Raw genomic sequence first — 112,444 nt, forward strand, 5'->3', positions numbered from 1 at the left:
TTAGGAGGCTGTTGTCGGTCGTGCGAGCGTAGGCCCGGCGGTCAGACGCAGATAGATCCTGTCGAGCTGTCCCCTGTGGATAAGCCAAGCCGCGAGTCGAGCGAATTCGGGCACCATCTCTGGATGGAATCGGTCCGAGATGTCCTTGCCCGCCAGGGTGGCTGGGCCACCTATTCCGAGTTAGTGGCGTGGACATCGCGTCGGGCTGTGGTGGTGGCACTCGAGCGCGGTGAGGTGCAGCGGATCGCCCAAGGGGTCTACGCAGTGCCGGGTCTGCCGGCTGATACGGCGGCCGCGCTCGCCTACGACGGGGTGCTCTCGCACGTGAGTGCAGCGGCGGCGCTGAAGCTTCCGCTGCTGGTGATGCCCGAGAAGCCGCATGTCACTCTTCCGCCCAAGCGCCGCCCACGTTCGGGTCCCCCTGCGGTCTTGCACTGGGCTGGAACCACTGCCGACGAACGCCGGAACCGGGTCACCTCAGCCCTGCGGACGGTTGTGGACTGCGCTCGCATGCTTCCGTTCGCCGAAGCGCTCGCCGTCGCGGACGCAGCTCTCGCCAGCGGACGCCTGACCCAGGAGGAACTCCTTACCGCCACCGTTGCGATGCGCGGGTCGGGCTGCCCGAATGCTCGCCGGATGGCGGCAGCCGCAACCCATCACTCCGGCAGTTTCCTGGAGTCCATGCTGCGGGCTCTTCTCATCAGCGAGGGCATCGATGGCTTCGAGCCGCAGGTGTTGGTGTCCAATGGGTGGTTCCGGGCGCGGGTCGACCTGGGACATCGGCAGGCCCGGCTGGCGGTCGAGGCGGATGGTTACGAGTTCCACGGATCCCGGCGGGACTTCGCCGCCGACTGCCACCGGTATGACGAACTGGTGGCGGCCGGCTGGCTCGTCCTCCGGTTCACCTACGAGCAGGTGATCGGTGACCCGGCCTGGGTCGTCGCCACAGTTCGCGCCGCGCTGGCTCAGCGCCTCGCCGGTTGACGACGTGCAGATCGACAGGACGTATACGTCTGCGATTGACAGATTCCGCCATCGCTGAGCGTGCGCAATGGCCGGCTTACCCGACATGTCCTGTCGAGCTGCACATTCCCGTTACGCGAAGAGGTTTTCGGCGTCGACGATGGTGTAGGCGTAGCCCTGTTCGGCTAGGAAGCGTTGGCGGTGGGCGGCGAATTCGGCGTCGATGGTGTCTCGGGCGACGATGGAGTAGAACCTCGCGGTGCGGCCGTCGCCCTTGGGGCGGAGGACGCGGCCGAGGCGCTGGGCCTCTTCCTGGCGGGAGCCGAAGGTGCCGGAGACCTGGATGGCCACGGACGCCTCGGGCAGGTCGATGGAGAAGTTGGCGACCTTGCTGACCACCAGCCGCTTGATCTCGCCCTTGCGGAACGCGTCGAACAGGCGCTGCCGTTCCTTCACCGTGGTCTCGCCCTTGATCACCGGGCACTCCAGCCGCTCACTGAGCTCGTCCAGCTGGTCGATGTACTGACCGATCACGAGCAGCGGCTCGTCCGCGTGATGCTCGGCGATCTGTCGTACCAGCCTGGACTTCGCCGGGGTCGACGCGGCCAGCCGGTAGCGGTCCTCGGGCTCGGCGGTCGCGTACACGAACCGCTCGCTCTGCTCCAGGTCCACCCGCACCTCGATGCAGTCGGCCGGCGCGATCCAGCCCTGCGCCTCGATGTCCTTCCAGGGCGCGTCGTACCGCTTCGGGCCGATCAGCGAGAACACGTCACCCTCGCGGCCGTCCTCCCGGACCAGCGTTGCGGTCAGGCCGATCCGCCGCCGGGTCTGCAGGTCCGCGGTCATCCGGAAGATCGGCGCCGGCAGCAGGTGGACCTCGTCGTACACGATCAGGCCCCAGTCGCGGGCGTCGAACAGCTCCAGGTGCGAGTAGACGCCCTTCCGGCGCGTGGTCATCACCTGGTACGTCGCGATCGTGACGGGCCGGATCTCCTTGCGGGCACCGGAGTACTCGCCGATCTCGTCCTCGGTCAGGCTGGTGCGCTTCAGCAACTCGTCCTTCCACTGCCGCGCGGACACCGTGTTCGTGACCAGGATCAGCGTGGTCGCGGACGCCTGCGCCATCGCGGCCGCACCGACGATCGTCTTGCCGGCGCCACAGGGCAGTACGACGACACCCGAGCCGCCGTGCCAGAACGAGTCCACGGCCTGCTGCTGGTACGGGCGCATGTCCCAGCCGTCCCGGACCAGTTCGATCTTGTGCGTCTCGCCGTCGACGTACCCGGCCAGGTCCTCCGCGGGCCAGCCGATCTTCAGCAGTGTCTGCTTGAGGTGACCGCGCTCCGACGGGTGCACCACGACGGTGTCGTCGTCGATGCGTTCGCCCAGCATCGGCTTCACCTTGGCGCTGCGCAGCACCTCCTCCAGCACCGGCCGGTCCGTCGTCACCAGGACCAGGCCGTGCTGCGGGTGCTTCTCCAGCCGCAAGCGCCCGTACCGGTCGAGGGTCTCGGCGATGTCGACGAGCAGCGAGTGCGGCACGGGATAGCGGCTGTACCGCAGCAGGACGTCGATCACCTGCTCGGCGTCGTGCCCGGCCGCCCGTGCGTTCCACAACCCCAGCGGTGTCAGCCGGTAGGTGTGCACGTGTTCCGGCGCCCGTTCCAGCTCAGCGAACGGCGCAATCGCCTTCCGGCAGTCGTTCGCGTCCGGATGTGCGGTCTCGAGCAAGAGTGTCTTGTCCGACTGCACGATCAAAGGCCCGTCCGTCACCAACAGCTCCCATCGTCGCCCCGACCCTCCATTGTGCCTGAGGGGGTCAAAGGACAGGCCGGGCGGCGGAGATGCGGTGCAGGGCGTAGGTGCGGGGCTGGTCGGTGGCGTCCTCGTAGGCGGTGAGCCAGCCGTCGGCGACGCGGACCGGTTCGACGACACGTTCGGAGGCGTTGCCGTTGTGGTCGACGTACGAGATCCAGGTCTGGGTGTGGGCCTCGGCGGCGTTGGTCAGGATCGCGATGGTCTCGGCGGGCGCGGTGGGCTCGATCAGGCCGTCGCCGGTTGGCCGGTCGGCAGCGATGCGGTCGCCGGCCCGGACCTTCTCGATCACGGCCTTCACCTGGTCGTCGCTGAGGTCGACCGGGTTGTCCACGAAGTCCCGGCTGGTACGACGCCGTGGCGCCTCACCACGGCGCGTCGCCGTACCGGTGACATGGACCACGCCGTCGAACGTCTCCGCCAGCGGCGCGAGACCCGCCTCCCGCAGCCGGCTCAGCACCATGTCCGGCGGTGACGGAGACACGACCACGGTCGGCGCCAACCGGCGGAACCGAACACCGGGCAGGTTCGAGCTCAGCAGCTGCGTGAGCACGTCCTCGTCATCACAGCGCAGGTACGTCGACGCCGTACCCATCCGGAGTACGCCGTGCCGCCGCGCAACGTCATCGATCAGGTAAGTGAGCGGTTGTGGGACCGGAGTCCGCGAGTGCTCGGTCAGCCACGTGTGCAACTGATCAGCGGTCCGTCCAAGGTCGAAAGCACGCCGGACCGAGCCTTCACTGAAGCGGTAGACCGCCGCGCCACCGTGCGACTCGACATCGGCCATAGCGGACAGCTCGTCCTGCACAACACGCACCAGCGGACCAGGAGCCACTGCGGTCAGGTCAGCCTGCAGCAGCACCTCGGACACGGGCTCCGGCACCAGTGGGCTGATCGCCTCGGCCAAATCGTCGGCCGTCGGCTCCGGCTTGAGCAAAGGCCGTGCGTGCGCCGCGAACGCGCTGAGACCGGTCAGACCGAGCAGTGCGGCCTCCGTGATGCTCCACTCGACCAGATCGTCGCGGAACTGCCCACCACGCCGCGGGCGATGCCACGCCACCCACGTGACGACCGACTCCGTGGCCGGCGCCGTACCCGCACCGGCCTCGGCGAGCGCCTGCAACGTCAGCATCCGGACCTCTGGCGCCAGCAACCGCTCCAGATCCGGGGCGAGCGCGTTGATCAGCCGCTCGCGTGCAGCGGCGGTAGCACCACCACTGTCGCGTCTGCCGATCAGTCCGATCGCCCTGAGCCCACCGAACCAGGCCATGACCAGCTGGGCCCACCGATGTGCGAGGTCGAGCTCCAACCAGTCGTCATAGGCGCTGGTGGGCAGCCACAGCTCGCTGGTCCCGACCTCCACGGCCGCGACGAGCCCAGCGGCGTACGCGATCTCCAGGACCGCGGCGGCCGTATGCTCCTCCGCGCCGACCTTGCCGGCCAGACTGCGCAGCTCACGCACACCGATGCCACCCGTGCGCAGCACTGGCGGCGGCTCGGTACCGAGCTGCTCCATCGCACGATCGACGAGCCGCACCAGGTCCAGCGCTGCCCCGGCCGCGGCCCGGTCGGAGATCGCGGCCGACACCTGCTTCCCGTCCAGCGGTGGTGGTACCGGCCGGGTTGAGGCCAGCACTCGCCCACCGCGCAGATGCAGCCCGATCTGCCGCGGCAGGACGACCGTGTTCGCATCCTTGGGAACGACGAGACCACGCGCGAGCAACCGCTCCACCGGCGTCCGGGCGGAGGCGATCGTCACCGGCCGCTCGGCCTTCTCGACCGAACCGGTCGGCGGACCCCACGTCAGCTTGTCGAGCACCTGCCGCGCATCGGTGCCGGCCTCCTCGATCAGCTTGTCCAGATCACCGAAGTGTCTGGTCGTGACCGGCCCGAGCCCGGCGGGCGTCGGCCCCAGCAGCTCGTGCACCGCACGGATCGGTCGCAGATCGTCCTCGGAACCCCAGACGAGCGCCAGCTCCAGCAACGCCGTCACCCGAGGCCGGACCACGTCGACCGGTTGATCGACACCGGCGGCCAAAGCGGCCAGGTCCACCGGCTCCGGTAGTGCGGACAGCGACTCGAGCAGGTCCACGCCGAACTCGTCCAGCCGGTTGATCGCGCGCGCCGCCGACGCGTTGGTCGTCGCCCGCGCGGCCAGTTGGCCGGTGTCCGCGGGGATCGGCATCGCCAGGTCGGGGCGGCGCTGGAGCAGGCGACCGAGTGCGGCGTCGTCCCAGGTACGCAACGCCTCCGCGAGGGTACGTGGGCGGTTCCGCTCGGTTGTGCTCATCCCTCCAACGGTACGGCCCGATCCCCAATGACCACCAACCGTTCCCCCAGATCGTCCAGGATCCGCGCGAGAGTCTCCTGCTGCGCGCTCTCCGGCCCGATCACCACCTGGTCGACCCCGTCGAGGACGTCGTGCTCGCGGTACCAGTCCCGCATCATGTCGGCGGTCACGTTGTGCGCCCAGTCCCGATTGCCATGCCGGACGACGGTCTCCTCGAACGGAATGTCGAAGTAGTAGTGCAGCGTCACGCCCCGGTGATCCGCGGTCAGCTTGCGCAACATGTCGCCGTACCGGCCGGCGTCCATGATGCCCTCGACGATCACGTCGTACCCGTGGTCGAGCGCGTACCGGACGTTCGCGTCGATCAGGCCGATGTTCACCGCGCCCGGATGGTCCTTCTCCCACAGCAGGATCCGGCGGATCTGGTCCTGCTCGACCCACGCCGTACCGCGGCCGAGCCGCTCCCGCAGCAGGCGGGCGGTCGTGGACTTGCCCGAGCCGGAGTTGCCACGCAGTACGACGAGACGCGAGGTCGGACTGCCCGTCACTCCGCTGCCCCGGCGCTCCCGATCCGGCGGAAGCCGACGCGCTCGTAAACGGCCGCCACCGCTGCGGACTCGGCCGAGAGCAGGACGAGGTCGACCCCATGCGCGAACGCATGCTCGACCAGGGTGGACGTGACGGCGGCGGCCAGGCCTTTGCGTCGCATGGACGGCAGCGTACCGACGCCGACGATCTCGGTGGTGGAGCCGACGGGCTGGTGCTGCCCGCTGGCGACCATGCCTTCGTCGGTGAACGCACCCGCACCCACGGTCACGCCGCTGAGGACCCGGTCCAGGACTGCGGCAATCATGTCGTCCGCCACCGCGTCGGCCTTGGCGTCACGGTCGGCTGGTCCGGCCGCGCCGACCGCCGTCCCGGGGTCGCCGAACGCGAGTCCCGCGACCGCCCGGGCCTGCCGGATTACGCCTTCGTCGGCGGGCAGGATCTCGCAGCGCGCCTCCGCCTTCGCCGGGCGGAAATCCTTCCGCTCGAGCACGAGCAGCGGATGCTCGACCACGGACAGTCCGGCCGCGGCCGCCGCCGGTCCCAGCGACGGGCAGGTCTGGACGACCCACTCGAAGCTCACCGGGATCCCGAGCTCGGCGCAGCGGGCACGCAGTACTTCGATATCGGCCGGCTCGATGGTCGTCCCCGAGCCCGGCAGCGGACGGGCGTAGTACGGCCAGACCGTCGTACTGCGGAAGAGTGTGAACGGCCCGACCTGCTCGGCGAACGAGCCGGACAGCGGGACCGCGTGGAGGTAATCGTCGACTCTGCTGATCATCGCGACGCATGTAACCACCGCTGCGGGGCCCGCGCCAGGGATTATGTCGAAGTCCACGTGCCGGCTCCGACGTCTCGTTCGTCGACGACGATGTGGAGGACGGACATGGAGAAGGTCAGCTCGGCCGACGGTACGACGATCGCCTACGAGCGCCTCGGGAGCGGGCCGAAGGTCATTCTGGTCGGTGGTGCGCTCTGCGACCGACAGGCGCTCCGACCACTGGCAGATGCACTGGCCGGCGACTTCGACGTGGTGACGTACGACCGGCGCGGCCGCGGTGACTCCGGCGACAGTACGTCGTACGCCGTGGAGCGTGAGGTGGACGACATCGCGGCGCTGCTCACCGAGGTCGGCGGTACGGCGGCCATCTACGGGCACTCGTCCGGCGCCGGGCTGGCGGCGATCGCGGCGAGCTCGGGGCTGCCGTTCACCAGGGTCGTGCTGCACGAGCCGCCGTACGGGCCGGATGACGTCGACTCGGACGAGGACGGCGGTCAAGTGCTCGAATTGCTGCGCGACGACCGCCGGCAGGAGGCGGTCGAGCTGTTCCTGATGATGGCGGGCATGCCGCAGGCCGCGGCGGTCGAGACCGCGGCCGTTCCGGGCGTGGCTGACCTCGCGCCGACACTCGCCTACGACTTCGCCGTGATGGGTCATGGCGCTCCCGGCGGACGGACTCCCGTCGACCTGCTCCGCGCGATCACGCCGGAGACCCTGGTCGTCGCCGGGACCGCATCACCGCCGTTCATGGTCGACGCGGCGCACCGGATCGCGAGCATCCTGCCCACGGCCCGGCACGCCGAGCTCGTGGACCAGGATCACGTCGTACCGCCGGAGCTGCTCGCGCCGGCGCTGACCGAGTTCTTCAGTCGGTGATGATCTCGATCGAGACCTTGTTCGGGTAGAACGCGACGTGCTCGCGGATGTCCGCGACCGCGTCGTACGGCTGCTCGTAGGTCCACACCGCGTTCACCCCGTCCGCCCCGGCGGGGAGGACGCTGTAGTACGACGCGTCGCCCTTGTACGGGCAGTAGGTCTCGTGGTCGGTGCGCTCGAGCAGCGTGAGGTCGACGTCCTTGCGCGGGATGTACTGCACCGCGGGGTAGCTCGCCTCCTGCAGCGACAGCGCCTCGCGGGTGTCCGCGATCACCTGGTCACCGATCTTCACCACCACCCGGTCCGGATTCTTCCCGACGGTGATCGGGTGGTCCGGGCCAGGGATCTTCACAGTCTTGTCCGCCATACCTTCCGACAACCGGGCCTGCTCTGACGGCATTCCCTGAATCCGCCATCATCGTGGGATGGAGCTGCGGCAGATCCAGTACTTCGTCACGGTCGCGGAGGTGCTCAACTTCGGGCAGGCCGCGGAGCAGCTCGGGATGGGCCAGCCGGGGGTGAGTCAGCAGATCGCGCGGCTCGAGCGTGAGCTGGGTGTCCTGCTGTTCGACCGCTCGGCACGGGCGATCCGGCTGACCGAGGCCGGTCAGCGCTTTCTGCCGGCTGCTCGCGCGGTGCTCGTCTCGGTCGACCACGCCCGCGCGGCCGCGATCGGTCTGTCCGGTCGAGGGTTGCGCCTCGGTACCAGCACCGGACTCGGTGAACGGCTGGAGACGGTGGTCGCCGAGCTCGCCGCGAAGGGTGTCCAGGTCGAGTTGGTCAGTACGTCGACGCGCGCCCGGCTGGATCGGGTCCGGGGCGGCCAGCTCGATGCCGCGTTCGTGCGCGGGCTGGAGGAGTCGGCAGGTCTGGAGTTCATCCCGGTCTGGCAGGACGCGCTACTGATCGCATTGCCGGCCGCCTGGCCGCCGGTGCCCGATCCGGCGGATGCGGTCACCCTCTCGGTATTGCGGGACCTGCCGCTGCGGATCACCTCGCGCCGCAACAACCCTCCACTCGTGGACCTGGTCATGTCGGCCTGCGCGGCGGAAGGCTTCGAACCCGTACTCGGGCCCCGCTCGGACAGTCTGCAGGACACCCATGCCGCGATCGGCGCCGGGACGCCGAGCTGGACCGTGATCTACGAGTCGCACGCACAGCTGCTCCGCGAGGGCCGGGTGGTCTTCCGCCGACCGCGTCCGCGGCTCGCCCTGACCACGAGCCTCGCCGTCCCCGCCGGGACCACGATCAGCGGCGAGCTCGCCGTACTGCTGGATGCTTGCCGGAAGGCGTCCGATCACTTCGAGTGATACCTGCGGATCGGATCTGCGTCTCGTTCGCGAGCGCTCCGGCGACTGGAATGGAGACGACAACCCCACGGAGAAAGGAAGATCCGATGCCCGTCGTCACCGTTCTGCAAGGCCCGCGGACCCCGGAGCTCAAGCGCGAGCTGGTCCAGCGGATCACCGACGCGTTCGTCGACAGCCTCGGCGTACCGGCTCAGAGCGTGCAGGTCTGGATCCAGGAAACCCCGCCCGACAGCTGGGCCGTCGGCGGCACCCTCACCGCCGACAAATAGCCGGCAGGCGGCCTGCCTGGTGTCAGTCCGCGGTGAGGTCTTCGAGCTCGACCACTAGGCAGGGGCCGCCGTCGAAGGCGCCGCCGTCGATGCCCAGGGCCAGGCCCTCGGCGTACAGGTGCGGGCCGGTGAGGAACTCCGGGTCGATGCCGAGCTGGTCGGCGACGATGCTGTGGCCGTGCACGACCCGGTGACCGCCGAGGTGGTGCAGGACGATGCGGGCCACCTCCGGTCCGCTCGCGCCGCGGAACGCGTACCGTGACGTCATCCGGCGCCAGATCTCCCACCACACCTCGATGTCGTCGGAGTGCAGCTCGGCCCGCGCTGTGGCGTTGATCTGGTCGATCGTGTCGCCCCACTCGACGTACTCCGCGGTGTCGGAGTGCATCAGCAGGTACCCGGCGTCGAGCCCGAGCATCGGCCGGTCGAGCAGCCAGGTGACGTCGTCGTCGGTGAGCAGCTCCTGGTCCCGGTCCTGACCGCCGTTCAGGGCCCAGGACCGCTCGAAGCTGCGGGAGGTGATGCCGTCGTGCGGGACGAACGTGTCGCCGAACTTCCGCATCCCGAGCGCGAGGATCTCGTGGTTGCCGAGCAGTACGGTGATGGCCCCGTCCGGTGCCTGCTCGATCAGCTGCCGGACGAACCGCAGCACGCCGATCCCGTCCGGACCGCGGTCGAAGAAGTCGCCGAGGATCCACAGTCGCGCGTCCTCGCCGGACCAGGTGCCCTCGGCATCGATCAGTCCGGCCTCCAGCAGCGAGGCCTTCAGCTTCTCCGGGTAGCCGTGGATGTCGCTCACGGCGAACACCCGGGTCATGTCATCCCCGCACGGTCAGCACAATCAGTACGACGTTGAGCGCCGTGACGGCGGTGGCAACCAGGCATGCGGTGAGAGTAGTCGCCCGGCGGTTGACAAGGTCGCCCATGACGCGCCGGGACGCGGTCAATCGGACCAACGGCCACAGGACGCACGGGATGCCGAAGCTCAGCACCACCTGGGAAACCACCAGCGCCCGGCTCGGGTCGATACCGATCGCCAGGATGACCAGCGCCGGCAGCAGCGTGATCAGCCGGCGGGCTGCCAGCGGGACGTGCCGGTGCCAGAACCCTTCCAGGATGACGGAACCGGCGTACGTACCGACCGAGGAGGACGCGAACCCGCTGGCCAGCAGGGCGAGCGCGAACAGCAGCGCGGGGAGCTGGCCGAGCCGGTCACCGATCGCGGCGTGCGCGGCGTCGAGTGAATCGGCGCCGGTGCCGTTCAGCGCGGCAGCGGCGAGCACGACCATCGCCAGGTTGACCGCGCCGGCGAGAGCCATCGCGACGGCGACATCCATCCGGGTGGCGCGCAGGATCCGGGACTTGCCCTTGTCGGTGCGGATGGTCTTCCAGTGCCGGTCGGTGACCAGGGCACCGTGCAGCCAGATCGCGTGCGGCATCACGGTCGCGCCGAGCATGCCGGCCGCGAGCACGAGCGACTCGGTCCCGTCCAGCCGCGGCACCATACCGCCGATCACGCCGGCCGCGGACGGCTCCGACTTCACCGTCGACACCACGAACCCGACCAGGACGACCGCGAGCAGCCCGATGATCGCCGCCTCGAACGGCCGCTGCCCGCGCTTGGACTGATAGATCAGCAACCCGAACGACACCGCGCCGGTGATCGCACCGCCGAGCAGCAGCGGGATCCCGAACAGCAGGTTCAGCGCGATCGCACCACCGACCACCTCGGCCAGGTCGGTCGCGACCGCCACCAGCTCGGCCTGCGCCCACAGCCCGGTCGACGTGGACCGGCGGAAGTGGTCACGGCACAGCTGCGGCAGCGTCCTGCCGGTGGCGATACTCGCCTTGGCGGCCAGATACTGCACCAGCACGGCCATCAGGTTCGCCCCGACGACCACCCAGCAGAGCAGATACCCGTACGTCGCTCCCGCGGCGATGTTGGTCGCGAAGTTCCCCGGGTCCACATACGCGACGGCCGCGACGAACGCCGGTCCGAGCAGTAACAGCCCGGACCGATTCAGTTGCCGCCGCAAGGGCGCCGGTGCGTACATGGAAGCAGTCTCCACGACGCCGCCGACAACGCAACCTCCGTTCTGGTTTTGAGACAGGCGTTACAACTCACGCCCAGGAGAACTGGACCTCGAGGGACACCTCGACGGTGTGCTCGCCGGGGGTGATGTTGATGGCGGAGTCGAATGCCTTGGCGGACTGCTGGACGAACTCCCGGATCGGAGCGTGGCCGTAGGTCTCGGAGATCGACGTGACCGAGCCGAGCGAGTAGCCGGCCAGCGCCGCGAGTTCCCCGGCCTTGGCGCGGGCCTGCCGGAAGGCCAGCTCGCGCGCCCGGACGAGCAGCGGTTCCTTGTCCTCCACGTCGAACTGGAGACCCTGCAGACCAAGGCTGTTGCCGACGGCATCCACCGCCGCTGCGAGCAGCCGGCCGAACCCGGTCAGATCCTTCGTCGTCACCGTGATCGCATGCGACGCGCGATACGCCGCCGCTGTCCCCGGCTCCCGATATTCCTGGTAGACGTTCACCGTGGTCGTCGCGAGCTCGGAGCTCCCGACTCCTTGCTCCCGGAGTGCCGCGATCGCCGCGTCCGACCGCTCACCGACCTGCGCCACCGCCGTGGCGACGTCTGCCGCGACATGCTCGACGCTCAGCGAGACTCGCAGTACATCGGGCGCCGTAGTGACCTGTCCTGACCCGACAACTCTCACCCCTGTGTCCATGCCCGTCAGTTTGGCATCATCTGGTGTCGGTCTGGGTGTCATCCAGGCATCGCACACTGCTTCATCGACTCACGCCCCAAGGAGACTTTGATGCGCAGCCGACTAATCGTCACCACAGCTCTCGCCGGTGTTCTGCTCACCGGGCTGACCACCGCCGACGCGACCGGGAAGGACTCCGGTGTCGCTCGTGCGTTCCAGGCAACGGACCGCAGTACGGCGTGGTCCCTGGTGGAGCGGATCCCGTTGCGGTTCCCGACGTACCACCCGCAGGGTTTCGCTCTGGTGGGAGACCTGATCTTCCTGTCCAGCGTGGAGGTGCTGGAGGCGCCGGTGAAGTACCCGGTGCCGGTGGACGGGTACGACCGCACTCCGGGCAAGGGGATCGGGCATCTGTTCGTGCTGGACGGGCAGGGGAATCTGAAGCAGGACATCCGGCTCGGCGAGGGTACGGCGTACCACCCGGGCGGGATCGACTTCGACGGGCAGACCGTGTGGGTCCCGGCCGCGGAGTACCGGCCGAACTCGCGGGCGATCGTGTATACCGTCGACCCGAAGACCTACCGCGTGACTGAGCGCTTCCGCGTGAAGGACCACGTCGGGGGAGTGGTCCGCGACCGCACCACCGGCCAGGTCCACGGAGTCAGCTGGGGCTCCCGCACCCTCTACGACTGGACGCCCACCGGCCGCCAACTCCAGTCCACCCCCAACGAGTCCCACATCCTCGACTACCAGGACTGCGACTACGTCTCCCGCGGCAAACAACTCTGCGGCGGCGTCACCACTCTCCCCGGCCCCAACAACACGTCGTACGACCTGGGCGGCCTGGCCCTCCTGGACCTCAAGACCAACCGCATCCTCCACGAAATCCCCATCCCAGCTTTCTCCCCCACCACCAACCACAACGCCACCCGAAACCCGGTAGCCCTGGAAACCACCGGCACCAAACTCCGCCTCCTCACCGCCCCCGACGACGGCGAAAACCCCGGCGGCACCGAGATCCAGATCTACGAATCACCCCTCAGCTAGCGCGGGGGATGATGCGGGCGGGGATGTTGTGGGAGTGGCAGAGGGAGAGGAGGGCTGTGCCGTCTATGAGTTGGAGGGGTTTGCCGGTGGCGAACTGGTAGCTGGTGGGGCCGAAGCCGGAGGTGGTGATGAGGATGCCTTTGGTGGCGCCGGCGTCGACGACGGTGCCGAAGAGGTCGCGGACGGCGGACGGGGGGACGGTGCGGGTCCAGAGCTTCGCCTGGACGACGAACTTGCCGCCGGTGATCGGGCGGGGATCGTAGGCCACGCAGTCGATCCCGCCGTCGGTGCCGCGGCGGAACAGGCGGCTCTCCAGCCCCATCCTGGTCAGCAGGTTGTGGACCAGGTGCTCGAAGGACTCGGGGCTGAGCTCCAGCAGGTTCGGCCGGCTGTCGATCTCGCTGATCACGTCGACGGCCTCGATCGTCCGCGGATCCGCCAGGTCGAACTCCAGCACCGGCTCCACCGGTTGCAGCTCCTCCGGATGCCGCGACACCTCCGCCGCGAAGTAGTGCCGCACACACGCGACCGGGTCCAACTGATCCAGTACGAGCGCCTGGAACTGCTCTCGTGTCGCCCGCAGCGTGATCAGGCACGGCCGCACGGTCTGCCCGGTGGTCAGGTCCACGGATTCGACCATCCCGTTGAACACCACCGTGTCGACCACGCCGTACCGATCACTGCCGAAGACCAGATGCAATGCCCGCAACGCCAACTGGGCCACGAGTTGCTGATACAGCCGCCGTAGCTCCGCTGCCTCCCGCGGCACCGCCAGCACCGCGTCGGCAGAACGGTCGTAGCGGTACGACGCCTCCGCCGGTACGACGCTTACGTCCGGGAGATCCCACTCGAGCGCGAGCAACGTCGACTCGGGGACGTACCTGACCCGTCGGCGGCGCGGGAAGTCGAGCGGCTCCGCAACCCGGTCCAGCGCCTTCTGGAAGTACCGCATGACCGCCGCGCGATCGCGGTTCACCACCAAGCGTTCGTACGCGTCGATCCGGGCGTGCTGATCCGCGGTCGCCTCGTCGAGCCGGCGCTGTTGCTCGACCTGGTCCCGCAGCGCCTGGGTCACCCGCTCCCGGCGGTTCTCCTCGGCAGCCCGGTGCCGCTCGATCGCCTCCGCGAACCGGTCCTCCGCGCAGGCGAGACGCCGCGCGAAGCGCCGTTCGGCCCCCCACCAGCGGAGCCGTCCGGGCGGGTGGGGCACGAACGCATCCCAGATCGGTCCGGGATGCGCTTCGAGATCGGTTGGCGACACCGTCGGCGGCGCCCGCCGGGGCGTCCGTTTGAGGGTCTGCAGATCGGTGCCGTGGACATCGATCGCCAGGGCGTCGGCCAGCACGTTGCCCAGGACCCGGACGCACTCCTGCACCGCAGCGGTTCGTTGTGCCGCCTCGGCGGTTCGCCCGGGCGGACGGTCGCTGCGGCCGTGACCTTCAAAGGATCGGCCCATCGCCTCACACCTCTCCACACTAATGTAATGGTACAACCACGCTGCGCGACCGTCATGACGGAGAGTTGGAAAGGACATTGCTTGCCGTCCACCCCCTGTTTCCTGCCGCGCGTGCACCAAGGGCCTGTCGCCCCAGCACACCGAGCTACACCACCGAGCACCTGTTCGCGACTGCAGGGGACGAGGCGACAGGCCCTTGCAGGCGCATCTGCTCGAGGCGACGATGACAACCATGAGCCTGCCGTCTTACGCATCCGGGGTGTCCGAGGTTCCCTTGCTGGGCGAGACGATCGGCGCGAACCTGAGACGCACGATCCGCGAGTACGGCGATCGGGACGCGCTGGTCGAGGTCCAGACCGGAAGGCGCTGGACGTACGACGAGTTCGGCGCCGAGGTGGACCTGGTCGCGCGCGGCCTGCTGGCGCGGGGGATCGCGAAGGGTGACCGGGTCGGCATCTGGTCCCCGAACCGCGCCGAGTGGACGATCACGCAGTACGCGACCGCGATGATCGGCGCGATCCTGGTGAACATCAACCCGGCGTACCGGACCCACGAACTGGCCTACGCACTGAACCAGTCCGGCGTCCGGCTGCTGATCTCGGCGACCGACTTCAAGACCAGTGACTACCGGGCGATGGTCGACGAGGTCCGGCCGGACTGCCCGGCACTGGAGGAGACGGTCTACCTCGGCACGGGGGACTGGGACGAGCTCCGGGACGCCGCCGGCCGCGTCGCCGAGGACGATTTGCACGCCAGGGAAGGCGAATTGGCCTTCGACGACCCGATCAACATCCAGTACACCAGTGGCACCACGGGTTTCCCGAAGGGCGCGACGCTCAGCCATCACAACATCCTCAACAACGGCTTCTTCGTCACCGAGACGATCGCGTTCACCGCCGAGGACCGGCTCTGCATACCAGTGCCCTTCTACCACTGCTTCGGCATGGTGATGGCGAACCTCGGCTGCACCACCCACGGCGCCTGCATGGTGATCCCCGGCCCGGCGTTCGATCCGGCCGCGACGTTGCGGGCCGTGCAGGACGAGCGGTGCACGGCGTTGTACGGCGTACCGACGATGTTCATCGCCGAGCTCGGGCTGCCGGACTTCGCGTCGTACGACCTGACCTCTCTGCGGACCGGGGTGATGGCGGGATCTCCGTGCCCGGTCGAGGTGATGAAGCGCTGCGTCGCCGACATGCACATGGCCGAGGTGGCGATCTGCTACGGCATGACCGAGACCTCGCCGGTGTCGACGCAGACCCGTCGCGACGACGATCTGGACCGCCGTACGTCGACTGTCGGCCGGGTGATGCCGCACGTCGAGGTGAAGCTCGTCGACCCCGCGACCGGGCTCGTGGTCGGCAGGGGCGAGCCGGGCGAGCTGTGCACCCGCGGGTACTCCGTGATGCTCGGCTACTGGGAGGAGCCGGAGAAGACCGCGGAGGCGATCGACCAGGCCCGCTGGATGCACACCGGCGATCTCGCCACCATGCGCGACGACGGCTACGTGAACATCGTCGGCCGGATCAAGGACATGGTCATCCGCGGCGGCGAGAACGTGTACCCACGCGAGATCGAGGAGTTCCTCTACACCCACCCGTCGATCGCCGACGTCCAGGTGATCGGCGTCCCCGACGAGAAGTACGGCGAAGAACTCTGCGCCTGGATCAAGCTCAAGCCCGGCGCCGACCCCGTCGACGCGGCAGCCGTCAAGGCCTTCGCCACCGGCAGACTCGCCCACTTCAAGATCCCGAAGTACGTCGTACTGGTGGACGACTTCCCGATGACGGTCACCGGCAAGATCCGCAAGATCGAAATGCGCGAGAAGTCCGTCGAGCTGCTCGGCCTCACCTGAGGTACTGGGCGAACGCCTTCAAGGCTGGGGTTTCCTCGCCGCGGCGCCAGATGAGGCCGAGGGCGGACTCGGGGACGCCGGTGATCGGGATGTTGACGATGTCGGTACGGCGGTTCTGGTCGGCGCTGGCGCGGCAGAGCAGCATGCCGCCGCGGTCGGCGGCGATCAGCGACAAGCCTTCCTGCAATGTGCTGACCGACGGGCCGCGATGGATGAGTGCGCCCGCGGGAGTCTGCGTCGGTGCCTGAGCTTGGCGCCAGTAACCGGGTGCCGGCCCGGAGACCGCGATCAGCACGGCGTCGGCCAGATCCTCGATGTCCAGGGTGGTGCGGCCGGCGAGCGGATGCCGCGTGGAGACTGTCAGCGTCTGGGGCCGGCGGGAGAAGACCGGGCCGAGGATGAGGTCGTCTTCGGCGACGGGCAGCAAGACGACAGCCGCGTCGACGTCACCACGCCGGAGTGCGCTGAAGGGGTCGTTCAACGGGAGTTCGCAGACGCCGATCAGGCAGTTCGGGTTGTGGGACTGGAAGACCGAGACCGCGTTCAGGATCTCGTCGTTCGCCGTGCCCTGGAAGCCGATCTGGAGCTTGCCCTTCACGCAGGTCGCGTAGTCGCGTGCGTTCTCGACCACCCGTTCCAGCGCCGCGTACGCCGGTCGCAGCGACGTGCGGAACTCCTTGCCGAGCGGAGTCAGCGCGACCCGCCGACTCGTCCGCTCGAACAGCTGCCCGCCGATCCGTCGCTCCAGCGACTGCAGCAGCTGGCTGACCCGGCTCTGCGAGAGGTAGAGCCGTTCCGCCGTACGCCCGAAGTGCAGTTCCTCGGACAGGACGAGGAAGCACTCCAGTTCGCGGATCTCGACTGCCACGGCGGACCTCCGATCGATGAGCTCAGCTAATACAAGCATGACCAGATCGCCGTTGTTCCGCAGCCCGGGCTGCCGAAATCTTGAAGTATGACGACAATCTGTGCCGAACAGGTGGCGACCGGCACCCGCGGCTGGGCTGCCTCGGTGACGATGGCGGCGACCGTGTTCACCGTGGTGACGGCCGAGCTGATGCCGGTCGGCCTGCTCACTCCGCTGAGCGCCGGACTGCAGGTGACCGAAGGCACCGCGGGCCTCACCCTGACTGTGACCGGTGTGGTGTCCGCGCTCGCTGCACCCGTCCTCCCGTTGCTGCTCGGCAAGCTCGACCGCCGCGTCGTCCTGGTCGCGCTGATGACGCTGTTGGGTGCAGCCGGACTGCTCGCCGGCGTGGCGCCGACCTTCACGGTTCTGATGATCGCGCGCGTGCTGATGGGGATCTCGCTCGGCGGCGTCTGGCTGCTCACCGTCGGTCTCGCGCCTCGGATCGTCCCTCCGGACACCGCCGGCCCGGCGACGTCGCTCATCTTCAGTGGCATCGGAATCGCTTCTGTACTTGGCATTCCGGCCGGTGCGTACGTCGGCGAGCTGGTCGGCTGGCGCTCGGCCTTCGCCGCCGTCGGCCTGCTCTCCGTCGCGTTGGCCGCCGCCCTCGCGTTGTTCCTCCCGCCGCTGCCGGCCGAGAAGGCTGTCCGCCTGGCCGATGTCGCGGCGGTCCTGCGGATCAGGCAAGTCCACGTCGGGCTGCTCCTCGTCGGACTTGTTGTCACCGGCCACTTCTCGGCGTACACCTACATCCGCCCGCTGCTGGAGAAATCGGCCGGCATCACTCCCGCCCTGATCGGCACCTTGCTGCTCGCGTACGGCGTAGCCGGTGTCCTTGGCAACTTCCTCACCGGCGCACTCCGCCCCACCCGCGCCCTGACGTTCATCGCGGCCGGTATCGCGGTCGCGACCGTCGCGATGCCCTTCATTGGCACCACCCTCACCGGATCCCTTGTTCTACTGCTGATCTGGGGTCTCGCGTACGGCGGAACGAGCGTGAGCACCCAGGCCTGGGGACATGCCGCGGCACCCAGTGCGCCCGAAGCATCGTCCGCTGTGTTGGTGGGGGTTTACAACGGATCCATCGCACTGGGTGCCTTCACCGGCGGCCAGGTCACCGACCATGCCGGTACGACGACCGTCACCTGGCTACCGGCAGTCCTGGCAATCGCGGCTCTCGTGGTCCTCCTAGCGAACCGCCGCCAGCGCGGCTGAGTCCTCGTCGCCGAAGTCGTCCTCGAGCTTCTCCGGGGAGTAGTCGAGGTCGATGCCGGCGACCTCCGCGCCGACCGCGGACTCGATCGCGCCGAGGCGCCGGGTCGCGCGGTCACCGGCGTACGTCATCAGTGCGGTCGGGTTGATCTCTGGCGGGAGTTCCTGGGAGTTGTCGAGAGCCCACTGGATCTGGACGAGTGCGTGCGGAAGCAGCTCCTCCATGGTGTCGGTGACGACCTTCCAGTTGGTCTCGTCGGCGGCGACGTGCCGGCGGCAGGTGAACGTGCCCCACGCCATGTGCCGGCGTTCGTCGTCGCCGATCCGGCGGATCAGTTCCTGCATGCCGGGCAGGATGCCGCGCGCCGTACAGAGCAGGTTCCACGCGTGGTACCCGGTCAGGGCCAGCGTCCCTTCCACCACGTGGTTGTAGGTGACACTCGCGCGGACCTGGTTGGCCGGAGACGGGTCGTCGGCCAGCGACTTGAGTGCGACGGGCAGGGCCTCGTAGAAGATCGCGCGGTAGCCGGGGTTGTTCTCGACGTAGTGGTGCAGGTCCTCGGTGACGCCGACCGCGTCCAGCCAGAGCCGGAAGACCGCGGTGTGCTTGGCCTCCTCGAAACAGAACTGGGTCAGGTACATCTCGTCGCCGAACCGGCCCTCGGCCGCCATCGCCTGCAGGAACGGCTGCAGGTCCTCGGTCACCGCCTCCTCCCCGGCGATGAACTGCGAGCACAGCATCAACGCGTTGTCCTTGTCGTTGTCACTGAGCTCCTGCCAGTCCCTGGCATCCTGGCTGAAGTCGATGTCGCGCGGATTCCAGAACTTCCGGTTGCCCTTGTCGAACAACCGCAGGGGCAGCCCGTCCCAGTTGAACCCGCCGGACCGGAGCGAGTTGAATCCCTGCCTGTGAAGGGGATTGGTCGTGGTCATGGGGCCTCCCGGCCTGGACTGAGGAGCGGAGGGAGCGAAGCGACTGGAGCGACGAGGGAAGGCCGGGAGTTAAAGCCCCATGACCCGCCGCGCCGGAGGCGTGGCCAAAAGCACGGTCATGGGGCCTCCCGGCCTGGACTGAGGAGTGGAGGGAGCGGAGCGACTGGAGTGACGAGGGAAGGCCGGGAGTCAAGGCCCCGTGACCCTGCCGGCGCCGGAGGCCCGGCCAAAAGCACCGTCATGCTGCCTCCTGGATTCGGTGAGGAAGGGTGAGAGGACGCGACCTAGCTGATCGGCCACCGCCGCCGGGGGAGGGCCGGGCGTGACGATGTGGCTGATGACGACGCGCAAGGCGACGTCCACGCAGCTGGTCGCGTCCTCCGCGGGGACCTCCGGCCAGTGCTCCCTGACATGAGCATCCAGCCGGAGGTGGGCCAGTTCCAGCACCTGCTGCCCCCGTGTGGTCAGCACCTGACTGGCCTGGTCCGATCCCGGCCGGCTCAACGCCGCCCGCACCAGCGGGTTGTCGCCGGCCAGGGTGAGCGCCCGCTCGACCGCGGCCCGCAGGCCGTCGATCGGGTCGGACTGCTCGGCCAGCGCGGCGTTGACGTCCAGCAGGAACCGTTCGGTCTCGCGTGCCGCGACCGCCTCGAGCACGCCCCACTTGTCGCCGAACTCGTTGTAGACGGTCTGCCGTGACACACCGGTCCGGCGGCCCACGTCGGCCATCCGGAGTCCGTCGTACCCGCCCGCGACGATCGCGTCGTACGCGGCGTCCAGCAGCTCGTCCCGCAGGCGGCGCTTGGTCCGGTCGGCGAACGAGTCCATGCAGACGAGGGTTTACATTTTCCCTTCAGATGTCAAGTGCTCGGACAGAGTGGCTTCAGTTGTCAAGTGCGGAGAAGTGCGCCGCGTCGCCGTTTCGGGATGCGAGACCGGGTGGGCAGGCGGACGACGTAGGGTTGGGGACGTGTCAACCGCCGCGATCCAGCCCACCCCCGCCACCGCCGATGTGCCGGAACTGGTGGTCGGTTTCGACCTCGACATGACGCTGATCGACTCCCGGCCGGGGATCCAGGCCGTCTGGGATCTGCTCGCCGCGGAGACCGGCGTAGCGATCGACACCGATCTGGTGGTGAGCCGGCTCGGGCCGCCGCTGACCTGGGAGATGGCCAACTGGTTCCCGCCGGAGCAGGTCGACGCGATGGTCTCGCGGTACCGCGAGCACTACCCGGCGCACGCGATCACCGGCAGCCTGCCGCTGCAGGGGGTGGCCGAGTCGCTGGCCGCGATCCGGGCGCTGCGCGGACGGACGATGGTCGTGTCGGCGAAGTACACCCCGTCGGTGCGGCTGCACCTCGAACACCTCGGCCTGGACGTCGACGAGCCGGTCGGTGACCTGCACGGAGCCGAGAAGGGTACGGCGCTCCGCGAGCACCATGCCACGATCTACGTCGGCGATCACACCGCCGACATCGACGGCGCGCATGCGGCCGGTGCGGTGGCCGTGTCGGTCGCGACCGGCCCGTTCACCGCCGACGAGTTGCGTGCGTACGGCGCTGACGTCGTACTGAACGACTTGACCGAGTTCCCCGCGTGGCTCGATGCGTATGTGCTCGAGCAGCGGCTGGAAGCGTTGATGCGGCGGTTGTCGAGCTACGACAAGCTGGTCGTCGCCTTCAGTGGCGGCGCCGACTCGGCGTTCCTGCTCGCGGCCGCGGCCCGGGCGATCGGTCCGGCCAACGTGGTCGCGGCGACCGCGGTCTCGCCTTCGTTGCCGGTGGCGGAGCTGGAGCCGGCGGCACGGTTCGCGGACGGTCTCGGCGTGCGGCACGTCACCCCGCATACGCACGAGATGGACCGCGAGGGGTACCAGGCCAACGCGGGCGACCGGTGTTACTTCTGCAAGGCCGAACTGGTGGAGACACTGCAGCCGATCGCGGACGAGTTCGACATCACCGCGATAGCGACCGGGACCAACGCCGATGACGCGATCGCCGGGTTCCGGCCGGGGATCCGGGCCGCGTTCGAGCGGGGTGCGCTCACGCCGCTGAAGGACGCGCGACTGACCAAGGCGCAGATCCGCGCGGCGTCCCGCAGTTGGGGGCTCGAGACCTCGGACAAGCCGGCCGCCGCGTGCCTGTCCAGCCGGATCGCGTACGGCATCCGGATCACGCCGAACCTGCTGGCCCGGGTCGACCGGGCCGAGCAAGCGGTCCGCTCACGGCTCGCGGCGTACGGCGTCCAGAACGTCCGCGTCCGTGATGTCGGCGAGACGGCGAGCATCGAGATCGACAAGCACCTGCTGGATCAGGTGGACCAGCAAGCGCTTGTTGATGCGGTCATGGCCGAAGGTTTCCCGGCCGCCAAGCTCGACCCGCGCGGCTTCCGGTCCGGCTCGATGAACGAACGATTGAAGGAGCCGGACAAGTACCGATGAGGTATCGGGCGAATCGGATCCGGTTCAGGTAATTTCCCGGAGGCGCCGCGGCGCTGGTTCACGTACGCTGGGTTCCCGGTCGGGCCGCCTGCCCGATCTTGTTCCGACGATTGACGCGAAGAGGTTCCCGTGCCCGTTGGCAAGGTGAAGTGGTACGACTCCGACAAGGGGTTCGGCTTCCTCAGCAAGGAGGAAGGCGGGGACGTTTACGTCCGCGCCGAGGCGCTGCCCGCGGGAGTGACCAACCTCAAGCCGGGCCAGAAGGTCGAGTTCGGTGTCGTCGAGGGACGCAAAGGTGAGCAGGCCCTGCAGGTCCGGCTGATCGACCCGCCGCCGTCGGTGGCCAAGGCGATGCGTCCGAAGCCGGAGGAGATGCAGCTCGTCATCGAGGACCTGATCAAGCTCCTCGACAACCTCGGCGAGGGCTACCGCCGCGGCCGCCAGCCCGACGGCAAGGCCGCCCGCCAGGTCGCCACGGTCCTGCGCGGAGTAGCCGACAAGCTGGACATCTAGGTCCGGCGGTCGATCAGGGACTGGATGCCGTCCAGGACGGTGGTCAGGCCGAAGGTGAACTCGGCCGCGTCGAAGTCGCCGGCGTAGCCCTCGGGCGGTGGTTGCTCGAGGGTGGCCGCGATCCCCGGGAAGCGGTCCGGGGTGGCGAGCATGGTGAGCCGCTCGGTGTAGAGCCGGTCGGCCTCGCGGGCCGCGTCCGGCTCGGAGTCCATGTGTGCGGTGAGCTGCGCCGTACCGCGGACGTAGATGTTCACCAGGAGCATCGACGACAACCGGTCCTGCGGCGACAGCGGCGTACCGTCGAACGCGTGCAGTGCCGACTCCATCCAGGTCAGCTGGTTCGGTGACAGCGGTGGTTCGAACACCGGGATCTGCAGGATCCACGGATGCTGCCGCAACCCGTCGCGGAACGCCTCGGCCCACGCGGTGATCCGGTCCCGCCAGCCGGTGTGCGCGTCCAGGTCCGGGGGCGCGCCGAACGCGTGGTCGAGCATCACGACGTACAGGTCGTCCTTGGCGTCGACGTATCGGTAGAGCGACATCGTGGTGAAGCCGAGCTCGGCCGCCACCTTGCTCATCGAGACCGCGGCCAGCCCGCCCGCGTCGGCCAGCTTGATCGCCGCCCGCCCGATATCACTGATATGAAACGCCGGCTTCGGCCCCGGCCGCTGCCGCCCCTCGATCCCCCACAACTGTTGCAGCACCCGCGGCAGTTCCGTCTCGTCCATGTCCGCACTCTATCTGTTTACAGCATAGACAGTCTTGTGTATGGTCTGTGTATGGCGCACACAGTGTGCGGCGTAGACAGATAATCCGGAGGGGTGTCATGGGTACGACGCAACGGGCGGGACGCAAGGAGTGGATCGCGCTCGGCGTGCTCGCACTGCCGCTGCTGCTGGTCTCGATGGACGTCTCGGTGCTGTACTTCGCGGTCCCGTTCATCAGCGCGGACCTGGGCGTCTCGGCCACCGAGCAGCTGTGGATCTTCGACATCTACGGCTTCGTGCTGGCCGGCCTGCTGATCACGATGGGCTCGCTCGGTGACCGGATCGGGCGGCGCCGGCTGCTGGTCCTCGGCGCGGTCGGGTTCGGGCTGGCGTCGGTCGCGGCGGCGTACGCACGGAGCCCGGAACAACTGATCGCGGCCCGCGCGGTGCTCGGCATCGGCGGCGCGACCCTGATGCCGTCGACGCTGGCGCTGATCCGGAACATGTTCCACGACCCGGCGCAGCGGTCGAAGGCGATCGCGTTCTGGAGCGCGGTGATGATGGGCGGGATCACACTCGGCCCGGTGCTCGGCGGGTTCCTGCTGGAGCACTTCTGGTGGGGTTCGGTGTTCCTGATCAACACCCCGGCGATGGTGCTGCTGCTGATCCTGGCGCCTTTGCTGCTGCCGGAGTTCAAGACGCCTCGGGCTGGGCGGTTCGACCTGATCGGGTCGGGGTTGTCGCTGGCCGCCGTACTGCCGGTGATCTGGGGGATCAAGGAGCTCGCGGCGCACGGCGCGTCCGCGTTGCCGGTGGTCGCGATCGTGGCCGGCGTGGTCTTCGGGGTGCTGTTCGTCGAGCGGCAGCGGACCGCGGCGTACCCGATGCTCGAGCTGTCGATGTTCCGCAACCGCGCGTTCAGCGGTTCGCTCGCGGCCAACACGGTCGGCACGCTGGCGCTGGTCGGTAACGCGGTCTTCCTCACCCAGTACCTGCAGTTGGTGCACGGGCTGAGCCCGTTCAAGGCGGCGCTCTGGTCACTCGCGCCGTCCGTCCTGGTCGGTGGTGCCGCTCCGCTCGCGACGGTACTCGCGGGGAAGATGGACCGCGCGTACGTGATCGGTGGCGCGTTCATCCTGGCCGCTTCCGGGTACGGCGTACTGACTCAGGTGCACGCCGACTCGTCGCTGGCGGTGCCACTCACCGGTGCCGGTCTGCTCGCGGCCGGGCTCGTCATGGTGATGTCGCTGGTCACCGAGGCGGTCGTCGGATCGGTCGCTCCCGAACGCGCCGGCACGGCCTCCGCGGTGATGGAAACCTGCGCGGAGTTCGGCGGCGCCCTGGGGATCGCCGTCCTGGGCTCCATCGGTACGGCGGCCTACCGCGCCGACCTCCCGTCCGACCTCCCCGCCGACGTCGCGGCTCCGATCCGCGAAGGCCTTCCCGCCGCCACCGCCGCAGCCGCCCACCTCCCCTCCCAGGTGGCCGAGACCGTCCTCACCACCGCCCGCCACGCCTTCACCCACAGCATGAACGTGGTCGCCGTAGTCGGCTGCCTACTCCTCCTCATCACCGCAGTAGCAGCCACCCTCACCCTCCGCGGCACCACCCCACCGCACCCCACCCCCACCGACGACTCCACTTCCACGGACGACCCGACCTCCGCGGACGACCCGACTTCCTCGGGCGCCCCCACCTCCTCGGGAGCCCCCGCCTCCTCGGGAACCTCCACCGCCACTGATCAGCTCCAACTGACCACCTGACCTCTCAGCGGGACCTAGGACAACAACTGGGGCCTTCAGACATGGCACAACCTGTCTGAAGGCCCCAGAAGCTGTCCCACCCCGCAAGATGTGGAGGAGTTCGGGTGGATGGTTGTGGTCAGCGCGGCGGCCGGCGGGTGTCCCCACCCGGGCGCCGGCGGAACAGTCCGCGGTCGCGTCCGCGCTCGACGGTGGGCTCCTCGGCCCACGACTTGCGGTCCTCGACCGTGTCGTCGGCGTCATCCTCCGGCTGACCACTCCACCACCGCCCAACCGGCTGATCCGGTCGCGCAGACCCCCCACCCCGCCGCGGCTCCTGCGAAGCCGAGCCGTCCGGTCGCGCAGACCCCCCACCCCGCCGCGGCTCCTGCGAGGCCGATCCGCCCTGCCGCGGTTCGGGTGAACCCGAACCACCCGACCGCGGGTTCTGTGGAGCCGCGCCGTTCGGGCGCGGGTTGTGCTCGTCTGCCTTCCACTCGACGGTGGGTTCGTCGTGGGTGCTGGAGCGTTGGGAGCGGTTGGCGCGTTGTTCGGCGACGCTGGTGGTGAGGATGGTTCGCGTCGTGCTCTCGGAGCGGCGACCCTCGGCGTCGTGCGGGTGGTGGGATCCGCCGGCGCGCGGGCCGCCGACGCCGCCTGGCTTGAGGGGGCCGGCGGCCGGCTGAGGTGTCGGGCGCATCCGGATCACGAAGAAGACGACCACGAGCAATACGCCGGCGAGGAAGCCGAAGCCCAGGCGGGGGATGAGGGGCAGGACGATCCCGCAGCCGCCGCCGATCACCCACGCCAGTTGGAGCACCGTCTCCGAGCGCGCGAAGACCGACGTACGCACGGACTCCGGAACGTCGCGCTGGATCATCGCGTCCAGCGACAGCTTGCCGAGCGAGCTGCAGAGGCCCGCGATCAGGCCGAGGGCGATCAGCACTGGGAAGCCGTAGAGCACCGCCACCCCGATCGCGACCGCCGCATCCGCGAACAGCACGACCAGGACGACCGTCTCGGGTTTTCGGGCCTTGAGCAAGGATCCGACCAAGGTGCCGAGGCTGTTGCCGATGCCGGCCGCCGCGATCACTGCGGCGACCGCGATCGCGCCGTCGACCCCGCTGATCGGTTTGTCCCGGAGCAGGAAGGCCAAGTACATGGTCAGGAAGCCGGACACGAACCGCAGGCCGATGTTGCACCGGATCCCGCGCGCCACCGCCGCCGTGATCGCGCGCCGCCTCGCGTCGCGTCCCGCCGTACCCGTCACCTCTTCGCCGGCCGGAGAGTCCACCGCGCTCGGCAGCCGGATCGCGAGGATCAGGCCGATCGTGTAGACCAGCGCGGCCCAGCGCAGCGACCACTCCGGACCGATCGCGGCGAAGGCGCCCGCGAGCACCGCACCGATCGTCGCACCGGCGACACCGGCCAGCGAGATCCGGGAGTTGGCCGTGACGAGGGTGATCTCTTTGGGCAGCAGCCGTGGTACGGCGGAGGCGCGGGTGACGCCGTACGCCTTGGACGCGACCAGGCAGCCGAGGGCGGCCGGGTACAGCCAGGCCGAGTTGTGGGTGGAGATGGAAGCAGCCAGGCTCCAGACCAGGAACCCGCGCAGCCCGAGCGTCGCGCCGATCGCCCAGCGGCGACCGTGCCGGAACCGGTCCAGGACCGGGCCGATCAGCGGCGCCATCAACGCGAACGGCGCCATCGTCAGTAGCAAGAACAACGCAACCCGGTCGCGAGCCTGGTCGCTCGGCACCGTGAAGAAGACGGTCCCGGCCAGCGAGACGGCGAAGGCGGTGTCACCTGCGGCGTTCACCGCCCCCAGCTCGATCAGCCGGGACAGGCCCGACTCCCGGGCGCCTTGCGCACCCGTCAGGCCGCGGATCCGCCGCCCGGTCGCCTTGCCGACCTTGCCACCGGCCTCGGCCGTCTTCTTCGAGGCCGACGCGAAACCAGTCGCACCGACCTTCGACGCGTGCCCGACCTTCTTACTCGCACTCCCGAGCTTGTCCCGCGCCCCGGCGATGCGCTCGCCCGCGGACTTCCCGTCGGCCCCCGTGCTACGGGGGCGCTCTGCACCGCCTCCCGCGCCACCGCGCGACTGCTCGCCGGCGGACTTGCCGCCGGGCGTCGCCTTCGGGTCGGCGGGATCCGGGGAGTGCATGGAACCATCCTGCCTCGTACCAGGGACAGACCGCAGTCACCGCGCGTACCGGCTGTGGATTGTGGACCGCCGACGGGGGTTCGAACCATTGGGTGGGGCGTGCGAGAATGGGCGATTGTGACCCCCGTCAGAAGTCCGGAACTCGCGCGTGCCAAGGCCGACGCCGTCTGTGTCGCGGCCGTCGAACCGGCCCGGGAGGCCGCGATCGCCGAGGCCGGCGCCGCTCACATCGGGGAGCACCTCGGTCACCTGGTCGAGGGCGAGCGCCTCGTCACCCACTACTTCGCCTCCACCCACCCCGGGTACCGCGGCTGGCGCTGGGCGGTCACGCTGACCCGCGCCTCCCGGGCGAAGACGGTCACCGTCAACGAGGTCGTCATGCTGCCCGGCGACGAGGCGATCGTCGCGCCGGAGTGGGTGCCGTGGTCGGACCGGGTCCAGCCCGGCGATCTGCGCCCCGGCGACCTGTTCCCGACGCATCCGGACGACCCGCGCCTCGAGCCCGGGTTCACCGACACGGGCGCTCCCGAGGACGTGCTGACCGTCGTCGAGGAGCTCGGACTCGGCCGCGAGCGCGTGCTTTCGCCGTACGGGCGGGAGGACGCGGCCGAACGCTGGTACGGCGGGGACTTCGGGCCGACGTCCGCGATCGCGCAGGCGGTGCCGTACAAGTGCCACTCGTGCGGGTATTGGATCCGCCTGGCCGACAGCCTCGGGCAGGCGTTCGGAGCGTGCACCAACGAGATGGCACCGGGTGAGGGTCGCGTCGTCGCGTACGACTACGGCTGCGGCGCACACTCCGACGCCGTCATCGACCTCCCCGACCAGCCCTCCGCCGAACACGCCTTCGACACCACCGGCTACGACACCCTCGAGCTGGCCCAAGCGGCCAAGGCCGACGCCCTCGAAGCCGAAGCCGTCGAACCCGAGGTAGACGTAACCGAAGCAGCCGCCGAAGAAATCGCCCGAGCCCCGGAGACTCCCCAGCTCGCCGAAGCCCCTGCCGACCCCGAGCCAAACGAGGCCTAAGCAACTCCGCCTCCGCCAGTAAAGGTTCTCTTGGCTGCCTCACGCGGCTGAGTTCTCGGCCGGTCGTGGATTTCGGCTGGTTCTCGGGAGATCTACGACGCCTTTTCACGACTCGGTGAATAGGTCGGGGTGGAACTCACACCTGTACTAACCGCCGATCACATCCGCCCGTGACATCAGTAGGCGGTGTCCGAGTTAGTCTTCGGTTTCGGGGCGGTGGCCTGCTTTGATGGCGTTCCAGCGGCGTACGCAGTACCAGAGGCCGATGAGGCCCAGGCCGAAGCCGGCGACGGTGACCCAGAGCCACCACTCGAGGCCGTCTTTCTTGAGCTCGTCGCGGAAGATCAGGACGACGACGAAGGCGATCGCCCAGCCGATGATGCCGACGATCACGCTGGGGATGCCGGACAGGTCGAGCGGCTTCACCTCGGCGTGGACCAGTTCGCCGCGGGCGAGCTGACTCGTCGGGTCGTTGCGCTTCTTGGGCGCCGCCTGCTCCTCCGTCACGCCCCAACCTTAGCCTGCGCGCAGATAACAGCTTGTCGTCAGTGCTCGCAACCTGTCGGTGGGACCTGGCACGATGCGCTCATGAGCTCGCCCCAGGCCGCGACGGCCCGCTCCGAATCAGGTTTTCTCGAGTCCTTCTTCAAGATCAGTGAACGTGGATCCACCGTCAGCCGGGAGATCCGCGGCGGGCTGGTGACGTTCTTCACGATGGCCTACATCGTCGTGCTGAACCCACTGATCATCGGCACCGTCAAGGACGGCACCGGCCAGTTCGTCGGTGGCGGTACCGACCCGGCCGCGTCGATCGCGAAGATCGCCGTCGCGACCGCGCTGGTGGCCGGCGTGGTCACGATCCTGATGGGCGTGGTGGCGAACTTCCCGCTCGCGCTGGCGACCGGCCTCGGCCTGAACGCGTTCATCGCGTTCTCGGTGGCGACCAAGATGACCTGGGCCGACGCGATGGGCCTGGTGGTGCTGGAGGGCCTGATCATCCTGGTCCTGGTGCTGACCGGGTTCCGCAAGGCGGTGTTCGAGGCGGTGCCGCTGCAGCTGAAGATCGCGATCAGCGTCGGCATCGGCCTGTTCATCGCGTTCATCGGCTTCGTCGACGCAGGTTTCGTCCGGCGTCCCGCCGCGGCCGGCGGTCCACCGGTCGAACTGGGTGTCGGCGGCAACCTTCGCGGCTGGCCGGTGCTGGTGTTCGTGGTCGGCCTGATCCTGATCGTCACGCTGTACGCGCGGAAGGTGAAAGGTGCGATCCTGATCGGCATCCTGGCCGCCACCGTCCTCGCGATCGTCATCGAGGCGGTCACGAAGGTCGGCGCCCGGACCGCGGACAACCCCGGCGGCTGGGGTCTGAGCGTGCCGAAGCTGCCGGACGACTGGTTCACCAAACCCAACCTCGACACGATCGGCGAGTTCAGTCTGTTCGGATCCTTCGAGCGGGTCGGCATGGTGTCCGCGCTGCTGCTGATCTTCACGCTGATGCTGGCCGACTTCTTCGACACGATGGGCACGATGACCGCGATCGGCGCCGAGGCGGGCCTCCTCGACAAGGACGGCAACCCGCCGAACGCGCAGCGCATCCTGATCGTCGACTCGGTCGCGGCCGCCGCCGGTGGTGCCGCATCGGTCTCGAGCAACACGTCGTACATCGAGTCGGCCTCAGGTGTCGGTGAGGGTGCGCGGACCGGGCTGGCGAGCGTGGTGACCGGGATCTGCTTCCTGATCTCGATGGTGGTCGCGCCCCTGGTCACCCTGGTGCCGTACGAGGCGGCGACGCCGGCGCTGATCCTGGTCGGGTTCCTGATGATGACGCAGGTGAAGGGGATCGACTTCGACGATCTCGAGGTCGCGTTCCCGGCGTTCCTGACGATCATCCTGATGCCGTTCACGTACTCGATCTCGGCCGGCATCGGCGCCGGGTTCGTCGCCTTCGTGATCCTCAAGGTGGTCCTCGGCAAGGCCCGCCGGATCCACCCGCTGATGTGGGTGGTGGCCGCGCTGTTCGTCGTCTACTTCGCCATCGGCCCGCTCGGCGACTGGCTCACCTGACGCAATTCGAGGTACGCCGCTCTGGCCGTGAAGAGGTCACGCAGTTCGGCGCTGACGTTGTCGAGGAACTCGGTCCGGTACGTCGAATCGGTCAGCAGCGCGATCGAGTAGTACAGACCGGTGAAGTTGGCGATGCCGACGGCAACCTTCACCAGTGACGCGCTGATCAGCAGCTCGTGGTTCAGCAGGGTGATGTCGTACGACCAGGAGCCGGGCTCGACGCCCCACTGGCCGTAGATGTGCGCGCTGATCGCGAGCATGCCGAAGGCAACGAAGAACAGCCCGACGCCGGCGCTGACCACGAGTACCTGCATCCATTGCCGGATCACCAGGCTGATGCTGATGTTCAGCCGCTGGATCCGGCGCAGCGGCGGGCCGGAGCCGGCGTCGCGTTCGATCGCGTCGACCTCGCGGGGCAGCCGGATCAGCAGGAACAGCGTGCTGAGCGCGGTGAAGGCGATCACCGAGAAGACGATGAACGCGACCGGCATGCCCGCGAACACCTGCCACATCTCGGTGTTCACGAACAGCACCAGTGAGAACACCAGCAGCAACGGCAGCGCCCGGACCAGGCTCGCGACCGAGTTGGCCAGCTCGCCGGCCAGCCGGCGCAGGCCCCAGTACGTCGTCGCGATCAAGCCGTAACCGACCACGACGTACACCGCGCCGAGGAGCAGGAGGTTGCCGAAGGCAATCCCGAAGAACTGCCGGACGTGTCCCTGGGTGACCAGCGGGAACAGCGCCGGCACGAGCACGAAGACCGCCAGTTCAGGGATGCCGAATCGAGTCGGCAACGACCAGAACGGGCGGCCGCGCAGCTTGTTCAGCGCTCCGAACGCGCCGATCAGCACGATCAGGGCGGCCACCGAGGCCAGCAGGTTCTGCCACCACCGCCAGTCCAAGGAGGTGGCGCCGATCATCTCGGCGAGGAATACCAGCACGAGCAGTGGTGTGGCCCGGGTGAAGATGTCGTGCGTCGGCGAGAAGTCCTCGATGAACAACGGCAGCCCCGCTCGCCGGAACCGCTGCTCGTAGCGCTCGAGCTCAGCACTCGTCCCCATGCCCGCGACCCTAGTCGGCCGACGTCGGGCGATGCCATCCGGCGGCGCCGGTCGCCGGAGGGCACTTCCGGGGAATACCACGCCTCGGTAACTTGTTTTCGTTAGCAAAGGTAATGAGTTAAGGTAACGGTATGCCCGAAGTCGTAGCGCAGCAGGTGAAGAGTGACGTCGGGCTGGCGAGTGCCCTGAGGTCGTCCACGTTGCGGTTGTCCCGGCAGATCCGGCGACAGCGTGAGCCTGGTCACGACCTCACCGCCAACCAGCTCAGCGTGCTCGGCGCGCTGTCCAAGCACGAGGCGATGACGATCGGCGAGCTGGCCGCTCACGAGCAGGTCAAGCCGCCGTCGATGACGCGGATCGTGACCAACATGGAGGAGGCGGACCTGGTCGTCCGCCGCCCGCACCCGACCGACAAGCGCCAGATCATGGTCGAGCTCACCGCGCACGCGGACGAGCTGATCACGGCGAACCGCCGGCGCCGCGACGAGTGGCTGCAGACGAAACTCAAAGAACTGACTCCCGAGGAGCGCGACATCCTGCGCAAAGCAGCCCCTGTTCTCGAACGCCTGGCGGCCAGGTGAGCCCCACTTTCCGCGCGTTCAAAGTTCGTAACTTCCGTCTCTACGCCTCCGGTGCGATCGTCTCGAACGTCGGCACCTGGATGCAGCGGGTCGCCCAGGACTGGCTGGTACTCGAGCTGACCCACTCCGGTACGGCGCTCGGCATCGTCACCGGACTGCAGTTCCTCCCGGCCCTTCTGTTCGGCCCGTACGCCGGTCTGATCGCCGACCGCTTCCCGAAGCGGCTGGTGCTGACGTGCACCCAGATCGCGATGGCCACCGTCGCCCTGGTCCTCGGTGGTCTGACGATCGCCGGAGTGGTCCAGCCCTGGCACGTGTATCTGCTGGCCCTGTTGTTCGGTGTCGGCACCGCGTTCGACGCCCCGACCCGGCAGGCCTTCGTGGTCGAGATGGTCGGTCGCGAAGAGCTCTCCAACGCGGTCGGGCTGAACTCCGCGTCGTTCAACGCGGCCCGGCTGCTCGGCCCGGCGCTGGCCGGCCTGCTGATCAACTGGATCGGCACCGGTCCGGTGATCCTGATCAACGGATTCACCTACGCCGCCGTCATCGTGTCGCTGCGACTGATGCGGGTCTCCGAGTTGCACACGCCCAAGCCCGCGGCCCGGGACAAGGGCATGATCCGCGACGGCATGCGCTACCTGTGGCGCCGGCCGGACTTGATGATGGTGCTGGTGGCGGTGTTCTTCGCGGGCACCTTCGGGCTGAACTTCCAGCTGACGTCGGCCCTGATGGCGACCGAGGTGTTCCACAAGGGCGCGGGGGAGTACGGCATCCTCGGCTCGGTGCTGGCGATCGGCTCACTCGCCGGTGCGCTGCTGGCCGCCCGCCGGGTCCGGATCCGCAGCCGGCTGGTGATCGGCGCGGCCCTGGCGTTCGGTGTGTTCGAGATCGTCAGTGCCGTGATGCCGACGTACCTGACCTTCGCGGTGGTCCTGCCGCTGGTCGGACTGGCCTCACTGACCATGCTGACCTCGGCGAACGCGACCATGCAGCTGAGCATCGAGCCGACGATGCGCGGCCGGGTGATGGCGTTGTACATGACGGTTCTGATGGGCGGTACGCCGATCGGGTCGCCGTTCATCGGCTGGGTCGGGCAGGAGTTCGGCGCCCGGTACTCGCTGATCGTCGGTGGTGGAATGACCGTGCTCGGGACGGTCGGGTCGGTGCTCTACTTCAGCCGCCGGCGCGGCCTCGCGATCCGGCCGCGGCTGCTGCCCCGCCCGCGCCTCGAGGTGTTCCCGCAGACCGAGCTCCTCGGCGAGAAGGCCGTGGTCGCTGCCGCCCCACACGATGCCGCCTCACACGAAGCCGCCCCACACGAAGCCGCTCCGCAAGAAGCCGGGAGCAGGCCCGCGGCGAAGGACGTGGGTCCGCAGGTCGCCTAGGGCCGGATCCGGGTCAGCAGACGCGCCGCGAAGAACAGCGCGTCGACGTCGGTCCGGCGTTCGGTCATCATCGCGGCCGGGTCGTGCCGTGGCTTCGGGCGCTCCAGCGGCGTCCGGGCCGTGCTGATCCGGAGGAAGCCGCCGATGCCGAGCCGGCTCTGGTTCGGGGTCCACTCGACGTCGATGATGTCCCCCAGCGGCACCGACCACGGGTTACCATCGGCCCGCTTCTTCCGCCGCGCCCTCCGCTTGTACGCGAACACCAGCCGCCCGGTCTCCACCGACACCGTCGCGTCCCGGCCCTCGAGCCGGTCCGGTGCCGCCGGAGGCGCGACCAGCCACCGTACGGCGGGTGTCGCCGGCACATCCCGCCGTACGAGCATCGTCCGGATGTCGGTGGCCAGACTCTCCGCGAGGGCTCGATCGGCGACCGGGAAGTCGTACGGGGTGATCAGGGCGTCGAAGTAGCCGCCAGTGATCGACTGGAGCGGATCGGCGTGTTCACGCAGCACCAGCCGAAGCATCGGAGGGTCCGAACTCACCTCGATGCTCTTCAGAGCCTCGACCGGCACAACCCGCTCACCGAGCCGCGTCCGCAACGAACTGCTCAGCTTGTCCAGTCCGTTGCGCGGTCCGTCGTACTGCACCCGGAGCGTGCCCGCTCCGTCCCAGCCGATCGTCCCGTTCGTGCTCTTCAGCTCACCCACCGCCACCTTCCCATGATCCCCGTTGAGCCGGGTCACCGTCAGGTGCTTGCACCCGACCCTGACAATGGGGTGTGACTCACTACGATCTCGTCATCATCGGGACTGGTTCCGGGAACACGATCGTGAACCACCGGTTCGCCGACTGGAAGGTGGCGATCGTCGAGCGCGGCACGTTCGGCGGCACCTGCCTGAACGTGGGCTGCATCCCGACCAAGATGTTCGTGCACACCGCCGACCTGGCTGCCACGCCGTCGGTGAGCTCCCGGTACGGCGTCGACGAGCAACTGCTCGGCGTCCGCTGGCCGGAGGTCCGGGACCGGATCTTCGGCCGGATCGACCCGATCGCGGCGAGTGGTTCGGAGTACCGGCACCACCACGCCGACAACGCCAACGTCACGGTGTACGACGGCACCGGCCGGTTCACCGGCGTCAAGGAACTGACCGTCGACAACAAGGACGGGACGACGAGCGTGTTCAGCGCGGACCGGTTCGTGCTGGCCGCCGGTAGCCGGCCGATCGAGCCGTCCATCCCCGGCCTCGAGGACGTCGGCTACCACACCTCGAACACGATCATGCGGATCGAGCAGCTGCCGCGCCGGCTCGGCATCATCGGCAGCGGCTTCGTGGCCGCCGAGTTCGCCCACGTCTTCTCGTCGTACGGCGTCGACGTCACGCTGATCGCGCGCTCGAAGCTGCTACTGCGTCACGAGGACACCGACGTGGCCGAACGCTTCACCGAGATCGCTCGCGGCAAGTACGACGTACGCTTCAACCACGAGACGATCCGGGTCACGCGGCAGCACGACGGGACGATTCTGATCAAGACGCTGGACCCGGACGGCGCCGACGAGATCGTGGTCGACGAGCTCCTGGTCGCAGTCGGTCGTACGCCGAACTCCGACGTACTCAACCTGGACGCGACCGGGGTCGAGGTCGACAAGGAAGGCCGCGTGGTGGTCGACGAGTACCAGCAGACCACCGTCGACGGCATCTATGCGCTCGGTGACGTGACCACGCCGCACCAGCTGAAGCACGTCGCGAACCACGAGGCCCGCGTGGTGAAGCACAACCTGCTCAACCCCGACGACCGGATCAAGGCCGACCACCGTTTCGTCCCGCACGCCGTGTTCAGCTCGCCGCAGATCGCCGCGGTCGGCCTCACCGAGCAGGAGGCCCGCGACCGCGGAATCCCTTATGTGGCAGGCGTCGAGCAGTACGCCGACATCGCGTACGGCTGGGCGATGGAGGACACCACCGGTTTCGCGAAGATCCTGGCCGACCCGAAGACCGCACAGATCATCGGCTGCCACATCATCGGACCGCAGGCGTCCGCGGTGATCCAGCCCGTCATCCAGGCGATGAGCTTCGGCCTCGACGCGGTCTCGATGGCGCGCAACCAGTACTGGATCCACCCGGCCCTGTCCGAGTTGATCGAGAACGCCCTGCTGAAGATCAAGCTAGACCCGGAAGGCTGAGATCACGTCGCCGACCGCGTCCAGGGTGTCGAGGTCGGGCAGGCTGATCATCACCTCTGCGACACCGGCCTCGGAGAGTTCCCGGAAGCGGCCGATCTGGTCGTCGACCGTGCCCGCGTTGACCGAAGCGGCGTACCGGGCCGGGTTCACATTGCGCGGCCGCAGACCGTTCACCAATGCCTCGAGCTCGCGAGAATCCTTACCCACAAGGGTTGTGGACAGATGCGTGAGCTCGACCTTTCCAGACAGGTAGGAGGCACGCTTGCGTACCTGAGCGACGTCACCGAAGACGTTGACCGCATCGGCATACTGGGCGGCCAGGCGCAAGGTCCGCGGACCGCTGCCGCCAACCAGTACAGGCAAGTGCTCCTGTAAAGGTCGCGGATAGCACGTCGTGTCCGGAATGTCGAGCACCTTGCCACGGAACGGTTTGTTGCCTGGTCCCCATAAAACCGGCAGCAACTGCAACGCGTCCTCGAGCAATGCGTAGCGTTCGCCCACCGATGGAAAGGGCCAGCCATAAGCCTTGTGCTCGGCCTCGAACCAAGCCAGCCCCACACCACAGACAGCTCGGCCACCGCTCAAGACGTCGAGAGTTGCGGCGATCTTCCCGAGGTGCGCAACGTTCCGGTAGGTGATGCCGGAGACCAGAGTGCCAAGGCGCATCCGTGTGGTGCAGGCAGCGAGATATCCGAGCGTCGTCCAGCTCTCCAGGAAGTCGTCCCAGGCCCGCCCCACCTGCGGGATCTGCCGGAAATGATCCATCACGTAGATCGCGTCGAATCCCACCGCCTCAGCACGCGTAGCCACCTCGCGGATCCAGGTAGCGGTCCCGGTCCGGCCGGCCTTGTGCGTGTAGCTGCTCAACTGCAACCCGAACCGCAACCCGGTCGGCGTCTCGACCTGTCGGGCGGCCGCCGCACCAGACTCGACGAAGGTCGAAGGTACGACGCGCAGCGCGGTCGGCTGCAGCACATCGTCGTACCCCTCGTCCGGCAACTCCTTCTTCACCGCGTTCCACGTGCGCAGTTGCGCGGTCAGCACGTCGGCCGGTATCCGCTTCGACCGTGAGCGGTTCCGTCGCCGGCACTCGGCGGCCGGGGTGTCGAAACCGACTGCCACACAAGGCATTCCGGCCTCGCGCGCCAACCCGAGCCACCGCATCCGCCGGTCCCGATCCAGCCCGAGCGTGTCGATCACCGTCGTCAGGTGCCGACCGATCCGTTGCCGCACCACCTCTTCCAGCAACGCGAACGCGTCCGTACTGGCGGCGATGTCGTCCTCCCCGGCCCCGACGAGTGCCCGCAGCCGATCACTCGACACGATCAGCTCCGCCCCGAACCGCTCCGCCGCCCAGGCCGACTTCCCCGACGCCCCAGGCCCCACCAGCACCACGACGCAGGGCGACGGCAACTTCCGCTCATCCATGCTGCGATCCTCCATGAGGCGAGTTTCCACCACAGATAGAGTTTTGGGATGCGATTGTTCGTGGCCGTGGTGCCACCTCTCGAGGTACTGGAGGATCTGGGCGAGTTCGTGGAGCCGCGGCGGGAGCATCCGGATGACGACATCCGGTGGGCCTCGGACGAGCACTGGCACATCACGCTGGCCTTCCTGGGCGACGTGCCGGACTGGAAGACCGAGGAACTGGGGGAGCGGCTCGAGCGGGCCGCCAAGCGGCAGGCGCCCTTCGAACTGCAACTGATCGGAGCGGGCGCGTTCCCGGGCGTGCCCGAAGCGCGCGTCCTGTACGCCGGGGTGCGCGACGAGACCGAGTCGCTCAAGCATCTGGCGATGACGACCCGGGCGGCAGCGAGTCGCGCCGGCGTCCCGGTGGAGGGAAGGAAATTCACCCCGCACGTCACCCTGGCCCGGTTGCGGCGGCCGGTCGACGTCACTCGGTGGGTCAGGATCTTCGACACGTACGACGGTCCGGTCTGGACCGCAGGAAGCCTGCAGCTGATCGAGTCCCGGCTTGGTGAGGGCCCGGGACACAGTGCGGCGTACACCACTGTGGGCGAATGGGACTTCTTAGGTTAACCTCAGGAAGGTTAGCCGTACCTAATGTCATGAAAGAGTCCCGCCATGCTCGCGAACTATCTGATCGGACTCCGTGAAGGTCTCGAGGCCTCGCTGGTCGTCAGCATCCTCGCCACCTTCCTGGTCAAATCAGGGCATCGAGATCGACTCAAACTGGTCTGGATCGGAGTCGGCGCGGCACTGGCCGTGGCAGCCGCCGCCTGGGGGCTGCTGCAGTTCGTCACCGCGCTGACCGCCCGCTCGTTCACCGCCCAGGAGACCATCGGCGGGGTGATGTCGATCCTCGCGGTCGGCTTCGTCACCTGGATGATCTTCTGGATGCGCAAGGCGTCACGCAGCATCGCCAGAGAGTTGCGCGAGCGGATGGGGCAGGCGCTCGAGGTCGGTTCCCGGGCGGTCGCGATCCTCGCGTTCCTGGCGGTGTTCCGGGAGAGCATCGAGACCGCGTTCATCGTGTACGCATCGGCCGCCACCGCGACCACCGCCGTACCGTTCGTCGGCGTCCTGCTCGGTCTGGCGACGTCGGTGCTGCTCGGCATCGCGATCTACAAGGGCGCGGTCAAGGTCAACCTGGCCGTGTTCTTCAAGTGGACCGGCGCGGTGCTGATCCTGGTCGCGGCCGGCATCTTCGCCTACGGCTTCCACGACCTGCAGGAGGCCGGCATCCTGCCCGGCCTGCAGAACCTGGCCTTCGACATCTCGCACGTCATCCCGCCGGACAGCTGGTACGGCGTGCTGCTCAAGGGCATCTTCAACTTCAACCCGGCCCCGACCGTCGTCGAGGCGACCGCCTGGCTCCTCTACCTCGTTCCCGTGATGGTGCTCTACTTCCGCCCGGTCAAGAGCAGCACGCCACCCGCCGTTCCGGCGAAGACCGCTGAAGAAGCGGCCTGATCCACCCCTCACCCGTCCAGGAGAATCATGTTCACGACCACGGTCCGCCGGGCTTCTGTGCTCGGTGCCGTCCTCGGCCTCGCCACCCTGACCGCGTGCGCCGACGACAAGCCGGTCGCCACGTCCGATGACGGCACCGGCCCGGTCACCGTCAAGGCGACCGACTCCGACTGCTCGCTCAGCCGCCGCGACGTCAAGTCCGGTACCAGCACCTTCTCCGTCTCCAACAGCGGCAGCAAGGTGACCGAGTTCTACGTGTACGCCGACGGCGACCGGGTGATGGGTGAGGTCGAGAACATCGGCCCGGGCCTGAAGCGCGACCTGATCGTGGAGCTGCCGACCGGCAAGTACCAGGCGGTCTGCAAACCGGGCATGGTCGGCGACGGCATCCGCGGCGACCTCACGGTCACTGGCGACGTGCCCGCGCAGGTGGACGAGGACACGCTGCTCAAGCAGGCCACCGAGAGCTACCAGCGGTACGTGAACTCGCAGGCCCTCGCGCTGGAGCAGAAGACCACCGAGTTCGTCACCGCGGTCAAGGCCGGCGACGTGGCCAAGGCCAAGGAGCTGTTCCCGGTGTCGCGCACGTACTGGGAGCGGATCGAGCCGGTCGCGGAGTCGTTCGGCGACCTCGACCCGAAGATCGACGCCCGGGTCAACGACGTCGAGCCGGGCACCGAGTGGACCGGGTACCACCGGATCGAGCAGGCGCTCTGGGTCTCCAACACCACCAAGGGCATGGAGAAGTACGCCGACCAGCTGCTGATCGACGTGAAGACGGTCGTGGCGAAGGCCAAGGTCGTCAAACTCAACCCGTTGCAGCTGGCCAACGGCGCCAAGGAGCTGCTCGACGAGGTCGCGACAGGCAAGATCACCGGTGAGGAAGACCGCTACTCGCACACCGACCTGTGGGATTTCCAGGCCAACGTCGAGGGATCTCAGGCCGCGGTCCAGGCGCTGCGACCGGCCCTGCAGGCGCGTGACGCGGCGCTCGTCACCGCGCTGGACACCAATTTCAAGGCGGTCTTCGCCGCGGTCGACAAGTACCGCGTAGGCGACGGCTTCAAGCCGTACCTGGTCAGCGAGGCGGAGAAGAAGCAGCTCAGCCAGGTCGTGGACGGGCTGGCCGAGCCGGTCAGCAAGGTCGCCGGAGTGATTGCGAAGAAATGACCGACAACACACCTACTCCTACCCCGGCCAGGCGGGGCCTCTCCCGCCGCGGCCTGTTCGGCGCGGCCGGAGCCGCCGTCGCGACCGGCGTCGCCGGCTACGCCGCCCACTCGGCGTTGTCCAGCGAGCCGTCGCAGGCCGCGGACAACAACGGTCCGGTCGAGTTCCACGGACCGCACCAGGCCGGGATCGTCACGCCGGTCCAGGACCGGCTGCACTTCGCCGCGTTCGACGTCACCACGACGAAGCGGGACGACCTGATCGCCCTGCTGAAGGAGTGGACCGCCGCGGCCGCGCTGCTCACGGCCGGCCGAGACATCGGTCAGTACGGCGCAGTGAACGGGCCGGACGAGGCTCCGCCGGAGGACACCGGCGAGGCGGTCGGTCTGCCGCCGGCCCGGCTGACGGTGACCGTCGGGTTCGGCGCATCGCTGTTCGATAAGCGTTTCGGACTCGCATCCAAGCGCCCGAAGGCCTTGGTCGACCTGCCGCACTTCATCGGCGACGACCTGGACCCATCGCGGTCCGGCGGCGACATCGCCGTACAGGCTTGCTCGGACGATCCGCAGGTGGCGGTGCACGCGATCCGCAACCTGGCCCGGATCGGCTTCGGCCGGGTCGCGGTTCGCTACTCCCAGCTGGGCTTCGGCCGGACGTCGTCGACGTCGCGCGCGCAGGCCACTCCGCGGAACCTGTTCGGCTTCAAGGACGGCACGAACAACCTGAAGCTGGAGGACGCGGACAAGCTCGAGCAGCAGGTCTGGGTGCAACCCGAGGACGGCTCGGACTGGATGACCGGCGGTTCCTACCTGGTGTCGCGGCGGATCCGGATGAACATCGAGATCTGGGACCGTACGTCGCTCGGCGAGCAGGAGACCATCATCGGCCGGGGCAAGGGCACCGGCGCGCCACTGGGCAAGGCGGACGAGTTCGACACGATCGACTTCACCGCGAAGAACTCCGACGGCGAGGCGAAGGTCCCGATGGACTCGCACGTCCGGCTGGCCCACCCGCAGTTCAACAACGGCGCCGAACTGCTACGCCGCGGCTACAACTTCGTCGACGGCTCGGATGGTCTCGGACGGCTGGACGCCGGGCTGTTCTTCCTTGCCTACCAGCGTGATCCGCGCAAGCAGTTCATCCCGATCCAGAACCAGCTGGCCCGCAGCGACACGATGAACGAGTACATCCACCACGTCGGCTCCGGCATCTTCGCCTGCCCACCCGGCGTTACCCCCGGCTCCTACTGGGGCGAGAAGCTCTTCGCCTGACCATGCTCACGAGCCCGGCACCCGACCCGGTGCCGGGCTCGCCGCATCCCCAGGTCAGTGCAGCGGGATCGCGACGACCTGGCCGACGTCGGCGCAGACGCCGCAGTTGGAGACGTACGCCTTGCCGTTCCTGATCGCCAAGCCGGTCGGCATCGTCAGGCCTGTGCTCGCGATGACCGTCCGCGAGCCGTTCTGGCCGACCCGGATCAGTGCACCAGTCGGGTCACCCGACAACAGGCCGTTCTGCGCGATCTCCAGCACGTAGAGCGCGCGGTCCGGACCGAAGGCGATGTCGATGATGTTGGTGAATCCGCTCGCGAACACCTGAGGTTGTCCGCCCGGCCCGATCCGATAGACGTTCGCGCCGCCGACCGGGAACGGGAACCCGGTGAGTTGACCGACGTAGAGCGCGCCGTCCGGGCCGCGCGTCACCGTCGTTGGCACCGCCTGCATCGGGATGTCCGGGCCGCCGAACGGGTTCGGCACGAGCCGGTTCGGGAACACCGCGAGCGTGGAGATCTTTCCGTGCGAGATACCCAGCAACGAGTTCCCACCGGCATCCGCGACGGCCTGACCGTGCTTCGTGAGCAGCAGGCCCTGCGGGTTGGTGTCCGGCAGTCCCCCGTCCGGGTTCGCGGACAGTTCGTAGTCGCCGATATTCGCCACGACCTTGAACTTTCCGTTCGCCGGGTTCGCGCGAATCAGAGTCGCCGCGAGTTGCCCGTTCGGCGGGAACTGGGTCCGCAAGCCCGGGTCGTCACCGAGTCCCAGCGTCACGTACAACTGTCCGCTGCCGCGCAGTCCGACGTCGGACGGCCCGAAGACCTCTTCCGTGCCCTGCAGCACGAAGGACGGCAGCCCAGTGAGGACACGCGTCTGGTGTCCTCGTTGCACCTGAGTCACCGCGCCCGTGGCGCCGTAGCAGATCTGCCCGAGCGGATGCGGGACGCAAGGCCCCGACCCGCCCACACCTGCCTCGGCGACGTAGAGCGTGCCGTTCGGAGCGAATCCCAGGCCGCGTGGGCTGTCCAGGCCGGACGCGATCACTCTCCACCGAGTGCCGTGTGCGCTTGCCGGTACGACCGGCAGGACGACGAGACTCAACCCCGTGATCAGTGCCGTGCCGATGATCATGAAACGTCGAAACATGTCCCCTCCCAAGGCGTTACGACGACCCCTCCTTGCTTCCGAGTCTGCGCGAGTTCGTCCCGGCCGTCACGGGTTCGGGACGTGCAGACCTGCAGACGGCCCCGGTCGAAGCCGGGGCCGTCGGCAGAGCGTAGTACTGCGATTACTTGACGGCGCCTGCCGTCACGCCGGCGACGAAGTGCCGCTGGGCCAGGAGGAAGCCGATCACCACGGGAATGCTGACCACCAGGGCGGCGGCCATGATCTGGTTCCAGTAGATGTTGGTCTGCGTCGAGTACTGGCGCAGTCCGACGGACAGAGTGCGGTTGGCTTCGGTCGTCATCACCGAGGCGAACAACACCTCACCCCATGCGGTCATGAACGAGTAGATCGCGACCGCGATGACACCGGGCCGTGCGGCCGGAAGCACCACTCGCCACAGCGCGCCCAGCGGGCCGCAACCGTCCACCAGCGCCGCCTCGTCCAGTTCGCGCGGGATGCTGTCGAAGTATCCGGCCAGCATCCAGATCGAGAACGGCAGGCTGAAGGTCAGGTACGTGATGATCAGCCCGAGCCGCGTCCCGACCAGCTGCACCCCGAACTGGTTGTTGATGTTCACGAAGATCAGGAACAACGGCAGCAGGAACAGCACACCGGGGAACATCTGCGTCGACAGCACCGTGGTGGTGAACACCGTCCGGCCCCGGAACCGGAACCGCGAGACCGCGAACGCCGCCAGGATCGCGATCGCCACCGAGAACACCGTCGCGACCACCGAGACGATCGTGCTGTTCACGAAGTACCGGGCCAGCGGCACCGTCTTCCACATGTCCACGAACGGGGCGAGAGTCAGGTTCGACGGCCACCAGGTGAACGGGCCCTGCACGTCCTTCAGCGGCTTGAGCGACGAGGTCGCCATCACGTACAGCGGGATCAGGACGAACGCCCCGAGCACGACCAGCACGACACCGCGGTAGATCTTGAAGCCTCTTGTCACTGACACAGACTCACGCACGACGTGACCTCCTTCCGGTGACCAACAGATACGTGCCGGTGACGATCATCAGGAAGATCAGCAGCAGCACGGACATCGCCGCCCCGGTGCCGAAGTTCCAGGTCAGGAACGACGCGTTGTAGATGTGGAACGTGATCAGGTCGCCGGCCGGCGGCTGCGCCGTACCGAACAGCACGTACGGCGTGTTGAAGTCGCTGAACGTCCACAAGAACAGGACCAGCACGAGCACCAGGTTGACCGGGCGCAGCGAGGGCAGCGTGATGTTGCGCCACTGCCGCAGGTTGCCGGCGCCGTCCACCGACGCGGCCTCGTAGATGTCGCGCGGGATGCTCTGCAATCCGGCCATCAGCGTGAGGAACGCGAACGTCCACAGCTTCCAGGTCGCGACCGTGATGAGGGAGACCAGCGCGTTGCTGCCGATCAGCCAGAACGTCCCGCCGTCGGTGAGATGCAGCTGGTTCAGCACGTGGTTCACCGCGCCGGTGTCCCGCTGGAGCATGAAGTTCCAGGTCAGGATTCCGGCGTACGCCGGCAGCGCGTAAGGCACCAGGAACAGCGTCCGGATCAGGCTCCGGCCGCGGAACGCCGGCTGCAGCGCGACGGCCGCGGCCATCCCGAGCACCCACGACAACGCGACCGTGAGGAGTGAGAAGGCGACCGTGACGCCGAACGACTTCAGCAGTCCCTCGCCGACGGCGTTGTCGAAGTCGAGCGCGATCTTGTAGTTGCCGAGCCCGGCCCACGGCGCGGCCGACCAGTTCGCGATGAAGAACTTGGTCAGTTTGACGAAGCTCATCCAGATCCCGACGACCATCGGGATGATGTGGATGAACAGTTCCAGCAGCACCGCCGGGGCCAGCAGTGCGTAAGGCAGCCACCGGCTCAGGCCGGGCCGATGTTCGGGACCGCGCTTGGGCTTCTTCGCGGCCTCGGCCGCGGCCGCCGGTGCCGCTTCGGTTGTGGCGACGGACATCCTGGTGGTCGCCTCCTGTCCTTCGATTCGTGGGGTCGGCTGACGTGATCGATGGCCCGGACGCCACTGCGCCCGGGCCATCTGGACCGCGTCAGCTACCCGCGGCCACCTGATCCTCTGCGGTCTTCAGGGCCGCCTTCACGTCGTCGGCCGACACCGTTCCGCCGGTGGCGATCTTGGCGAACATGCTGTTCATCGCCTTGCCGACAGTGCTCTCGAACTGGTCCTCGGCCGGCACCAGCGGCAGCGGCTTGGACTTGGTGTTGTAGACGTCCTGGAACGTCGCTGCCTCTTCCGCGTCCGTGGTGAACACCGGCTTGGCGTCCTTCAGCACCGGGAGCGAGGCGAACGGCTTGCCCAGCGTGGTCTGGGTGTCCGCGTCCGTCATGTACTTGACGAACTTCAGCGCCGCGTCCTTGTGCTTGGTGTTCTTGAAGATCGACAGGTTGATCCCGGCCACGTGGCTGGCGACCGGGGCCGCCGCGCCCTGCGGTGCGGGGAACGGCACGACGCCGTACTCGCCGGCCTTCATGCCGTTGGCAACGATCGAGGAGTCGGCGTTGTTCTGGTTGATCACCATCGCCACCTTCTTGGTGGCGAAGTCGTTCACCGACTTGGTGCCGTTGTCGTACTGCGCGTTGGACGGGTTCGCGACCTTGTCCTTCTGCATCAGGTCGAGGTACCGCAGCACGCCCTGGACGTTGCCGTCACTGGTGAAGGTCGGCTTGCCGTCCTTGTCGAACCAGTCCGCGCCGTTCTGCGCGGCGTTGATGAACGCGAAGTGCACGTTCTCGGTGTAGCTGCCGGCCGCCAGCGCCATGCCCCACTGCTTCTTCGCCGGGTCGGTCAGCTTCTGCGCGTCGGTGACCATCTCTTCCCAGGTCTTCGGCGGCTGCAGGCCGGCCGCGGCGAACATCGCCTTGTTGTAGTACAGGCCGTAGGCCAGACCATAGAGCGGGACCGACGTCGGGTCGGTGCCTTCCTTGCCGCCGGTCGCCAGGGCCGTCGGCACGAACTTGTCCTTCCCGCCGATCGCGGTCATCGCGTCGCCGTCGAACGGCAGGAACGCGTCGGTGGCCTGCAGCGAGGCCGCCCAGGTGTTGCCGATGTTGACCACGTCCGGACCTTGACCAGAGGTGGTCGCGGTCTGGATCCGGGTCTGCAGGTCGTTCCAGCCGATCACCTCGAGGTTGACCTTGATGCCGGTGTCAGCGGTGAACTTCTGCAGGACCGGGGTCAGCACCTCCTTGTCGTTGTCCAGGCTGGTGCCCTGGTTGCTGGCCCAGTAGGTCAGCGTCTGGTCACCACCGGAACCGCCGCCGGAGGAGTCGCCCGAGTCGCCGCTGCCTCCGCAGGCGGCCAGGCTGATTCCCAAGGCGGTCGCCGCTGCCGCGGCTACCAGCGAACGCAGTCTCACGTCGGACTCCCTCGTCCCGTCGAGCCCCCGCGGACCTGCGGAGGCGGATCGGCCCCATAGTGGCCTAACCGGTTAAGTTTCGAAACCCTAACCGGTTCAGTTGGCGGTAGTTCGTTATTGCCTCGTGACTCATCCAACCTCTCGCGGGCCTCCGGCAAGCGCAATCCGACACACTCCGGAACCACCCGATTTCACAGAGTCTTGACCGAACCGGTTCACCACCCCGCGAGGGGACGGGATACCCCCTCGAACGTCAGGCGGGCCACTCCCGCTCCCTGCCCACCGGGCACAACCCTCCAGCTGAGGGGTTATCCCCCGAGTTGGAGGGTTGCCCACTCGGAATCTCAGGGGGCAACCCTCCAGGTGGGGGGTTATCCCCTCAGCTGGAGGGTTGTGCGATCGGGCCGGAGGAGTCGCGGGGGCGGAGTTCGCCGGCGGGGGCCTGTTCGTGGAGGTCGGGTTCGCCGGCCGCGATGCGGAGGAGGAGGTCGGCGGCGGCGCGGCCGCGTTCCATGGTCTTCTGGTCGACCGCGGTGATCGCGGGGCGAGCCAGTTCGCACAGGGGTGAGTCGTCCCAGGCGACGATCGAGACCTCGCCGGGTACCGCCGTACCGAGGTCCATCGCGACCTGGAGCGCGGCCACCGCCATCAGGTCGTTGCCGAGCACGATCGCGGTCGGCGGGTTCGGCCCGGTCAGGAGCTGGCGGGTCAGCTCGGCGCCGTCGTCGTACCGGTAGCTGCCCTCGATGTGCCGGACCGTGATGCCGTGCCGGTCGGCGTGCTCGCGCAGCATCCGCACCCGCAGTTGCTCGTGGACGAACGTGAACGGCCCGCTGATATGCGCGATGTCGCGATGACCGAGCTCGACCAGGTGATCGAGCAGTAGCGTGACGGTTTCCTCCGGCGAGCTGATCAGCCGGCCGACGGCGTCGTCGGGATCGTTCGAGCTCACCACCACACACGGCACCCCGAGCTCCTTGAGGATCGGGATCCGCGGGTCGTCGTTGTGCTCGTCGAACAGGATGAACCCGTCGACCCGCCCCTGCCGCGACCATCTCCGCAGTACGTCGAGATCCTCGCCGTGCTCGCCCGTCAGCCGCAGCAGCAGCGAGGAGTCGACCTCGTTCAGGTACTGCTCGATGCCGACCAGCGTCCGCATGTAGAACGCTTCGGTCGAGATCAGCGCCGGGTCGCGGGCGATCACGATGCCGATCGTCCGGGTGCGGCTGGCCGAGAGCGCGACGGCGGCCGAGTTGGGGTGGAAACCCAGCTCTTCGGCCAGGGCGAGAACCCGCTGGCGAGTCTCCTCGCTGACACCGGCGCGGCCGTTCAGGGCGTACGAAACCGAGGCCTTGGAGATGTGCAGACGGCGCGCGAGATCGCTGATCGTGACTCGCTGGCTCCGGCGCCCACTGGTGCTCGCCGGATCGTCGTCCGCGCCCTCACCGCCGACCAGGGACCCGGATGTCGTCATGGTTGCTTGCCTCGCCGCACAAACGGGAGATTAGCAGCGGGTTCGTGGGGCTAGCGGGCTCGCCAGGATTTGGATAGCGTTTTCCCATGACCTCTGGAGAGCCGTTGCGGCTGGATTTCCTGCCCTGGGAGTACGCGCGGAAGGCGTCGGAGGAGGAGCGTGGACGCCAGACCGAGCGACAGGCCCGGCTCGGCGGGTCGGTCGAGCTCGGCACCGACGTGTACGTCGCGGAGTCGGCCGCTGTGTACTGCGACGAGCTCCGGATGGGGGAGCGCTCGTACATCGCGGCGCACGCGTACGTGACCGGGCAGATCGTGCTCGGGTCCGACTCGACGATCAACCCGTTCACGACCGTTCGCGGCCGGATCACGATCGGCGACGGGGTGCGGATCGGCGCGCACACGTCGCTGCTCGCCTTCAACCACGGCACCGCGCCCGGGCAGCCGATCTTCAAGCAACCGCACACGGCACTCGGGATCACGATCGGCGACGACGTCTGGATCGGCTCCAACGTCACCATCCTCGACGGCGTCACCATCGGGCCCCACACCATCGTCGGCGCCGGCGCCGTAGTCACCCGGGACATCCCCGCCAACACCATCGCCGCCGGCAATCCCGCCCGCATCCTCCGCTCCCGCACCCCGGAAGACACAATGCCCACCTCATCCCCAGCGCCCGCCACCTCGTCCTCAAGCCCTGCCACGGAGCTGCCGGAGCGGCTTACTGCCTTTGCTGCCAAGGCGCGGGATCAGGTTGATGATCTGCTGCAGCGGTGCTGGGACGGCGTACGGTTCGTCGACCGGCCCGGACTCGACCACGAGCCCGCGATCCGCCCGTGGTGCGATGCCGTCGAGATCGCCGACCTACTGCTGCGCCGTACCCCCGCCGGCCACACCCGCGACGACCTCGTCCGCCGCCTCCGCGCCCGCCAGGACCCGGACACCGGACTGGTCTCACCCGGAGACCTCTCCGACGCCGGCCTCGACCTCCCGTCGGACGCGAAACTCTCCGTCCTGGAAGGCCCCGCGAGCTACCACATCCTCTGCGTCGGCTACGCACTCCAGGTCCTGGACAGCAGCTTCGAGCACAAGATCCGTACCGACTTCATCCCGGACGAGCTCGACAATTTGCCCTGGGCAAGAAGAGCTTGGTCGGCCGGTTCCAGCATCGACGGCCTCGGTACCGCCATCGCCCGGAATCTCCACGACCACAAGGAATCCGGACCGATCGAAGCGTTGATGGGCTGGCTCACCATCGCGGCCGACCCGACCACCGGCGCCTGGGGTCAACCACATCCCGACGACGGCTGGCTGCAGGTGGTGAACGGGTTCTACCGGCTGACCCGCGGCACGTACGCCCAGTTCGGCCTGCCACTGCCGTACCCGGAGCAGGCCGTCACCACAGTCCTTGCCCACAGCAATGACCGCCGGATGTTCACCGGTGACAACTACAACTCCTGCAACGTCCTCGACGTGATCCACCCACTCTGGCTGGCTCGCAAACAGACGTCGTACGGCGAACAGGACGGTCGCCGGTGGGCCGAGCAGCAGCTCCGCGCGATCCTCGACCGCTGGGTCGGCGGCGCCGGCTTCGCGTTCGCCCCGGACGGCACCGACGACCGCTCGATCCCCGGCCTGCAGGGCACTGAGATGTGGCTGGCCATCATCTGGCTGCTCTCGGACTACCTCGGACACTCGGACGCACTCGGCTACCGCCCGCGCGGTGTCCACCGCCCCGGACCGCTGGTCAGTCTCCGCTGAACTACCCACTGGTGTGAGGCACCGCGACGGGGGTCCACTAGCCTGAACCAGTGGACCCCCGGACCCGTCGACTCGTCACCTCCATCGTCTTGGCGGCGCTCGTCGCGATCGTGGTGATCGCGGCGATCATCCGCTGACGGTCGCGGATCCCAGGACGACGTACGGCTGGTTGGACAGGTCGGCGGCCAGGCCGGGGTGGAGTGCTTGCCCGCCGTCCCGGTGCAGCACGCTGAAGAAGTACATCAGCGGGTACGTCGACGCCGTGTAGTCGCCGTCGATCGTGCCTGACAAGGTCTGCCCGGCCAGTTCCATCGGGACCTGCTGCCAGGACTCCGACTGGTCCACGTGCCGGTAGTGCAGCGTCGCGCCGACCACGGCCGGGTCCACCACCTCCAACGAGAGCGTGACCGGTTCGCCCCGGTCGAAGCTCTCCGGCACCGTGTGGTTCACCCCGGGAGTGGCCGGCCGGGGCGCTGGTGCCGAAGGCAACGCGGCTGCTGATTGCGTGCTTGCCGCCTCCTGCAGTTCCTCGGTAAGGGCTGCCAGATCGGTGTCCATGTCCTGGACCCGATCCGCCCAGTGACCGTGCTCGGATGCCTCGACCCCGAACCGCAGATCCCGCTGATAGACGCCGTCGACGATGACCGGGATCTCGGCGTACGCGTCCCGCGCTGCCTGGTAGATGCGCACTGCCGACTCCAGCGAACCGGCATCCCCGGTGGCCCGGTAGATCGAGTAGTCGACCGCGGCCCGGAACTTGCCGGCGAAGAACCTGCCCATCCGGACCAGGATCTGCAGATCGATCAGCACCCGGCGCACCTGCGGATCCGACTGGTCCGCGCTCTGCTGGGCCCGTTCCAGGGCCTGCTGGCCGTCGTCGACCAGCTGCTCGATCCAGGAGGCCACTTCGAGCGGCGTGTACTTCGCCTTCAGTTCGCCGGCGGCCAGCGCAGCGACGTACTCGTCGATGCCGTAGAAGGTCGTCGGGTCGAACGGGCTGACGCCACCCCAGTTCGCCGGGGGATCGGTGTCGCCTGCGTAGTGATCCGAGTGGACCCGCGACGAGATCGGAAGGTTGAGGTACACCTCCGGCCAGTAGCCGTTGTTCGATCCGCCGACACCGTGCACCACCGTCACCAGGGGGAGGATCCGGCTGAGCGGGCTCAGGGCGTCCTCCACGGCCGCCGCGGCCTCGCCGTACGTCGAACGCAGATGGCGACGCCACGTCTCGGGCTCGGCATCGGGGTTATAGAGGAGCCGTCCCCACAGCAGGTAGCCGTAGCGGTACTTGGTCCACTCCCGGTTGCCGGGCAGCCGGAGGTCGTCGCGGACGTACGGATCGCGTGCGCCGGGTTCGCCGCTGCCCTTGCGTCCCTTGAAGAACAGGGGTTCGCACAGGTCGACACCACGGGATCCACCGAACGTCGACATTCGCCCGTACCCGGCCGCGATCGCGGGATCGCCCCACGCCAGGAGCTTCTGGGTTCCCGGCCAGACCCGGAACATCAGGTCGACGGTCCGGTCCTCGCGCAGGAAGTCGCCGTACCCGTAGCGGGTGAACCGGCGGGAGAACTCGGTGATGCCCTTCATCTCGTGGCCCGGAGGGATCGGCTTGGCCGCCTCCTTGGCCCGGATGGAGGCCTGGTGGTACGGCAGTCCGACGTGCTCGGCCCAGTACTTCGCGGACAGTACGGCGGACAGGTTCGGCAGGTCGACGGCGTCGAGCAGGGCCTGGTCGACACCCTTGGCGTGCATGTCGATCTCCAGCGGCCGGCCGGCCGAGTTCGCGCCCTCGAACACCGCCCGCCAGAAGATCTCGTGCTGGTGGTCGGGGATGCCGCCCTCGTAGTGCACCCGGAACGTGAGCCCGTCGATGTCGGGACACTCGGCGAGCAGCTTGGCGATGCCCGCCTTGCAGTACGCCGCGTGGTTGTCCGAGCCGATCCCGGTGATCGGATACCGGTGGACCGAGTCCCGGCCGTAGTCGTAGGCGTGGTTCCACAGGCCGAGCTGGAACTTCAATCCCCGGCGCTTGCTCTCGGCGGCGATGAAGCGCAGGGTCTCCAGGTTGCGCTTCTGCTCGTCCGCTCCGACTCCCTCGGCCCGTACGTCGTAGCCGTCGATGTCGAACAGGAACGGATAGGCCAGGCACAGGTAGTTGTCGGTGGCGCCGTGCCGATCGGCGCCGTAGTTGTACTGCATGCCGAGCGCGAGGTGGAACCGGTTGAACCGGGACGCGGCCAGCCAGGTCAGGTAGTCGGTCCAGAACTGCTTGTCGTGGAACCAGGACAGGTCCTCGTCCACACTGGAGAACGAACGCACCACGCCCCGGACGGGAACGGCGGGTTGCTCCGCGAAGGGCGTCGTACCGGCGAGGTCCGCGCCGGCGGCCACCCGGTCCGCGAGCTCGAGCAGCCCGCACCGGAGGCCGGTCTCGTCGTTGCCGACGACAACGATCTCGCCGTCGGTGCGGAGTACGGCGTACGACTCGGGCACGTCGGCGAGGTCCGCGGCGGGGACCTCGTCGGGGGTGGCCAGCCGGATCACCAGTGCATCGGTGGCCGTCATACTCAGGGCTTGGGCGAGCTGCTCTGCCGCCCAGGTGGCGATCCGGCCGGTGGTGACGGGGTTCTTCTCGTTCCGGGTGATGACGAACTCAGGCATAGGACTCCAATCACTTGCCGTCGAGGGTCTTGCGGGCGTCGGCGATGAACTTCGGGACGCCCTGCTTGATCGAGATCTTCTTGAAAGCGATGTCCTGGCTGGTCTTCAGCAGCAGATCACCCACGGCGGTCGAGGCGGCCGGGCTGGCCTGCGGCGGGGCGGAGGAGTTCTTCAGCGCCAGGTCGGTGTAGGCCAGCACCTGCTTCTCGCTCGCCGACAGATCACTGCCCTTCAGCAGCACGTCCCGGCCGGCGGCCGAGGCGGGCGGTCCGCTGATCAGCCGCAGGGTCTTCGCGGCCTCCTCGCCGTTGGCGAACCAGTTGATGAACGCGGCGGCATCGTCCGCGCGCTTGCTCCGGGCGTTCAGCGACAGGAAGCTGCTCGGTGCCGGGAAGGTCCCGCACTTGCCGCCCTTCGCGTGCCGCGGTGGCAGGGTGATGTCGATGGTGTTCTTGGTCAGATCCTGGAAACCGCCCTTGAGATTGGGCGTCTGGATGTGCGCGAGCGCCGCCTGCCTCTTGACCAGCGGCCCGGTCGGCCAGTCGCCGTACTTGGCCTGAGCCGCGATGTCGGCGGGGATCGTGCCGCCGGTCGCTCGCAGCGCGGCCCAGTACTCGAACCACTCGGTCAGCGAGGAATCGGTGAAGGCGAGCGTGCCGTCCTTGTACAGGTCCTCGCCCTTGCCACGCAGGAAGATCTGCAACGACGCCGTGTCCCCACTGGGGTCCTCCGCGCCGTAGATCTTCTGGCCGGACTTCTGCCGGATCTGGTTGGCCAGGGTCGCGAAATCAGACCAGGTCCACGTCTCCCGCGGGTGCTCCAGGCCGAGCTGGTCGAGCACGGTCACGTCGTACCCCATGCTGTAGGTGCTCATCGCGACCGGGATGCCGAACTGCTCGCCCTTCAGCTGTCCCTGGGTGAGCAGGTTGCGGTCGATCGGCTTCGTGTCGATGGTGTCCGGGATGTACTTCTGCAGGGACTGCAGCGCTCCCGCCGCGCCGTACTGGCCGATCCTCGGGGCGTCGATGTTGATCACGTCGGGAGCGTTGCCGCCGGCCATCTGGGTGGCGAGCTTGTCCCAGTACTCCGCGGTCGCGGTGCCCTCGAACACGATCTTCACGTCCGGATGGCTCGAGGTGTACAGCTCCGCGAGCTTGCCGCGCAGGCCGAGCTTGGTCGGGTCCCCGTAGCTGCTGAACCGGACCGACTCCTTCGCCTCCTTGGCCGCGGGGTCGAGGTTGCAGGCCGACAGCAGCGGCGCGAGTACGCCGGCCGCGAGTCCGGCCTGCAGGAAGCGCCGCCGGTTGAGCTGTGTGGTCATGACTTGGTTCCTTTCGGGCTAGCCCTTCAGGCCGGTCGTGGCGATGCCCTCGACGATCCGGCGCTGGGCGAGGAGGAAGACGATGAAGGTCGGCACCAGCGACAGCACCGACATGGCCAGCAGTTGCCCGTACGACGAGTCGCCGGTCGCGTCGACGAACCGGCGCAGAGCGACCGGTACGGTCTCGCTGCTGGGGTAGGACAGGTAGATCAGCTGGGCGAAGAAGTCGTTGTAGGTCCAGATGAAGGTGAAGATCATCGTGGTGATCAGCACCGGGCCGGTCAGCGGCAGGATGATCCGGTTGAAGATGCGGACCTTCCCGCAGCCGTCGATCATCGCGGCCTCGTCCAGCGTGCGCGGGATCGTGCGGATGAACTGGACCATCAAGAAGATGAAGAACGCGTCGGTGGCCAGGAACTTCGGCACCACCAGCGGGAGATAGGTGTTCACCCAGCCGAGGTGGAAGAACAGCACGTACTGCGGGATCAGCAGCGCGTGCGCCGGCAGCATGATGGAGCCGAGCATGATGCCGAAGAACACCTTCTTGCCGCGGAACTCCAGCCGGGCGAACGCGTACGCCGTGAGCGTGCAGGCGATCACGTTGCCGGCCACCGCGAGTACCGCGATCAGCAGCGAGTTGAAGTAGAACCGGGTGAAGGTGGGATCGGTCGCGGTCCAGCCCGCGATGTAGTTGCGCGGATCCAGCGAACCGGGGAACGGGTTGAGCTGGGAGAAGATGTCCTTCTCGTCCTTGAAGGATCCGCCGACCATCCAGAGCAGCGGATAGACCATCACCAGGGTTCCGGCGATCAAGGCGAGGTGGGTCAGCCACCTCCGTCCGCGTCGACGGTCTGCGGGAGCGTGCTGGAGAGTCGTCATCAGCGGTCCTCGTAGTAGACCCAGCGGCGGGCGAGCCCGAAGTTGATCAGCGTGAAGATGGCGATGATCAGCAGCAGCACCCAGGCCATCGCGGAGGCGTAGCCCATGTTGAGGTTCGTGAAACCCTGCTGGTACAGGTAGAGCGTGTAGAACAACGTGGAGTCCGACGGGCCACCGCTGCCGCCGCTCACGACGTACGCCGGGGTGAAGGCCTGGAACGCCTGGATGATCTGCAGCACCACGTTGAAGAAGATGATCGGTGTCAGCAGCGGCACGGTGACCGACCAGAACCGCCGCCAGGCGTTCGCGCCGTCCACCGAAGCCGCGTCGTACAGCTCCTGCGGGATCTGTTTGAGCCCGGCCAGGAAGATCACCATCGGCGAGCCGAACTGCCAGATGTTCAGCAGCACCAGCGTGTAGAGGGCCGTGTCAGGGTTGGAGATCCAGCTGCGGCCGGCGACGCCGAAGAACGCGAGGAAGGCGTTCAGGACGCCGTCGTCGTCGAACAGCTGGCCCCAGATCACCGCGATCGCGACGCTGCCGCCGAGTAGCGAGGGGATGTAGTAGATCGACCGGTACCACGCCATCCCGCGCAACGGGCGGTTCAGCATGACGGCGACGGCCAGGGCGAATCCCAGCTGCAGGGGGACCGTCAGGGCGACGTAGATGAAGGTGACCTTCAACGACTGCAGGTAGCGCGGGTCGTCGGTGAACATCTTCACGTAGTTGCCGAAGCCGTTCCAGGCGGGTGGCTGCAGGAGGTTGAACTTGGTGAACGACAGGTACAGGGACCCGAGCAGGGGACCGGCCGTGAGCAGCAGCAATCCCACGAACCACGGGAGCAGGAAGAGATAGGCGACGCGATCGGTTCGCCTGCGGGGTTTCGGCCGTGCTGCCGGGGTACCGCCGGCCGGGATTTCGGCTGTCCGTTCGCGGCCGGCCGGAGCAGAGATCTCGGTTCTGATGCTCATGGTGGCCTCCTCTCAGGGGCCTTCTTCACCGATGTAGAAACGGGCTGGAAAATCGGCCGAAGCCTTCAGATCGGGTGTCTGGAAGTGCTCCGGCCGGTGGTGTGAGTTCTCACTTGGTGGAAGTGGTGTTCCACTACGCGAGAGAGTAGGACGGCTCCGGAGGATGCGCAAGAGCGCAGTGGATTCGTATTCATCAGCGTGAATCCACAGCCCCCGCTAAGGTTCTGGCGCATGAGCTCCAGTGCGCGGTCCTCATACCTGATGCGGGCCGGTCTGGTCCGCAACGTGCGGTCGGCGGAGCACCTGACCACCTTCGTGGTGTCCGGCGTGGCGACGGTCCTGGTCACCCGGCTGATCCTCAGCCTGAGCGGCTACCCGCAGATCGGCGGGAAGGGCCTGCACATCGCCCACGTGCTCCCGGGCGGCCTGCTGATGCTGATCTCGATCTCGCTGCTGCTCGGGTACGTCGGTCCCGTCGTACGACCCGCGGCCGCACTGGTCGGCGGCGTCGGCTTCGGCCTGTTCATCGACGAGGTCGGGAAGTTCGTCACCTCGGACAACGACTACTTCTACCAACCGACCGCGGCGATCGTGTACGTCGTCTTCGTGCTGATCGTGCTCGCGACCCGGTTCCTCACCACGCGGCGGCCGATTGATCCGCGCGAGCAGCTCGCGAACGTGATCGACCACGCGGTCGAGGGTGTGGCGGGCGGCCTGTCCCGGCGCCGGCTCGCGCAGGCCTCGGAGCAGCTCCGTCAGGTGGGGCCGGAGGTGGCCGGTCGTCGCGAGACACGTGAGCTGCTGGCGGCCTGCCCCGCCGACGAGGTGGAGCTTGCCGCTCCGGTGGACGCCGGGTGGCGGGCCATCCAGCGGGGGTTCGACCGGCTGGCCACGCATCCACTCGCGCCTCGGGTGGCGGTCGTCGTACTGGTCATCCAGGCGATCGGTGCGCCGGCGATCGCGGCCGCGGTCCGGTTCGACAACGGTCTGTACACCGACTTCCCGGTGCTCGGAGTGGCAGCCGGGAGCTTGCTGTCGGCATCTTTCACGGCGCGCGGTGCATGGCAGCTGCGGAAGGGGAACCGGGCCCGGGCGGTCCGGTTGTTCGAGCTGGCGGTGCTGACGTCGCTGTTGGTGACCCAGGTGTTCCAGTTCGCCGGGACACAGTTCGCCGCGGTGTTCGGGATGCTCCTCGATCTGGTGCTGCTCGGCCTGCTGAAGGCCGAGCGCGACCGGCTGCGACGCAAGCAGACTGAGGTCAGCAAGGCTAAGACGATGCGACTGCCACCGGATCCTTCGGAGCCGCCGTTTCCGCAGGACCCGTCGGATCCTGTGTAGCCTTCCAGTTCTCGTGGCGGCCGATCAGCACCGGTGACATGGTCGCAACGAGGTAGACCGCGCCGGCTGCGAGCAGTGCGGGCGCCAGGCCGATACCGGCGATCGCAGCGCCCGCCACGATCCCGCCGAGTGGCACGCCGGTCCAGCAGACTGCGTCGGCCAGTGAGCTGACCCGGCCCAGCATCGGGCGGGGGATCCGCTCGATGAACAGCGCCCCGAGCACGGGGTTGATGAAGCCGGCTCCGATCCCACCGACCGCGTAGATGGCCATCACTGCCCAGATCGGAGCGTCGAACGCCATCACGACGAAGCGCGGCGCACCACAGATCAGGAATGCGACCGTGAAGACCAGTTTGCGCGGGATGCGCTCGCCGACGGCGGACGCGAGCAGTGCGAACAACGTGGCGGTCACTCCGAACGACGTGAGGATCAGGCTGGTGTGGCCGGGCCCGAAGCCGTGGTCCTTGATCCAGACGGGAAGCAGTACGGCGCCGACGGCCGCATCGAGGAGGTTGGTCACGGCGATCATCACCACGAGCGGCATCATCAGCTTGTCCTTGCGGAGAAACCGCCAGCCCTCCAGGAGCCTTTCGCCGTACCCGTCCTCGGTCTTGACGGTCTTCTCGTGGTGCCGGGGGATCCAGCAGTAGATAAGTACGGCGCAGACGCCGAAGGACGCGGCGTCGATCCACAGGGCGTTGACCGTTCCGACGAGGGTGATGAGTCCGCCGGCCAGGGCGTACGCGAAGAAGCTGGCCAGGCGTTCCGTCGTACTCTCCAGCCCGGTCACGCGCTCCAACGGGACCCTTGCTGCCCGCGCGATGTCGGGAATCAGCGTGCCCTTGGCTGCATCACCTGGTCCCCGGAGTGCTCCTGCGATGGCTACCAGGGTGAGCAAGATTGGAAACGACAGCATGTGCAGCGTGTGCAGCAAGGGGATCAGGGCAACTACTCCGGTACTCGCGATGTCCGCGAGCACGCTGATCCGCCGGGCACCCACACGGTCGATCAGCGGGCCGCCGATCGCCTTGACCAGCACCAGCGGGCCCATCTCCGCGAGTGCGACGATCCCTGTCTTTACAGGCGATCCCGTGGTCGTCAGGACGAACCATGGAATCGCGATGGCGCTGACCCGGGTCCCGCAGATGGACACGACGTTCGCCACCAGGAATGCGACCAACGGCGCCCGGTAGCGCGTCTCATCACCCATGTTCCTCACCTTTCTTGGGGTCGCAGCACTCAGCGGGTCTCGCGTGGGTAGGCCTGGATCTGCACCGTGACCTGCTCGGCGCCATCCGGCAGCGGTGCGGTCAGATCGGGTGTCTTGTACTTCTCGAACACCGCCATGACCTCGCGCATCATCGCGGCCATCTCCTCCGGCCGCAGATGGAACATGTAGTCGGACAGCATGCTGGCTTCCTGCCACTCCGGCGGCAGCGTCTGCATCGCGTCGATGAAGCCGAACATGTTCTCGGCGTACGTCTGCCCGATGCCGTGCAAGAACCCCAGCGCCAGCTCGGGCTCCTGATCCAGCAGCTCGGCGGCGTCGAACTCGGTCCCCTGGTGTGCCGACTTCCACCACCGGTCCCGCGCGTTCCCGCGGCTGTCGTCCTCGACCACCAGCCCCGCCTCGGCCAGCTGCCGGAGGTGATAGCTGGTGGCGCCGGTGTTCACCCCGAGCCGTCCCGCCAGCGTGGTGGCCGTCTGCGGCCCGTAGATCCGCAGCAGCCCGAGCATCCGATTCCGCATCGGATGCGCCAGCGCCCGGACCAGATGCCGGTCCAGCCGGACACTGCTTCCGGCCACGCCCTGCTGGGTCACTTCCTCGGGCTCGTTCTTCTCGCTCATGGCATCGATCGTAGGACTGCAAAGACTCTTTGCAAAGTATTTTTGCAAACAAGTTCTGCGATTGGTTGTCCACAGGTTCCGAATCGGCCGCTGTGGCCGGGTGGAAGCGCGGCATCTTCTCCGGTGAGACAGGGACCGGCCGCGCCGGTCCGCGCCACGAAACGGAGAGACCAACCCATGTTGCGAGTGATGCTCGAGGACGCCGACTACTGCGACGTCCCCGCCGACCTGATGACGTTCGACGACGGGGCGGTGGTGTTCTGGCGCGAGGGCGAGGAGGTCGGCCGGCACCGCCAGGCCCGGATCCGCTCCCTGGAACTGCTGGACCCCCGCTCGATGACCCGCAAGATCAAGGCCGCCCGCAAGAACCACCCGAACGCGTTCCGCCCGTGGACCGCCGACGACGAGCAGACCCTGGCCGAGATGTACCAGAAGGGCGCCACCAAGGACGACCTGGTCGCCACCCTCGGCCGCCAGGAAGGCGGCATCGCTACCCGCCTCCGAGGCCTCGGCCTCCTCCCCGAAGACCAGAAGCTGCTATGAGTTCGGCATCCACAACTGTCTGTCGGCGAGACCTCTTTGTGATCCGTTGGAGCGGTCGGCGACAATGGCGCGATGCAGGCAGAGGTGCACTTGGGTCCCGTCGGCGCAGTCCCGGATGGGCAGGCGACGTCCGGCGGTCCCGCCTCGGTGTCGCAGGAGGAGTCCGGCGCGCGGGAGTCTGGCGCGAAGGAGTCTGGCGCGGGGGAGTCTGGCGCGTGGGAGGTGGTTCGCGCGGCGCTGGTGGACCAGACCGGTCTCGTCCGGGCGCTCGCGTCCGGACGCCGTCGCGGGCTGGAGCCGCCGCACTACCTTCGGGTCGAGCTGCGGTACGTCGACCTCAAGGGGCACCGCCACCTGCAGATCACCGAGTTCGACGAACGCCAGGCCCACACCCGCAACGTCGCGGGACCCGAAGTCGAGAAGGCCGTCGACGAGCTTCTGGACCTGCCGTACGGGACATGGCACGTCGAGACGACCGCCGAGACACTGCGGCTGCGGTACACCAAGAAGGGCAAGGAGCTGCTGCACCGGCAGGAGGACAGCCGCGAGCAGGAGACCAGCCACGACCGGGTGAAACAACGCGTGCTCGACCCGGCCGCGCCGTTCCTGATCGAGCTGGGCATCAGCGACCACCACGGCCGGGTGAAGCCGTCGAGGCAGGCGAAGTACAAGCAGATCGAGGAGTTCTGCAAGCTGCTCGAGCCTGCGCTGGACGAGGCGGTCGCTGCGGGCCGGATCGCGACCGGTCGACCGCTGCAGGTCGTCGACCTGGGCTGCGGCAACGCCTACCTGACCCTGGCCGCGTATCACCTGCTGGCCGCGGCCGGGCACGACGTCCGGATGACCGGTATCGACCACAATCCGGCGGCCCGGAAACGGAACACCCGGGTGGTCGAGGCGCTCGGCTGGCAGGAGCACCTGCGCTTCGTCGACGCGACCATCCAGGCCGCGGAGCTCGACGTACGCCCCGACGTCGTACTGGCGCTGCACGCGTGCGACACGGCGACCGACGACGCGCTGGCGCGGGCGGTCGGCTGGGAGGCTCCGCTCGTCCTCGCAGCTCCGTGCTGTCATCACGACATCCAAAAGCAGCTCAAGAGCGTCACACCACCGGCGCCTTATGCGCTGATGACGCGATATGGCATCGTTCGTGAGCGGTTCGCCGACGTCCTGACGGATTCTCTCCGGGCGGCGGTCCTGAGACAGGTGGGATACCGAGTGGAGGTCGTGCAGTTCGTGGACAGTCAGCACACCCCGCGCAACCTCCTGCTCCGGGCCGCGCGTACCGGCGCCAAACCCACCGCCGAACTCCAGTCCGAGTATCAGACGCTGATCACCGAGTGGCAGGTCACGCCACGCCTGGCTCAGCTGCTGCTTCCGCCGGCCGATCAGGCGGCCGGCTCCGAGGTGACGCCTTGAGACACCTCCGGACAACCTCCGCCCTGACCGCCCCGGTCCGGACTGCGCTGGCCCTGACGGCCGCGGCCTTGATCGCCCTCGCCGGCGCAGCGCTGCCCAGCGCGGCCTCGGCCACCGGTTCGGCGACCGCGACCGCTCCGGTTGCTCACTCCGCTCCGGTTGCTCACTCCGCTCCGGCCGCGTACTCCGCTCCGGCGGCTCACTCCGCGCAGGCTGCTGCTTTGCTGCCCGCGGCGGATCCGACGCCGGCGGCGAAGAAGCTGTTCACGATCCGGGACGCGCGGATCAAGGAGTCGTCGGGGCTGGCGAAGAGCCAGAAACACCCGGGCATCTACTGGACCGTGAACGACTCGAGCGACATCGCCCGCGCGTTCGCCATCGACACCAGCGGCAAGGTGAAGGCGGTCCTGCGGTTCAACGCGCAGGTGAAGGACGTCGAGGCGGTCGGGGTCGGTCGCGACGGCACGATCTACGTCGCGGACATCGGCGACAACAAGGCCAACCGGGACATGGTCGAGATCTACACGATGCCGGAGCCGGAGTCGCTGGAGGATTCCGACAACGTCAAGTACCACCGGTTCGACTTCACGTATCCGGACGGGGCGCACGACGCCGAGACGTTGCTGGTCGAGCCCGGTACCAACCAGCTCTACATCGTCACGAAGACGACGAAGGGCACCGGCGGGATCTACGCGGCCCCGCCGGCACCCTCGCGCGAGGGTACGAACGAGCTGACCAAACTCGCCCCGGCGCCGTCCGGCGCCATCACCGACGGCACGTTCCTCCCGGACGGGCAGCGTGCGGTGTTCCGGACGTACGTCGACATCGCTACCGTCGCGTGGGGTGACACCCCGACGGTGGTCGCCCGCGGCGCTGTTCCGTTCGGCCAAGGGGAGTCGATCGCCGTCGGTCAGACGGACAACACGGTCCTGGCCGGCAACGAGGGTCCCAACTCGGCGGTCTACCAGGTCCAGGTCCCCGCCAAACGAGCCGCCTCACCACCGCCCGCCGGCGCCACCGCGACCCCCAAACCCGCCGCCGGCGCCGACGCGAATGGCACCGGCTCCAGCAAGAGTCACAACCTGCGCTGGATCCTGATCGGCGCCGCCCTCTTCGCCCTCATCATCACCATCTTCACCTTCCCCCCGGGCCGCCGCGAACGCCAAGACCGCATGGCCGAGAACGCCCGCCTCACCGGCCAATCCCAAACCACCCCCCGCCGCCGCCACCACGCCTAGTCCCACCAGCGGCACCCCTCCCCACAGCACGCGGCAGACAGACAACAGCCGCCACCCCGGGAGGGACAGCGGCTGTTGGGACTGCGTGGTTACTTCAGGCGTTCGACTACGTAGTCGATGGCTTGGGTGAGCTTTTCGACGTCGTCGGGGTTGACAGCGGGGAACATGGCGACGCGGAGCTGGTTGCGGCCGAGTTTGCGGTAGGGCTCGGTGTCGACGATGCCGTTGGCGCGCAGCGTCTTCGCGACCGCGGCGGCGTCGATCGTGTCGTCGAGATCGACGGTGCCGATGACGAGCGAGCGGGCGTCCGGGTCCTCGACGTACGGCGTGGCGTACTCGGACTTCTCGGCCCAGGTGTAGAGCCGGGTGCTCGAGTCGGTCGTCCGGCCGACGCTCCAGTCCAGGCCGCCCTGGCTGTTGATCCAGTCGGTCTGCTCCGCCATCAGGAACAGCGTGGCCAGCGATGGCGTGTTGTACGTCTGGTGCTTGCTGGAGTTGTCCACCGCGGTCGCCAGGTCCAGGAACGCCGGGATCCACCGGCCGGCCGCGGTGATCTCCTCGACCCGCGCCAGCGCGGCCGGGCTCATCACGGCGATCCACAGACCGCCGTCCGAGGCGAAGCACTTCTGCGGCGCGAAGTAGTAGACGTCGACCTCGTTGATGTCGACGGGCAGGCCGCCCGCGCCCGAGGTGGCGTCGATCGCGACCAGCGCACCCTCGTCGGCGCCCTCGACCCGCTTGACCGGCGCCATGACGCCGGTGGAGGTCTCGTTGTGCGGCCAGGCGTACAGGTCGACGCCGGCTTCGGCGACCGCGACGGGTCGCGTGCCGGGGTCGGACTTCACGATGGTCGGGTCGGCCAGGTGCGGCGCGAGCTGCGCGGCCTTGGCGAACTTCGAGGAGAACTCACCGAAGCTCAGGTGCTGGCTCTTCTCCCGGATCAGCCCGAACGTCGCGATGTCCCAGAACGCGGTCGACCCGCCGTTCCCGAGCACCACCTGGTAGCCGTCCGGCAGCTGGAACAAGTCGGAAACACCCTGCTGGACCCGGGCCACCAGGTTCTTCACCGACGCTTGCCGGTGCGACGTACCGAGCAGCTTGGCGCCCTCGGTCGCCAGCGCGGCGACGGCCTCCGGGCGTACCTTCGACGGACCGGCGCCGAAGCGGCCGTCCTCGGGCTTGAGCTCTGCAGGAATCAGAATCTCGCTGGTCACCAGCGTTTTCCCTTCGTCGTCTGCGTTCAGAAAGCCGACGACGCTGTCAGCGCACCCCATCCTCCCACACCCCACCACAGGCTCCCGCGCGGGTCTCACCAACCACCGCTCCACCGGGGCCGTCCACGGGTACGGCGACGTACCCGTGGACGGGGGAGTCACTCGTGCTTGCGGGTGAGCTTGTGGACGCCGGTCATGAGCGCGACGGGACCGTCCGGAGTGTCGGTCCACTCGCCACACGCGCCGCCACCCTCGGCGACGTCGAGCTCCAGCTCGGAGCCGTCCATCCGCAGCGCCGGGTGGTAGTACTGCGCCACCTTCTCCGCGTCGCCCTGGATGTAGTGGCCGATCAGCGCGCGCCGGAAGCGGTCGGTGGTGACGTTCGGGTTGCTCCCGTGGACCAGGGCGCCGTGGAAGAACAGCACGTCGCCTGGCTCCATCTCCACCGGTACGGCGCCCTCCGGGTCAGGAAGCGGGACGGTGATGTCGGTGAAGCTGACTGTGGTGTCCGCCTTCTCGGTGCACAGGATCGGCCAGCGGTGACTGCCGGGCACGACCTCGAGGCAGCCGTTCGCACGATCGACCCGGTCGAGCGCCATCCACGCGGCCACGCAGGTGCCTGGCTCGGCCTTCAGGTAGAAGTTGTCCTGGTGCAGCGCCTGGCCGCGGGAGCCCGGCGGCTTGAAGTAGATCATCGTCTGCACCGCGTACGGCGACCTGCCGAGCAGCGCCGTCATCACCTCGTCGATGCGCGGGTCGATCAGCCAGCGCAAGGAATCCTCGTCCCACCGGTGCATCTGCGCCATCCGCGGGTACCGCTTGAGGGGATCCCGGGCGGTCGCGCTGTGCCCGGCGAAGTCGTGGGGATCGGCTCCGCGGTGCCGCAGCGCCATGTAGTGATCCCGCAGTTGGTCGACCTCGTCGATGCCGAACAGCCCGCGCACCAAGGTGTACCCGGTGCGCTCGAACTCGTCCCGGTACACCGCGGACTGTTCCTCGATGTTGTATGAAACGCTCATGCACGACTCCCGCGACTCTGGCTTAGTCTGCCTGTGAACACCAATTCTCCTGCCCGGATCCGGACTCCGGCCACGGAGGATTCACGCGAGGAGTTGAACTTTTGGTGCATCGCCTGACGCTCGAGATCCGCTCGCCGCCGACCTTCTGGCGGTGTGAGCCGAGCTGGTCGTGGACGTCGCGCGTACTGTCCGACCACCTGTTGTGGTGTGTGCTCGACGGCCGCGGGTCGCTGGAACTGGATGGCGAGCGGCAGGAGCTGCACCGCGGGGTCTGCGCCGTGTTCCAGCCAGGGGACGCGCCGAAAGCGACGCACGATCCGCATCGGCGGCTGCTGGTCTTCGGGATGCATTTCGACAGCGACCCGGGCGCGGCGACCGAGCCGCGCTGGGGTGAGGTGATGGACCGCGAGCTCCTCGGGGTGCTCGCGCGTACGAGCGACGCGTCGTACCGCCGGGACGATGCGCTGGGCCGACGGCACGTCGAGCTGTGCCTCGAGCACCTGATCGGCCTGATCTGGGACGCCGCACACAACCCGGGCCGTCGAGCGACCGACACCGCGGTCGACGAGATCGCCCGGCAGTTGCGGCAGGACCCCGGCCGGGACTGGACTGTGGCCGAGATGGCCCGCCGGGCGGCGTTGTCCCGGGCTCAATTCACCCGCCGGTTCGTCGCGCAGTTCGAGATGTCGCCGGCGCAGTACGTCATCCAGTCGCGGATCGACCGCGCGCACGAGCTGCTGACCGAGACCGGCATGACGGTCACCCAGACCGCTGCCGCCCTCGGCTACACAGACGTCCCGTACTTCAGCCGCCAGTACAAGGAACGCACCGGCCGCTCACCAAGTCAGGACCGTTAGGCCCAGTCCGGGTTCCAGCCCACGATGGAGTCGGCCGGGCGGGTGCTCGGGCCGGAGTAGATCGCGGACGGGCGGATCAGCCGGCCGGTGCGCTTCTGCTCGAGTACGTGCGCACTCCACCCGGCGGTGCGTGCACAGGTGAACATCGATGTGAACATCGGCGGCGGCACCTCCGCGAAGTCCAGGACGATCGCCGCCCAGAACTCCACGTTGGTCTCCAGCACCCGATCCGGCCGCCGCTCCCGCAGTTCCGCCAGCGCAGCCTGCTCCAGGGCCTCCGCGACCTCATAGCGCGGTGCCGCCAGCTCACGCGCAGTACGACGAAGCACCCGAGCGCGTGGGTCCTCCGCGCGGTACACGCGATGCCCGAAACCCATCAAGCGCTCACCAGCATCCAGCAAGCCCTTCACGTACGAGCGGGCGTCACCACCGCGCTCTACGCCCTCGATCATCGTCAGCACGCGCGCCGGGGCCCCACCGTGCAACGGGCCGGACATCGCGCCGACCGCACCGGACAGGGCCGCGGCGACATCAGCACCGGTCGACGCGATCACCCGTGCTGTGAAGGTGGATGCGTTCATCCCGTGCTCGGCCGCGGACGTCCAGTACGCGTCCACCGCCTGTACGTGCTTGGGATCCGGCTCACCACGCCACCGGATCATGAACCGCTCGGTGATCGTCTTCGCCTTGTCCACCTCGCGTTGCGGCACCATCGGTTGCCCGATGCCACGAGCCGCCTGAGCGACGTACGACAGAGCCATCACCGCGGCCCGGGACAGGTCTTCCCGAGCCTGTACGTCGTCGATGTCGTAGAGCGGCCGCAGACCCCAGGCAGGTGCGAGCATCGCCAGCGCGGACTGTACGTCGACGCGCACGTCACCGGTGTGGACCGGCAGCGGGAACGGCTCGGCCGGCGGGAGGCCCGGGGTGAACGCGCCGTCGACCAGCAGACCCCAGACATTCTCGAACGGCACCCGGCCGACCAGGTCCTCGATGTCCACGCCGCGGTAGCGCAGCGCCGAACCTTCCTTGTCCGGCTCGGCGATCTGCGTGTCGAAGGCGACCACGCCCTCCAGCCCGTGCTGCACCTCGGTCCTCGGATCTGACATGCGACTCCCTCGTCCTCGTGGTCGGTCCGCGGCCCACCAATAACCGCGCACCGGGCGCCCAGGCAGCATAGTTCTCGCCGGTAACCTCCGGACAGAGGTGTGACCAGCTCGGCACGTCGCGTGGTGGACCCGTTCCACCACTACGCTCGCCGATATGGCAGCCAAGCCCAACCCCGCCCTCGGGCTCCTGCTCGGGATCATCGCCGGTTACGCCGGTATCGTCGGCGCCTCGTACGCCGGTGCCAAGATGCAGATCGTCCGCCAGGTCAGGTTCGACAGCATCGACAAGCACGGGGTGCTGTGGCTTGCGGTGTTGCTCCTCATCGCCGCCGTGCTCGGCCTGCTGATGGCGGGGCGCACGATCGGTGCCGGTGTCATGGTCGGAGCCGGCACGCTGATGGCGCTCGCCGGGCTGGCCGTTCAGGTTGCGCCGATCCGTCAGGTGTCCGACCTGCTCACGCTGTTCCAGGTCCCCGGCTCCAAGATTCCGCCGTACCTGCTGATGGACGGGTCGGTGCTGCTGCTCGGGGTCGTCCTGCTGATCGCCGGCATCGGGCGCTGGATCTCCGACGCCAGGGTTGCGAGACCCCAGGGTCCGGGACAGCTCCAGGACACGGGCGGCTACCCCCCGATGTTTCCGGGACAGCAGCCGCAGCAGTGGGGTGGGTACCCGGGCCAGCAGCAACAACCGCCGCACCCGGGCCAGCCGCAGCAACAGCAATACCCGGGCCAGCAGCCCCCGCGATAACTTTCGCCGCGGAGCCTGCATCAGGCTCTGCATGGAGACGCTGATCGCCTACGCCTTCTCCCACGACGGTGTGGTGCGGGCTGCCGCGGGCCGGGCCCGCGTCGAGGCGTACTACGGCGACCTCTGGGATCACCGGGCCAAGCACCAGGGGTACGACGGCAGCACGATCGGACTGCACGTCTGGGACAGGCCCGACGCCCACTGCTTCTGGCCGTCCTGGCATGACGCCGGTGACCTCCGCGTGGCCAGTCTGCACACGCCACTCGGCTATCAGCGTGTCGTCGGCGATGTCGCGCCGTACGACGCTCCCGGTCAGCTTGCGCGAGCGGTACGGCGTACTCCGGCGAGCTTCCTGGAACTGGCTCCACCGTTCACCATGGCCGTGCTGGACGCGGCGGAGGAACGGCTGGAGCTGTTCACGGACTCCGTCGGTGTCGGCCGTCTGTTCCAGTTGCGACTGTCCGACGGCTGGGTGTGGAGCAACCGCCCGGTCGCAGCGCTGCTCTTCGTCGGTGAGCCCGCGACGGCGGCTGCGCGCGGCTGGAACTTCGCGGCGGCCTGCGGCTGGTTCATGGACGACAGCACGCCGTACGACGGGGTGCTGGCCGTGCCGGGAGCGACACACATCCTTGCCGATGGCAGCCGTCGGCAACGGACGGTCAGCCGGATCGAGACAGCCAGTGTGTGGTCGACGGACAGTCCGGACACGGTGGAGGAGACGGCCGAAGCACTGCAGGACGTGGCGAGGTCGGTGGGACGCCTGTGGCCTGGCCGGCCGACGGTCGACCTGAGTGGCGGCCGGGACTCCAGAGTGGTGGCCGCGGCGTTCCTGGCCGCCGGTGTGGATCTCAAACTCAACAGCTACGAGGCAGTGCCTGGTGAGCTGGAAGTGGCGGAGTCACTCGTCGGTGCGCTGCCAGTCGCTGTCGAACACGTCGTTAGTCGTAAGACTCCGGGGAAGCCGGTACGACCGCAGCAGGTCAAGCCGCAGCCACTGGAGCTGGTGGATCGGGCGCAGCGGTGGCATCGGTATGCGGAAGGGCTTCGGCCGGCGAGCTATCTGTTCCATACGCCGCCGAAGAGCCTGACGTCGGTTGATCATCTGGCGATCGGCGGGGCTGGTGGAGAGGTTGCCCACGGCCACTTCTATCCGGCCGACGTACTGCAACTCGATGCGCTGCCGCTGCAGCGCAAGGTGCATGCCTTCAGCAACCGCCTGCAGGTTCGGCTGACGCCCACCGCGGGGCCGAGCGAACCAGCGCGTGCTGCGGTGGCTGAGCAGATCGAGCGTGTTCTGCGAGACGCGGTGCATGGGGGGATCGAGAACGCGACGATGATCGACTACTTCTACGTGGTCGAGCGGCTGCGGCGGTGGGGTACGACGGGGGAGCGGAGTGGGGTGGTGTCGCCGTTGCTGATCCCGGCGTTCGTGCGGGCCGCGTTCGCCCTCGATCCGTCCGAGCGGGTCGACAACGCCCTGCACCGCGCTCTCGTACGTCGCCTTGTCCCGGAGTGGGCCGACATCCCGTTCTTCCAGCCTGCCCAGGGCGCACCGCGCGGAACGCCTACCCGGATCCGGCGCTTGGCCGACGCGCCCGACCGCGAGCTGATCGAGGACCTCCTCGGCGACGTCGAGGGCTTCGATCCCCGAGCACTCAACACGCTGTGGGTGGCGTCCGTCGCCGGTGCGAGCTCAGCCGCCGGCGAAGCCACCCTCCGCCAAGCTCTCTGGCGAGCCACCTTCGACCACCACCTCGCCGAGATCAACAGTCACTTGCCAGGGACCAGCCCTCCACCCGTTCGGCTGAAGGCAGTTGCGCCGGTTCAACCGAAACCACCAGCCCGGCGACTCGCGCGAAACCCTGCGATCCGCGCCCTTGCCCACACCAGCCTCTGGCGGTGGTTCCGGGGGACTGCGGTTGGGCGCGGGTGGCGGAGCCTCGGCAAGTAAGTAGGCTCGGAGCGTGGATCTTGCGGAGATGCGGCGTGTGTACGGGCTGGGGGAGTTGCTCGAGAGTCAGGTGGACTCCGATCCGATCGTGCAGTTCCAGGCCTGGCTGACGCAGGCGACCGAGGCGGGGTTGCCGGAGCCGAACGCCATGGTGCTCGCGACCGCGGACAACAACGGCCGGCCGTCGGCGCGGACTGTGCTGCTGAAGCGGTTGGATCAGCGCGGTCTCGTCTTCTACACCAACCAGCAGTCCCGCAAGGCCGAGGACCTCGCGGCGAACCCGCACTGCGCGCTCGTGTTCCCATGGCACGCGATGGAGCGCCAGGTCCGCGTCGAAGGCACCGTGACCAAGCTCCCCACCGACGAGGTCGACGAGTACTTCGCCGGCCGCCCGCGCGGTTCACAGCTCGGTGCGTGGGCCTCGCAGCAGAGCCGGCCGGTCGAGTCCCGCGAGGAGCTCGACCTGCAGTACGCGTCGTACGAGCGCCAGTGGCCGGAGGGCACCGAGATCTCGACGCCGTACTTCTGGGGCGGCTACCTGGTCGAGCCGGAGAGGTTCGAGTTCTGGCAAGGCCGCACCGGCCGCCTCCACGACCGCCTGGCCTACCGCCGCACCAACTCGTCCGACTGGGAGTTGCTCAGGCTCCAGCCCTGAGAGCCCTGAGAGCCCTGAGGTTCCTCGCGGAAGCCGTACCGCGACCACCACCGCACCAGCGGCTTCGGCGCCCACCAGTTCGCCCGGCCGAGCAGCCGCATCGTCGCCGGCACCAGCAACGCGCGCACGATCGTCGCGTCCAGCGCGATCGCGATCACCAGCCCGACGCCGATCATCTTCACGAACACGATGCCCGAGGTGGAGAACGCCGCGACCACGATGATCAGCAGCAACGCCGCACTGGTGATGATCCCGCCGGTCCGCTGCAGCCCGAGCGCGACCGCCTGCGTGTTGTCGCCGGTCCGGTCGTACTCCTCCCGGATCCGGCTGAGTAGGAACACCTCGTAGTCCATCGACAGCCCGAACAGGACGGCGAACAGCAGCACCGGGTTGGTCGCGTCGAGGAACCCGGCCGGGGTGAAGTCGAGCAGCCCGGACAGATGCCCGTCCTGGAAGATCCACACCATCGCCCCGAACGCCGCCGACAGCGACAGCACGTTCATCACCAGCGCCTTGGCCGGCAGCACGAAGGAGCCGAACGCAAGGAACAGCAGAACGAACGTGACCAGCACGATGAACCCGGCCATGTACGGCGCCCGCTGCTTCAACACATCAAGGAGGTCGATCACCGCCGCCGTCTCACCACCGACCTCGACCTGGGTCCCACCCGGCGCCGCGACCGCCCGCACACCGTGTACGACGTCCCGCGCGGGCAACTCCTGCGCGGTGTAATGCGTGTGCACGACCACCGACGCGACGCCGTTCTCGTAGCCCCCGAGCTGAGCGCCGTCGACATCGGCAATCTGCCGCAGAGACCCCAGATACGGCGACAGCGCGGCAGCCGGGTCGGCCGGCGGCGAAGAGAACCGCACCGCCACGAAGATGTCCGACCCACCGGCGCCGGCGAAGTCGCGCTGCAGGGTCTCGGTCACGGTCCGCGAGGTCGCACCGGACGGCAACGCCCGATGGTCGACCCCACCCAACTGCGCCTGCAGGAAGGGAATCCCGAGGATCAGCAGCACCGGGATCAGCACGAGCACGTACCGCACCGGCCGCCGCATCACACTGTGCGCAAGCCGATACCAGGCCCCGTGCTCGGCGACAGCCTTACGGGACTTGAAGACCCGCAGACTGTTGACCCGATGGCCGAGCACCGCGAGTAGTGCCGGCAGTGCGGTCAACGCCGCCGTCATTGCCACGACCACCGCGGCCACACCGCCGTACGCCATCGAGCGCAGGAACATCACCGGGAACAGTGCCAGGCTGCTGATCGCGACCCCGACCGTGACGCCGGAGAACGCGACCGTCCGCCCGGCCGTCGCCATCGTCGCGGTCAGCGCCGTCTCCACATCATTGCCCTTGGCAAGCTCCTCGCGGAACCGGGTGACGATGAACAACGCGTAGTCGATCGCCAGCCCGAGCCCGATCATCGTGACGATGTTGATCGAGAAGATCGACACGTCGGTGACCGCGGACAGCCCGCGCAGCAACACGAAGGCGCCCAGGATCGCGAGCGCGCCGACGAAGAGCGGCAGCGACGCCGCGACCAGACCACCGAAGACGACCACCAGCAGCACCAGCACGATCGGCGTCGAGATCGTCTCGGCCCGGACGATGTCGTGCTCGGTCTGGGTGTTCACCTCGTCGAACACCGCGATCTCGCCACCGACCTCGGCGTCCAGTCCGGGCGGGGCGGTCCGGACCTTGTCGGCGATCCGATGGAACGTCGCCAGCCGTTCCTCCTGATCCGCGCCGGTCAGCGTCAGTACGGCGTACGTGCTGTGCTGGTCCTTGGACACGAACACCGGCGACTTGGTGTTCCAGTAGGTCTTCGCGCCGGTCACCTCGGCGGACGGCAACGTGGACAGGTGCTGCTCGACGGACTGCCGGAAGGCCGGGTCGGCGACGGTCTGCGAAGAACTCCGGTAGAGCACGATCACATCGGTTCCGGTGCGGCCGACGTTCTGCTCGATCGTCGCTACCGCGCGGGCGGCCTCGGTGTTCGGCGCGTCGAAGCCGCCGTTGGCCAGTGAGCCGAACACGCCGGTGCCCCAGGCCAGCCCGAGGGCGACGAAGACTCCGGTCAGGGCGAGCACCAGACGGCGGCGCCGGTACGTGAAGTGGCCGAGCGTCTCGAACACGAACTCTCCCCAGGCGGTAGATTTGAGCGGCAGCTGCTTCAGCTAACACCGTTAACTGTTAACGGTGTTAACTCTAAACACCTGCCCTACAGCCATGTCAAGGAGAGTTTTCGAGTGGACCTCGGTGGGACCGGGCGGGACCGGCGGCGAGCGGCGACGCTGGCCGAGATCAAGGCGGCTGCCCGCCGGCTACTGGTCGGCGGCGGTACGGCCGCGGTCGGCCTGCGCGCGGTCGCTCGCGAACTCGGCCTCACCCCGCCCGCGCTCTACCGGTACTTCCCGAGCCACGAGGCCCTCATCGGCGCCCTGATCGCGGACCTGTACGACGAACTGACCGCGGCGCTGATGGCGTTGCAGAGTTCCGACGAGGATGTCGATCTGGGGGCGCGCCTCTACCTGCTGGCCAACGGCTTGCGGGACTGGGGACTGGCGCATCCGGCCGAGTTCGCGCTCCTGTTCGGTACTGCGGTTGCGAGCCCGGACGCGGAGGACCACGACGAGACTCCGCCGCATCAGGCCGCGATGCGCTTCGGATCGGTGTTCAAGGACCTGGTGGCGCAGATCTGGCACTGGAAGCCGTTCCCGTACCCGCCCGACGAGGCGCTGGGGTCCGAGCTGATCGCTCAGCTGAGCTGCGAGTCAGAGCACTTCGGCGGGATGCCGGCCGGTGCCATCTATCTGTCGCTGACCTACTGGACGAGGCTCTACGGCCTGATCTGCATGGAGATCTTCGGTCAGCTGCACTGGGTGCTGCCGGATGCCTCCGCCTACTTCGAGGCACAGCTCTTCGAGATCGGCCAGGCACTCGGCCTCGACTGCCCGCCGCCCGCAGAGACGTAAAAAAGCCCGCGGGCACTTCCAGAACGCGACCGGGTGGCCGAACTCTGGGTCAGGCGGACTGACCTGACTGCCCGCGGGCCCGGTGGCTGGCGTTGAATTGGCCGACCACTTGTCCCACTTATTCAGTGGTTGGCGGTTAGCCCGCCGCCACCTCACGAGTCCGATAGCAATTCATGCGTTGGACCACCTCCCTTCGCGTGTACTGCGAACTTACTGTCCGCGCGCCCGGGGTTCAACCAGTTTTCGCCCAGGGATGAACGACAATCGAACCCATGATCAGACTCGGGCTGCCGGCCATCCTGCTGTTGATCGGAACCGGCTGGTTCGCGTGGGCGTCGTACCGCCGGGCTGCCCAGGCAGAGCGGGCCCTGGCCGCGGTCAACGCCGAGCATCGGGCGCTGCTGCAGGAGGTCAGGTCGCTGGAACGGGCGGTCGCGGCTGCGGAGCAGGGCTTGCGTACGCTCTCCTCGCATCCGTCGGTGCCGCGCGACGTCGCGGTCACCGCCGACCTGACCCTCGCCGACATCCGGCGACTGGTGGACCGTAGCAAGGAGCTCGACGACTGATGGCAAAACTGGGGAGCGCGACGGGGGTGCGCGGCGGGGGCACGAAGGCCAAGGTGATCGGCGGTCTGGTCCTGTTCGTCATCCTGATCATCGTGCTGTTCAACATCTTCAACTTCGCCAGCACCGACACGAACCGGATCGGCCTGCACTACGGCGGCGGCGTGGTCGAGGCGAAGAAGTTCAAGTCGATCATCCCGCCCGGTTCGACGAACAAGCTGATCGGCCCGGGCGACACGTTGTACACCTACCCGATCGACCAGCGCTCGTACATCATCGGCGGTGACGGCGCCGACACCGATGCGGCCGACGAGGTCACCGTGGTCAGCAAGGACAACGTCCGGCTCGGCGTCCGGGTCCAGGTGTACTTCACGCTGAACCGGGACAAGGACGTGATCAAGTCCTTCCACGAGCGGATCGGCCTGAAGACCGAGGCCTACGAGGAGAGCGGCTGGAACGACATGCTGCAGTCCTACTTCCGCCCGCAGATCGACCGGGCGCTGGCCGCGGTCGCCACCAACTACGCCTGGGCCGAGCTGTACAACAACGAGGCGAAGAAGTCCGCCTTCCAGACCGCAGCGGCCAAGGAGTTCACCCGGCTGCTGCCGGCCGCCGTCGGCGGTGACTACTTCTGCGGACCGTCGTACAACGGCAACAACGACTGCGGCGAGCTGTCGTTCACGATCCAGAAGCCGACGCCGCTGGACAAGGGCATCATCGACGGGCTGGAGGCCAAGCAGCGCGCCGAGCTGGCCAAGGCCACCCAGGAGCAGAAGAACCAGCAGGTCAACGTCGAGCTGCAGTCGGTCAAGCAGCAGGTCGCGATGCTCGGCGCGCAGGGCTACCTGCTGAAGACCGCGATCGAGTCGGGCAAGATCCAGTTCATGGTGATCCCGCAGAACGGCAACGTCAGCATCCCGGTGCCGACCACGCCCACCACGACCACGCAGCCGACCCGCTGAGAGCCGAACCGTGCCCGCGCTGCCGTCACATCTCGAGCTCGTGCAGGGAGTCGTCCTGCCCAAGCCGATCGGCGCGGACCCGGTGCTCGACTTCGTCAACACTCGGTCCGACTGGACCACCCCTGGCCCGGCCCGGACCGAGTGGCTGACGTCGTACGAGGCCTTCCTGATCTGGAACTCGTACGTCGGCCTGTTGCCGCCGGCGACCGTGTTCCGGCTGATCGAGCAGGCCGCGGCGAAACCGACCGAGGCGTCCCGGCGGCTCGCCACGACGCTGGAGTTCCGCGCCGACCTGTACGACGTCCTGACCGGCGCGGCGACCTCCTTGGAGGCGGTGGCGCGGGTGATCGAGAAGGCCTCCGGGCGACGGCGACTGGTGTCGACCGACGAGGGAGCCGGTTGGGAGCTTCCGGAAGATCTGGCCAAGCCGCTCGACCAACTCGCGCTCCTGGCCGGTGAGTTGGTCACCGGCCCGTCCCGGGCGCACGTCCGCGTCTGCCCGTCCTGCGGATGGCTGTTCCTCGATCCGCGCGGCCGCCGCCGCTGGTGCTCGATGGCGACCTGCGGGAATCGCGCGAAGGTCCGCGCCCACGCGGCCCGCGGGCGTTAGTTGAACAGAGCTGGGTCGACCATGATCCAGGTGTGCCGGGCGCGGGCGAGCACCCGGCCGTCGGCGTCGTACAGGGTGCTGGCGGTGAAGGTCTTGCGCCCGTCCTCGCCGAGGTAACGGCCGAGCGCGACGCACTCCTCGCCGGCCGGCGGGCGCGCGTCGACGCACGCGGTCAACTGGCCGAGGACCGACGGCCGGCCCTCCAGGTCGATCGCCCAGCCGCCCGGGCAGTCCAGCGCGGACCACAGGAAAGTCTCGTCCACCAGTCCGTCGCCGTTCGCGAGGTCCGCGGCCGGCGTCCAGGTGCACGCCGTACGCCCGTCGCCGACCGGCCCGGGCTTCAGCTGCAGCCCGCCGGCATTGGCGGGCCCGCACACGAAGCACGTCGGGAACGGGTGGTTGCTCAGCCCGCGGTACGCCGCCTCCGCCGCCAGAGCCTCCTCCGGCGACACCGGGTCGATCGTCGCGTCCGCGAGAAAGGCACTGTCGACGGGCGACCCGTCCGCCACCAGCGCGTCCCCGTCCGTCAGCCGCACCCCGTCGGCGTTCGCCGCGAGGTCGAGGTCCCGGTCAAGTGGCGGTGGCATCCGCAGGGTCACGCGCGGCACGGAGGTCCCGTCGAGCTGCCCAGCCAACGCCGCGCCGACCAGGCCGGCCACGTAGCCGCCGTTGCCCGATCGCTCCGGTCCCCGAAACCGCTGTTCAACCCGAACGACGCTCATGGGCCACGACCCTAACCAGAATCGAGGACCGGACCCCAACCGCTCACGTTCGGTCGCTCACTTTGCCACGCAGAGTAGCCAAACAAGCGTCCGGCACAGTGTCGACCGCATCGCCTTCCACGGGCGCGGCGGCGAGCGAAATACACAGGTGTGAGTTCCGATCACGGTGGGAAAGAAGCAGTTTCAGAGAAATCTGAGGAATTCTCGGAGATAACAGAGCTGAGCCCTCCAGTTCAAACGACCGCTTGAACTATGCTGACTGCAGGCTACGGCGAGTGAGCAGGTGGGGTGCCTGAGCGAGCAGTGGCCCGGGGGGAAGGAGAACTCTGTGGAGACATCGGTCGAATCGACCCGGGAGAGGTTGCTCAACGTCGCTGAGCAACGATTCGGAGAAGGGGGTTACGAGGGAACATCGCTGCGCGCCATCACGGTCGCGGCGGCCGCGAACATCGCGGCGGTCAACTATCACTTCGGTTCGAAGGAAGCCCTGCTGAGGGCTGCGGTCTCGCGGGCGATGGCGCCGGTCAACACCGAGCGGCGGCGCCGGCTGGACCAGCTGGAAGCCTCCGGACGGCCGACGCAGGAGCAGTTGATCCGGGCGTTCATCGAGCCCGGACTGGAGCTGGTCATGCGCCGCGGCGAGCGTGGTGCCGTGGTCGCACGTTTCATCGGCCGGATCGCGTTCGATCCGAGCCAGCGGATCCGCGAGCTGTACGCGGCGGAGTCCGATCCCATCGAGAAGCGCTACCTGGCCGCACTCCAGGCCGCGCTGCCGCACGCGACGCCTGAGGCCGTCGGGTTCGGGTACGTGAACATGCTCGGCCTGCTGGCCCTGCACCAGTCCCAGGCACTGTCCCGTCCATCCGGTGTGGCACCCGGTGTCACGCTGGCAGAGGATCCCGGCCGTCTGTCCGAGGACCTGATCGCCTTCCTGGTGGCGGCCTTCGACCGCGGCCTGCGCCCCTGATCGGTGGCGTCCGAAACCCGTGGCACCCTGCCCACGGATTCCGGAAGCAACTGAACCAGAGGGTCCAGTGGTCTGCTCGGAGCTGTCCGGTGGTCTGGCGGGAGTTGTCCGAGAATTGCTCACGGATGTTCGGACTGCCGGGTAACGCTGCATAATGGCGCTCCGTGGACCCCTGTGAAGTCGTGGTTGCCGTCGATCTCGGTGGAACCCGGATGAAGTGCGGCCTGGTCGCCGCCGACGGTGCCGTGCTGCACCGCGAGACCAGGCCCACTCCCCGGGAGGCCGGGGGCCGCGCCGTGCTCGACGCCTTGCTGGAAACCGTCGTCGAGCTCGGCCAGAAGGCGACCGCCGACGCCCACCGGGTGCGCGCCATCGGCGTCGTCGTCCCCGGTGTCATCGACGCCGCCACCGGCACCGTCGGCGCCGAGAACCTGGCCTGGGTCGGTACGCCGGTCCTGGCCGAGCTCACCGCCGCCGTCGGCAACGACGTACCGATCGTGCTCGCCCACGACGTCCGGGCCGGCGGGTACGCCGAGCTCCGCCAGGGCGCCCTGGCCGGCACCACGAACTCGATGTTCCTGCCGCTCGGCACCGGGATCGCTGCGGCGATGGTGATCGACGGTTCCCTGGTCAGCGGCGACGGCTACGCCGGCGAGCTCGGCCATACCAGGTTCATCCACGGTGACACGGCCGAGCTGTGCGCATGCGGTCAGTGGGGCTGCCTCGAGACGGTCGCCTCCGCTGCCGCGCTGGCCCGCCGGTACGGCGCTCGCACCGGACGGACCGTGGACGGCGCCCGCGAGGTGCTGGAGCTGGTCGCGGCCGGTGATCCGGATGCCGCTCAGGTCTGGGACGACGCGCTGGCCGTGCTGGTCGATGCCCTCGTCCTCTACACCACCCTGGTCGCGCCGACGCGGATCGCGATCGGCGGCGGACTGGTCGGAGCGGGCGAGACGCTGCTGCAGCCACTGCGCGACGGGATCCACGCGCGGCTGACGTTCCAGCGCGAGCCGGAGATCGTCGCCGCCGTGCTGGGTGAGGACGCTGGCTGTCTCGGCGCCGCCCTGATGGCATGGGACCGGGTGGCCGCCGAGGAGAAGGGCAGCTCTGAATGACGACATATCGCGTAGGCCGGTTGGTGACGCCGGACGATGTGCTCGAGGGCGCCTGGATTCAGGTGGTCGACGAGGACATCCGTGCGTTCGGCCGCCGCTCGGACGGGATGCCCGCCGACGGCAAGCGGCCCGAGGATCTCGGCAACGTGACCGTGGTGCCGGGGTTCGTCGACATCCACACCCACGGTGGCGGCGGGTCGACGTACTCGACCACCGATCCGGAGGAGGCGCGCAAGGTCGCGGCCTTCCACGCCAAGCACGGTACGACGACCACCCTCGCCAGCCTGGTCACGTCGCCGCTCGACGACCTGGTCGCCCAGACGGCCTGCCTGGCCGAGCTGATCACCGATGGCGTGATCGCCGGCGTCCACCTCGAGGGCCCGTTCCTGTCCGAGGCGCGGTGTGGTGCGCACGAGCCGACCTTGTTGCGGCCGCCGCTGAAGGACGACGTGGCGAAGGTGCTGAGTGACGCGGTCAAGATGGTGACGATCGCGCCGGAGCTGGAGAACGGCCTGGAGGCGATCCGCCAGGTGGTCGACGCGGGCGCTGTGGCGGCGCTCGGGCACACCGATGCGACGTACGAGCAGATGATCGCGGGCGCCGACGCCGGCGCGACCGTGGCGACCCACCTGTTCAACGGGATGCGGCCGTTCCATCACCGCGACCCAGGCCCGGTCGGCGCCGCGATCAATGACGAGCGGTTGCTGCTCGAGGTGATCAACGACGGCCTGCACCTGGATCCGCAGGTGGTCCGGGTCGCGCTCGCGGCCGCCGGCGTAAACCGGATCGCGCTGATCACCGACGCGATGGAAGCCACCGGGATGCCGGACGGCCGGTACAGGCTCGGCAGCCTCGAGGTCGACGTCAAAGAGGGCCTGGTGACGCTTGCCCACGGCACGCACTCGATTGCCGGCAGCACCTTGACCATGGACGTCTCCTACCGCAACGCGGTCAAGGCCGGGGTGTCGATGGTGGACGCGTCCCGGATGGCGTCGACGACACCGGCCCAGACCTTCGGCTGGTACGACGTGGGCTCGCTCGAGGTCGGGAAGCGGGCGGACATGGTGCTGCTGGACGACGAGTACGCCGTCCAGAAGGTGATGCGGGCAGGGTCGTGGCTGGACTGATCGGGACCGTCACTCTCAACCTCGCGCTGGACGTCACCTACGAGGTCGACGATCTCGTTGTCGGTGGGAGTCATCGGGTCGAGCACATCCGGCGACGCGCCGGCGGCAAGGGCGTGAACGTCGCGCGAGTGGCGGCGACGCTCGGGCATCAGGTGCTGGTCTTCGGCTTCGTCGGCGGGATCACCGGTGAGCTGGTCGCCGAGGAGCTGTTCGACGCCGGGCTCACCGCGCTGCTGACCCCGATCGCCGGCGAAACCCGCCGTACGGTTGCCATTGTCAACGGTGCCGACGGGGACGCGACGATCTTCAACGAGGCCGGGCCGACCGTGAGCGCAGACGAGTGGCGCGCGTTCGGCGATCGGATGCCGTGGAGCCGGCTGGGTGTGCTGGCCTGCTCGGGGAGCCTCCCGCCAGGGCTGCCGGCCGACGCGTACGCCGAACTCGCGGTCCGCGCACGGCATCACGACGTACTGACCGTGATCGACGCGGGTGGTGACAGCCTGACCGCGGCCGCGAGGGCCGGTGCGGTGGTGCGGTCCAACGCGGCCGAGCTGCGGGACGCGCTCGGTGACACGACGGTCGAGGACGGCGCCCGGCAACTGGTCGAGCTCGGCGCGACCGCGGCCGTGATCACCGACGGCTCCCGCGGGATGGTTGCTGCTAGCACCAAGGGCGTCTGGCGGGCGCTCCCGGTCGAGACGGTGAGCGGGAACCCGACCGGCGCGGGCGATGCCTGTACGGCGGTGGTCGCGGCGGCCGTCGCGGAATCGCCGGAGCCCGACTGGTCCGTCGTACTCAAGTCTGCTGTCGCCGCGTCGGCCGCGGCCGTGCTGACACCGGTGGCCGGCGACATCGATCTGGCCGCCTACCGGCGCTGGCAACCGCAGGTCACGGTCAACTAAGGAGGATCCATGCCGTTGGTTTCTGGGGCCGAGGTGGTGCTGGCTGCAGCCAAGGCCCGGCGCGGGGTCGGTGCGTTCAACGTGATCCAGCTGGAGCACGCGACCGCGCTGATCGCCGGTGCCGAGCAGGCCGGCGCACCGGTCATCCTGCAGATCAGCGAGAACGCGGTGAAGTACCACGGCGCGCTCAAGCCGATCGGTGTCGCGACGCTGGCCGCCGCGTCCGCCGCGTCGGTTCCGGTGGTCGTGCACCTCGATCACGCGATGGACCGCGACCTGGTCACCGAGGCGGTCACGCTCGGCTTCACCTCGGTGATGTACGACGCCTCCAAACTCGAGTACGCCGACAACGTCGCGGCCACGAGCGAAGTGACGGCGTTCTGCCATGACCACGGCGTCTTCGTCGAGGCCGAGATCGGTGAGGTCGGCGGCAAGGACGGCGTACACGCACCCGGCGCCCGGACCCGTCCGGACGAGGCGGTCGCCTTCGCGGAGGCCACCGGCGTCGACGCACTCGCCGTCGCGGTCGGCTCGTCCCACGCGATGACCGAACGCACCGCCACCCTCGACTTCGGCCTCATCGCCGAACTCCACGCGGCGGTCGCCGTCCCGCTTGTCCTGCATGGCTCCTCTGGTGTCGCCGACCCCGACCTCACCCGAGCCGTCGAGGCCGGCATGACGAAGGTCAACATCGCGACTCACCTCAACAACGTCTTCACCGACAAGGTCCGGCAAGTCCTGGCCGACAACCCGAAGCTGGTCGACACCCGCAAGTACCTGGGGCCGGCTCGCGAAGCGGTAGCTGCCGAGGTCGCCCGCCTGCTCGGCGTTCTCAAGGCGGTCTGAGGTTCCGCGGCTACATCAACGAGGCGTTGCCGCGGATCCAGTGGGCGCGCAGCGCGTCCCGCGCCTGCTGGACCTGCTCGCGTGCCGTCGGGTCGGGCACCTCGAAGTCGTCGATCAGCCGGGTCAGCGCGAACTCCATCGCCGCGACCACGGCGTCCTCCTCGGTGAGGTCGGACTCGACCACTGCCCGCAGCCCGGCCGCGAGCGCGGTCAGTCCGGCCTGCTCCTGCGGGGTGAACCGCAGCGAGATCTCGGTCCTGGCGTCCACGCGATGTCCTCCTCGGCGCTTGATACAGTCATCGTGCAGTGCAACGATCATGTTGCACAAGACTCGCGCGTGAGGAGTCGATCGCGATGACGGTGGCGGTGGACGAAACGCTGCGTGCGGCGACCATCGCCGTTCTCTCCGAGCACGGCTGGTCCGGCGTGACGCTGGAGCGGGTCGCCGAGAAGGTCGGCCGGTCCCGGGTCACGTTGTGGCGCCAGGGGCTGACCGTCGAGGCCCTCCTGGACTCTCTGCTGGATGCCCTGGCCGAGGACTACCGGAACACGATGTGGCCCGTGCTGGCCGGTTCCGGCACCGGTCGCGAGGGCCTGGTGCGGGCGCTGGAGGCGCTGTTCGACGTGATCGACCGGCATCTGCCGCTGATGCTGTCGTCCGACCTGGTCTTCCACCAGGAGCAGGCGCGCAACGGCCCGGTGTCGTTCATCGATCCGTTCGAGCGGTTCCTGCGGGAGGGCGAGGCGGACGGCACGCTGCATCCGCACGGCCGGATCAGCGACGTCGCCGAGGTGGTGATGGTCTCGGCTGCCTTCACCTACGTGCACATGCGCGGGCGGCACCACTGGTCCCGGTCCCGCGTGCGCCGGCTCACCCTCGACCTCGTGCTGCGGGGCGTCGTCACCTTCTGATGCAACATAACCGTTGCATTTTCTGCAACGGCCATGTTTCACTGACGGAAACCACGTCTCTGGAGGGACCACCATGACTCTTCCCTACGCCGAACCGTTGACCCGGCTCGAGCCACAGCCGCGGGTGATCCCCGAGCCGCCGCGGGTCGGGGAACCCGGCGGCGATCCATGCGGACTGTGTGACTGGCTGGCGAGCTACGAGCAGTCCGAGCACCAGCCGCCGCTCTGGGTCGACGAGAACTGGGCACTGTGCCGGGCCACCGGCGTCACGATTCCCGGGGTGGTCTGGCTGGCCAGCCGGGGCCATCACGACTCCTTCGCCGATCTGCCCGACCAGGTCGCCGCGAGCTACGGTCCGGTCGTCGCCCGGGTCGAGCGGGCGATCCTGGCCCTCGGCGACATCGCGCGGGTGCACGTCTATCGTTGGGGCGACGGTTCGGCTCACTTCCACGTGTGGTTCTTCCCCCGCCCGCTGGGCATGCTCGAGGCCAGGCGGGAGATGCTGCCGCTGTGGGCGGACCTGCTGCCCGAGGCGCCCGAGGAGGTCGTGGCCGATGCCGAACGGAAGATCGCTGCGGCGATGGCGGCGGACGACTAGTTCAGGCCGGGAGGCCCCGTGATCTCACCTCAGCCTGGTCTGGTTCGGCGGCTCGGCTTGACCGACGCGGTGCTGATCGGGCTGGGGTCGATGGTCGGTGCCGGGGTGTTCGCGGTGTGGGTGCCGGCCGCGCAGGCCGCCGGGTCCGGGCTGCTGATTGGGCTGGTGATCGCGGCAGTGGTTGCCTACTGCAACGCGGTCTCGTCGGCGCAGCTGGCTGCTGTCTATCCCGTCTCGGGCGGGACGTATGTGTACGGGCGTGAGCGGCTGGGACAGTGGTGGGGGTTCGCCGCCGGCTGGTGTTTCGTGGTGGGCAAGACGGCGTCGTGTGCGGCGATGGCGTTGACGTTCGCGACGTACGCGGTGCCGGGAGCCGAATGGCTGCAGAGGCTGGTCGCGTTGGCAGCGGTCGTCGGCCTTGCCGCGGTCAACTACCGCGGCGTGACCAGGACCGCCCGGCTGACCAGGATCATCGTCGTCTGCACCCTGACCGTCCTTGCCTTGGTGCTCGTCCTGCTGTTCACCGGTGGGCCGCACCGTGACCTGCCGACGCTCGCGGGCACCTCGCCGTACGGCGTTCTGCAGGCGGCCGGACTGTTGTTCTTCGCGTTCGCCGGGTACGCGCGGATCGCGACGATGGGCGAGGAGGTCCGCGACCCCGCCCGGACCATCCCGCGGGCGATCAGCATCTCCGTGGTCATTGCCATCGGCATCTATCTCGCCGTTGGCCTGGGACTCCTCCGGGTCCTCGACCCGGCGACCAGCACCGCACCACTGGCTGACGCGGTCGACGCCGTCGGCGCCGCCTGGGCTTCACCGGTCGTGCGGGTGGGTGCGGCCCTCGCCAGCCTCGGCGCACTCCTCGCCCTGATCGCGGGCATCGGCCGTACGACCCTCGCGATGGCGCGCAACCACGATCTCCCTGCGTGGCTGGCCGCCGTACATCCGCGGTTCCAGGTGCCGCATCACGCCGAGGTCGCGCTCGCTGTAGTCGTTGGCGTGCTGGTGCTGACCACCGACCTGCGAGGAGTGATCGGGTTCTCGTCGTTCGGCGTTCTGCTGTACTACGCGATCGCGAACGCGGCCGCCTTCACGCAACCGGCCGATCAACGTCGATGGCCTCGCGCCATCAACGTGATCGGCCTGATCGGTTGCGTCGTCCTCGCGGTCACCCTCCCGTGGACCTCCGCGGTGGTGGCCGCCGGACTCCTCGCGCTGGCCCTGATCGTACGAGCGGTCAGGACAGGTCGCGGCGGATCCGCCAGAAACTGAACCCGGTCAGCGCGAACGCCAACAGCATGAACAACCCGAACTCCCGCCACTGCAGCGCCCAGAACCGGTCCGCGGTGAAGTACTTGACGTGCTGGCGGTAGCCTTCGTCGGCAAATCGTTGGAAGCATGCGGCGGACTTCGGCGACGTCTCGCGCTGTGTTGTTGCGATACCTGGCGGCGGTCCCGGCTCACAGTCGATCATCCAGCTCGGCAGTGTGCTCAGAGTCTTACCGTTCTTGTCCACGGTCTTGTCGAACAGCTTCCAGGCGCCGACGGATCCGCTCGCCACTTCGATCGCCTTCACCTGGGGCGGCTGGGTGTCGCCCGTCAACATGAAGCCCCGGATGTTCTCCGCGGACGCGACGATGTACTGGTCCGTCGGTGCGAGCAGATGGGGCCGGATGAGCGACGGTGTGAGGATCTGCACCAGGATCACCGCGGCCAGTGTGACGGCGAGGGCGACCAGGGTTCGACGGATGACGAGGCCGATCGCGACGCCGAGGGCGAACGCGAAGGCGGCGTACCCGATCGGGACCAGGCCGCGGGCGCTGAAGATCGGTGGGAACATCCGGGGCAGGTAGGTGTTCGAGTCCTGGCCGGCGTTGATCGCGTCGTCGATCGGGTCGGACCACCAGGTCACCGCGAGGCTCAGCACGCCGGTGATCGCGATCGCGGACAGCCCGGTGATCCCCATCTTGGTGGCGAGCCAGCGGCGGCGCGAGATGCTCTGGCTCCAGACCAGCCGGTGGGTGCCGGTCTCCAGTTCGCGGGCGATCAGTGGTGCGCCCCAGAACGCGCCGATCACCGGCGGTACGGCGTACAGCATCACCTGGCCGACGATGTAGAGCAGCGGGTTGAGGCGCTCGAAGCCGAGGTTCTTGATGAAGTCGTCGGTGAGGCGGTGGTAGTCGTCGAGCAGGTTCGGGCCGGTCACCGCGAGGACGATCGCGGCCGCGACGATCGCCGCCGCGACCACCAGGAACTGGACGCGGAACTGCCGCCAGGTCAGCCAGATCATCGCTGCACCTCCAGGACCGGACGCTCGGGCTGGACGTCGCGGCCCATGTAGGCCAGCACCAGGTCCTCGAGCGTGAGTTGGGTGACGTTCCAGGCCGGATCGAGGATCGGCCGGTCCGTCCGGATCAGGTACGTCGACTGCCGGTCGGTGTGGCTCGCGGTCACCACGTGCTGGTCCTGTGGCAGGTCCTTCGGATCGCGCCGCGGTCCGATCAGCCGGAAGTGCGTCGCGAGCAACGTGTCGATCTCCCCGCTCACCTGGACCCGCGAACCGACCAGCACGATCAGGTAGTCACAGGATCGCTCGACATCGGAGACGAGGTGCGAGGACAGGACGACACTCAACTCCTGCTCGGCGACCGCCGCCATGAGGTCCTGCAGGAACTCCCGGCGGGCCAACGGATCGAGCGGGGCGACCGGCTCGTCGAGGACCAGCAGGTCGGGACGTTTGGCCAGGCCGAGGGTGAGCGCGAGCTGCGCCCGCTGGCCCCCGGACAGCTTGCCGGCGCGCTGCTTCGGGTCGAGCTGGAGGTGCTGAATCCGTTGCTGAGCAAGGGATTCGTCCCACCCCGGGTTGAGTCGCGCGCCGAGTCTCAGGTGATCCGCGACGCTCAACCGCTGATATGTCGGCGTGTCCTGAGCGACGTACCCGACCTTGGCCTGCTGAGTCCCGGCCGGAGCCCCCAGCACACTGACCGACCCCGTAGTCGGCGTCAGCATCCCAACAGCCATATTGAGCAACGTGCTCTTACCGGCCCCGTTAGGCCCCACCAGCCCCACAACATGCCCGGCCGGAACCTCTAAATCGCAGTCGGTCAACGCCCACCGGCGCCCGTACTTCTTCCCCAACCCCTGGGCTTGCAGCACCGCGGTCATCGGATTGATGGCGTGGAAACCTCGCCCTTCGGAGCGAGGAGGAAACGCCATCTCCCTCCCTTCGGAAAGTGTCGGTGTTGTCTGATTGGCTTCTGTGCGTGTCCCGTTACCGCCTCGCTCCAACGCCTGCTCAAGCTGCGGTGTTGCTGGAGCATTGCGGACACGCCAGGTTCGTGTGGAACCTTGCGCTCGAGCAGTGGTCGATGTGGCGGACCGGCCGCCGTTCGCAGCCTCCCCGGTTCGTCGAGCAGGCACGGCAGCTCACCGGAGCCCGCGAGGACAACGGTTGGTTGCGCGCTGGGTCGCAGACGGTGCAGCAGCAGGCGTTGCGGGATTTCGATCAAGCCGTGACCGGGTTCTTCGCCGGCACTCACCGGCGACCGACCTGGCGCAAGGCCGGTCGGCACGAAGGGTTCCGAATCGTCGGTCGTCAGGCGTCTCGGGTCGAACGATTGTCGCGGAAGTGGGGACAGGTCCTCGTTCCGAAGGTCGGCTGGATCAAGTTCCGGCTGTCCCGCCACTTGCCCGAGGCGAAGTCGTACCGGGTGACCCGCGACAGCGCAGGCAGGTGGCATCTCGCGTTCGCTGTGGCCCCGGAGCCGATCCCGCCGCCCGGCACCGGGGAGATTGTCGGCGTGGATCGAGGCGTGGTCGTGTCCGCTGCCTTGTCGACGGGGGAGTTCCTGTCGTGCCCCGGACTCACCAGCCGTGAGAAGACTCGTTTGCTCCGGTTGCAGCGCGGTTTCGCACGTGCTCAACGCGGATCGAACCGGCGCGTCCGGATCAGGACGGCGATCGCCAAGCTGAAGGCCCGGGAAACGGATCGGCGCAGGGATTGGGTCGAGCAGACCTCCACCGCGCTTGCGCGTCGGTTCGACGTGATCCGGGTCGAGGATCTGAACATCCGGACCATGACTCGCTCGGCCAAGGGGACGGCTGCCGTCCCAGGGAGGAATGTTCGGCAGAAGGCCGGACTCAACCGCGGCATTCTCTCCAGCGGCTGGGGGCGACTGGTCCAGCGATTGGAGGACAAGGCTGCCGGTCGGGTCGAGAAGGTGCCGGCGGCGAATACATCGCGGACGTGCTCGCGCTGCCGGACCACGGACAAGGAGGCGCGCGAGAGCCAAGCCGTCTTCCTGTGCCGGTCCTGTGGGTACACCGCGAACGCCGATGTGAATGCAGCCATCAACATCGCGGCAGGGCGTGCCGTGACCGCGCGTGGAGCCGTTGCAACTCTGTCGGCATTGAAGCGCGAACCTCAACTGACTACCTCCGCGTAGATGGGTTGGAATCCCTGTCCTGGTGGGCGGGGAGGACGTCAAGCTATGTCCTCCTCAGAGGCGGTCCGAAAGGTTGTCAGGAACAACGCCTCGATGCTCTCGTCGTCGAGGCCGGCTTTGCGGGCCTTGGCCAGCCAGCGGCGGAGGTCCTGCCGCAGGGGGCCGTGCGCGGCCAGCGAGTTGTCGGTCAGGGTGCGGGTGACGAACGTGCCGCGCCCCGGCCGGGCCTGCACCAGGCCTTCGTGCTCGAGCTCGCGATACGCCTTGAGCACCGTGTTCGGGTTGATCGCCAGCGCGGCGACGACGTCCTTCACCGTCGGCAGCTGGTCCCCCTCCCGGAGCAGACCGAGCCGCAACGCGTTCCGGACCTGCTGAACGATCTGCTGGTACGGCGAGACCCCCGACCGCCCGTCCAGATGGAACTCGATCATCCGTAACCCCATTCATCTAGTTACCTAGCACTATAGAGGTATGGGACAAGGTTGGGTCAAGAGTCGCGATGGGATCAGCGGATGGCGTCGTACCGGCGGAGGGCCTCGCGGCGGGCCTCGGCATGGTCGACCACCGGATCCGGGTAGCCGTCGGCGCCGCCGTGTTTCCAGGGTTCGTGGGCGGCCTTGCCGTCGAGGTGCCGCAGTTCGGACACCCAACGGCGGACGTAGGAGCCGTCGGGGTCGAACTTCACGCCCTGCCCGACCGGGTTGAAGATCCGGAAGTACGGCGAGGCGTCCGCGCCGCAGCCGGCCACCCACTGCCAGTTCAGCGAGTTCGAGGCCAGGTCGCCGTCACGCAGGGACTGCATGAACCAGCGCGCGCCGAACTTCCAGTGCACATGGAGGTCCTTGACCAGGAACGACGCCACCACCATCCGCACCCGGTTGTGCATGAACCCGGTCTCGGCAAGCTGTCGCATCCCGGCGTCGACCAGCGGGAACCCTGTCCGGCCTTCGCGCCAGGCGTCGAACAATTCCCCGGGTTCGTCGTACCGCATCCGCTCGAACTCCGGTCGCAGCGGCTTCCAGGCCGCATGCGGATTGCGCGCGAGCAGATCCGCGCAGAACTCCCGCCACGCCAGCTCGCGGCGATAGGCCTCCGCGCCGGCGCTGCGCTTGCGAGCCAGGTCGGCCAGCATCGTCCGCGGGTGGATCTCGCCGTACTTGAGTGGAATCGACATCCGCGACGTGCTGTCGAGATCGGGTCGATCCCGCTCATCGTCGTACCCGGCGACGTCGTCGAGGTACGCGCGCCAGTGCTTGAGCGCAGCCTGCTCACCGGCGCCGTCCGCACTACCCTCCGGCAGGTCCTCGCTGTCGGCCTTGACCCAGTCAACGTCGGCCGGTGCGTCGACGGGCTTCCGCCAGCCGTGCTCGAGCCACGCCCGGAAGTACGGCGTGAACACCTGATAGGGCCGGCCTTGCTGGTTGAGGATCCGCCCGGGCGCGATCGCGTACGGCGAGCCCGTCGCCACCAGCGGACACTTCAATGAAGCTTCAACTTCTCCGTCCCGGCGCTGACCATAAGGACCGTGATCAGCGCTGACATGCACGCTGCTCGCCCCGACCTCCTCGGCGACAGCCGGGATCACGTCCGCCGGATCACCCCGCCGTACGACGAGCCTCCCGCCCATGGACGTGGACAAGCGGTGCAGCGAGGCGGCGAGGTGCTCGCGACGTGGAGTGCCGGATCGGTCCCATAACAAAGGGTCCAGCACGAAGACCCCGACCACCCGCCCGTCACCCGCAGCGACCGCGTCGAGCAGCGCTGGGTTGTCGGCCAGTCGGAGATCCCGTCGAAACCACATCATCGCTGTCACGGGTCGCATCCTCCGCCTGTACCCACGGCGATTGGGTAAGGCTTGCCTGCATAGGTGAGAATGGTTGTCGTGAGCGAGCTGATCGATACCACCGAGATGTACTTGCGGACCGTGTACGAGCTGGAAGAAGAAGGCATCCTCCCGCTGCGCGCTCGTATTGCCGAGCGGCTGCACCAGTCCGGGCCGACGGTCAGCCAGACGGTCGCCCGGATGGAACGCGACGGCTTGATCAAGGTGGAAGGCGACCGGCACCTCGAGCTCACCGATGTCGGCCGCAAGCAGGCGACCCGGGTGATGCGCAAGCACCGGCTGGCCGAGCGGCTGCTGGTCGACGTGATCGGGCTGGAGTGGGAGGACGTGCACGCGGAGGCCTGCCGCTGGGAGCACGTGATGAGTGACGCCGTCGAGCTGCGGCTGCTCAAGATCCTCGGCAACCCGACCGAGTCGCCGTACGGAAACCCGATCCCGGGCCTGGAGGAGCTGCAGAACGACGGCCACGCGAGTGCGACCGAGGACTTCCGGATCGGCGTCGAGGCGCTGGACCAGGTGCTCGACCAGGCCACCGGGGAGAGCGTCCGGGTGCTGGTCCGCCGGATCGCCGAACCGGTGCAGAGCGACGACGGCGCGATGGCGGTGCTGCGCAAGGCCGGTGCGCTGCCGGGCCGCGAGGTCGACTCGACGCTGGACGCCGAGGGCGTGCTGGTGGGTAGCCGCGAGGCCGGCGGCGTGATCAGTGACGAGACGGCCGGGCACATCTTCGTGAGCCGGGTCTGACGTTCAAGCTTCCATTAAGACCTCGTACGGAGAGCGCTCGATGCTGTACGGCGTGTGTGCACCAGGTAGCGTCTGACCGCAATGTCTGAGAACGCGATCGACTGGCCGGAGTATCTGCGGGAGTTCCACACCGCGGCTCCGGGCAGCACCGAAGCCCTGCTGTCCAGGGCGGTGGCAGGCGACCATACGCCGTACCGCTGGCTGACCCGTGCTGTCTCGGGGGAGGCCCGCCGGGTCCTCGACCTCGCATGCGGCAACGGCCCGGTCTCCCGCGAGCTGCACGGCCGGTGGGTCGTGGGTGTCGACAACAACCAGGCTCAGCTGGCCGGTGCGCCGGGGCCGAAGGTTCAGGCGGACGCGCTGCACCTGCCGTTCGCCAACGAGGTCTTCGACGTCGTCACCTGCTCGATGGGCCTGATGGTGCTGCAGCCACTGCCCGACGTACTTGCTGAGGCGGCCAGGGTGCTGCGGCGAGGCGGCGTACTGGCTGCGATCGTGCCGGCCGTGCGACCGCTGCGACGCGGTGACATCCGCACGCTGAGCGGGCTGACCACGCGGCTGCGGTCGACCCCGCAGTTCCCGGCCGGTGGCGAGATCACCGAGCTCAAGGACCAGCTGCACCACGCCGGTTTCGACGTGATGGAGAGCCAGCGGGAGCGGTACGTGTACACGATCCACAGCCGCGACGACGCCTGCCGGCTGGTCAACGCGCTCTACCTTCCCGGTACGCCGGACGTCCGCCGGAACACCGCCGCCGGGTGGCTCGCGGACCGGGCCGAGTCCAAGGACGGCCTCGAGGTCGCGATCCCGATCCGCCGGATCACCGCGATGCGCACCAAGCTCGCTCTGACTGGTTCCTGATCACTGGGTGGCACCAGCCTCCACGGTCTGTACCGTGTGCCTGTGGGTGCGCTGAGCTGGTCCGTCCGGACGGTCGACCGGGCGCTCGACGGTGAGACGGTCTACCGCGAGCTGCTGGCCGGTGAACCGGTCGCGTTCTGGCTCGACGGCAGCCTGACGGACCGGGCGATCCGCCGCGTCTCCGTCCTCGGTACGACGCTGGGTCCGCAGGCGGAGGTCGTCGTACGGGAGGTCTCCGACGGTGACGTGTTCGCCGAGTTGAACGGGTTGCTGGGTGCGCGGGTGGCCGACGTACCGGCTGAGCTGGACGGGCTGTTCAGCGGTGGCTATGTCGGGTACTTCGGGTACGAGTTGAAGGCGTTGACCGGGGGAGTGGCGGCGCACGAGTCGCCGGCGCCGGACGCGCTGTGGATCTGGGCGAACCGGTTCGTCGTCATCGATCACGACAACGACCTCACCTACCTCGTCGCGGTGGACGAACCCGGCGCGGGTGAGGACTGGCTCGAGCGCGCCGAGCTGGCCGCGTCCGACTGGTGGATGGGCAGCGTCGAGATTCCGGCGATCGCGAAACTCGATCTCGAAGCGCATCTGGAGCAGGACCGGTCGACGTACCTGGCCGGCATCGCCGCGTGCATCGCCGAGCTCGAGGCGGGCGAGACGTACGAGGTCTGCCTGACGAACCGGGTCCGGCTGCCGGCGGTGCCCGACCCGTTCGAGTTCTTCCGCTGGCAGCGGGCCACGAACCCAGCGCCGTACGCCGCCTTCTTGCGGTACGGCGATCTCGCGGTGGCGAGCTCGTCGCCGGAGCGGTTCCTCACCGTTGACGGGGACGGGTGGGCCGAGTGCCGGCCGATCAAGGGGACTGCGCCGCGCGAGCCGGACCCGGCGCAGGATCAGTTGGCCGCGAAGGCGCTGGCCGAGGACGAGAAGACCCGGGCCGAGAACCTGATGATCGTCGACCTGATCCGCAACGACCTCGGCCGGGTGAGTGAACCGGGCACGGTGCACGTTCCGCAGCTGATGGAGGTCGAGACCTACCGGACCGTGCATCAGCTGGTCACCACGGTCCGCGGCCGGCTGCGGTCCGGGGTATCCGCGGTCGACGCGGTCCGCGCGTGCTTCCCGCCGGGGTCGATGACGGGCGCGCCGAAGATCCGCACGATGGAGATCCTCGACTCGCTCGAGTGGAGCGCGCGCGGGGTCTACTCGGGCGCGCTCGGCTACCTGACCGTGGACGGACGCGCGGACCTCAGCGTGGTGATCCGGACGGCGGTCCTCACGCCGGACGAGACCATGATCGGAGCGGGGGGTGCGATCGTGCTCGACTCCGAGCCGGTCGCGGAGTACGACGAAATGGTGCTAAAGGCAACAGCAGCCGTAGGCGCAACCGCCGCGGCCGAAGGGTGGGGGAAATGAGTGAGTTGCAGGTGGCGGATTCGTTTCTGGTGGCGGGCGGGAAGGTCCGTGGGATCGAGCTGCACCGGGAGCGGTTCGTACGGTCGTGTGCGGCAGTCGGGGTGTCCGCCGAGGCGTTCTGGGACGACCAGGCCGGGCGGTTGCCCGGGTTCGGCCGATGGTTCCCGCGGTTCGAGCTGCGGATGTCCGGCGAGCTGGCGGTCCAGCTCCGGCCGGCGCCTCCGATCGGCGGGCGCGTCCGCGTCGCCGTCCACGACGGGCCGGATCCACGGACGGCACCGCGGGTGAAGGGTCCCGATCTCGAGCTCCTCGGGAAGCTGAAGGAATCCGCTCCCCATCGCGCGGACGAGATCCTCCTCCTCGACCACGACGGCACCGTGCTCGAGGCGGCGTACTCGGCCCTCGCCTGGTGGGAAGACGACACCCTCTGCTTCCCGCCCTCCGACCGCCCCCTCCTCCCGTCCGTCACCGCCCAACTCCTCCGCCGCATCGCCACCACCCAAGGCGTACCCGTCGTCGAGCACGCCATCACCCCCACCGACCTCCAATCCACCACCGAGGCCTGGCTCGTCAACGCCCTCCACGGCATCCGCCCCATCCACGCCTGGTCCGACTCCCCCATAGACCCCCTCCCCAACTCCCACTCCACCCCCTGGCAATCCCACCTGGATTCCCTGGCCACCCCCCTCTAAGACCCCCGCCCATACACCTCGCCCCGTCCCCGCTACCCCCCGAGCCCGGCGTGCGCCGTACGCCGCTTGACTCGGCCGGGTGCCGGCAGCTTCGGCTTGTTAAAGTGATATCAGTTTGATAGCTTGGGGATAGCGAAAGGGAGTGGTGACGGTGGAGATGGATGTTGCGGTGGAGATGCCGAAGCCGAAGGTGACTGAGCGGGTGGCTTGGCAGGTCAACGGGTGGCCGGTGGCGCTGGTGGCGTTCGTGTTGCTGGTGGCGGGCGTGGTGCAGTTCAGCGTCGGCGTCGCGCACGGGGAGGGCGGGATGATCGCGCTGGGGAGCGTCCTGTTCGTCGTCGGGGTGATCGTCGCGGCCGGGCTGACTCCGGTCTCGCCGGGGCGGGCGCGGGTGTTGCAGATCCTCGGGCGGTACGCCGGGACGATCCGGACCGACGGTCTTCGCTGGGTCAACCCGATCTCCACCCGCCGGGAAGTCTCGACCCGGATCCGCAACCACGAGACGGCCGTTGCCAAGGTCAACGATGCCGACGGCAACCCGATCGAGATCGCCGCGGTGGTGGTCTGGCAGGTCGAGGACACCGCGCAGGCGATGTTCGAGGTCGACGACTTCGTCGAGTTCGTGGCGATCCAGACCGAGACCGCGGTCCGGCACATCGCGAACAGCTATCCGTACGACGTCCACACCGACGACGGCGGCCTGTCGCTACGGGACAGCACCGACGAGATCACCGAGACCTTGTCCGCCGAGATCGCGGCCCGGGTACAGGCGGCCGGCGTACACGTGATCGAGTCGCGCATCACGCACCTCGCCTACGCCCCTGAGATCGCCCAGGCGATGCTGCGTCGTCAGCAGGCCGGTGCGGTGGTGGCGGCCCGGCAGCGGATCGTCGAGGGTGCGGTCGGCATGGTCGAGCTCGCGCTGGACCGGCTGTCCGAGCACGAGGTCGTCGAGCTCGACGAGGAGCGCAAGGCGACCATGGTGAGCAACCTGCTGGTCGTGCTGTGCGGCGATCGAGACGCCCAGCCGGTGGTCAACGCCGGCTCCCTCTATCAGTGAGCGGCTGTCGTGGCCGTCGAACGCAAGAAGATCCTGCTCCGGCTGGATCCCGTGGTGCACGACGCGCTGGCCCGGTGGGCGGCCGACGACCTGCGCAGCACCAACGCTCAGATCGAGTTCCTGCTCCGGCGGGCGCTGGCCGAGGCGGGCCGGCTGCCCACCGGAGTCGGTAAGATGCGTCGCCCGGGCCGACCGGCCAAGGAGGAAGACGATGAGTAAGACAGTGGTGACCCCGCTCCGGAGGCCGTCGGCGCCCCGACGCCGGAAGGCTGTTGCGCTCGGCAACGTGAAGGCCCCGGACGCCTTGCTTGCAAGGCTTTTCCTGCTCGCCTACGATCCGCAGCGCGGCCGGCTGACGGCTCGCTCGAAGCTCGGGAAGGTCCTGCGGGCCGCGGCGCTGACCGACCTGCAACTGACCGGAAACCTTGCCGATGACAACGGCCGGGCCCGGCTGACGATGGCGCCCGCGCCGTACGATCCGGTGCTGGCCGGTGTCCTCGAGGACATCCGCGCCGTCGGTCCGCGCAAGTGGCGGCGCTGGATCGATCGGCGGCCGCGCGCGATCATCCGCGCGGTCCGCGACGACCTCGAGCGCGCGCACCTGATCAGGGTCGAGCCGCACCGGATCCTCGGCCTGATCCCCGCCGACCGCATCACCCTGCGGCAACCGCTCGTACGGCGCCAGATCCTGCAGAGCGTACGTGACACTCTCCGGCCGTCCCGGCTGGTCTCCCGGGTGGACCTGCGCGACGCGGCGGTCGTCGTACTCGCGTCGACCGCGGACTTCCGCACGGTCGTCACCAAGGATCAGCGCACTCGTCACAAGGACCGCCTGGCCCAGCTCGCCGTCCGCGTCGGGCCAACCGTGCCCGCGCTGAAGAAGTCCCTCCAGTAGTCCCAGTACTCGGCCGGCGGCTAGACGGCCTGACACCGCCGGGTGCTATGGTTCGTTACTCAAGTAGCTAACCAAGGAACCGGTGAGGGGGTGGCGTGGTGTTCGACGACCGGAGTCCGATCTACCTGCAGATCGCGGAGCAGATCAAGAACGACATCGTCACCGGCGCGCTCGCCGAGGACGAGCAGGTGATGTCGACGAACCAGTACGCCGCCTTCTACCGGATCAACCCGGCGACCGCGGCCAAGGGGTTCGCGCAACTGGTCGACGAGGGCGTGCTGTACAAGAAGCGCGGGATCGGGATGTTCGTCAGCCCGAATGCCCGTGACTTGCTCCGCGCCGGCCGGCGGGACTCGTTCATCGCCGATGTGGTCGACCCGATGATCCGGGAAGCCAAGGCGATCGGCGTACCCCTCAAGGACGTCATCCAGCACATCCGCACCTACGGAGACTCGTGATGAGGACCCTGGAAGAAAACGCCCTGACAGTCCACACCGAGAACCTGTCGGTCCGGTTCGCGGGGGTGCCGGCGCTCGACCGGCTCGACCTGCGGCTGGCGCCGGGCAAGATCCACGGCCTGCTCGGCCGCAACGGGTCCGGTAAGAGCACCCTGGCGGCGGTTCTGGCGGGCTTTCGGCGGCCGGACGAGGGTCGGGTACTGATCGAGGGCGGCGACCTCGGTACGGCGCAGGAGCCGTACGAGAACGCGGTCGTGACGAGCCGGGTCTGCCTGATCCGCGAGTCCGGTGACCTGGTCGAGCAGGCCCCGGTCCGGCATGCGATCGGTCTCGCCGCGAGCTTGCGCCGGTACTGGGACGAGGATGTGGCCGGTGATCTGCTGGACCGCTTCGAGATCCCGTTGAACAAGAAGATCCAGAAGCTGTCTCGTGGTAAGAAATCCGCGCTCGGGGTCGTGCTCGGTCTCGCCGGCCGGGCGCCGTTGACGATCTTCGACGAGAGCTACCTGGGTATGGATGTCCCGTCCCGCAATCTCTTCTACGACGCGCTGCTCGCCGACTACACCGAGGTGCCGCGCACGATCGTGTTGTCCACCCATCTGGTCAGCGAAGTCAGCACACTGCTCGAGGAGATCGTCATCCTCGACAACGGACGCCTGGTCACCCAGTCCCCGGTGGACGCGCTGCGCGGCCGCGGTGTCTCGATCGTCGGCCCGGCCGCCGGTCGGCCTGCAGGAACTCTTCGTCCACCTGACCGCCTCGACGAAGGGAGCGTCTTCATGAACGAGCGCAGCGAGTTCATCAGAAAGCACCGCGCGCATCGTGTCTCATCCGCGCCCGGAGCGAAGCGAGGACGTGGATGAGCACCGCTGTTGACGACAGGACCGAGCAGGTGTCACGGGCGAGCGCTTCGGCGACCTTGCCGCGTGGCGTGACGTCCGGGCAGCGGTTGCGGCGGATCGTGCTTGCGCTGGTGATCGGCCTGCGGCCGATGCTGGTCGGCTATTGGCTCGTGATGCTGGTCGGGTTCCTCGTCGTCGGCATCGCGGTGAAGGCTGTGACCGGCGGGATCGACCACAGCACCTGGGATTACGGCACCCAGTCGCCGAAGTACTTCTCGATGGCGATCGGCATCACGGTCACTCCGGCATTCCTCTCCCTGCTGGTCGCCCAGGGCATCACCCGGCGGATGATGTCCGTTGCCGCGAGCATCTATCTGACCGGCGCCGCGGCGGCGACCGCGCTGCTGTGGGTGCTGGTCTACCAGGTCGAGAATGTGATCTACAGCTGGCAGGGCTGGACACAGACCTTCGCCAACCCGCACCTGTTCACCAAGACCTCGCAGGTGGGTCTGATCTTCGCGGAGTTCTTCCTGCTGATCCTGTCGCACGAGGTGGCCGGCTGGTTGCTCGGCATCACGTTCGTCCGGTTCGGATTCTGGCGTGGCGTGCTGCTGCTGCCGCTGTCCGTGATCCCGGCCGTCGCCGCCGAGTTCCTGCTCGTCGCGCAGTGGCTCGCCGACGTCCTGAACGGCCTCGGCTATAACCGTCCACCACTGGCCGTCGCCGTGCCTTCCGTTCTCGTGGTCAGCGCTCTCGGTCTGTACGCCGGCTATCTCGTACTGCGACCGATGGCACTGAAACCAGCCAAAGGATGAACGCTTGACTGAACTGACAACGGGCCGACTTATACACAGGGGGTGTGTATAAGTCAGGCCATTTCTGTGGATGGTTGCGCGGTCACTGTGGACGACGCGCGCGAGGTCGCGAAGTGGCGGAAACTGTTGGCAGGAAGGGCTTGTGCGACCGTGGCCCTCGGCGGTAGAAATATCGACACGCTACTTCTGAAAAAGGGAGGGCGGGTCGAGCGGATACCGAGGCCCCTAGCGGTGGGGATCCCCACCGAGGTAGACCGGTGACGGGGTCTGCCGGCGCCTACGGACCCGTTTCGGGAAGCTGGAGACGTCACCTTCCTTCAGCTAGTGCGGGCCCCTCCGACTCATACTCGGAGGGGCCCGCCTCACGTCGGCACCCGGCACTTGTGTCCTCTAACGACACTTCGAGGTATCGATAACAGCGTGTCCGGGAACGGAAAGATCCGGCAAACGGAGAGATCGGGCAACTGAAAGCCGGCCGGCGCACAGAACGGATGTGCACCGACCGGCGATCCGGGGCCGTGCCGTACCGGCCACGACCCCGGGGTCTCAGGCGAGAGTGATCTTCAGTGCCGAGGACGCGCCGTGCGCCGGCACCCGCACCTCCACTCCGCGTGTCGTCGTGACGAGCTGGTACGCCGCCGCCCGGCCGTCGAGGGTGACACTGTTCACCTTCGCGCCGGTCGGCAGAACAGCACCGATCGTGATTGTTGCCCCGACACCCTTCACGGTGACATCGGTCCGCAATTCCTTACCTGCAAGGCGTGCGGAGACATCGACCGATCCGCGACCGACCCGGATGTTGCTCCCGGCCACCTTCTGCTGGCCTTGCGGGAGCTGCGGGACCACCGTGACCCGACCGTGCCCGAGATCCGGGTCGACGCCGAGCTGCTGGTGGATCACCGGCCAGAGGATGCCGTACGCGCCCCACGCCTGCAGCGCCATCGAACGGTCGTAGAACGGCCGGCCGATGTTCGCCGGTGAGTCGGGTGAGGGAGCGATCTCCGGCATCGCGCCCGGCGTCTCCCACACGGTCGGGTCGAGCTGGATCCGGGCGTTGCCGGTCGTGTAGACCTGCTGCTGGCTCGTACCCAGCCGCCCGAAGTTGCCTTCGGCAACCGCCATGATCGAGGTGTTCAGGCCGAAGATGGCGCGCTCGCTCTTCACCTGGGACACGACCGGGTCACAGGACGGACCGGGGTTGCCGGCCGGGTCCGAGGTCGGGCCGGTGCCCGTGTGGTAAAGGCCGAATTCTCCTGTGTAGCAAGGCTTTTCGCGCTGGTCGAGAGCGGTCTTCGCGTGCTCGGTGGACGCGAGCGGCGAGTTCGGCTGACCCGGCCGGACCAGGACTGCCTCCATCGGTGTGACACCGATCCAGTGCCGCTGGAAGATCGGCGTGTTGTCGTTCGCCGGGTCCGCCGCGTTGTCGACGGAGTCGGCGTACCCCATGGCCTGCGGTACCCACCACTGCGCCTCGAAGCGGGACTCGAGGTCGGTCGCGCGGGCGGTCGCCCATTGCTGGACGGTGGTGTCGTGCTTGGACGCGGCCAGGTCGGCCAGGTCGCGCAGCCCACGGGCGAGGTAGACGGTGCTGTCGAGTTTCTCCACGCCCATCCCGGCGCGTTCGACGTTCGCGAGGCCTTCCGGCCAGCCGTCGCCGTCCTTGTCCAGTTCGCGGTAGACGTACTGCAGGTTGCGGACGCTGAAGTCGTACATCTCGTCGCGGAACCTGTCGTCACCGGTCCACCGCCACAGCAGCGCGACGGTGCTCGGGAACTTCACCGTCTCGTCCGTGTTCCCCGCACTCTGGTTGGAGCCGAAGTACACGTCACCAGTCGGTGTCACTTCGTGGGCGACCTTGCCGCTGCGGTTGTTCAGGATGTCGCTGACATCGCGCAGTGCGCGGAGGTGCTCCTTCACCGTGTCGAACTGGCCGGCGGCGACAGCGGCGTACGCCGTGTACTCACCGTCGGTCGCGAACAGCCACGGGTAGTCCGGGAAGCCGGCGCCGAACCAGCGTGCGGTGTCGACCGTGCCAACCGGGGCCGGGTAATCCTTGCCCTCGTTGACGTCCCGGATCTTCAGGTTGTGCGCCTCTTGGACGGAGTCGGCGAGGTTCTGCTTGCTCCATTCGACGCTCTGCTGCAGCAGACGATCACCAGGAAGGTCCACCGCGGACTGCTCGTCGATCTGCTCGCGTTCGGCGCTCTTTGCCTTCAGCAACTTGTCCGGGTTGCTCAGGGCCTTGCCGTACTCGCGTTGTGCGGCCGACGTGCCCTGGTCCGATCCGGCCACGGCGAACCAGATGGTCTTCGACTGACCCGGTGCGAGGTTGACGTCGTACGTGAGCTGTCCGCCCGTGCCCTTGCCGACGAGCGAGTCGTCACAGCGTGCGGGCGTCGTACCGTCGGCCGGGCAGATCACTGCCGGGTCCTGCGGGCCGCGGTGGTTCGGGCCGAGCGCGTGGCTCGTCGGACGCAGGGACGATCCGACGAACGCGGCGTAGTCGTGAGCGGTCGCGTTCGGGTACGACGGTGTGCCCTGCTCGCGGAACCCCAGCGCACCGTTCGCGTAGGCGCCGGTGTCCGGCAGGTTGGCGTCGGCCGCGCCGGGAGTGGTCCAGCCCCACGGGTACGACTGCATCAGTTCGGAGTGCGCGTCCACGGCGAGCTTGACCGTCTTCGCCGTACTCGAGCTGAGCGTCAGGCCGACGAGCGTTGCGCGGATGCCGTCGGGGACGAAGTCGGTACGGCGGACGTTGACGGAACCGGAGTAGTCGATCCGGCTGTAGCCGTGGCCGCTCGTGTACTTCGCGGCCGCGACGTCCTTGCCGAGCCAGTTGCCGTCGAGGCCGAACCACAGACCGTCGAGCAGCTTGATCGGCTGGGTCCAGAAGCCGCCCATCTCACCGCGGATGTGCCAGCCGGAGGCGGGGTAGAGCCCGCTCTCGTCGCCCATCGCGTAGGCGCGATCACCGACGACGAGCGACCGCCGGTCAGCCAGGCGGGTGGTCTCGGACAGCTCGGATGATCCGGCGGCCCGAGCGGCGGTGGCCGCACCGGTAGAGGTCGAGCCGGCGGTGGTCGGGCCGGCGATCGCGGAGGCCGAGCCGGCCAGGACGGTGGCCGTGGCCAGCAAGGCGATGCCGACCGTACGGCGTCCTGGTCTGGATCGGCGTGGTGGAGCGGTGCTGCGTCGGACGATGGGATAGGGAGTCATTGGCGGTTCCTCCTTCTCGCGGCGCTCGGGGGATGCGCCGGATCAGCCAGGGGCTGAGCTGCCCCTGATCACGAGCTCGGGTTGCAGCAGGCGTTCGGTCGACGGGTCGGCCAGGCCGGCCGGGTCGGTCAGGATCGCGATCAGCTCGGCGGCGATCCGGTCCATCGGTTGCTTGAGGCTGGTCAGGCCGGGGGAGACGACGTCGGCGAGGGGTGAGTCGTCGAAGCCGGTCACGCTGACGTCGCGGCCGGGGGTGAGGCCGCGGCGGCCGAGCTCGCGGAGCGCGCCCAGGGCGAGAATGTCGCTCAGGGCAACGATTCCGTCCGGCGCCCTGCCGGAGTCGAGGAGTTCCGCGGTGACCCGGGCGCCTTCGTCGATGCTGTCCTCGCTGCAGCGCACGACCAGGCCGGTGGTGGGCAGTCCGAGCTCCTGGCACTGCGTCCGCCAGCCGCCGAGGCGGTCCTCGGCCAGCCCGGACGACTTCGGCCAGCCGAGAAAGGCGATCCGCCGCCGGCCGGTCTCGTGCAGGTGCCGGACCGCCAGCGCGGATCCGGCCGCACCGTCGACGTCGACCCACGGACCGGGCTGGGTGGTCTCCTTCCAGACCCGGCCGAACGAGACGAACGGGATCTTCTCGTCCTTCAGCCAGGCGTGCCGTGGATCGTGGGTCTCGGTCTGCGAGAGGACGAACCCGTCGACCAGGCGGCGCGCGTGCAGGTCGTCGTACACAGGCATGCCGTCGACGCCGGGCGGTGCGGTGAACAGCAGGATGTGGCGGCCTGTACGCTCGGCCGCCGCGCACAGGGCGTGCAGGAACTGGTCCATCACCAGGTGGGTCTGGTTCGGCCAGTCGGGGACGCAGTACCCGATCAGTTCGACCGCGCTGGTACGCAGGCTGCGGGCGTTACGATTGGGCCGGTAGTTGAGCAGTTCGATCGAGCGGTTGACCCGCTGGAGCGTGTCCGGCCGGAGCCGGTGCGGCGCGTTCAACGCGTTCGACACCGTCTGCACCGACACCTCGGCGTGGGCGGCGACCTGCTTCAACGTGGCCACGCGACCTCCCACAGGTGTTTTGAACGTTAAAAACACCGGCAGTCTCTCCTGCGACCTGCGCCGTGTCAACGGCTCAGAGTGTCGGCGGTCCCTGCCTGACGATCGCCAGCGTCTCGTCCGCCGGAAGCGGAGGAATCCAGCGACCCCACCAGGCGGCGCCGGCGGCGGCAAACGCGGCCGGGTCGCGGCCACTGACCTTCACGGTGAAGTCACCCCGCTCTGCGAGCAGTCCTCGTACGTCGTCCGGGAGGAGCTGCTGTGGTGCGTCGGTACTGCCCTTGTAGGCGCACGAGCCGTCCCACCGCAGGATCCGGCGTCGCACCGCCGGCACCAGCAGGTTGCCGCCCACCCAGATCGGGATCCGGGGCCTCTGCACCGGTCGAGCGGTCAGCTGAGCTCCGTCGAGCTGGTAGTGCTCGCCGGCAAAGCTGACCTGCTGCCCGGTCCACAGCCGGTCGATCACGTCGAGCCCCTCATCGAGCATCTCCGCCAGCACCTTAGGCGGCTGCGCCGGCAGGAACGGATCCCCAGGATCACCGATGCCTACCCCGAGGATGACTCTCCCGTCGGACAGGTGATCCAGCGCCACCGCCTCGGCCGCGACCTTCCAGGGATGTCGCCGAGGCAGTGGGGTCACCGTCGTACCGATCCTGATCCGCGACGTGGCCACGGCCATCGCCGCGAGGCAGATCCACGGGTCGTACGTCGGCTCGGACGCGTCGCCCTGATAGACGAGATAGTCCTCCAGGAACAGCGCGTCCCAGCCGCAGTCCTCGACAGCCCGCGCGAGCTCGGCGAGCCCGCGCGGGCCACGTCCCGCTCCCACCGCGCCAACTGTCACCGAGAACTTCATGCCGGTGACGCTAGCGGCGGGTACCGACAATCAGGCGGTGTGGCCGCCGTCGATCGTCAGCTCCGTGCCGGTCACGTAGGCGCCGTGCGGCCCGGCCAGGTGGGCGATCGCCGCGGCGACCTCGGCTGGCTTGCCGAAGCGGTCGAGGGCGAGGTCGCCGATCTGAGCCGCCGCGAACGGGCCGTCGGCCGGGTTCATGTCGGTGTCGATCGGACCGGGCTGGACGACGTTCGAGGTGATGCCACGCGATCCGAGTTCACGGGCCAGTCCCTTGCTGAGCCCGACCAGCGCGGCCTTGCTCATCGCGTACAGCGTCATCCCCGGGCTGGTCACGCGCCCCGCGGCACAGCTCCCGAGGTGGATCACCCGTCCGCCGTCCGACAGCAGCGGTACGGCGGCCTGCGTGGCGGCGTACACCCCGCGGACGTTGACCGCGAGCACGCGATCGAGGTCGGCCAGTGTGAGCTCGGTGATCGGGCCGATCGCGCCGACGCCGGCGTTGTTCACCAGGATGTCCAGCCCGCCGAGCTGGTCTGCAGCCCGCTGAACGCCGTCCGCGACCGCTACTGCGTCCGCTGCATCGACCGCGAGGGCGAACGCTCGCCGCCCGAGCGCCTCGATCTCCTTCACTACCTTCGCGGCAGCATCTGCTGAGTTGTTGTAGGTGAGCGCCACATCCGCGCCGCGCTCGGCCAATGCGATCGCCGTGGCTGCCCCGATCCCGCGGGTGCCGCCGGTGACCAGTGCCTTCAGGTCCTGTAGTTCGTTCATGTGTTCAAGTCCACCGGGGTGCGTGCGGCGAAGCTGGCGGAAATCCGACCGCAGATCCTCGCGTCGTATTCTCGCGATACCTCGATGGCGCAAAATCGCTGGAGACTGTCGGTGGCGGCAGGGATGCTGGAGCACATGTACGAGTGCAGGGAGCGATGCATCCGGGCGGTCCAGTCGAAGGACGCGCGGTTCGACGGCTGGTTCTTCACCGCGGTGCTGACCACGAAGATCTACTGCCGGCCGAGCTGTCCGGTGGTGCCGCCGAAGGTCGAGAACATGCGGTTCTACCCGAGCGCCGCGGCCGCGCAACAGGCCGGATTCCGCGCCTGCAAGCGCTGCCGTCCCGACGCCAGCCCGGGCTCGCCGGAGTGGAACGACCGCGCCGACCTGGTCGCCCGGTCGATGCGCTTGATCGCGGACGGTGTGGTCGACCGCGACGGCGTGCCAGGACTGGCCGGACAGCTCGGCTACAGCGTTCGCCAGGTGCAACGCCAGCTGCAGGCCGAGCTCGGCGCCGGACCGCTCGCCCTCGCTCGAGCCCAGCGCGCACAGACCGCTCGACTGCTGATCGAGACCAGTGACCTGCAGATGGCCGACGTTGCGTTCGCCGCGGGCTTCTCCAGCGTGCGGACGTTCAACGAGACCGTGCAGGAGGTCTTCGCGCTCAAGCCGACCGAGCTACGTCGCCGAGCCAGACGAGGTACGGCGACCTCCGCGCCGGGCACGATCTCGCTGCGCCTGCCGTTCCGCGCACCGCTCACCCCGGACAACCTGTTCGGTCACCTGATCGCGACCGGCGTACCGGGCGTGGAGGAGTGGCGCGACGGTCACTACCGGCGCACGCTCCGGTTTCCTCACGGCCATGGTGTGGTCGCGTTGCGGCCGATGCCGGACCACATCGCCTGCCAGCTCTCGCTCACCGACCAGCGCGACCTGGCGATCGCGATCAGCCGCTGCCGCCGGATGCTCGACCTCGACGCCGACCCGGTCGCGGTCGACGATCTGCTCAGTACGGATCCGGTGCTCGCGCCGCTGATCGCGAAGGCCCCGGGGCGCCGGGTTCCGCACACGGTCGACGGCGAGGAGTTCGCCGTACGGGCTGTGCTCGGGCAGCAGGTGTCGACGGCCGCGGCGCGGACGCACGCGCATCGGCTGGTGCTGCAGCACGGCGAGCCGATCGAGGACGCGGCCGGTGGGCTGACGCACCTGTTCCCGACGATGCAGGCGCTGGCCGGGCTCGATCCGGAGACGCTGGCGTTCCCGAAGTCCCGGCGTACGACGCTGACGACGTTGATCGCCACGCTGGCGGCCGGGGAGATCGACCTCGGTGCCGGTGCGGACTGGGACAAGGCGCGCGAGCAACTGGCCGCACTGCCGGGGATCGGGCCGTGGACGGTGGAGTCGATCGCGATGCGAGCGCTCGGTGATCCGGACGCGTTCGTGGCCAGTGATTTAGGTGTCCGGTACGCCGCGCGTGACCTAGGCTTGCCGGAGGCCCCCAAACCATTGACCGACCACGCACGCGCGTGGCGGCCCTGGCGTGCGTACGCCGTTCAGTACCTGTGGGCCACCGGTGACCACCCCATCAACAAGATCCCGGAGTGAGTGAGCATGACTGAGTTGTCCACCGATCGTCTTCTGCTGCGCCAGTGGCGGGAGTCCGACCGGGAGCCGTTCGCGGCCCTGAACGCGGACCCGGCGGTGATGGAGCACTTCCCGGCGCCGCAGACGCGTGAGCAGAGCGATGGGCTGATCGACCGGAACATTCCCGAGATCGACGGGCGTGGCTGGGGCCTGTGGGCGCTGGAGGTGCGCGACACCGGTGAGTTCATCGGCTTCACCGGGTTGTCGGTGCCGAGCTTCGAGGCGCACTTCATGCCGGCGGTCGAGATCGGCTGGCGGTTGGCGAAAGGGGCCTGGGGCAATGGTTATGCCAGCGAGGCGGCCCGGGCGGCACTGGCGCACGGCTTCGGCCCGGCCGGGCTGGATGAGATCGTCTCGTTCACCGCGACCACCAACCTGCCGTCGCAACGGGTGATGCAGCGGATCGGGATGACGCACGACGAGGCCGGCGACTTCGACCACGTCCGCCTGCCGGCCGGTCACCGGTTGCAGCGGCACGTCCTCTACCGGATCAGCCGTGCGCAGTGCGAGACGACGCAGTGACGTACGCCGTGATGGACAGCCCACTCGGCCCGCTCACGCTGGTGGCGACTGACGCCGACGAGCTAGCCGGGCTGTACATGGCCGAGCATCGGCACCGTCCGGCGATGGAGACCTTCGGCCACCGCGACGACTCCGTTCTGTCCACGGTCGCCGAGCAACTCACCGAGTACTTCGAGCACGATCGGACGACGTTCGACGTACCACTGCACCTGGCCGGCACGCCGTTCCAGCAGCAGGTCTGGACGGCACTCCGGGACATCCCGTACGGCGAGACCACGACGTACGGTGAACTCGCCCGAACCCTCGGCCTCGTGCCGGGTGCGTCCCGGGCGGTCGGACTGGCCAACGGCAAGAACCCGATCAGCATCATCGTGCCCTGTCATCGCGTCGTCGGTTCGACCGGCAGCCTGACCGGGTACGGCGGCGGCCTCGAACGCAAGCAGGCCCTCCTCGACCACGAACGCGGCGACGCCCTGTTTTAAGTGCTCACTCGGTGAGCACTTATCCGGCGCATGCTCGAGCCATGATCGACGACACGGTGGCACTGGACTGCGGTTCAGCGGACGCATGGCGAGCCTGGCTGGCGGCGAACGGGCGGAGCGGGGGGTCGGTCTGGCTGATCGTCCGGCGCGACGCGGCCGGGGTCGACCTCGCGACCGCGGTCGAGCACGCGTTGTGCTTCGGCTGGATCGACAGCAAGACGGTGAAGCGCGACGACCGTACGACGTACCAGTGCTTCACACCCCGGAACCCGCGCAGCACCTGGAGCAAGGTCAACCGCGAACGCGTCGAGCGCCTGACGGCGGCCGGTCTGATGGAAGAGCCCGGCCAGGAGTTGATCGACCACGCCCGCCGTACCGGCACCTGGGACCTGCTCGCCGACGCCCAGAACCTGATCGTCCCCGCCGACCTAGCCACCGCCCTGGCGGAGAACCCCCTGGCAGACAAGCACTTCCAAGCCTTCCCACCCTCAGCCCGCCGCACAATCCTCGAGTGGATAACCCTCGCCAAACGCCCGGAAACCCGCGCCGGCCGCATCAACCAAACAGTCACCCAAGCCGCCCACAACCACCGCGCCAACCACCCCGCCAACCCCGGCACCCGCCGGGGGCTTGAACAGGAACCGGGGGCCTGGCACAGGAAATAACCTGTTCAACGTCCCGGGCGCGCGGGTCAGGCCCCGACAGGTGGGGTGAGCAGGGTGGGGTCAGGTGGGCGCTGGTTGTGGAGCTGCTCGGCGCCGGGCGCCCGGGTAGTTGTCAGGTGGGGGTGTTGGCGGTGGTGTCCAGGCGTTCGGCGGCTGGTGCGTCCGCGCCTGGCGTCTTGCGGTTGGTCAGGCGGCGGGCGATCGGCTCGGTGTAGCGGGCGGCTATGGGGCCGAGGATGACCAGGATGAGGACGTACGCCGTTGCGAGCGGGCCCAGCTTGGGTTCGACCCCCACGGCGAGGCCGGCGATGACGATGGAGAACTCGCCGCGGGCGACGAGGGTGCCGCCGGCTCGCCAGCGGCCGGCCGTGCCCACGCCGGCCCGGCGGGCGGCGTACCAGCCGGTGGCGATCTTGGTGAGTCCGGTGAGTACGGCGAGGCCGAGAGCGATCGCCAGCACCGGCGGGATCTTGGCCGGGTCGGTGCTCAACCCGAAGAACACGAAGAAGACCGCGGCGAACAGGTCGCGGAGCGGGCTGAGCAGGTTCCTCGCACCGTGCGCGACCTCGCCCGACAACGCGATCCCGACCAGGAACGCGCCGACTGCCGCCGACACCTGCAGGTGCTGCGCGATCCCGGCCACGAGCAGCGTCAGCCCGAGGACGACGAGCAGCAACATCTCCGGGTTGCCCGAGGACACCGCCCGGCTGATCACGCGCCCGTAGCGCAAGGCAACGAACAGAACGACACTGACCGTGCCAAGCGAGATCAGCAGCGTCATGCTGCCACCGGCCAGTCCGGCGCCGGCGAGCAGCGCGGTCAGGATCGGCAGGTAGACCGCCATCGACAGATCCTCGAGGACCAGGATCCCCAGCACCACGGGGGTTTCGCGGTTGCCGAGCCGGCCGAGATCGCCGACCACCTTCGCGATCACGCCGGACGACGAGATCCAGGTGACGCCGGCCAGCGCGACCGCGGCGACCGGACCCCAACCGAGCAGCAAAGCGACGGCGGCACCGGGTACGGCGTTCAGCACGAAGTCGACCGCACCGGATACGTACTGCGTCTTCAGCGTGCCGACCAGATCCGATGCGGTGTACTCCAGTCCGAGCAGCAACAGCAGCAGGATCACGCCGATCTCGGCGCCGGTGGCAACGAACTCCTCACTGGCTGCCAACGGCAACAACCCACCGTGTCCGAAGGCGAGGCCGGCGAGCAGGTAGAGCGGAATGGGGGAGAACCCGAGGCGCCCGGCGATCCGCCCGAGGATGCCGAGGGCAAGGATGACCGCGCCGAGCTCGATCAGCAGGGCGGTGATGTTCTCATGCATCGGTCACCCACCCGCGATCAGATCGGCGACGGCGTCCACGCCCTCGCGGGTACCGACCACGACGAGCGTGTCACCGGTCGCGAACCGGAAGTCCGGCGTCGGCGACGGGGTCGCGCCGGTCCGCCGCAGCACCGCGACGATCGACGCACCGGTCCGGCTGCGGGCCTGGGTGTCCCCGAGGGTGCGCCCCGAGTACGGCGACTTGGCGGCGATCGGGATGTGCTCGGTGACCAGGTCGATCTCGATCTCGCCGCGCACCGGGTCGAGTGGCGTGGGGATCAGCAACTGAGCGAGCGCGGCCGCCTCCGCGGAGCCGAGCGGGACCGAGTCCTTGCAGTTGTCGTCGTCATCGGGATCGTGGAAGCCGAGGAAGCGCCGGCCGTCGTTGTGCACCACCACCGAGACGTGCTTGCCGCCGTCGGTGATCAGGTCGTACCGGGTGCCGATCCCGGGCAACGTCGTCTTGGTCGGGTGGGCCTGCTGGTCCATGATTCCTCGATCCGCGATAGCTGGCGTCTGCAACCATTCTCTCAAACTCCGAACAGCCGGTCCGGTCGCTGGATGTGATCTGGCACCCTTCCCTGGTCCGCCAGGGGAGTGCTGTGACTTGTCATGCACTCAGGTGCACTGCATCGAGTTGCATAGGTACAGTGCCAGGTATGGCGTTGGAGCACGCGATCTTGGTGGCGTTGAGCGAGCGGGCCGGGTCCGGATACGAGCTGGCCCGGCGGTTCGACCGGTCGATCGGCTACTTCTGGCCGGCCACGCACCAGCAGATCTACCGGGTGCTGCGCCGGATGGACGAGGCCGGCTGGGTCAAGCACACGGAGATCGCCCAGGAGGGCCGCCCGGACAAGAAGGTCTATCGAGTGTCCGCGGCGGGCCGGGACGAGCTCTCCCGCTGGCTGGCCGAGCCGGCCGATCCCGCCGTACTGCGGGATGGGCTCGGGGTGAAGCTCCGTGGTGCGTCGCTCGGCGACCCAGGCATCGTACTGAAGGAGGTCGAGCGGCACCGGGCGGAGCATGCGACGCGGCTCGAGGTGTACCGGGGGATCCAGCGACGGGACTTCCCGAAGCCGGCCAAACTGCAGGACCGCGACCTGCATCAGTACCTCGTACTCCGCGGCGGGATCCGGGCCGAGGAGTCGTTCGTGGACTGGTGTGACGAAGTGATCGAAGCCCTCCGGAAGGACCACCGATGACAGTGCTTTTGGCCGGGCCTTCGGCGCCGGCGTGGTCATGGGGCCTTGGCTCCCGGCCTTCCCTCGTCGCTCCGGTCGCTTCGCTCCCTCCGCTCCTCAGTCCAGGCCGGGAGGCCCCATGACCGCGTACCCGCACTTGCTCGAACCGTTGGACCTTGGCCACGTTGTCCTCCCCAACCGGGTGATCATGGGCTCGATGCACACCGGCCTCGAGGACCGGCTGAGAGATCTGCCGAAGCTGGCGGCGTACTTCGCGGAGCGGGCGCGTGGCGGCGTGGGCCTGATGGTGACCGGCGGCTACGCCCCGAATCGCACCGGCTGGCTCACGCCGTTCGGGTCCAAGCTGACCAGCCGTCGCCAAGCCCGCAAGCATCGCCTGCTCACCGACGCCGTCCATGCCGAGGGCGGCCGCATCGCGTTGCAGATCCTGCACGCCGGCCGCTACTCCTACCACCCCTTCAGCGTCTCCGCGTCAGCCCTCAAAGCTCCGATCAACCCGTTCAAGCCCCGAGCCCTCTCCGACCGCGGGGTCCGCCAACAGATCAAGGCGTACGTCGACTGCGCGGCGCTCGCCCGCGAAGCCGGGTACGACGGCGTCGAGATCATGGGCTCCGAGGGGTACTTCATCAACCAGTTCCTGTCCGAGCGCACGAACAAGCGCACCGACCGCTGGGGTGGCAGCCCGGAGAACCGCCGCCGCCTCGCGGTCGAGATCGTCCGTCAGACTCGCGAACGCGTCGGCGACGACTTCCTGATCATCTACCGCCTCTCGATGGCCGACCTGGTCGAAGGCGGCCAGACCTGGGACGACGTGGTTGCGCTGGGCAAGGAGATCGAAGCGGCCGGCGCATCGATCATCAACACCGGTATCGGCTGGCACGAGGCCCGGGTGCCGACGATCGTGACGTCCGTGCCGCGCGCGGCGTTCACGAGCGTGACCGCCGCGTTCAAACCGCACGTCAGCATCCCGGTGGTCACCTCGAACCGGATCAACCTGCCGCAGGTCGCCGAGGAGGTGCTGGCCCGCGGCGACGCCGACCTGGTCAGCATGGCGCGCCCGTTCCTGGCCGATCCGGAGTGGGTGCTCAAGGCAATGACCGATCGGGCCGACGAGATCAACGTCTGCATCGCCTGCAACCAGGCCTGCCTGGATCACGTGTTCGCCAAGCGGAAAGCCAGCTGTATGGTCAACCCGCGCGCTGCCCGCGAGACCGAGCTCCAGTTGCTGCCGACTCGGCGTACCAAGGACATTGCAGTAGTGGGTGCCGGACCGGCCGGGCTGGCGGCGGCGGTGACGGCTGCCGAGCGTGGGCACCGGGTCGAGCTGTTCGAGGCCGATGCGGAGATCGGCGGCCAGTTCGGGATCGCCCAGCAGATCCCCGGTAAGGAGGAGTTCGCCGAGACGATCCGGTACTACCGGCGCCGGCTCGAACTGACCGGCGTGAAACTGCATCTCGGCCGCCGCGCCACCGCCGAGGAGTTGGCCGGCTTCGACGAGGTCGTGCTCGCGACCGGCGTCGTACCGCGGGTCCCGGCCATTCCCGGCATCGACCACCCGAAGGTGCTGTCGTACGTCGAGGTCGTCCGTGAGCGGAAGCCTGTCGGGACCACGGTCGCCGTGATCGGTGCCGGCGGGATCGGTGTGGATGTCAGCGAGTTCCTGACCACCGAGGCGTCTCCCGCGCTCGACCTGGCCGCGTGGAAGGCCGAGTGGGGTGTCGCGGATCCGACGATCACGGCTGGCGGACTGACCAAGCCGCAACCGGAGCCCTCGCCGCGCAAGGTGTATCTGCTGCAGCGCAAGCCCGGCAAGATCGGTGCGGGTCTGGGCAAGACCACTGGGTGGGTGCATCGCGCCGCGCTGAAGAACAAGCAGGTCGAGCAACTCCGCGGCGTCAACTACGAACGCATCGACGACGAAGGCCTGCACCTGAGCTTCGGGCCGCAGCGCGAGAAGCCGCGCGTTCTCGCCGTCGACACGATCGTGGTCTGCGCCGGCCAGGAACCTGTCCGCGATCTCGCCGACGCGCTGCGGGCGAGCGGCCGGCCCGTCCATCTCATCGGCGGCGCCGACGTTGCCGCCGAGCTCGATGCCGAACGAGCCATCGACCAGGCCACCCGGCTCGCCCTCACCCTCTGACCGAACGCGTACTAGAGCACCAGACCGTAGTGCTCTAGTACGCGCTGGCCTCAGGCGGGCAGTGCAGTGCACCGTGTACGGCGTACGCGCACTAGTCTGATGAGAGGTGGACCATGAAGACTGTTCTGATCTCCGGGGCCGGGATCGCCGGGCCGGCGCTGGCGTTCTGGTTGCGGCGGCACGGGTTCACGCCGACGATCGTCGAGATCGCGCCCGCACCGCGACCCGGCGGGCAGACCGTGGACCTTCGCGGGATCTCCCGGGTCGTGGCCGACCGGATGGGTCTGCTGCCCGCGGTCGCCGAGCGGCAGTTGCACGAACGCGGTCTCGAGTACGTCCGGGCGAACGGGCGCCGGGCCGCCGCGATGCCGGCCGAGTTGCTCGACGGCGCCGGCCCGGTCGCCGAGATCGAGATCCTCCGTGGCGACCTGGCCGCGATCCTGGCCGATGCGACAACCGACGTCGAATATCTGTACGGCGACTCGATCACCGAGCTGGACCAGGATCCGAGCGGCGTGCAGGTGACGTTCGCGAGCGGGACGCGGCGGCGATTCGACCTGGTGGTCGGGGCCGACGGCGTGCACTCGCGGACCCGCCGGCTCGCCTTCGGACCGGAGGAGCAGTTCGTCCGGCATCTCGGCGGCTACACGTCGTACTTCACTGTCGAGGCCCCGGAGTCGCTGAACCACTGGATGAAGATCCACTCCGCTCCCGGCGGCCGTTGGGTCGGGCTGCGGCCCGATCACGACCCGCGCTCCGCGAAGGCCCTGCTGAGCTTCCGCTCACCGGTCATCAACTATGACCGACACGACGTCGCGGCGCAGAAGGCCTTGCTGGTCGAGCGGTTCAAGGGACTCGGCTGGCACACCGAACGCATCCTCGCCGACCTCCGCGCCGCGGACGACTTCTACTTCGACAGCATCAGCCGTGTCGTCGTACCGGAGTGGTCGCGCGGCCGGATCGCGCTGGTCGGGGACGCCGGGTACTGCGGTTCACCGCTGGCAGGACACGGTACGGCGCTGTCGCTCGTCGGGGCATATGTCCTCGCGGGCGAGCTGGCTGCCGCGGACGGCGATCACGTCCGCGCGTTCCCGGCGTACCAGGCCCGGATGCAGGCGTACGTCGAGCAGCGGATGGAACTGCCGCCCGGTGGGGTCAAGATGGCGATGCCGCTGAGCGCACTCGGCATCCGGCTGCGCGACACGTCGACCCGGCTGATGACGTCACGACTGTTCGCCGGACTGCTGGCCAAGATGGCCATCGGTCAGCCGGACGCCATCGAACTGCCGGATTACTCAGTCGAGCGGGGAGACCCAGTCCGGAGTGCGGCCGAGCAGGCCGAGTAGCTGGTCGAAGTCGGAGGCGTCGCCGGGCACCTTGACGCTGCGCTCGAAGGCCGCGCCCGGGCCGCGGGTGGAGTCGGTGTCCGGGATCCGGCGGGCCAGATCGAGCGCCATCTCGACCATGTCAGGCGGTGCGTCGTACGAGACGTCGATGGCCTTGGCCAGGTCCCAGGCGTGCACGACGCAGTCGAGCTGGTGGAAGGTCAGCGCGATCCGGCGCGGGAACGAGCCGAACTCGCGGACCTCCATCAGCCGGTCCAGCGCGCCACCGTCGGCGAACGCGTCCGCGACCCCCACGTTCGACCGCCGGTAGGCCCCGGCCGGGTTGTCCCCGAGCCGGCCGCCGTTCCAGGTCTGGGTGGGCGCCGTGCCATTCACCGCCGCGGCCGCGAAACCCTCGTTCTCACTGACGATGTGGCGGAGCAGACCACGGACGGTCCAGTCCGGGCACGGCGTGGGGAACCACATGTGCTCGGGCCGTACCTGCATGACCACCTCGCCGAGCACCGCGCCGGCCCGCCGATCCAGATCCCGGATGTCCATCCGCGCTCCTCCCGTAACCCGCCTGCCGCCTCAGTGAGCATAGGCTGCTCGCAGCTGATTCGGCAGGACCCCGGGTGAGCACAAGGGACAACCCGCGCGGTGTCAGGCCGTCCCGGCGGCGGCTGCTTTGGCGGCCTTCTTGAAGGAGCGGACCTGGCCGAGGGAGGCGGCGTCGGTGACGTCGGCGATCGAGCGGCGGGAGCCGCGGTCGCCGTAGCTGCCGGCCGCTTCGCGCCAGCCCTTGGGCTGGATCCCGCGCTGCTTGCCGAGCAGCGCGAGGAAGATCTTGGCCTTCTGCTCACCGAACCCCGGGAGCGCCTTCAGCCGCTTCAGCACCTCGGGCCCGTCGGGCTTGGGGCGGCCGGCGGTCCAGATCCCCGCGGTGTCACCGTCGTAGTTCTCGATGATGTGCTGGGCGAGTGCGTGGACCCGCCGGGCCATCGATCCGCCGTACCGGTGGATGGCCGGTGGGGTCACACAGAGCTCGACGAAGGTGTCGAGGTCGGTGGCGGCGATCTTGTGCAGGTCGAAGCCGTCCATCCGGTTGGCGATCTTCAGCGGACCCGAGAACGCGTGCTCCATCGGGTACTGCTGGTCCAGGAGCATCCCGACGAGCAGAGCGAACGGGTCGTCGTTGAGCAACTTGTCGGCGTCCGGGTTGCCGGTGAGGTGCAGTTCGCGCAGCATGGCGCCCATCTTGACACGAAGTCAGCGGGCCGGGACCCGGGTCCGCCACAACAAATAGACGAAGTACGGCGCTCCGATCAGGGCGGTGAGCAGTCCGGCCGGGATCTGGGCCGGGGCCAGCAGGGTCCGGCCGAGGCTGTCCGCGAGGCTGACCAGAATCGCGCCGAGCAGTGCCGCGACCGGCAGGATCCGGGCATGTCGCCCGCCGACCAGCGCGCGGGCCGCATGCGGTGCGACCAGTCCGACGAAGCCGACCACCCCGATTGCCGAGACAGCGGCCGCGGTCAGCAACGCGGCACAGACCAATGCGGCCAGGCGAGTCCGTTCGAGGCGTACGCCGAGGATCCGCGGTACGTCGTCGTCGAGCGCGAGCAGATCGAGTTCGCGCCGGGCATGGACGATCAACGGGGTGAGGACGAGCAGCGCGATCGCGACCGGTGCGACCTGCGGCAGCGTTCGCCCGTACGTGCTCCCGGACAGCCAGGTCATCGCCAGGCTGAGGTTCCATGGGTCGGTCGCGACGATCAGCAGCGTGATGACTGCGGTCGCCGCGGACGAGACGCCGACGCCGATCAGGACCAGCCGGTCCGAGCTCAGCCCACCTCGCCAGGAAACGAGATAGACCAGGGCGAAGGTGACCAGCGCGGCGAGCGCGGCCATGCCGGACAGCAACCAGATGCTTGCCGACGGCAAAAGGATGAGCGTGGCGATGGCGCCGACCCCGGCGCCACCGGTGATGCCCAGGATGCCCGGCTCGGCGAGCGGATTCCGGCACACCGCCTGCACCGTCGTACCGGCGATCGCGAGCGCGGCGCCACACAGAACGGCCGACACGACCCGCGGGAAGCGCTGGTCGAGGACGTAGGTGATCGCGCGCCCGGAGCGGCCGTTGACCCAGTTGACGACGTCACCGGTGCGCAGCAACGCGTCACCGGCCAGCATTGCTCCGACGGCAGCGAGGGCCAGCAGCACGACGAGCGCTGCCGTCACGATCCAGAACGTACGGCGGCTGCGCAGCCCCGAGCCCGCACCGCCGGGGGAGCGGCTCGGTCCGGAGTCGCGGAACCGTTGAGCCAGCCAGATCAGGACGGCCGCGCCGACCACCATCGTCATGATCCCGGTCGGGATCTCGACGCCGGCCTGACCGCCGAAGGCCGCCCGCAGGACGACATCGGACGCGAGGACGATCAGTACGCCGGCCAGCCCGGACAGGGGCAGCAGGACCCGATGCCGCAGGAGCCCCGGGATCAGGGGAGCGATCAGCCGCACGAGCACCGGCGCGACCAGACCGACGAAGCCGACCGGTCCGGCGACCGTGACCGCGGCCGCGGCCAGCAGTACCGTGACCAGGGTGATCAGCACGCGAACCCGTCGTACGTTCACGCCGAGCACCGACGCGGTGTCGTCGCCCAGGGCAAGGATGTCGAGCTTCGAGGCCAGCAGCAACGACGCGATGATGCCGACGGCAACGACGGGTGCCATCTGGGTGACCGCGTTCAGGTCGGTCTGGACCAGCGTGCCCGCACCCCAGGCGAACGTGCCGATCGTCTCCTCGCGGTACAGCAACAGCAGCAACGTGGTCACGCCGGCCAGCGCCATCGCGACCGCCGACCCGGCCAGGATCAGCCGGGTCGGTCCGGACGAGCCGCCCGCGGACAACGCCAGTACCAGAACAGCAGCCGCCAGCCCGCCGACGAAGGCGACTCCGCCGGCCGGTAGCACGGGCAACGAGATCCCGAACGCGGCCACCACCACGACCGCCAGGTACGCCCCTGCATTGACCCCCAACGTGTCGGGCGAGGCGAGCGGGTTGCGGGCCAGCGACTGCAGACCGGCGCCGGCCACCCCGAGCGCC

At 68.5% G+C, this 112,444-nt stretch carries 106 protein-coding genes (1 of these 106 running past the window's edge); 58 read left to right on the top strand and 48 right to left on the bottom strand.

The window, feature by feature from the left end:
* Positions 1-123 precede the first annotated feature (123 nt).
* The gene (locus ACZ3HV_RS28875) at positions 124-984 is read left to right on the top strand and encodes a DUF559 domain-containing protein (protein WP_465688567.1); all 861 of its coding nucleotides are present in this window, start codon (positions 124-126) and stop codon (positions 982-984) included.
* 111 nt (positions 985-1,095) lie between these two features.
* Here the strand turns inward: ACZ3HV_RS28875 and ACZ3HV_RS28880 are convergent, their stop codons facing one another.
* Genes ACZ3HV_RS28880 through ACZ3HV_RS28895 form a run of 4 tightly spaced genes read right to left on the bottom strand, consistent with a single transcriptional unit; the run spans position 1,096 to position 6,395 of the window.
* A complete protein-coding gene (locus ACZ3HV_RS28880; RefSeq protein WP_465688569.1) occupies positions 1,096-2,736 on the bottom strand; it encodes a DNA repair helicase XPB in 1,641 nt (546 codons plus the stop codon).
* Positions 2,737-2,782: 46 nt separating this feature from the next.
* Positions 2,783-5,068 (bottom strand): helicase-associated domain-containing protein, encoded by a 2,286-nt coding sequence (locus tag ACZ3HV_RS28885; protein ID WP_465688571.1) that lies wholly within the window; start codon positions 5,066-5,068, stop codon positions 2,783-2,785.
* Complete coding sequence (locus ACZ3HV_RS28890) at positions 5,065-5,616, bottom strand: zeta toxin family protein (protein ID WP_465688573.1); 552 nt, start codon at positions 5,614-5,616, stop codon at positions 5,065-5,067. The genes ACZ3HV_RS28885 and ACZ3HV_RS28890 overlap by 4 nt, the downstream gene beginning before the upstream one ends.
* Positions 5,613-6,395: a GNAT family N-acetyltransferase gene (locus ACZ3HV_RS28895; protein WP_465688575.1), complete on the bottom strand. Its 783-nt coding sequence runs from the start codon at positions 6,393-6,395 to the stop codon at positions 5,613-5,615. Before ACZ3HV_RS28895 ends, ACZ3HV_RS28890 begins: the two co-directional genes overlap by 4 nt.
* A 105-nt stretch (positions 6,396-6,500) precedes the next feature.
* Here ACZ3HV_RS28895 and ACZ3HV_RS28900 point away from each other — a divergent pair, with 105 nt between their 5' ends.
* Positions 6,501-7,271, top strand: coding sequence for an alpha/beta fold hydrolase (locus ACZ3HV_RS28900; protein ID WP_465688577.1), 771 nt, complete (start codon positions 6,501-6,503; stop codon positions 7,269-7,271).
* Here the strand turns inward: ACZ3HV_RS28900 and ACZ3HV_RS28905 are convergent.
* The gene (locus tag ACZ3HV_RS28905) at positions 7,261-7,671 is read right to left on the bottom strand and encodes a DUF427 domain-containing protein (protein ID WP_465688579.1); all 411 of its coding nucleotides are present in this window, start codon (positions 7,669-7,671) and stop codon (positions 7,261-7,263) included. The two genes, ACZ3HV_RS28900 and ACZ3HV_RS28905, sit on opposite strands and share 11 nt — an antisense overlap.
* Before the next feature lie 25 nt (positions 7,672-7,696).
* Between ACZ3HV_RS28905 and ACZ3HV_RS28910 the strand changes: the two genes are divergently transcribed.
* Entirely contained in the window at positions 7,697-8,581 is an 885-nt protein-coding gene (locus ACZ3HV_RS28910) for a LysR family transcriptional regulator (protein ID WP_465688581.1), read from the top strand.
* A gap of 86 nt (positions 8,582-8,667) precedes the next feature.
* Entirely contained in the window at positions 8,668-8,850 is a 183-nt protein-coding gene (gene dmpI / locus ACZ3HV_RS28915) for a 4-oxalocrotonate tautomerase DmpI (protein ID WP_465688583.1), read from the top strand.
* A gap of 22 nt (positions 8,851-8,872) precedes the next feature.
* Here dmpI and ACZ3HV_RS28920 read toward each other — a convergent pair whose 3' ends face one another.
* The 3 genes from ACZ3HV_RS28920 to ACZ3HV_RS28930 all read right to left on the bottom strand — a co-directional run bounded on the left by ACZ3HV_RS28920 (position 8,873) and on the right by ACZ3HV_RS28930 (position 11,586).
* The gene (locus ACZ3HV_RS28920) at positions 8,873-9,667 is read right to left on the bottom strand and encodes a metallophosphoesterase (RefSeq protein ID WP_465688585.1); all 795 of its coding nucleotides are present in this window, start codon (positions 9,665-9,667) and stop codon (positions 8,873-8,875) included.
* Position 9,668: 1 nt separating this feature from the next.
* Positions 9,669-10,904, bottom strand: a complete 1,236-nt coding sequence (locus ACZ3HV_RS28925; protein WP_465688587.1) for an Nramp family divalent metal transporter — start codon at positions 10,902-10,904, stop codon at positions 9,669-9,671.
* A gap of 67 nt (positions 10,905-10,971) precedes the next feature.
* Positions 10,972-11,586: an SIMPL domain-containing protein gene (locus tag ACZ3HV_RS28930; protein WP_465688589.1), complete on the bottom strand. Its 615-nt coding sequence runs from the start codon at positions 11,584-11,586 to the stop codon at positions 10,972-10,974.
* Between the two features lie 90 nt (positions 11,587-11,676).
* Between ACZ3HV_RS28930 and ACZ3HV_RS28935 the strand changes: the two genes are divergently transcribed.
* Positions 11,677-12,612, top strand: coding sequence for a DUF6454 family protein (locus tag ACZ3HV_RS28935; RefSeq protein ID WP_465688591.1), 936 nt, complete (start codon positions 11,677-11,679; stop codon positions 12,610-12,612).
* Here ACZ3HV_RS28935 and ACZ3HV_RS28940 read toward each other — a convergent pair.
* Positions 12,605-14,068, bottom strand: coding sequence for a restriction endonuclease (locus tag ACZ3HV_RS28940; RefSeq protein ID WP_465688593.1), 1,464 nt, complete (start codon positions 14,066-14,068; stop codon positions 12,605-12,607). The genes ACZ3HV_RS28935 and ACZ3HV_RS28940 overlap by 8 nt on opposite strands.
* Positions 14,069-14,300: 232 nt before the next feature.
* On the opposite strand from ACZ3HV_RS28940, the gene ACZ3HV_RS28945 reads away from it, so the two are divergent.
* The gene (locus ACZ3HV_RS28945; protein ID WP_465688595.1) at positions 14,301-15,923 is read left to right on the top strand and encodes an AMP-binding protein; all 1,623 of its coding nucleotides are present in this window, start codon (positions 14,301-14,303) and stop codon (positions 15,921-15,923) included.
* Here the strand turns inward: ACZ3HV_RS28945 and ACZ3HV_RS28950 are convergent.
* Complete coding sequence (locus tag ACZ3HV_RS28950; RefSeq protein WP_465688597.1) at positions 15,916-16,791, bottom strand: LysR family transcriptional regulator; 876 nt, start codon at positions 16,789-16,791, stop codon at positions 15,916-15,918. The genes ACZ3HV_RS28945 and ACZ3HV_RS28950 overlap by 8 nt on opposite strands.
* A gap of 87 nt (positions 16,792-16,878) precedes the next feature.
* On the opposite strand from ACZ3HV_RS28950, the gene ACZ3HV_RS28955 reads away from it, so the two are divergent.
* Entirely contained in the window at positions 16,879-18,048 is a 1,170-nt protein-coding gene (locus ACZ3HV_RS28955) for an MFS transporter (RefSeq protein WP_465688599.1), read from the top strand.
* Here the strand turns inward: ACZ3HV_RS28955 and ACZ3HV_RS28960 are convergent.
* A complete protein-coding gene (locus ACZ3HV_RS28960; protein WP_465688601.1) occupies positions 18,022-18,978 on the bottom strand; it encodes a R2-like ligand-binding oxidase in 957 nt (318 codons plus the stop codon). The genes ACZ3HV_RS28955 and ACZ3HV_RS28960 overlap by 27 nt on opposite strands.
* Positions 18,979-19,167: 189 nt before the next feature.
* The gene (locus ACZ3HV_RS28965) at positions 19,168-19,806 is read right to left on the bottom strand and encodes a TetR/AcrR family transcriptional regulator (RefSeq protein ID WP_465688603.1); all 639 of its coding nucleotides are present in this window, start codon (positions 19,804-19,806) and stop codon (positions 19,168-19,170) included.
* Between the two features lie 142 nt (positions 19,807-19,948).
* Between ACZ3HV_RS28965 and larE the strand changes: the two genes are divergently transcribed.
* Together larE and ACZ3HV_RS28975 are read left to right on the top strand one after the other, a co-directional pair.
* Entirely contained in the window at positions 19,949-21,418 is a 1,470-nt protein-coding gene (gene larE, locus ACZ3HV_RS28970) for an ATP-dependent sacrificial sulfur transferase LarE (RefSeq protein WP_465688605.1), read from the top strand.
* A gap of 129 nt (positions 21,419-21,547) precedes the next feature.
* The gene (locus ACZ3HV_RS28975) at positions 21,548-21,931 is read left to right on the top strand and encodes a cold-shock protein (RefSeq protein WP_360376146.1); all 384 of its coding nucleotides are present in this window, start codon (positions 21,548-21,550) and stop codon (positions 21,929-21,931) included.
* Here ACZ3HV_RS28975 and ACZ3HV_RS28980 read toward each other — a convergent pair.
* Positions 21,928-22,659 carry a TetR/AcrR family transcriptional regulator gene (locus ACZ3HV_RS28980; RefSeq protein WP_465688607.1) on the bottom strand — a complete coding sequence of 244 codons (732 nt, stop codon included), beginning with the start codon at positions 22,657-22,659 and terminating at the stop codon, positions 21,928-21,930. The genes ACZ3HV_RS28975 and ACZ3HV_RS28980 overlap by 4 nt on opposite strands.
* A gap of 98 nt (positions 22,660-22,757) precedes the next feature.
* Here ACZ3HV_RS28980 and ACZ3HV_RS28985 point away from each other — a divergent pair, with 98 nt between their 5' ends.
* Entirely contained in the window at positions 22,758-24,401 is a 1,644-nt protein-coding gene (locus tag ACZ3HV_RS28985) for an MFS transporter (protein WP_465688609.1), read from the top strand.
* A gap of 118 nt (positions 24,402-24,519) precedes the next feature.
* Here ACZ3HV_RS28985 and ACZ3HV_RS28990 read toward each other — a convergent pair whose 3' ends face one another.
* On the bottom strand, positions 24,520-26,547 hold the full coding sequence (locus ACZ3HV_RS28990) for an MFS transporter (RefSeq protein WP_465688611.1): 2,028 nt from the start codon (positions 26,545-26,547) through the stop codon (positions 24,520-24,522).
* Positions 26,548-26,664: 117 nt separating this feature from the next.
* Between ACZ3HV_RS28990 and ACZ3HV_RS28995 the strand changes: the two genes are divergently transcribed.
* Positions 26,665-27,576 carry a DUF3027 domain-containing protein gene (locus ACZ3HV_RS28995; RefSeq protein WP_465688613.1) on the top strand — a complete coding sequence of 304 codons (912 nt, stop codon included), beginning with the start codon at positions 26,665-26,667 and terminating at the stop codon, positions 27,574-27,576.
* A gap of 195 nt (positions 27,577-27,771) precedes the next feature.
* On the opposite strand, the gene ACZ3HV_RS29000 is transcribed toward ACZ3HV_RS28995, so the two are convergent.
* The gene (locus tag ACZ3HV_RS29000) at positions 27,772-28,083 is read right to left on the bottom strand and encodes a DUF2530 domain-containing protein (RefSeq protein ID WP_360376160.1); all 312 of its coding nucleotides are present in this window, start codon (positions 28,081-28,083) and stop codon (positions 27,772-27,774) included.
* 81 nt (positions 28,084-28,164) lie between these two features.
* Here ACZ3HV_RS29000 and ACZ3HV_RS29005 point away from each other — a divergent pair, with 81 nt between their 5' ends.
* The gene (locus ACZ3HV_RS29005) at positions 28,165-29,637 is read left to right on the top strand and encodes an NCS2 family permease (protein WP_465688615.1); all 1,473 of its coding nucleotides are present in this window, start codon (positions 28,165-28,167) and stop codon (positions 29,635-29,637) included.
* On the opposite strand, the gene ACZ3HV_RS29010 is transcribed toward ACZ3HV_RS29005, so the two are convergent.
* Entirely contained in the window at positions 29,598-30,698 is a 1,101-nt protein-coding gene (locus ACZ3HV_RS29010; RefSeq protein WP_465688616.1) for a hypothetical protein, read from the bottom strand. The genes ACZ3HV_RS29005 and ACZ3HV_RS29010 overlap by 40 nt on opposite strands.
* A 131-nt stretch (positions 30,699-30,829) precedes the next feature.
* On the opposite strand from ACZ3HV_RS29010, the gene ACZ3HV_RS29015 reads away from it, so the two are divergent.
* Both ACZ3HV_RS29015 and ACZ3HV_RS29020 read left to right on the top strand, forming a co-directional pair.
* A complete protein-coding gene (locus ACZ3HV_RS29015) occupies positions 30,830-31,279 on the top strand; it encodes a MarR family winged helix-turn-helix transcriptional regulator (protein WP_360376168.1) in 450 nt (149 codons plus the stop codon).
* Positions 31,276-32,664: an MFS transporter gene (locus ACZ3HV_RS29020; RefSeq protein ID WP_465688619.1), complete on the top strand. Its 1,389-nt coding sequence runs from the start codon at positions 31,276-31,278 to the stop codon at positions 32,662-32,664. Before ACZ3HV_RS29015 ends, ACZ3HV_RS29020 begins: the two co-directional genes overlap by 4 nt.
* Here ACZ3HV_RS29020 and ACZ3HV_RS29025 read toward each other — a convergent pair.
* The gene (locus ACZ3HV_RS29025) at positions 32,661-33,407 is read right to left on the bottom strand and encodes a DUF4429 domain-containing protein (protein ID WP_465688621.1); all 747 of its coding nucleotides are present in this window, start codon (positions 33,405-33,407) and stop codon (positions 32,661-32,663) included. The genes ACZ3HV_RS29020 and ACZ3HV_RS29025 overlap by 4 nt on opposite strands.
* A gap of 35 nt (positions 33,408-33,442) precedes the next feature.
* Between ACZ3HV_RS29025 and ACZ3HV_RS29030 the strand changes: the two genes are divergently transcribed.
* Positions 33,443-34,846, top strand: a complete 1,404-nt coding sequence (locus tag ACZ3HV_RS29030; RefSeq protein ID WP_465688623.1) for a mycothione reductase — start codon at positions 33,443-33,445, stop codon at positions 34,844-34,846.
* On the opposite strand, the gene ACZ3HV_RS29035 is transcribed toward ACZ3HV_RS29030, so the two are convergent.
* Complete coding sequence (locus ACZ3HV_RS29035) at positions 34,829-36,274, bottom strand: LLM class flavin-dependent oxidoreductase (RefSeq protein ID WP_465688625.1); 1,446 nt, start codon at positions 36,272-36,274, stop codon at positions 34,829-34,831. The two genes, ACZ3HV_RS29030 and ACZ3HV_RS29035, sit on opposite strands and share 18 nt — an antisense overlap.
* Positions 36,275-36,322: 48 nt before the next feature.
* Here ACZ3HV_RS29035 and thpR point away from each other — a divergent pair, with 48 nt between their 5' ends.
* From thpR to efeB, 4 genes are read left to right on the top strand one after another with little or no spacing between them, the layout of a single operon-like run.
* Positions 36,323-36,886 carry an RNA 2',3'-cyclic phosphodiesterase gene (gene thpR / locus ACZ3HV_RS29040; RefSeq protein ID WP_465688627.1) on the top strand — a complete coding sequence of 188 codons (564 nt, stop codon included), beginning with the start codon at positions 36,323-36,325 and terminating at the stop codon, positions 36,884-36,886.
* A gap of 45 nt (positions 36,887-36,931) precedes the next feature.
* Complete coding sequence (gene efeU / locus ACZ3HV_RS29045; protein ID WP_465688629.1) at positions 36,932-37,780, top strand: iron uptake transporter permease EfeU; 849 nt, start codon at positions 36,932-36,934, stop codon at positions 37,778-37,780.
* A gap of 27 nt (positions 37,781-37,807) precedes the next feature.
* On the top strand, positions 37,808-38,950 hold the full coding sequence (gene efeO, locus ACZ3HV_RS29050; RefSeq protein WP_465688631.1) for an iron uptake system protein EfeO: 1,143 nt from the start codon (positions 37,808-37,810) through the stop codon (positions 38,948-38,950).
* The gene (gene efeB, locus ACZ3HV_RS29055; RefSeq protein ID WP_465688633.1) at positions 38,947-40,221 is read left to right on the top strand and encodes an iron uptake transporter deferrochelatase/peroxidase subunit; all 1,275 of its coding nucleotides are present in this window, start codon (positions 38,947-38,949) and stop codon (positions 40,219-40,221) included. Before efeO ends, efeB begins: the two co-directional genes overlap by 4 nt.
* Positions 40,222-40,275: 54 nt before the next feature.
* Here efeB and ACZ3HV_RS29060 read toward each other — a convergent pair whose 3' ends face one another.
* The 5 genes from ACZ3HV_RS29060 to ACZ3HV_RS29080 all read right to left on the bottom strand — a co-directional run bounded on the left by ACZ3HV_RS29060 (position 40,276) and on the right by ACZ3HV_RS29080 (position 46,228).
* Entirely contained in the window at positions 40,276-41,370 is a 1,095-nt protein-coding gene (locus tag ACZ3HV_RS29060; protein WP_465688635.1) for a ScyD/ScyE family protein, read from the bottom strand.
* Between the two features lie 142 nt (positions 41,371-41,512).
* Positions 41,513-42,364, bottom strand: coding sequence for a carbohydrate ABC transporter permease (locus ACZ3HV_RS29065; protein WP_465688637.1), 852 nt, complete (start codon positions 42,362-42,364; stop codon positions 41,513-41,515).
* Positions 42,357-43,337, bottom strand: a complete 981-nt coding sequence (locus tag ACZ3HV_RS29070) for a carbohydrate ABC transporter permease (RefSeq protein WP_465688639.1) — start codon at positions 43,335-43,337, stop codon at positions 42,357-42,359. The genes ACZ3HV_RS29065 and ACZ3HV_RS29070 overlap by 8 nt, the downstream gene beginning before the upstream one ends.
* Positions 43,338-43,428: 91 nt before the next feature.
* The gene (locus tag ACZ3HV_RS29075; protein ID WP_465688641.1) at positions 43,429-44,754 is read right to left on the bottom strand and encodes an ABC transporter substrate-binding protein; all 1,326 of its coding nucleotides are present in this window, start codon (positions 44,752-44,754) and stop codon (positions 43,429-43,431) included.
* A gap of 379 nt (positions 44,755-45,133) precedes the next feature.
* Positions 45,134-46,228 carry a LacI family DNA-binding transcriptional regulator gene (locus ACZ3HV_RS29080; RefSeq protein ID WP_465688643.1) on the bottom strand — a complete coding sequence of 365 codons (1,095 nt, stop codon included), beginning with the start codon at positions 46,226-46,228 and terminating at the stop codon, positions 45,134-45,136.
* An 86-nt stretch (positions 46,229-46,314) separates the two neighbouring features.
* Here ACZ3HV_RS29080 and ACZ3HV_RS29085 point away from each other — a divergent pair, with 86 nt between their 5' ends.
* Positions 46,315-47,988 carry an acyltransferase gene (locus ACZ3HV_RS29085; protein WP_465688645.1) on the top strand — a complete coding sequence of 558 codons (1,674 nt, stop codon included), beginning with the start codon at positions 46,315-46,317 and terminating at the stop codon, positions 47,986-47,988.
* Between the two features lie 126 nt (positions 47,989-48,114).
* On the opposite strand, the gene ACZ3HV_RS29090 is transcribed toward ACZ3HV_RS29085, so the two are convergent.
* From ACZ3HV_RS29090 to ACZ3HV_RS29105, 4 genes are read right to left on the bottom strand one after another with little or no spacing between them, the layout of a single operon-like run.
* The gene (locus tag ACZ3HV_RS29090; protein WP_465688647.1) at positions 48,115-50,652 is read right to left on the bottom strand and encodes a hypothetical protein; all 2,538 of its coding nucleotides are present in this window, start codon (positions 50,650-50,652) and stop codon (positions 48,115-48,117) included.
* Positions 50,653-50,662: 10 nt separating this feature from the next.
* The gene (locus ACZ3HV_RS29095) at positions 50,663-51,973 is read right to left on the bottom strand and encodes an ABC transporter substrate-binding protein (RefSeq protein WP_465688649.1); all 1,311 of its coding nucleotides are present in this window, start codon (positions 51,971-51,973) and stop codon (positions 50,663-50,665) included.
* An 18-nt stretch (positions 51,974-51,991) separates the two neighbouring features.
* Positions 51,992-52,852: a carbohydrate ABC transporter permease gene (locus ACZ3HV_RS29100; RefSeq protein WP_465688651.1), complete on the bottom strand. Its 861-nt coding sequence runs from the start codon at positions 52,850-52,852 to the stop codon at positions 51,992-51,994.
* Entirely contained in the window at positions 52,852-53,823 is a 972-nt protein-coding gene (locus ACZ3HV_RS29105; RefSeq protein ID WP_360376214.1) for a carbohydrate ABC transporter permease, read from the bottom strand. The genes ACZ3HV_RS29100 and ACZ3HV_RS29105 overlap by 1 nt, the downstream gene beginning before the upstream one ends.
* A gap of 231 nt (positions 53,824-54,054) precedes the next feature.
* Between ACZ3HV_RS29105 and ACZ3HV_RS29110 the strand changes: the two genes are divergently transcribed.
* Positions 54,055-55,161 (top strand): hypothetical protein, encoded by a 1,107-nt coding sequence (locus ACZ3HV_RS29110; protein WP_465688653.1) that lies wholly within the window; start codon positions 54,055-54,057, stop codon positions 55,159-55,161.
* Here the strand turns inward: ACZ3HV_RS29110 and ACZ3HV_RS29115 are convergent.
* Complete coding sequence (locus ACZ3HV_RS29115; RefSeq protein WP_465688655.1) at positions 55,091-56,371, bottom strand: MFS transporter; 1,281 nt, start codon at positions 56,369-56,371, stop codon at positions 55,091-55,093. The genes ACZ3HV_RS29110 and ACZ3HV_RS29115 overlap by 71 nt on opposite strands.
* Positions 56,372-56,400: 29 nt before the next feature.
* Positions 56,401-57,009, bottom strand: coding sequence for a helix-turn-helix domain-containing protein (locus ACZ3HV_RS29120; RefSeq protein ID WP_465688657.1), 609 nt, complete (start codon positions 57,007-57,009; stop codon positions 56,401-56,403).
* 177 nt (positions 57,010-57,186) lie between these two features.
* Between ACZ3HV_RS29120 and ACZ3HV_RS29125 the strand changes: the two genes are divergently transcribed.
* From ACZ3HV_RS29125 to ACZ3HV_RS29135, 3 genes are all read left to right on the top strand, one after another.
* Positions 57,187-57,552 (top strand): hypothetical protein, encoded by a 366-nt coding sequence (locus ACZ3HV_RS29125; protein WP_360376225.1) that lies wholly within the window; start codon positions 57,187-57,189, stop codon positions 57,550-57,552.
* Positions 57,553-57,624: 72 nt separating this feature from the next.
* The gene (locus ACZ3HV_RS29130) at positions 57,625-58,971 is read left to right on the top strand and encodes a class I SAM-dependent methyltransferase (RefSeq protein WP_465688660.1); all 1,347 of its coding nucleotides are present in this window, start codon (positions 57,625-57,627) and stop codon (positions 58,969-58,971) included.
* Positions 58,968-60,209: a hypothetical protein gene (locus ACZ3HV_RS29135; RefSeq protein ID WP_465688662.1), complete on the top strand. Its 1,242-nt coding sequence runs from the start codon at positions 58,968-58,970 to the stop codon at positions 60,207-60,209. The genes ACZ3HV_RS29130 and ACZ3HV_RS29135 overlap by 4 nt, the downstream gene beginning before the upstream one ends.
* A gap of 89 nt (positions 60,210-60,298) precedes the next feature.
* Here the strand turns inward: ACZ3HV_RS29135 and serC are convergent, their stop codons facing one another.
* Entirely contained in the window at positions 60,299-61,423 is a 1,125-nt protein-coding gene (gene serC / locus ACZ3HV_RS29140; RefSeq protein ID WP_465688664.1) for a phosphoserine transaminase, read from the bottom strand.
* Between the two features lie 158 nt (positions 61,424-61,581).
* Positions 61,582-62,442, bottom strand: a complete 861-nt coding sequence (locus tag ACZ3HV_RS29145; protein ID WP_465688666.1) for a phytanoyl-CoA dioxygenase family protein — start codon at positions 62,440-62,442, stop codon at positions 61,582-61,584.
* Between the two features lie 104 nt (positions 62,443-62,546).
* Between ACZ3HV_RS29145 and ACZ3HV_RS29150 the strand changes: the two genes are divergently transcribed.
* Complete coding sequence (locus ACZ3HV_RS29150; protein WP_465688668.1) at positions 62,547-63,299, top strand: helix-turn-helix domain-containing protein; 753 nt, start codon at positions 62,547-62,549, stop codon at positions 63,297-63,299.
* On the opposite strand, the gene ACZ3HV_RS29155 is transcribed toward ACZ3HV_RS29150, so the two are convergent.
* Positions 63,296-64,408: a citrate synthase 2 gene (locus ACZ3HV_RS29155; RefSeq protein ID WP_360376237.1), complete on the bottom strand. Its 1,113-nt coding sequence runs from the start codon at positions 64,406-64,408 to the stop codon at positions 63,296-63,298. The two genes, ACZ3HV_RS29150 and ACZ3HV_RS29155, sit on opposite strands and share 4 nt — an antisense overlap.
* Positions 64,409-64,562: 154 nt before the next feature.
* Between ACZ3HV_RS29155 and ACZ3HV_RS29160 the strand changes: the two genes are divergently transcribed.
* The 3 genes from ACZ3HV_RS29160 to pdxH are packed head-to-tail and all read left to right on the top strand — an operon-like array spanning position 64,563 to position 67,762.
* Positions 64,563-65,156, top strand: coding sequence for a hypothetical protein (locus ACZ3HV_RS29160; RefSeq protein ID WP_465688670.1), 594 nt, complete (start codon positions 64,563-64,565; stop codon positions 65,154-65,156).
* Between the two features lie 31 nt (positions 65,157-65,187).
* A complete protein-coding gene (locus tag ACZ3HV_RS29165; RefSeq protein WP_465688672.1) occupies positions 65,188-67,107 on the top strand; it encodes a hypothetical protein in 1,920 nt (639 codons plus the stop codon).
* A 13-nt stretch (positions 67,108-67,120) separates the two neighbouring features.
* Positions 67,121-67,762, top strand: a complete 642-nt coding sequence (gene pdxH / locus ACZ3HV_RS29170) for a pyridoxamine 5'-phosphate oxidase (protein WP_465688674.1) — start codon at positions 67,121-67,123, stop codon at positions 67,760-67,762.
* On the opposite strand, the gene ACZ3HV_RS29175 is transcribed toward pdxH, so the two are convergent.
* Complete coding sequence (locus tag ACZ3HV_RS29175) at positions 67,711-69,903, bottom strand: MMPL family transporter (protein WP_465688676.1); 2,193 nt, start codon at positions 69,901-69,903, stop codon at positions 67,711-67,713. The genes pdxH and ACZ3HV_RS29175 overlap by 52 nt on opposite strands.
* A gap of 114 nt (positions 69,904-70,017) precedes the next feature.
* Between ACZ3HV_RS29175 and ACZ3HV_RS29180 the strand changes: the two genes are divergently transcribed.
* The 4 genes from ACZ3HV_RS29180 to ACZ3HV_RS29195 all read left to right on the top strand — a co-directional run bounded on the left by ACZ3HV_RS29180 (position 70,018) and on the right by ACZ3HV_RS29195 (position 72,878).
* Positions 70,018-70,743: a TetR/AcrR family transcriptional regulator gene (locus ACZ3HV_RS29180; RefSeq protein ID WP_465688678.1), complete on the top strand. Its 726-nt coding sequence runs from the start codon at positions 70,018-70,020 to the stop codon at positions 70,741-70,743.
* Between the two features lie 272 nt (positions 70,744-71,015).
* Positions 71,016-71,309 (top strand): hypothetical protein, encoded by a 294-nt coding sequence (locus ACZ3HV_RS29185; protein ID WP_465688680.1) that lies wholly within the window; start codon positions 71,016-71,018, stop codon positions 71,307-71,309.
* Positions 71,309-72,268, top strand: coding sequence for an SPFH domain-containing protein (locus ACZ3HV_RS29190; RefSeq protein WP_465688682.1), 960 nt, complete (start codon positions 71,309-71,311; stop codon positions 72,266-72,268). The genes ACZ3HV_RS29185 and ACZ3HV_RS29190 overlap by 1 nt, the downstream gene beginning before the upstream one ends.
* Positions 72,269-72,278: 10 nt before the next feature.
* Positions 72,279-72,878: a CGNR zinc finger domain-containing protein gene (locus tag ACZ3HV_RS29195; protein WP_465688684.1), complete on the top strand. Its 600-nt coding sequence runs from the start codon at positions 72,279-72,281 to the stop codon at positions 72,876-72,878.
* On the opposite strand, the gene ACZ3HV_RS29200 is transcribed toward ACZ3HV_RS29195, so the two are convergent.
* Positions 72,875-73,600 (bottom strand): PaaI family thioesterase, encoded by a 726-nt coding sequence (locus tag ACZ3HV_RS29200; RefSeq protein WP_465688686.1) that lies wholly within the window; start codon positions 73,598-73,600, stop codon positions 72,875-72,877. The two genes, ACZ3HV_RS29195 and ACZ3HV_RS29200, sit on opposite strands and share 4 nt — an antisense overlap.
* A 328-nt stretch (positions 73,601-73,928) precedes the next feature.
* On the opposite strand from ACZ3HV_RS29200, the gene ACZ3HV_RS29205 reads away from it, so the two are divergent.
* The 5 genes from ACZ3HV_RS29205 (at position 73,929) to ACZ3HV_RS29225 (ending at position 78,557) form a co-directional block, all read left to right on the top strand.
* Positions 73,929-74,567: a TetR/AcrR family transcriptional regulator gene (locus tag ACZ3HV_RS29205; RefSeq protein WP_465688688.1), complete on the top strand. Its 639-nt coding sequence runs from the start codon at positions 73,929-73,931 to the stop codon at positions 74,565-74,567.
* 164 nt (positions 74,568-74,731) lie between these two features.
* Positions 74,732-75,682 (top strand): ROK family protein, encoded by a 951-nt coding sequence (locus tag ACZ3HV_RS29210; protein WP_465688690.1) that lies wholly within the window; start codon positions 74,732-74,734, stop codon positions 75,680-75,682.
* Positions 75,679-76,809, top strand: coding sequence for an N-acetylglucosamine-6-phosphate deacetylase (gene nagA / locus ACZ3HV_RS29215; protein ID WP_465688692.1), 1,131 nt, complete (start codon positions 75,679-75,681; stop codon positions 76,807-76,809). The genes ACZ3HV_RS29210 and nagA overlap by 4 nt, the downstream gene beginning before the upstream one ends.
* A complete protein-coding gene (locus tag ACZ3HV_RS29220) occupies positions 76,797-77,711 on the top strand; it encodes a 1-phosphofructokinase family hexose kinase (protein ID WP_465688694.1) in 915 nt (304 codons plus the stop codon). Before nagA ends, ACZ3HV_RS29220 begins: the two co-directional genes overlap by 13 nt.
* Positions 77,712-77,720: 9 nt before the next feature.
* Positions 77,721-78,557 (top strand): class II fructose-bisphosphate aldolase, encoded by an 837-nt coding sequence (locus ACZ3HV_RS29225; RefSeq protein ID WP_465688696.1) that lies wholly within the window; start codon positions 77,721-77,723, stop codon positions 78,555-78,557.
* A 10-nt stretch (positions 78,558-78,567) separates the two neighbouring features.
* Here the strand turns inward: ACZ3HV_RS29225 and ACZ3HV_RS29230 are convergent, their stop codons facing one another.
* Positions 78,568-78,825 (bottom strand): hypothetical protein, encoded by a 258-nt coding sequence (locus tag ACZ3HV_RS29230; protein ID WP_465688698.1) that lies wholly within the window; start codon positions 78,823-78,825, stop codon positions 78,568-78,570.
* A gap of 86 nt (positions 78,826-78,911) precedes the next feature.
* On the opposite strand from ACZ3HV_RS29230, the gene ACZ3HV_RS29235 reads away from it, so the two are divergent.
* The 3 genes from ACZ3HV_RS29235 (at position 78,912) to ACZ3HV_RS29245 (ending at position 81,339) form a co-directional block, all read left to right on the top strand.
* Complete coding sequence (locus ACZ3HV_RS29235; RefSeq protein ID WP_465688700.1) at positions 78,912-79,469, top strand: TetR/AcrR family transcriptional regulator; 558 nt, start codon at positions 78,912-78,914, stop codon at positions 79,467-79,469.
* Positions 79,470-79,542: 73 nt separating this feature from the next.
* Positions 79,543-80,067 carry a hypothetical protein gene (locus ACZ3HV_RS29240; RefSeq protein ID WP_360373011.1) on the top strand — a complete coding sequence of 175 codons (525 nt, stop codon included), beginning with the start codon at positions 79,543-79,545 and terminating at the stop codon, positions 80,065-80,067.
* Positions 80,068-80,085: 18 nt separating this feature from the next.
* A complete protein-coding gene (locus tag ACZ3HV_RS29245) occupies positions 80,086-81,339 on the top strand; it encodes an APC family permease (protein ID WP_465688703.1) in 1,254 nt (417 codons plus the stop codon).
* On the opposite strand, the gene ACZ3HV_RS29250 is transcribed toward ACZ3HV_RS29245, so the two are convergent.
* Positions 81,305-82,357, bottom strand: coding sequence for an ABC transporter permease (locus ACZ3HV_RS29250; RefSeq protein ID WP_465688705.1), 1,053 nt, complete (start codon positions 82,355-82,357; stop codon positions 81,305-81,307). The two genes, ACZ3HV_RS29245 and ACZ3HV_RS29250, sit on opposite strands and share 35 nt — an antisense overlap.
* Positions 82,354-83,283, bottom strand: a complete 930-nt coding sequence (locus ACZ3HV_RS29255; RefSeq protein WP_465688707.1) for an ABC transporter ATP-binding protein — start codon at positions 83,281-83,283, stop codon at positions 82,354-82,356. Before ACZ3HV_RS29255 ends, ACZ3HV_RS29250 begins: the two co-directional genes overlap by 4 nt.
* Positions 83,284-83,330: 47 nt before the next feature.
* Here ACZ3HV_RS29255 and ACZ3HV_RS29260 point away from each other — a divergent pair, with 47 nt between their 5' ends.
* Positions 83,331-84,512, top strand: a complete 1,182-nt coding sequence (locus ACZ3HV_RS29260) for an RNA-guided endonuclease InsQ/TnpB family protein (RefSeq protein WP_465688709.1) — start codon at positions 83,331-83,333, stop codon at positions 84,510-84,512.
* A 38-nt stretch (positions 84,513-84,550) separates the two neighbouring features.
* Here ACZ3HV_RS29260 and ACZ3HV_RS29265 read toward each other — a convergent pair whose 3' ends face one another.
* Positions 84,551-84,943 carry a GntR family transcriptional regulator gene (locus ACZ3HV_RS29265; RefSeq protein ID WP_465688711.1) on the bottom strand — a complete coding sequence of 131 codons (393 nt, stop codon included), beginning with the start codon at positions 84,941-84,943 and terminating at the stop codon, positions 84,551-84,553.
* Positions 84,944-85,017: 74 nt separating this feature from the next.
* Positions 85,018-86,334 (bottom strand): cryptochrome/photolyase family protein, encoded by a 1,317-nt coding sequence (locus ACZ3HV_RS29270; protein WP_465688713.1) that lies wholly within the window; start codon positions 86,332-86,334, stop codon positions 85,018-85,020.
* Positions 86,335-86,385: 51 nt separating this feature from the next.
* Here ACZ3HV_RS29270 and ACZ3HV_RS29275 point away from each other — a divergent pair, with 51 nt between their 5' ends.
* The 10 genes from ACZ3HV_RS29275 (at position 86,386) to ACZ3HV_RS29320 (ending at position 94,138) form a co-directional block, all read left to right on the top strand.
* A complete protein-coding gene (locus ACZ3HV_RS29275; RefSeq protein WP_465688715.1) occupies positions 86,386-87,099 on the top strand; it encodes a metal-dependent transcriptional regulator in 714 nt (237 codons plus the stop codon).
* An 81-nt stretch (positions 87,100-87,180) separates the two neighbouring features.
* Positions 87,181-87,960, top strand: a complete 780-nt coding sequence (locus ACZ3HV_RS29280; protein WP_465688717.1) for a class I SAM-dependent methyltransferase — start codon at positions 87,181-87,183, stop codon at positions 87,958-87,960.
* A 42-nt stretch (positions 87,961-88,002) separates the two neighbouring features.
* Positions 88,003-89,376, top strand: a complete 1,374-nt coding sequence (gene pabB, locus ACZ3HV_RS29285) for an aminodeoxychorismate synthase component I (protein WP_465688718.1) — start codon at positions 88,003-88,005, stop codon at positions 89,374-89,376.
* Positions 89,373-90,068, top strand: a complete 696-nt coding sequence (locus ACZ3HV_RS29290) for an aminotransferase class IV (protein ID WP_465688720.1) — start codon at positions 89,373-89,375, stop codon at positions 90,066-90,068. Before pabB ends, ACZ3HV_RS29290 begins: the two co-directional genes overlap by 4 nt.
* A gap of 157 nt (positions 90,069-90,225) precedes the next feature.
* Positions 90,226-91,128, top strand: coding sequence for an SPFH domain-containing protein (locus ACZ3HV_RS29295; RefSeq protein WP_465688817.1), 903 nt, complete (start codon positions 90,226-90,228; stop codon positions 91,126-91,128).
* A 9-nt stretch (positions 91,129-91,137) separates the two neighbouring features.
* Positions 91,138-91,347 (top strand): type II toxin-antitoxin system antitoxin, encoded by a 210-nt coding sequence (locus ACZ3HV_RS29300; RefSeq protein ID WP_360373046.1) that lies wholly within the window; start codon positions 91,138-91,140, stop codon positions 91,345-91,347.
* The gene (locus ACZ3HV_RS29305) at positions 91,340-92,023 is read left to right on the top strand and encodes a GOLPH3/VPS74 family protein (RefSeq protein ID WP_465688723.1); all 684 of its coding nucleotides are present in this window, start codon (positions 91,340-91,342) and stop codon (positions 92,021-92,023) included. The genes ACZ3HV_RS29300 and ACZ3HV_RS29305 overlap by 8 nt, the downstream gene beginning before the upstream one ends.
* A gap of 95 nt (positions 92,024-92,118) precedes the next feature.
* Complete coding sequence (locus tag ACZ3HV_RS29310; protein WP_465688725.1) at positions 92,119-92,481, top strand: GntR family transcriptional regulator; 363 nt, start codon at positions 92,119-92,121, stop codon at positions 92,479-92,481.
* On the top strand, positions 92,481-93,344 hold the full coding sequence (locus ACZ3HV_RS29315; protein ID WP_465688727.1) for an ATP-binding cassette domain-containing protein: 864 nt from the start codon (positions 92,481-92,483) through the stop codon (positions 93,342-93,344). Before ACZ3HV_RS29310 ends, ACZ3HV_RS29315 begins: the two co-directional genes overlap by 1 nt.
* The gene (locus ACZ3HV_RS29320) at positions 93,341-94,138 is read left to right on the top strand and encodes a hypothetical protein (RefSeq protein ID WP_465688729.1); all 798 of its coding nucleotides are present in this window, start codon (positions 93,341-93,343) and stop codon (positions 94,136-94,138) included. Before ACZ3HV_RS29315 ends, ACZ3HV_RS29320 begins: the two co-directional genes overlap by 4 nt.
* Positions 94,139-94,684: 546 nt before the next feature.
* Here the strand turns inward: ACZ3HV_RS29320 and ACZ3HV_RS29325 are convergent.
* The 4 genes from ACZ3HV_RS29325 to ACZ3HV_RS29340 all read right to left on the bottom strand — a co-directional run bounded on the left by ACZ3HV_RS29325 (position 94,685) and on the right by ACZ3HV_RS29340 (position 100,031).
* The gene (locus ACZ3HV_RS29325) at positions 94,685-97,354 is read right to left on the bottom strand and encodes a glucosidase family protein (protein WP_465688731.1); all 2,670 of its coding nucleotides are present in this window, start codon (positions 97,352-97,354) and stop codon (positions 94,685-94,687) included.
* A gap of 42 nt (positions 97,355-97,396) precedes the next feature.
* Positions 97,397-98,407: a LacI family DNA-binding transcriptional regulator gene (locus tag ACZ3HV_RS29330; protein WP_465688733.1), complete on the bottom strand. Its 1,011-nt coding sequence runs from the start codon at positions 98,405-98,407 to the stop codon at positions 97,397-97,399.
* A gap of 73 nt (positions 98,408-98,480) precedes the next feature.
* Positions 98,481-99,260, bottom strand: a complete 780-nt coding sequence (locus ACZ3HV_RS29335) for an LLM class flavin-dependent oxidoreductase (protein WP_465688735.1) — start codon at positions 99,258-99,260, stop codon at positions 98,481-98,483.
* Positions 99,261-99,290: 30 nt separating this feature from the next.
* A complete protein-coding gene (locus ACZ3HV_RS29340) occupies positions 99,291-100,031 on the bottom strand; it encodes an SDR family NAD(P)-dependent oxidoreductase (RefSeq protein ID WP_465688737.1) in 741 nt (246 codons plus the stop codon).
* 135 nt (positions 100,032-100,166) lie between these two features.
* On the opposite strand from ACZ3HV_RS29340, the gene ACZ3HV_RS29345 reads away from it, so the two are divergent.
* From ACZ3HV_RS29345 to ACZ3HV_RS29360, 4 genes are read left to right on the top strand one after another with little or no spacing between them, the layout of a single operon-like run.
* Complete coding sequence (locus ACZ3HV_RS29345; protein WP_465688739.1) at positions 100,167-101,636, top strand: AlkA N-terminal domain-containing protein; 1,470 nt, start codon at positions 100,167-100,169, stop codon at positions 101,634-101,636.
* A 6-nt stretch (positions 101,637-101,642) separates the two neighbouring features.
* Positions 101,643-102,197 (top strand): GNAT family N-acetyltransferase, encoded by a 555-nt coding sequence (locus ACZ3HV_RS29350; protein ID WP_465688741.1) that lies wholly within the window; start codon positions 101,643-101,645, stop codon positions 102,195-102,197.
* Positions 102,179-102,679, top strand: a complete 501-nt coding sequence (locus ACZ3HV_RS29355) for a methylated-DNA--[protein]-cysteine S-methyltransferase (protein ID WP_465688743.1) — start codon at positions 102,179-102,181, stop codon at positions 102,677-102,679. The genes ACZ3HV_RS29350 and ACZ3HV_RS29355 overlap by 19 nt, the downstream gene beginning before the upstream one ends.
* Before the next feature lie 41 nt (positions 102,680-102,720).
* Complete coding sequence (locus ACZ3HV_RS29360; RefSeq protein WP_465688745.1) at positions 102,721-103,344, top strand: YdeI/OmpD-associated family protein; 624 nt, start codon at positions 102,721-102,723, stop codon at positions 103,342-103,344.
* A gap of 112 nt (positions 103,345-103,456) precedes the next feature.
* On the opposite strand, the gene ACZ3HV_RS29365 is transcribed toward ACZ3HV_RS29360, so the two are convergent.
* Together ACZ3HV_RS29365 and ACZ3HV_RS29370 are read right to left on the bottom strand one after the other, a co-directional pair.
* A complete protein-coding gene (locus ACZ3HV_RS29365; protein ID WP_465688747.1) occupies positions 103,457-104,674 on the bottom strand; it encodes a cation:proton antiporter in 1,218 nt (405 codons plus the stop codon).
* A gap of 3 nt (positions 104,675-104,677) precedes the next feature.
* A complete protein-coding gene (locus ACZ3HV_RS29370; RefSeq protein WP_465688749.1) occupies positions 104,678-105,163 on the bottom strand; it encodes a cation:proton antiporter regulatory subunit in 486 nt (161 codons plus the stop codon).
* A 170-nt stretch (positions 105,164-105,333) separates the two neighbouring features.
* Between ACZ3HV_RS29370 and ACZ3HV_RS29375 the strand changes: the two genes are divergently transcribed.
* The 3 genes from ACZ3HV_RS29375 to ACZ3HV_RS29385 all read left to right on the top strand — a co-directional run bounded on the left by ACZ3HV_RS29375 (position 105,334) and on the right by ACZ3HV_RS29385 (position 109,362).
* The gene (locus tag ACZ3HV_RS29375) at positions 105,334-105,876 is read left to right on the top strand and encodes a PadR family transcriptional regulator (RefSeq protein WP_465688751.1); all 543 of its coding nucleotides are present in this window, start codon (positions 105,334-105,336) and stop codon (positions 105,874-105,876) included.
* Positions 105,877-105,994: 118 nt separating this feature from the next.
* Positions 105,995-108,016, top strand: coding sequence for an oxidoreductase (locus ACZ3HV_RS29380; RefSeq protein ID WP_465688753.1), 2,022 nt, complete (start codon positions 105,995-105,997; stop codon positions 108,014-108,016).
* Positions 108,017-108,129: 113 nt separating this feature from the next.
* A complete protein-coding gene (locus ACZ3HV_RS29385) occupies positions 108,130-109,362 on the top strand; it encodes an FAD-dependent monooxygenase (RefSeq protein WP_465688755.1) in 1,233 nt (410 codons plus the stop codon).
* Here the strand turns inward: ACZ3HV_RS29385 and ACZ3HV_RS29390 are convergent.
* The 3 genes from ACZ3HV_RS29390 to ACZ3HV_RS29400 all read right to left on the bottom strand — a co-directional run.
* A complete protein-coding gene (locus tag ACZ3HV_RS29390) occupies positions 109,312-109,902 on the bottom strand; it encodes a TIGR03086 family metal-binding protein (RefSeq protein ID WP_360373099.1) in 591 nt (196 codons plus the stop codon). The genes ACZ3HV_RS29385 and ACZ3HV_RS29390 overlap by 51 nt on opposite strands.
* 102 nt (positions 109,903-110,004) lie before the next feature.
* A complete protein-coding gene (locus tag ACZ3HV_RS29395; protein ID WP_465688758.1) occupies positions 110,005-110,589 on the bottom strand; it encodes an HhH-GPD-type base excision DNA repair protein in 585 nt (194 codons plus the stop codon).
* A gap of 21 nt (positions 110,590-110,610) precedes the next feature.
* Positions 110,611-112,444 carry the 3' portion of an iron ABC transporter permease gene (locus ACZ3HV_RS29400; protein WP_465688760.1) on the bottom strand. The gene runs 251 nt beyond the window's last position, so 1,834 of the gene's 2,085 nt are visible here — the last part of the coding sequence; its start codon lies beyond the right edge, outside the window; the stop codon is at positions 110,611-110,613.

It is taken from the genome of Kribbella sp. NPDC020701 (assembly GCF_055562215.1).

Bases quoted from the DNA above. Each gene is read 5' to 3' on its own strand.
- ACZ3HV_RS29375 (WP_465688751.1), top strand. From the start codon at position 105,334: ATGGCGTTGGAGCACGCGATCTTGGTGGCGTTGAGCGAGCGGGCCGGG.
- ACZ3HV_RS28875 (WP_465688567.1), top strand. From the start codon at position 124: ATGGAATCGGTCCGAGATGTCCTTGCCCGCCAGGGTGGCTGGGCCACC.
- ACZ3HV_RS29390 (WP_360373099.1), bottom strand. From the start codon at position 109,902: ATGGACATCCGGGATCTGGATCGGCGGGCCGGCGCGGTGCTCGGCGAG.
- ACZ3HV_RS29165 (WP_465688672.1), top strand. From the start codon at position 65,188: ATGGAGACGCTGATCGCCTACGCCTTCTCCCACGACGGTGTGGTGCGG.
- ACZ3HV_RS28900 (WP_465688577.1), top strand. From the start codon at position 6,501: ATGGAGAAGGTCAGCTCGGCCGACGGTACGACGATCGCCTACGAGCGC.
- ACZ3HV_RS28920 (WP_465688585.1), bottom strand. From the start codon at position 9,667: ATGACCCGGGTGTTCGCCGTGAGCGACATCCACGGCTACCCGGAGAAG.
- ACZ3HV_RS29100 (WP_465688651.1), bottom strand. From the start codon at position 52,852: ATGACGACTCTCCAGCACGCTCCCGCAGACCGTCGACGCGGACGGAGG.
- ACZ3HV_RS28940 (WP_465688593.1), bottom strand. From the start codon at position 14,068: ATGGGCCGATCCTTTGAAGGTCACGGCCGCAGCGACCGTCCGCCCGGG.
- ACZ3HV_RS29095 (WP_465688649.1), bottom strand. From the start codon at position 51,973: ATGACCACACAGCTCAACCGGCGGCGCTTCCTGCAGGCCGGACTCGCG.
- ACZ3HV_RS28990 (WP_465688611.1), bottom strand. From the start codon at position 26,547: ATGCACTCCCCGGATCCCGCCGACCCGAAGGCGACGCCCGGCGGCAAG.
- ACZ3HV_RS29160 (WP_465688670.1), top strand. From the start codon at position 64,563: ATGGCAGCCAAGCCCAACCCCGCCCTCGGGCTCCTGCTCGGGATCATC.
- ACZ3HV_RS29345 (WP_465688739.1), top strand. From the start codon at position 100,167: ATGTACGAGTGCAGGGAGCGATGCATCCGGGCGGTCCAGTCGAAGGAC.
- ACZ3HV_RS29130 (WP_465688660.1), top strand. From the start codon at position 57,625: ATGCAGGCAGAGGTGCACTTGGGTCCCGTCGGCGCAGTCCCGGATGGG.
- ACZ3HV_RS28985 (WP_465688609.1), top strand. From the start codon at position 22,758: ATGGGTACGACGCAACGGGCGGGACGCAAGGAGTGGATCGCGCTCGGC.
- ACZ3HV_RS29085 (WP_465688645.1), top strand. From the start codon at position 46,315: ATGACCTCTGGAGAGCCGTTGCGGCTGGATTTCCTGCCCTGGGAGTAC.
- ACZ3HV_RS28960 (WP_465688601.1), bottom strand. From the start codon at position 18,978: ATGACCACGACCAATCCCCTTCACAGGCAGGGATTCAACTCGCTCCGG.
- ACZ3HV_RS28885 (WP_465688571.1), bottom strand. From the start codon at position 5,068: ATGAGCACAACCGAGCGGAACCGCCCACGTACCCTCGCGGAGGCGTTG.
- ACZ3HV_RS29005 (WP_465688615.1), top strand. From the start codon at position 28,165: ATGAGCTCGCCCCAGGCCGCGACGGCCCGCTCCGAATCAGGTTTTCTC.
- ACZ3HV_RS29370 (WP_465688749.1), bottom strand. From the start codon at position 105,163: ATGGACCAGCAGGCCCACCCGACCAAGACGACGTTGCCCGGGATCGGC.
- ACZ3HV_RS29340 (WP_465688737.1), bottom strand. From the start codon at position 100,031: ATGAACGAACTACAGGACCTGAAGGCACTGGTCACCGGCGGCACCCGC.
- ACZ3HV_RS28910 (WP_465688581.1), top strand. From the start codon at position 7,697: ATGGAGCTGCGGCAGATCCAGTACTTCGTCACGGTCGCGGAGGTGCTC.
- nagA (WP_465688692.1), top strand. From the start codon at position 75,679: ATGACGACATATCGCGTAGGCCGGTTGGTGACGCCGGACGATGTGCTC.
- ACZ3HV_RS29200 (WP_465688686.1), bottom strand. From the start codon at position 73,600: ATGAGCGTCGTTCGGGTTGAACAGCGGTTTCGGGGACCGGAGCGATCG.
- efeB (WP_465688633.1), top strand. From the start codon at position 38,947: ATGACCGACAACACACCTACTCCTACCCCGGCCAGGCGGGGCCTCTCC.
- ACZ3HV_RS29295 (WP_465688817.1), top strand. From the start codon at position 90,226: ATGGATGTTGCGGTGGAGATGCCGAAGCCGAAGGTGACTGAGCGGGTG.
- thpR (WP_465688627.1), top strand. From the start codon at position 36,323: ATGCGATTGTTCGTGGCCGTGGTGCCACCTCTCGAGGTACTGGAGGAT.
- ACZ3HV_RS29275 (WP_465688715.1), top strand. From the start codon at position 86,386: ATGGTTGTCGTGAGCGAGCTGATCGATACCACCGAGATGTACTTGCGG.
- ACZ3HV_RS29185 (WP_465688680.1), top strand. From the start codon at position 71,016: ATGATCAGACTCGGGCTGCCGGCCATCCTGCTGTTGATCGGAACCGGC.
- ACZ3HV_RS28895 (WP_465688575.1), bottom strand. From the start codon at position 6,395: ATGATCAGCAGAGTCGACGATTACCTCCACGCGGTCCCGCTGTCCGGC.
- ACZ3HV_RS29380 (WP_465688753.1), top strand. From the start codon at position 105,995: ATGACCGCGTACCCGCACTTGCTCGAACCGTTGGACCTTGGCCACGTT.
- ACZ3HV_RS29290 (WP_465688720.1), top strand. From the start codon at position 89,373: ATGAGTGAGTTGCAGGTGGCGGATTCGTTTCTGGTGGCGGGCGGGAAG.
- ACZ3HV_RS29110 (WP_465688653.1), top strand. From the start codon at position 54,055: ATGAGCTCCAGTGCGCGGTCCTCATACCTGATGCGGGCCGGTCTGGTC.
- ACZ3HV_RS29265 (WP_465688711.1), bottom strand. From the start codon at position 84,943: ATGATCGAGTTCCATCTGGACGGGCGGTCGGGGGTCTCGCCGTACCAG.
- efeO (WP_465688631.1), top strand. From the start codon at position 37,808: ATGTTCACGACCACGGTCCGCCGGGCTTCTGTGCTCGGTGCCGTCCTC.
- ACZ3HV_RS29225 (WP_465688696.1), top strand. From the start codon at position 77,721: ATGCCGTTGGTTTCTGGGGCCGAGGTGGTGCTGGCTGCAGCCAAGGCC.
- ACZ3HV_RS29060 (WP_465688635.1), bottom strand. From the start codon at position 41,370: ATGTTTCGACGTTTCATGATCATCGGCACGGCACTGATCACGGGGTTG.
- ACZ3HV_RS29010 (WP_465688616.1), bottom strand. From the start codon at position 30,698: ATGGGGACGAGTGCTGAGCTCGAGCGCTACGAGCAGCGGTTCCGGCGA.
- ACZ3HV_RS29320 (WP_465688729.1), top strand. From the start codon at position 93,341: ATGAGCACCGCTGTTGACGACAGGACCGAGCAGGTGTCACGGGCGAGC.
- ACZ3HV_RS28925 (WP_465688587.1), bottom strand. From the start codon at position 10,904: ATGTACGCACCGGCGCCCTTGCGGCGGCAACTGAATCGGTCCGGGCTG.
- ACZ3HV_RS29235 (WP_465688700.1), top strand. From the start codon at position 78,912: ATGACGGTGGCGGTGGACGAAACGCTGCGTGCGGCGACCATCGCCGTT.
- dmpI (WP_465688583.1), top strand. From the start codon at position 8,668: ATGCCCGTCGTCACCGTTCTGCAAGGCCCGCGGACCCCGGAGCTCAAG.
- ACZ3HV_RS28945 (WP_465688595.1), top strand. From the start codon at position 14,301: ATGAGCCTGCCGTCTTACGCATCCGGGGTGTCCGAGGTTCCCTTGCTG.
- ACZ3HV_RS29280 (WP_465688717.1), top strand. From the start codon at position 87,181: ATGTCTGAGAACGCGATCGACTGGCCGGAGTATCTGCGGGAGTTCCAC.
- ACZ3HV_RS29305 (WP_465688723.1), top strand. From the start codon at position 91,340: ATGAGTAAGACAGTGGTGACCCCGCTCCGGAGGCCGTCGGCGCCCCGA.
- ACZ3HV_RS29105 (WP_360376214.1), bottom strand. From the start codon at position 53,823: ATGAGCATCAGAACCGAGATCTCTGCTCCGGCCGGCCGCGAACGGACA.
- ACZ3HV_RS29365 (WP_465688747.1), bottom strand. From the start codon at position 104,674: ATGCATGAGAACATCACCGCCCTGCTGATCGAGCTCGGCGCGGTCATC.
- ACZ3HV_RS29385 (WP_465688755.1), top strand. From the start codon at position 108,130: ATGAAGACTGTTCTGATCTCCGGGGCCGGGATCGCCGGGCCGGCGCTG.
- ACZ3HV_RS28965 (WP_465688603.1), bottom strand. From the start codon at position 19,806: ATGGACTCGTTCGCCGACCGGACCAAGCGCCGCCTGCGGGACGAGCTG.
- ACZ3HV_RS29250 (WP_465688705.1), bottom strand. From the start codon at position 82,357: ATGATCTGGCTGACCTGGCGGCAGTTCCGCGTCCAGTTCCTGGTGGTC.
- ACZ3HV_RS28955 (WP_465688599.1), top strand. From the start codon at position 16,879: ATGACGACAATCTGTGCCGAACAGGTGGCGACCGGCACCCGCGGCTGG.
- ACZ3HV_RS29350 (WP_465688741.1), top strand. From the start codon at position 101,643: ATGACTGAGTTGTCCACCGATCGTCTTCTGCTGCGCCAGTGGCGGGAG.
- ACZ3HV_RS29240 (WP_360373011.1), top strand. From the start codon at position 79,543: ATGACTCTTCCCTACGCCGAACCGTTGACCCGGCTCGAGCCACAGCCG.
- ACZ3HV_RS29395 (WP_465688758.1), bottom strand. From the start codon at position 110,589: ATGCTGCGCGAACTGCACCTCACCGGCAACCCGGACGCCGACAAGTTG.
- ACZ3HV_RS29360 (WP_465688745.1), top strand. From the start codon at position 102,721: ATGATCGACGACACGGTGGCACTGGACTGCGGTTCAGCGGACGCATGG.
- ACZ3HV_RS29120 (WP_465688657.1), bottom strand. From the start codon at position 57,009: ATGAGCGAGAAGAACGAGCCCGAGGAAGTGACCCAGCAGGGCGTGGCC.
- ACZ3HV_RS29315 (WP_465688727.1), top strand. From the start codon at position 92,481: ATGAGGACCCTGGAAGAAAACGCCCTGACAGTCCACACCGAGAACCTG.
- efeU (WP_465688629.1), top strand. From the start codon at position 36,932: ATGCTCGCGAACTATCTGATCGGACTCCGTGAAGGTCTCGAGGCCTCG.
- ACZ3HV_RS29190 (WP_465688682.1), top strand. From the start codon at position 71,309: ATGGCAAAACTGGGGAGCGCGACGGGGGTGCGCGGCGGGGGCACGAAG.
- ACZ3HV_RS29255 (WP_465688707.1), bottom strand. From the start codon at position 83,283: ATGGCGTTTCCTCCTCGCTCCGAAGGGCGAGGTTTCCACGCCATCAAT.
- ACZ3HV_RS28930 (WP_465688589.1), bottom strand. From the start codon at position 11,586: ATGGACACAGGGGTGAGAGTTGTCGGGTCAGGACAGGTCACTACGGCG.
- ACZ3HV_RS28905 (WP_465688579.1), bottom strand. From the start codon at position 7,671: ATGCCGTCAGAGCAGGCCCGGTTGTCGGAAGGTATGGCGGACAAGACT.
- ACZ3HV_RS28935 (WP_465688591.1), top strand. From the start codon at position 11,677: ATGCGCAGCCGACTAATCGTCACCACAGCTCTCGCCGGTGTTCTGCTC.
- ACZ3HV_RS29145 (WP_465688666.1), bottom strand. From the start codon at position 62,442: ATGAGCGTTTCATACAACATCGAGGAACAGTCCGCGGTGTACCGGGAC.
- ACZ3HV_RS29155 (WP_360376237.1), bottom strand. From the start codon at position 64,408: ATGTCAGATCCGAGGACCGAGGTGCAGCACGGGCTGGAGGGCGTGGTC.
- ACZ3HV_RS29015 (WP_360376168.1), top strand. From the start codon at position 30,830: ATGCCCGAAGTCGTAGCGCAGCAGGTGAAGAGTGACGTCGGGCTGGCG.
- ACZ3HV_RS29035 (WP_465688625.1), bottom strand. From the start codon at position 36,274: ATGGATGAGCGGAAGTTGCCGTCGCCCTGCGTCGTGGTGCTGGTGGGG.
- ACZ3HV_RS29090 (WP_465688647.1), bottom strand. From the start codon at position 50,652: ATGCCTGAGTTCGTCATCACCCGGAACGAGAAGAACCCCGTCACCACC.
- ACZ3HV_RS29070 (WP_465688639.1), bottom strand. From the start codon at position 43,337: ATGTCCGTCGCCACAACCGAAGCGGCACCGGCGGCCGCGGCCGAGGCC.
- ACZ3HV_RS29335 (WP_465688735.1), bottom strand. From the start codon at position 99,260: ATGAAGTTCTCGGTGACAGTTGGCGCGGTGGGAGCGGGACGTGGCCCG.
- ACZ3HV_RS29125 (WP_360376225.1), top strand. From the start codon at position 57,187: ATGTTGCGAGTGATGCTCGAGGACGCCGACTACTGCGACGTCCCCGCC.
- ACZ3HV_RS29325 (WP_465688731.1), bottom strand. From the start codon at position 97,354: ATGACTCCCTATCCCATCGTCCGACGCAGCACCGCTCCACCACGCCGA.
- ACZ3HV_RS29115 (WP_465688655.1), bottom strand. From the start codon at position 56,371: ATGGGTGATGAGACGCGCTACCGGGCGCCGTTGGTCGCATTCCTGGTG.
- ACZ3HV_RS29080 (WP_465688643.1), bottom strand. From the start codon at position 46,228: ATGACGACATCCGGGTCCCTGGTCGGCGGTGAGGGCGCGGACGACGAT.
- ACZ3HV_RS28980 (WP_465688607.1), bottom strand. From the start codon at position 22,659: ATGGACGAGACGGAACTGCCGCGGGTGCTGCAACAGTTGTGGGGGATC.
- ACZ3HV_RS29270 (WP_465688713.1), bottom strand. From the start codon at position 86,334: ATGCGACCCGTGACAGCGATGATGTGGTTTCGACGGGATCTCCGACTG.